Annotated in this window: 122 protein-coding genes, 7 tRNA genes and 10 pseudogenes (2 of these 139 running past the window's edge); 93 read left to right on the forward strand and 46 right to left on the reverse strand. The window is 44.3% G+C overall.

Going from position 1 to position 112,665, the window contains the following annotated elements:
• The 8 genes from ONZ52_RS11365 to ONZ52_RS11400 form a co-directional block, all read left to right on the forward strand.
• A protein-coding gene (locus tag ONZ52_RS11365) for a diguanylate cyclase domain-containing protein (protein WP_265218729.1) crosses the window boundary here: on the forward strand, positions 1-364 show its 3' portion. The gene continues 1,475 nt to the left of window position 1, outside the view; the window shows 364 of its 1,839 coding nt (coding positions 1,476-1,839); its start codon lies beyond the left edge, outside the window; the stop codon is at positions 362-364.
• Complete coding sequence (locus tag ONZ52_RS11370) at positions 357-938, forward strand: EAL domain-containing protein (RefSeq protein ID WP_265218730.1); 582 nt, start codon at positions 357-359, stop codon at positions 936-938. Before ONZ52_RS11365 ends, ONZ52_RS11370 begins: the two co-directional genes overlap by 8 nt.
• A 125-nt stretch (positions 939-1,063) precedes the next feature.
• Positions 1,064-1,477 carry a VOC family protein gene (locus ONZ52_RS11375; RefSeq protein ID WP_265218731.1) on the forward strand — a complete coding sequence of 138 codons (414 nt, stop codon included), beginning with the start codon at positions 1,064-1,066 and terminating at the stop codon, positions 1,475-1,477.
• A complete protein-coding gene (locus tag ONZ52_RS11380) occupies positions 1,474-2,409 on the forward strand; it encodes a 2-hydroxyacid dehydrogenase (protein WP_265218732.1) in 936 nt (311 codons plus the stop codon). Before ONZ52_RS11375 ends, ONZ52_RS11380 begins: the two co-directional genes overlap by 4 nt.
• 39 nt (positions 2,410-2,448) lie before the next feature.
• Complete coding sequence (locus ONZ52_RS11385; protein WP_265218733.1) at positions 2,449-2,799, forward strand: 5-carboxymethyl-2-hydroxymuconate Delta-isomerase; 351 nt, start codon at positions 2,449-2,451, stop codon at positions 2,797-2,799.
• 109 nt (positions 2,800-2,908) lie between these two features.
• Positions 2,909-3,829 (forward strand): phospholipase A, encoded by a 921-nt coding sequence (locus tag ONZ52_RS11390; protein WP_265218735.1) that lies wholly within the window; start codon positions 2,909-2,911, stop codon positions 3,827-3,829.
• A gap of 183 nt (positions 3,830-4,012) precedes the next feature.
• Positions 4,013-4,528, forward strand: a complete 516-nt coding sequence (locus tag ONZ52_RS11395) for a phosphatase PAP2 family protein (protein ID WP_265218736.1) — start codon at positions 4,013-4,015, stop codon at positions 4,526-4,528.
• Positions 4,525-5,622 carry an MJ1255/VC2487 family glycosyltransferase gene (locus ONZ52_RS11400; RefSeq protein ID WP_265218738.1) on the forward strand — a complete coding sequence of 366 codons (1,098 nt, stop codon included), beginning with the start codon at positions 4,525-4,527 and terminating at the stop codon, positions 5,620-5,622. The genes ONZ52_RS11395 and ONZ52_RS11400 overlap by 4 nt, the downstream gene beginning before the upstream one ends.
• A 74-nt stretch (positions 5,623-5,696) precedes the next feature.
• Here ONZ52_RS11400 and ONZ52_RS11405 read toward each other — a convergent pair whose 3' ends face one another.
• Positions 5,697-6,620 carry a dienelactone hydrolase family protein gene (locus ONZ52_RS11405; RefSeq protein WP_265218739.1) on the reverse strand — a complete coding sequence of 308 codons (924 nt, stop codon included), beginning with the start codon at positions 6,618-6,620 and terminating at the stop codon, positions 5,697-5,699.
• A gap of 273 nt (positions 6,621-6,893) precedes the next feature.
• Between ONZ52_RS11405 and folM the strand changes: the two genes are divergently transcribed.
• From folM to ONZ52_RS11425, 4 genes are all read left to right on the forward strand, one after another.
• Positions 6,894-7,616 (forward strand): dihydromonapterin reductase, encoded by a 723-nt coding sequence (folM, locus tag ONZ52_RS11410; protein ID WP_265218740.1) that lies wholly within the window; start codon positions 6,894-6,896, stop codon positions 7,614-7,616.
• A 72-nt stretch (positions 7,617-7,688) separates the two neighbouring features.
• Positions 7,689-8,372 carry a GTP cyclohydrolase I FolE gene (gene folE, locus ONZ52_RS11415; RefSeq protein ID WP_111605289.1) on the forward strand — a complete coding sequence of 228 codons (684 nt, stop codon included), beginning with the start codon at positions 7,689-7,691 and terminating at the stop codon, positions 8,370-8,372.
• Positions 8,373-8,534: 162 nt separating this feature from the next.
• Positions 8,535-8,810 (forward strand): hypothetical protein, encoded by a 276-nt coding sequence (locus ONZ52_RS11420; protein ID WP_111605288.1) that lies wholly within the window; start codon positions 8,535-8,537, stop codon positions 8,808-8,810.
• A 96-nt stretch (positions 8,811-8,906) separates the two neighbouring features.
• Positions 8,907-10,094 (forward strand): MFS transporter, encoded by a 1,188-nt coding sequence (locus ONZ52_RS11425; protein ID WP_265218741.1) that lies wholly within the window; start codon positions 8,907-8,909, stop codon positions 10,092-10,094.
• Between the two features lie 5 nt (positions 10,095-10,099).
• Here the strand turns inward: ONZ52_RS11425 and ONZ52_RS11430 are convergent, their stop codons facing one another.
• Positions 10,100-11,311 carry an MFS transporter gene (locus ONZ52_RS11430; RefSeq protein ID WP_265218742.1) on the reverse strand — a complete coding sequence of 404 codons (1,212 nt, stop codon included), beginning with the start codon at positions 11,309-11,311 and terminating at the stop codon, positions 10,100-10,102.
• A 244-nt stretch (positions 11,312-11,555) separates the two neighbouring features.
• Here ONZ52_RS11430 and ONZ52_RS11435 point away from each other — a divergent pair, with 244 nt between their 5' ends.
• Positions 11,556-12,773 (forward strand): MFS transporter, encoded by a 1,218-nt coding sequence (locus ONZ52_RS11435; protein WP_265218743.1) that lies wholly within the window; start codon positions 11,556-11,558, stop codon positions 12,771-12,773.
• A 20-nt stretch (positions 12,774-12,793) separates the two neighbouring features.
• Here ONZ52_RS11435 and ONZ52_RS11440 read toward each other — a convergent pair whose 3' ends face one another.
• Positions 12,794-13,636: a helix-turn-helix domain-containing protein gene (locus ONZ52_RS11440; protein WP_265218744.1), complete on the reverse strand. Its 843-nt coding sequence runs from the start codon at positions 13,634-13,636 to the stop codon at positions 12,794-12,796.
• A 309-nt stretch (positions 13,637-13,945) separates the two neighbouring features.
• Here ONZ52_RS11440 and exaC point away from each other — a divergent pair.
• From exaC to ONZ52_RS11470, 7 genes and pseudogenes are all read left to right on the forward strand, one after another.
• Positions 13,946-15,463, forward strand: a pseudogene (gene exaC, locus ONZ52_RS11445) (acetaldehyde dehydrogenase ExaC).
• A gap of 293 nt (positions 15,464-15,756) precedes the next feature.
• A complete protein-coding gene (locus tag ONZ52_RS11450; RefSeq protein ID WP_265218745.1) occupies positions 15,757-17,139 on the forward strand; it encodes an L-serine ammonia-lyase in 1,383 nt (460 codons plus the stop codon).
• 337 nt (positions 17,140-17,476) lie between these two features.
• Positions 17,477-18,568, forward strand: a complete 1,092-nt coding sequence (locus ONZ52_RS11455) for an inorganic phosphate transporter (protein ID WP_321160304.1) — start codon at positions 17,477-17,479, stop codon at positions 18,566-18,568.
• A gap of 40 nt (positions 18,569-18,608) precedes the next feature.
• Entirely contained in the window at positions 18,609-19,052 is a 444-nt protein-coding gene (locus tag ONZ52_RS24720; protein ID WP_321160305.1) for an inorganic phosphate transporter, read from the forward strand.
• Between the two features lie 138 nt (positions 19,053-19,190).
• Positions 19,191-19,880, forward strand: a complete 690-nt coding sequence (locus tag ONZ52_RS11460; protein WP_265218746.1) for a hypothetical protein — start codon at positions 19,191-19,193, stop codon at positions 19,878-19,880.
• 78 nt (positions 19,881-19,958) lie between these two features.
• Entirely contained in the window at positions 19,959-20,741 is a 783-nt protein-coding gene (locus tag ONZ52_RS11465; RefSeq protein ID WP_265218747.1) for a hypothetical protein, read from the forward strand.
• Between the two features lie 158 nt (positions 20,742-20,899).
• Positions 20,900-21,520, forward strand: coding sequence for a LysE family translocator (locus ONZ52_RS11470; protein WP_265218749.1), 621 nt, complete (start codon positions 20,900-20,902; stop codon positions 21,518-21,520).
• Positions 21,521-21,571: 51 nt separating this feature from the next.
• On the opposite strand, the gene ONZ52_RS11475 is transcribed toward ONZ52_RS11470, so the two are convergent.
• The 3 genes from ONZ52_RS11475 to ONZ52_RS11485 form a co-directional block, all read right to left on the reverse strand.
• Positions 21,572-23,572 (reverse strand): DNA topoisomerase III, encoded by a 2,001-nt coding sequence (locus tag ONZ52_RS11475; protein ID WP_265218750.1) that lies wholly within the window; start codon positions 23,570-23,572, stop codon positions 21,572-21,574.
• Positions 23,573-23,660: 88 nt separating this feature from the next.
• Positions 23,661-24,029: a universal stress protein gene (locus ONZ52_RS11480; RefSeq protein ID WP_265218751.1), complete on the reverse strand. Its 369-nt coding sequence runs from the start codon at positions 24,027-24,029 to the stop codon at positions 23,661-23,663.
• A complete protein-coding gene (locus tag ONZ52_RS11485) occupies positions 24,007-24,144 on the reverse strand; it encodes a hypothetical protein (protein WP_265218753.1) in 138 nt (45 codons plus the stop codon). Before ONZ52_RS11485 ends, ONZ52_RS11480 begins: the two co-directional genes overlap by 23 nt.
• A 451-nt stretch (positions 24,145-24,595) precedes the next feature.
• On the opposite strand from ONZ52_RS11485, the gene bamJ reads away from it, so the two are divergent.
• A complete protein-coding gene (gene bamJ, locus ONZ52_RS11490; RefSeq protein WP_265218755.1) occupies positions 24,596-25,216 on the forward strand; it encodes a BamJ family beta-barrel-assembly machinery protein in 621 nt (206 codons plus the stop codon).
• 141 nt (positions 25,217-25,357) lie between these two features.
• Here bamJ and ONZ52_RS11495 read toward each other — a convergent pair whose 3' ends face one another.
• From ONZ52_RS11495 to purB, 3 genes are all read right to left on the reverse strand, one after another.
• Positions 25,358-25,774, reverse strand: coding sequence for a GNAT family N-acetyltransferase (locus ONZ52_RS11495; RefSeq protein WP_265218756.1), 417 nt, complete (start codon positions 25,772-25,774; stop codon positions 25,358-25,360).
• A 24-nt stretch (positions 25,775-25,798) separates the two neighbouring features.
• Complete coding sequence (locus tag ONZ52_RS11500; protein ID WP_265218757.1) at positions 25,799-27,001, reverse strand: cupin domain-containing protein; 1,203 nt, start codon at positions 26,999-27,001, stop codon at positions 25,799-25,801.
• 143 nt (positions 27,002-27,144) lie between these two features.
• Positions 27,145-28,518 (reverse strand): adenylosuccinate lyase, encoded by a 1,374-nt coding sequence (gene purB / locus ONZ52_RS11505; protein WP_265218760.1) that lies wholly within the window; start codon positions 28,516-28,518, stop codon positions 27,145-27,147.
• 278 nt (positions 28,519-28,796) lie between these two features.
• Here purB and ONZ52_RS11510 point away from each other — a divergent pair, with 278 nt between their 5' ends.
• Positions 28,797-30,398, forward strand: coding sequence for a methyl-accepting chemotaxis protein (locus ONZ52_RS11510; RefSeq protein WP_265218761.1), 1,602 nt, complete (start codon positions 28,797-28,799; stop codon positions 30,396-30,398).
• Positions 30,399-30,561: 163 nt separating this feature from the next.
• Here the strand turns inward: ONZ52_RS11510 and ONZ52_RS11515 are convergent.
• From ONZ52_RS11515 to ONZ52_RS11540, 6 genes and pseudogenes are all read right to left on the reverse strand, one after another.
• A pseudogene (locus ONZ52_RS11515) lies at positions 30,562-32,782 on the reverse strand (NADP-dependent isocitrate dehydrogenase).
• A 278-nt stretch (positions 32,783-33,060) separates the two neighbouring features.
• Positions 33,061-33,690 carry a high frequency lysogenization protein HflD gene (gene hflD / locus ONZ52_RS11520; RefSeq protein WP_265218762.1) on the reverse strand — a complete coding sequence of 210 codons (630 nt, stop codon included), beginning with the start codon at positions 33,688-33,690 and terminating at the stop codon, positions 33,061-33,063.
• A 17-nt stretch (positions 33,691-33,707) separates the two neighbouring features.
• Positions 33,708-34,805, reverse strand: coding sequence for a tRNA 2-thiouridine(34) synthase MnmA (mnmA, locus tag ONZ52_RS11525; protein ID WP_265219401.1), 1,098 nt, complete (start codon positions 34,803-34,805; stop codon positions 33,708-33,710).
• Between the two features lie 101 nt (positions 34,806-34,906).
• On the reverse strand, positions 34,907-35,311 hold the full coding sequence (locus ONZ52_RS11530) for an NUDIX domain-containing protein (RefSeq protein WP_265218763.1): 405 nt from the start codon (positions 35,309-35,311) through the stop codon (positions 34,907-34,909).
• Entirely contained in the window at positions 35,247-35,957 is a 711-nt protein-coding gene (locus tag ONZ52_RS11535; protein ID WP_265218764.1) for a pseudouridine synthase, read from the reverse strand. Before ONZ52_RS11535 ends, ONZ52_RS11530 begins: the two co-directional genes overlap by 65 nt.
• A 124-nt stretch (positions 35,958-36,081) precedes the next feature.
• Complete coding sequence (locus ONZ52_RS11540; RefSeq protein ID WP_265218766.1) at positions 36,082-36,336, reverse strand: cold shock domain-containing protein; 255 nt, start codon at positions 36,334-36,336, stop codon at positions 36,082-36,084.
• A gap of 323 nt (positions 36,337-36,659) precedes the next feature.
• Here ONZ52_RS11540 and clpS point away from each other — a divergent pair.
• Both clpS and clpA read left to right on the forward strand, forming a co-directional pair.
• A pseudogene (gene clpS / locus ONZ52_RS11545) lies at positions 36,660-37,006 on the forward strand (ATP-dependent Clp protease adapter ClpS).
• A gap of 20 nt (positions 37,007-37,026) precedes the next feature.
• A complete protein-coding gene (gene clpA / locus ONZ52_RS11550; protein WP_265218768.1) occupies positions 37,027-39,282 on the forward strand; it encodes an ATP-dependent Clp protease ATP-binding subunit ClpA in 2,256 nt (751 codons plus the stop codon).
• 67 nt (positions 39,283-39,349) lie between these two features.
• Here the strand turns inward: clpA and ONZ52_RS11555 are convergent, their stop codons facing one another.
• The 3 genes from ONZ52_RS11555 to aat form a co-directional block, all read right to left on the reverse strand.
• Positions 39,350-40,336 carry an IS110 family RNA-guided transposase gene (locus ONZ52_RS11555; RefSeq protein WP_265218770.1) on the reverse strand — a complete coding sequence of 329 codons (987 nt, stop codon included), beginning with the start codon at positions 40,334-40,336 and terminating at the stop codon, positions 39,350-39,352.
• Between the two features lie 347 nt (positions 40,337-40,683).
• Positions 40,684-40,902, reverse strand: coding sequence for a translation initiation factor IF-1 (gene infA, locus ONZ52_RS11560; RefSeq protein WP_012070936.1), 219 nt, complete (start codon positions 40,900-40,902; stop codon positions 40,684-40,686).
• 265 nt (positions 40,903-41,167) lie between these two features.
• Positions 41,168-41,917: a leucyl/phenylalanyl-tRNA--protein transferase gene (gene aat, locus ONZ52_RS11565; protein WP_265218772.1), complete on the reverse strand. Its 750-nt coding sequence runs from the start codon at positions 41,915-41,917 to the stop codon at positions 41,168-41,170.
• Positions 41,918-42,516: 599 nt separating this feature from the next.
• Between aat and ONZ52_RS11570 the strand changes: the two genes are divergently transcribed.
• The 7 genes and pseudogenes from ONZ52_RS11570 to cobA all read left to right on the forward strand — a co-directional run bounded on the left by ONZ52_RS11570 (position 42,517) and on the right by cobA (position 50,976).
• Positions 42,517-43,398: a hypothetical protein gene (locus ONZ52_RS11570; protein ID WP_265218773.1), complete on the forward strand. Its 882-nt coding sequence runs from the start codon at positions 42,517-42,519 to the stop codon at positions 43,396-43,398.
• Between the two features lie 159 nt (positions 43,399-43,557).
• Positions 43,558-46,300, forward strand: a pseudogene (locus ONZ52_RS11575) (DNA translocase FtsK).
• A gap of 66 nt (positions 46,301-46,366) precedes the next feature.
• A complete protein-coding gene (gene lolA / locus ONZ52_RS11580) occupies positions 46,367-46,990 on the forward strand; it encodes an outer membrane lipoprotein periplasmic chaperone LolA (RefSeq protein ID WP_265218774.1) in 624 nt (207 codons plus the stop codon).
• Positions 46,990-48,339, forward strand: coding sequence for a replication-associated recombination protein A (locus tag ONZ52_RS11585; protein ID WP_265218775.1), 1,350 nt, complete (start codon positions 46,990-46,992; stop codon positions 48,337-48,339). Before lolA ends, ONZ52_RS11585 begins: the two co-directional genes overlap by 1 nt.
• 52 nt (positions 48,340-48,391) lie before the next feature.
• The gene (crcB, locus tag ONZ52_RS11590) at positions 48,392-48,763 is read left to right on the forward strand and encodes a fluoride efflux transporter CrcB (RefSeq protein ID WP_265218776.1); all 372 of its coding nucleotides are present in this window, start codon (positions 48,392-48,394) and stop codon (positions 48,761-48,763) included.
• A 67-nt stretch (positions 48,764-48,830) separates the two neighbouring features.
• Entirely contained in the window at positions 48,831-50,132 is a 1,302-nt protein-coding gene (gene serS / locus ONZ52_RS11595) for a serine--tRNA ligase (protein ID WP_265218777.1), read from the forward strand.
• A gap of 99 nt (positions 50,133-50,231) precedes the next feature.
• Positions 50,232-50,976, forward strand: a pseudogene (gene cobA, locus ONZ52_RS11605) (uroporphyrinogen-III C-methyltransferase).
• 68 nt (positions 50,977-51,044) lie between these two features.
• On the opposite strand, the gene ONZ52_RS11610 reads toward cobA, so the two are convergent.
• From ONZ52_RS11610 to hpf, 7 genes are all read right to left on the reverse strand, one after another.
• Positions 51,045-52,031, reverse strand: coding sequence for an IS110 family RNA-guided transposase (locus tag ONZ52_RS11610; protein WP_100188761.1), 987 nt, complete (start codon positions 52,029-52,031; stop codon positions 51,045-51,047).
• Positions 52,032-52,323: 292 nt separating this feature from the next.
• Entirely contained in the window at positions 52,324-52,644 is a 321-nt protein-coding gene (locus tag ONZ52_RS11615) for a TusE/DsrC/DsvC family sulfur relay protein (protein WP_265218780.1), read from the reverse strand.
• 5 nt (positions 52,645-52,649) lie between these two features.
• The gene (locus ONZ52_RS11620) at positions 52,650-52,937 is read right to left on the reverse strand and encodes a DsrH/TusB family sulfur metabolism protein (RefSeq protein ID WP_265218781.1); all 288 of its coding nucleotides are present in this window, start codon (positions 52,935-52,937) and stop codon (positions 52,650-52,652) included.
• A 2-nt stretch (positions 52,938-52,939) separates the two neighbouring features.
• Positions 52,940-53,284, reverse strand: a complete 345-nt coding sequence (locus ONZ52_RS11625; RefSeq protein ID WP_265218782.1) for a DsrE family protein — start codon at positions 53,282-53,284, stop codon at positions 52,940-52,942.
• A 4-nt stretch (positions 53,285-53,288) separates the two neighbouring features.
• Positions 53,289-53,681, reverse strand: a complete 393-nt coding sequence (tusD, locus tag ONZ52_RS11630; protein WP_265218784.1) for a sulfurtransferase complex subunit TusD — start codon at positions 53,679-53,681, stop codon at positions 53,289-53,291.
• Between the two features lie 98 nt (positions 53,682-53,779).
• Complete coding sequence (locus ONZ52_RS11635; RefSeq protein WP_111606872.1) at positions 53,780-54,436, reverse strand: Bax inhibitor-1/YccA family protein; 657 nt, start codon at positions 54,434-54,436, stop codon at positions 53,780-53,782.
• A gap of 184 nt (positions 54,437-54,620) precedes the next feature.
• Positions 54,621-54,938, reverse strand: a complete 318-nt coding sequence (hpf, locus tag ONZ52_RS11640) for a ribosome hibernation-promoting factor, HPF/YfiA family (protein ID WP_265218787.1) — start codon at positions 54,936-54,938, stop codon at positions 54,621-54,623.
• A gap of 293 nt (positions 54,939-55,231) precedes the next feature.
• Between hpf and ONZ52_RS11645 the strand changes: the two genes are divergently transcribed.
• From ONZ52_RS11645 to ONZ52_RS25385, 10 genes are all read left to right on the forward strand, one after another.
• Positions 55,232-56,041 carry a DnaT-like ssDNA-binding domain-containing protein gene (locus ONZ52_RS11645; RefSeq protein ID WP_265218789.1) on the forward strand — a complete coding sequence of 270 codons (810 nt, stop codon included), beginning with the start codon at positions 55,232-55,234 and terminating at the stop codon, positions 56,039-56,041.
• A 209-nt stretch (positions 56,042-56,250) separates the two neighbouring features.
• A complete protein-coding gene (locus ONZ52_RS11650; protein ID WP_265218791.1) occupies positions 56,251-56,784 on the forward strand; it encodes a hypothetical protein in 534 nt (177 codons plus the stop codon).
• A gap of 120 nt (positions 56,785-56,904) precedes the next feature.
• Positions 56,905-57,546 (forward strand): response regulator, encoded by a 642-nt coding sequence (locus tag ONZ52_RS11655; RefSeq protein ID WP_111606876.1) that lies wholly within the window; start codon positions 56,905-56,907, stop codon positions 57,544-57,546.
• Between the two features lie 17 nt (positions 57,547-57,563).
• On the forward strand, positions 57,564-59,387 hold the full coding sequence (gene uvrC, locus ONZ52_RS11660) for an excinuclease ABC subunit UvrC (protein ID WP_265218793.1): 1,824 nt from the start codon (positions 57,564-57,566) through the stop codon (positions 59,385-59,387).
• Between the two features lie 25 nt (positions 59,388-59,412).
• Positions 59,413-59,973 (forward strand): CDP-diacylglycerol--glycerol-3-phosphate 3-phosphatidyltransferase, encoded by a 561-nt coding sequence (gene pgsA / locus ONZ52_RS11665; RefSeq protein WP_265218794.1) that lies wholly within the window; start codon positions 59,413-59,415, stop codon positions 59,971-59,973.
• 96 nt (positions 59,974-60,069) lie between these two features.
• A tRNA-Gly gene (locus tag ONZ52_RS11670) sits at positions 60,070-60,144 on the forward strand.
• Positions 60,145-60,167: 23 nt separating this feature from the next.
• A tRNA-Cys gene (locus tag ONZ52_RS11675) sits at positions 60,168-60,241 on the forward strand.
• Positions 60,242-60,252: 11 nt separating this feature from the next.
• Positions 60,253-60,338: transfer RNA gene (locus ONZ52_RS11680), tRNA-Leu, on the forward strand.
• A 112-nt stretch (positions 60,339-60,450) separates the two neighbouring features.
• Entirely contained in the window at positions 60,451-60,846 is a 396-nt protein-coding gene (locus tag ONZ52_RS11685) for a tyrosine-type recombinase/integrase (RefSeq protein WP_265218795.1), read from the forward strand.
• Between the two features lies 1 nt (position 60,847).
• Entirely contained in the window at positions 60,848-61,048 is a 201-nt protein-coding gene (locus ONZ52_RS25385) for a tyrosine-type recombinase/integrase (protein WP_409419771.1), read from the forward strand.
• On the opposite strand, the gene ONZ52_RS11690 is transcribed toward ONZ52_RS25385, so the two are convergent.
• Complete coding sequence (locus tag ONZ52_RS11690; RefSeq protein WP_265218797.1) at positions 61,040-61,921, reverse strand: hypothetical protein; 882 nt, start codon at positions 61,919-61,921, stop codon at positions 61,040-61,042. The genes ONZ52_RS25385 and ONZ52_RS11690 overlap by 9 nt on opposite strands.
• Before the next feature lie 576 nt (positions 61,922-62,497).
• On the opposite strand from ONZ52_RS11690, the gene ONZ52_RS11695 reads away from it, so the two are divergent.
• Positions 62,498-62,725, forward strand: a complete 228-nt coding sequence (locus ONZ52_RS11695) for a DUF3892 domain-containing protein (protein WP_265218798.1) — start codon at positions 62,498-62,500, stop codon at positions 62,723-62,725.
• A gap of 159 nt (positions 62,726-62,884) precedes the next feature.
• Here ONZ52_RS11695 and ONZ52_RS11700 read toward each other — a convergent pair whose 3' ends face one another.
• Entirely contained in the window at positions 62,885-63,070 is a 186-nt protein-coding gene (locus ONZ52_RS11700; protein ID WP_265218799.1) for a CPXCG motif-containing cysteine-rich protein, read from the reverse strand.
• Positions 63,071-63,272: 202 nt separating this feature from the next.
• Between ONZ52_RS11700 and ONZ52_RS11705 the strand changes: the two genes are divergently transcribed.
• Positions 63,273-63,710, forward strand: a complete 438-nt coding sequence (locus ONZ52_RS11705) for a hypothetical protein (RefSeq protein WP_265218800.1) — start codon at positions 63,273-63,275, stop codon at positions 63,708-63,710.
• A gap of 127 nt (positions 63,711-63,837) precedes the next feature.
• Positions 63,838-64,269 carry an acyl-CoA thioesterase gene (locus ONZ52_RS11710; protein ID WP_111606297.1) on the forward strand — a complete coding sequence of 144 codons (432 nt, stop codon included), beginning with the start codon at positions 63,838-63,840 and terminating at the stop codon, positions 64,267-64,269.
• A gap of 102 nt (positions 64,270-64,371) precedes the next feature.
• Here ONZ52_RS11710 and ONZ52_RS11715 read toward each other — a convergent pair.
• Positions 64,372-64,456: transfer RNA gene (locus ONZ52_RS11715), tRNA-Leu, on the reverse strand.
• 85 nt (positions 64,457-64,541) lie between these two features.
• A complete protein-coding gene (locus ONZ52_RS11720; RefSeq protein WP_265218801.1) occupies positions 64,542-65,768 on the reverse strand; it encodes an EAL and HDOD domain-containing protein in 1,227 nt (408 codons plus the stop codon).
• A 204-nt stretch (positions 65,769-65,972) separates the two neighbouring features.
• Here ONZ52_RS11720 and ONZ52_RS11725 point away from each other — a divergent pair.
• From ONZ52_RS11725 to ONZ52_RS11795, 15 genes and pseudogenes are all read left to right on the forward strand, one after another.
• Positions 65,973-66,048 (forward strand) — tRNA-Ala (locus tag ONZ52_RS11725).
• A 71-nt stretch (positions 66,049-66,119) separates the two neighbouring features.
• Positions 66,120-66,195, forward strand: a tRNA-Ala gene (locus ONZ52_RS11730).
• A gap of 239 nt (positions 66,196-66,434) precedes the next feature.
• Positions 66,435-66,668 carry a type II toxin-antitoxin system ParD family antitoxin gene (locus ONZ52_RS11735; protein ID WP_265218802.1) on the forward strand — a complete coding sequence of 78 codons (234 nt, stop codon included), beginning with the start codon at positions 66,435-66,437 and terminating at the stop codon, positions 66,666-66,668.
• Between the two features lie 50 nt (positions 66,669-66,718).
• On the forward strand, positions 66,719-66,970 hold the full coding sequence (locus ONZ52_RS11740; RefSeq protein WP_265218803.1) for a type II toxin-antitoxin system RelE/ParE family toxin: 252 nt from the start codon (positions 66,719-66,721) through the stop codon (positions 66,968-66,970).
• Between the two features lie 272 nt (positions 66,971-67,242).
• Positions 67,243-67,719 carry an exodeoxyribonuclease V subunit gamma gene (locus tag ONZ52_RS11745; protein WP_265218804.1) on the forward strand — a complete coding sequence of 159 codons (477 nt, stop codon included), beginning with the start codon at positions 67,243-67,245 and terminating at the stop codon, positions 67,717-67,719.
• Positions 67,674-68,516: an exodeoxyribonuclease V subunit gamma gene (locus ONZ52_RS11750; RefSeq protein WP_265218805.1), complete on the forward strand. Its 843-nt coding sequence runs from the start codon at positions 67,674-67,676 to the stop codon at positions 68,514-68,516. The genes ONZ52_RS11745 and ONZ52_RS11750 overlap by 46 nt, the downstream gene beginning before the upstream one ends.
• A gap of 37 nt (positions 68,517-68,553) precedes the next feature.
• Positions 68,554-70,641 (forward strand): exodeoxyribonuclease V subunit gamma, encoded by a 2,088-nt coding sequence (locus ONZ52_RS11755; RefSeq protein WP_321160306.1) that lies wholly within the window; start codon positions 68,554-68,556, stop codon positions 70,639-70,641.
• Positions 70,638-72,293: a UvrD-helicase domain-containing protein gene (locus ONZ52_RS11760; protein ID WP_265218807.1), complete on the forward strand. Its 1,656-nt coding sequence runs from the start codon at positions 70,638-70,640 to the stop codon at positions 72,291-72,293. Before ONZ52_RS11755 ends, ONZ52_RS11760 begins: the two co-directional genes overlap by 4 nt.
• Positions 72,251-74,059, forward strand: coding sequence for a 3'-5' exonuclease (locus ONZ52_RS11765; RefSeq protein WP_487349005.1), 1,809 nt, complete (start codon positions 72,251-72,253; stop codon positions 74,057-74,059). The genes ONZ52_RS11760 and ONZ52_RS11765 overlap by 43 nt, the downstream gene beginning before the upstream one ends.
• Positions 74,060-74,088: 29 nt before the next feature.
• On the forward strand, positions 74,089-74,352 hold the full coding sequence (locus ONZ52_RS11770; protein ID WP_265218809.1) for a PDDEXK family nuclease: 264 nt from the start codon (positions 74,089-74,091) through the stop codon (positions 74,350-74,352).
• Positions 74,339-75,034, forward strand: coding sequence for an exodeoxyribonuclease V subunit alpha family protein (locus ONZ52_RS11775; RefSeq protein ID WP_265218811.1), 696 nt, complete (start codon positions 74,339-74,341; stop codon positions 75,032-75,034). The genes ONZ52_RS11770 and ONZ52_RS11775 overlap by 14 nt, the downstream gene beginning before the upstream one ends.
• A gap of 68 nt (positions 75,035-75,102) precedes the next feature.
• A complete protein-coding gene (gene recD, locus ONZ52_RS11780; RefSeq protein ID WP_265219404.1) occupies positions 75,103-76,275 on the forward strand; it encodes an exodeoxyribonuclease V subunit alpha in 1,173 nt (390 codons plus the stop codon).
• A gap of 154 nt (positions 76,276-76,429) precedes the next feature.
• A pseudogene (gene trpS / locus ONZ52_RS11785) lies at positions 76,430-77,435 on the forward strand (tryptophan--tRNA ligase).
• 500 nt (positions 77,436-77,935) lie between these two features.
• Positions 77,936-78,331 (forward strand): Tim44 domain-containing protein, encoded by a 396-nt coding sequence (locus ONZ52_RS11790; RefSeq protein ID WP_265218812.1) that lies wholly within the window; start codon positions 77,936-77,938, stop codon positions 78,329-78,331.
• A 222-nt stretch (positions 78,332-78,553) separates the two neighbouring features.
• Positions 78,554-78,948: pseudogene (locus ONZ52_RS11795) on the forward strand (chemotaxis protein CheW).
• Positions 78,949-79,157: 209 nt separating this feature from the next.
• On the opposite strand, the gene ONZ52_RS25045 reads toward ONZ52_RS11795, so the two are convergent.
• Positions 79,158-79,730 carry a PfkB family carbohydrate kinase gene (locus tag ONZ52_RS25045; protein WP_346433236.1) on the reverse strand — a complete coding sequence of 191 codons (573 nt, stop codon included), beginning with the start codon at positions 79,728-79,730 and terminating at the stop codon, positions 79,158-79,160.
• Positions 79,731-79,746: 16 nt separating this feature from the next.
• Positions 79,747-80,388 carry a carbohydrate kinase family protein gene (locus tag ONZ52_RS25050; RefSeq protein ID WP_346433237.1) on the reverse strand — a complete coding sequence of 214 codons (642 nt, stop codon included), beginning with the start codon at positions 80,386-80,388 and terminating at the stop codon, positions 79,747-79,749.
• A 47-nt stretch (positions 80,389-80,435) separates the two neighbouring features.
• Here ONZ52_RS25050 and ONZ52_RS11805 point away from each other — a divergent pair, with 47 nt between their 5' ends.
• Together ONZ52_RS11805 and trxB are read left to right on the forward strand one after the other, a co-directional pair.
• Positions 80,436-81,188 carry a HesA/MoeB/ThiF family protein gene (locus ONZ52_RS11805; protein WP_265218813.1) on the forward strand — a complete coding sequence of 251 codons (753 nt, stop codon included), beginning with the start codon at positions 80,436-80,438 and terminating at the stop codon, positions 81,186-81,188.
• A gap of 128 nt (positions 81,189-81,316) precedes the next feature.
• Positions 81,317-82,270 carry a thioredoxin-disulfide reductase gene (gene trxB / locus ONZ52_RS11810; RefSeq protein ID WP_265218814.1) on the forward strand — a complete coding sequence of 318 codons (954 nt, stop codon included), beginning with the start codon at positions 81,317-81,319 and terminating at the stop codon, positions 82,268-82,270.
• A 102-nt stretch (positions 82,271-82,372) separates the two neighbouring features.
• On the opposite strand, the gene ppa is transcribed toward trxB, so the two are convergent.
• Positions 82,373-82,903 carry an inorganic diphosphatase gene (gene ppa / locus ONZ52_RS11815; protein ID WP_111606286.1) on the reverse strand — a complete coding sequence of 177 codons (531 nt, stop codon included), beginning with the start codon at positions 82,901-82,903 and terminating at the stop codon, positions 82,373-82,375.
• 208 nt (positions 82,904-83,111) lie between these two features.
• Between ppa and ihfB the strand changes: the two genes are divergently transcribed.
• The 5 genes from ihfB to ONZ52_RS11840 all read left to right on the forward strand — a co-directional run bounded on the left by ihfB (position 83,112) and on the right by ONZ52_RS11840 (position 86,255).
• Complete coding sequence (gene ihfB / locus ONZ52_RS11820) at positions 83,112-83,420, forward strand: integration host factor subunit beta (protein WP_111606285.1); 309 nt, start codon at positions 83,112-83,114, stop codon at positions 83,418-83,420.
• 75 nt (positions 83,421-83,495) lie between these two features.
• Entirely contained in the window at positions 83,496-83,819 is a 324-nt protein-coding gene (locus ONZ52_RS11825; protein ID WP_265218815.1) for a LapA family protein, read from the forward strand.
• Positions 83,816-85,003, forward strand: a complete 1,188-nt coding sequence (gene lapB / locus ONZ52_RS11830) for a lipopolysaccharide assembly protein LapB (protein ID WP_265218816.1) — start codon at positions 83,816-83,818, stop codon at positions 85,001-85,003. Before ONZ52_RS11825 ends, lapB begins: the two co-directional genes overlap by 4 nt.
• A 61-nt stretch (positions 85,004-85,064) precedes the next feature.
• Complete coding sequence (gene pyrF / locus ONZ52_RS11835; protein ID WP_265218817.1) at positions 85,065-85,772, forward strand: orotidine-5'-phosphate decarboxylase; 708 nt, start codon at positions 85,065-85,067, stop codon at positions 85,770-85,772.
• Positions 85,773-85,937: 165 nt separating this feature from the next.
• A complete protein-coding gene (locus ONZ52_RS11840) occupies positions 85,938-86,255 on the forward strand; it encodes a ComEA family DNA-binding protein (RefSeq protein WP_265218818.1) in 318 nt (105 codons plus the stop codon).
• A 34-nt stretch (positions 86,256-86,289) separates the two neighbouring features.
• On the opposite strand, the gene ONZ52_RS25390 is transcribed toward ONZ52_RS11840, so the two are convergent.
• Positions 86,290-86,775 carry an STAS domain-containing protein gene (locus ONZ52_RS25390; protein WP_428981179.1) on the reverse strand — a complete coding sequence of 162 codons (486 nt, stop codon included), beginning with the start codon at positions 86,773-86,775 and terminating at the stop codon, positions 86,290-86,292.
• Positions 86,776-86,862: 87 nt separating this feature from the next.
• Positions 86,863-88,013 (reverse strand): annotated as a pseudogene (locus ONZ52_RS25395) (SulP family inorganic anion transporter); the annotation flags it as partial.
• 272 nt (positions 88,014-88,285) lie between these two features.
• On the opposite strand from ONZ52_RS25395, the pseudogene uvrB reads away from it, so the two are divergent.
• From uvrB to ONZ52_RS11865, 3 genes and pseudogenes are all read left to right on the forward strand, one after another.
• A pseudogene (gene uvrB, locus ONZ52_RS11855) lies at positions 88,286-90,312 on the forward strand (excinuclease ABC subunit UvrB).
• Positions 90,313-90,327: 15 nt separating this feature from the next.
• On the forward strand, positions 90,328-90,516 hold the full coding sequence (locus ONZ52_RS11860; RefSeq protein ID WP_111606279.1) for a hypothetical protein: 189 nt from the start codon (positions 90,328-90,330) through the stop codon (positions 90,514-90,516).
• Positions 90,517-90,599: 83 nt separating this feature from the next.
• Positions 90,600-90,676, forward strand: a tRNA-Val gene (locus tag ONZ52_RS11865).
• Positions 90,677-90,874: 198 nt separating this feature from the next.
• Here ONZ52_RS11865 and ONZ52_RS11870 read toward each other — a convergent pair.
• From ONZ52_RS11870 to ONZ52_RS11910, 8 genes are all read right to left on the reverse strand, one after another.
• Positions 90,875-92,113 carry a tyrosine-type recombinase/integrase gene (locus tag ONZ52_RS11870; protein WP_265218822.1) on the reverse strand — a complete coding sequence of 413 codons (1,239 nt, stop codon included), beginning with the start codon at positions 92,111-92,113 and terminating at the stop codon, positions 90,875-90,877.
• Positions 92,110-92,421 carry a hypothetical protein gene (locus ONZ52_RS11875; RefSeq protein ID WP_265218823.1) on the reverse strand — a complete coding sequence of 104 codons (312 nt, stop codon included), beginning with the start codon at positions 92,419-92,421 and terminating at the stop codon, positions 92,110-92,112. Before ONZ52_RS11875 ends, ONZ52_RS11870 begins: the two co-directional genes overlap by 4 nt.
• Before the next feature lie 8 nt (positions 92,422-92,429).
• Positions 92,430-93,029, reverse strand: coding sequence for a beta clamp domain-containing protein (locus ONZ52_RS11880; protein ID WP_265218825.1), 600 nt, complete (start codon positions 93,027-93,029; stop codon positions 92,430-92,432).
• An 18-nt stretch (positions 93,030-93,047) separates the two neighbouring features.
• Positions 93,048-93,512, reverse strand: a complete 465-nt coding sequence (locus ONZ52_RS11885; RefSeq protein ID WP_265218826.1) for a hypothetical protein — start codon at positions 93,510-93,512, stop codon at positions 93,048-93,050.
• Between the two features lie 24 nt (positions 93,513-93,536).
• Positions 93,537-93,851, reverse strand: coding sequence for a hypothetical protein (locus ONZ52_RS11890; RefSeq protein WP_265218827.1), 315 nt, complete (start codon positions 93,849-93,851; stop codon positions 93,537-93,539).
• A gap of 18 nt (positions 93,852-93,869) precedes the next feature.
• Positions 93,870-94,622, reverse strand: coding sequence for a hypothetical protein (locus ONZ52_RS11895; RefSeq protein ID WP_265218828.1), 753 nt, complete (start codon positions 94,620-94,622; stop codon positions 93,870-93,872).
• A gap of 14 nt (positions 94,623-94,636) precedes the next feature.
• Positions 94,637-94,939 carry a carbon storage regulator CsrA gene (gene csrA / locus ONZ52_RS25400; protein ID WP_428981170.1) on the reverse strand — a complete coding sequence of 101 codons (303 nt, stop codon included), beginning with the start codon at positions 94,937-94,939 and terminating at the stop codon, positions 94,637-94,639.
• A gap of 149 nt (positions 94,940-95,088) precedes the next feature.
• On the reverse strand, positions 95,089-95,733 hold the full coding sequence (locus ONZ52_RS11910) for a LexA family protein (protein WP_265218829.1): 645 nt from the start codon (positions 95,731-95,733) through the stop codon (positions 95,089-95,091).
• Positions 95,734-95,839: 106 nt separating this feature from the next.
• Between ONZ52_RS11910 and ONZ52_RS11915 the strand changes: the two genes are divergently transcribed.
• From ONZ52_RS11915 to ONZ52_RS11970, 12 genes are all read left to right on the forward strand, one after another.
• Positions 95,840-96,025: a Cro/CI family transcriptional regulator gene (locus ONZ52_RS11915; protein ID WP_265218831.1), complete on the forward strand. Its 186-nt coding sequence runs from the start codon at positions 95,840-95,842 to the stop codon at positions 96,023-96,025.
• A gap of 47 nt (positions 96,026-96,072) precedes the next feature.
• The gene (locus tag ONZ52_RS11920) at positions 96,073-96,360 is read left to right on the forward strand and encodes a hypothetical protein (protein WP_265218833.1); all 288 of its coding nucleotides are present in this window, start codon (positions 96,073-96,075) and stop codon (positions 96,358-96,360) included.
• Positions 96,361-96,384: 24 nt separating this feature from the next.
• The gene (locus ONZ52_RS11925; RefSeq protein WP_265218835.1) at positions 96,385-96,645 is read left to right on the forward strand and encodes a hypothetical protein; all 261 of its coding nucleotides are present in this window, start codon (positions 96,385-96,387) and stop codon (positions 96,643-96,645) included.
• 272 nt (positions 96,646-96,917) lie between these two features.
• On the forward strand, positions 96,918-97,358 hold the full coding sequence (locus ONZ52_RS11930) for a phage regulatory CII family protein (protein WP_265218836.1): 441 nt from the start codon (positions 96,918-96,920) through the stop codon (positions 97,356-97,358).
• A 3-nt stretch (positions 97,359-97,361) separates the two neighbouring features.
• Positions 97,362-98,060, forward strand: coding sequence for a hypothetical protein (locus ONZ52_RS11935; RefSeq protein ID WP_265218837.1), 699 nt, complete (start codon positions 97,362-97,364; stop codon positions 98,058-98,060).
• A 139-nt stretch (positions 98,061-98,199) separates the two neighbouring features.
• Entirely contained in the window at positions 98,200-98,550 is a 351-nt protein-coding gene (locus ONZ52_RS11940) for a hypothetical protein (RefSeq protein ID WP_265218839.1), read from the forward strand.
• Positions 98,551-98,991, forward strand: coding sequence for an HNH endonuclease (locus tag ONZ52_RS11945; RefSeq protein WP_265218840.1), 441 nt, complete (start codon positions 98,551-98,553; stop codon positions 98,989-98,991).
• Between the two features lie 22 nt (positions 98,992-99,013).
• Positions 99,014-99,262, forward strand: coding sequence for a hypothetical protein (locus tag ONZ52_RS11950; RefSeq protein WP_265218842.1), 249 nt, complete (start codon positions 99,014-99,016; stop codon positions 99,260-99,262).
• A gap of 58 nt (positions 99,263-99,320) precedes the next feature.
• Positions 99,321-99,848 carry a hypothetical protein gene (locus tag ONZ52_RS11955; protein WP_265218843.1) on the forward strand — a complete coding sequence of 176 codons (528 nt, stop codon included), beginning with the start codon at positions 99,321-99,323 and terminating at the stop codon, positions 99,846-99,848.
• Positions 99,845-100,426: a hypothetical protein gene (locus ONZ52_RS11960; protein WP_265218844.1), complete on the forward strand. Its 582-nt coding sequence runs from the start codon at positions 99,845-99,847 to the stop codon at positions 100,424-100,426. The genes ONZ52_RS11955 and ONZ52_RS11960 overlap by 4 nt, the downstream gene beginning before the upstream one ends.
• Positions 100,377-101,003, forward strand: coding sequence for a tyrosine-type recombinase/integrase (locus ONZ52_RS11965; protein ID WP_265218845.1), 627 nt, complete (start codon positions 100,377-100,379; stop codon positions 101,001-101,003). Before ONZ52_RS11960 ends, ONZ52_RS11965 begins: the two co-directional genes overlap by 50 nt.
• Positions 101,004-101,325: 322 nt before the next feature.
• Entirely contained in the window at positions 101,326-101,646 is a 321-nt protein-coding gene (locus ONZ52_RS11970) for a type II toxin-antitoxin system RelE/ParE family toxin (RefSeq protein WP_265218847.1), read from the forward strand.
• Between the two features lie 7 nt (positions 101,647-101,653).
• Here ONZ52_RS11970 and ONZ52_RS11975 read toward each other — a convergent pair whose 3' ends face one another.
• Positions 101,654-101,983, reverse strand: coding sequence for a helix-turn-helix domain-containing protein (locus ONZ52_RS11975; protein WP_265218848.1), 330 nt, complete (start codon positions 101,981-101,983; stop codon positions 101,654-101,656).
• Positions 101,984-102,366: 383 nt separating this feature from the next.
• Here ONZ52_RS11975 and ONZ52_RS11980 point away from each other — a divergent pair, with 383 nt between their 5' ends.
• Positions 102,367-102,936, forward strand: a complete 570-nt coding sequence (locus ONZ52_RS11980; protein ID WP_265218849.1) for a KilA-N domain-containing protein — start codon at positions 102,367-102,369, stop codon at positions 102,934-102,936.
• A 43-nt stretch (positions 102,937-102,979) separates the two neighbouring features.
• Here ONZ52_RS11980 and ONZ52_RS11985 read toward each other — a convergent pair whose 3' ends face one another.
• On the reverse strand, positions 102,980-103,549 hold the full coding sequence (locus ONZ52_RS11985) for a hypothetical protein (protein WP_265218850.1): 570 nt from the start codon (positions 103,547-103,549) through the stop codon (positions 102,980-102,982).
• Positions 103,550-103,690: 141 nt separating this feature from the next.
• On the opposite strand from ONZ52_RS11985, the gene ONZ52_RS11990 reads away from it, so the two are divergent.
• Complete coding sequence (locus ONZ52_RS11990; protein WP_265218851.1) at positions 103,691-103,819, forward strand: hypothetical protein; 129 nt, start codon at positions 103,691-103,693, stop codon at positions 103,817-103,819.
• A gap of 642 nt (positions 103,820-104,461) precedes the next feature.
• Here ONZ52_RS11990 and ONZ52_RS25600 read toward each other — a convergent pair.
• Positions 104,462-104,770 (reverse strand): annotated as a pseudogene (locus tag ONZ52_RS25600) (hypothetical protein); the annotation flags it as partial.
• A complete protein-coding gene (locus tag ONZ52_RS25605) occupies positions 104,751-105,014 on the reverse strand; it encodes a hypothetical protein (protein ID WP_487349003.1) in 264 nt (87 codons plus the stop codon). The pseudogene ONZ52_RS25600 and the gene ONZ52_RS25605, both read right to left, overlap by 20 nt.
• 919 nt (positions 105,015-105,933) lie before the next feature.
• Between ONZ52_RS25605 and ONZ52_RS11995 the strand changes: the two genes are divergently transcribed.
• From ONZ52_RS11995 to ONZ52_RS12040, 10 genes are all read left to right on the forward strand, one after another.
• Entirely contained in the window at positions 105,934-106,212 is a 279-nt protein-coding gene (locus tag ONZ52_RS11995) for a phage holin family protein (protein WP_265218852.1), read from the forward strand.
• Positions 106,209-106,727: a hypothetical protein gene (locus tag ONZ52_RS12000; protein WP_265218853.1), complete on the forward strand. Its 519-nt coding sequence runs from the start codon at positions 106,209-106,211 to the stop codon at positions 106,725-106,727. Before ONZ52_RS11995 ends, ONZ52_RS12000 begins: the two co-directional genes overlap by 4 nt.
• A complete protein-coding gene (locus ONZ52_RS12005) occupies positions 106,724-106,894 on the forward strand; it encodes a hypothetical protein (protein ID WP_265218854.1) in 171 nt (56 codons plus the stop codon). Before ONZ52_RS12000 ends, ONZ52_RS12005 begins: the two co-directional genes overlap by 4 nt.
• 612 nt (positions 106,895-107,506) lie before the next feature.
• Complete coding sequence (locus ONZ52_RS12010) at positions 107,507-107,773, forward strand: hypothetical protein (protein WP_265218856.1); 267 nt, start codon at positions 107,507-107,509, stop codon at positions 107,771-107,773.
• Between the two features lie 58 nt (positions 107,774-107,831).
• Positions 107,832-109,601: a phage terminase large subunit family protein gene (locus ONZ52_RS12015; RefSeq protein ID WP_265218857.1), complete on the forward strand. Its 1,770-nt coding sequence runs from the start codon at positions 107,832-107,834 to the stop codon at positions 109,599-109,601.
• On the forward strand, positions 109,601-109,834 hold the full coding sequence (gpW, locus tag ONZ52_RS12020; protein WP_265218860.1) for a gpW family head-tail joining protein: 234 nt from the start codon (positions 109,601-109,603) through the stop codon (positions 109,832-109,834). The genes ONZ52_RS12015 and gpW overlap by 1 nt, the downstream gene beginning before the upstream one ends.
• A complete protein-coding gene (locus tag ONZ52_RS12025) occupies positions 109,831-111,186 on the forward strand; it encodes a phage portal protein (protein WP_265218861.1) in 1,356 nt (451 codons plus the stop codon). Before gpW ends, ONZ52_RS12025 begins: the two co-directional genes overlap by 4 nt.
• Positions 111,134-112,243 (forward strand): S49 family peptidase, encoded by a 1,110-nt coding sequence (locus ONZ52_RS12030; RefSeq protein WP_265218862.1) that lies wholly within the window; start codon positions 111,134-111,136, stop codon positions 112,241-112,243. Before ONZ52_RS12025 ends, ONZ52_RS12030 begins: the two co-directional genes overlap by 53 nt.
• Positions 112,243-112,578 (forward strand): hypothetical protein, encoded by a 336-nt coding sequence (locus ONZ52_RS12035; RefSeq protein WP_265218863.1) that lies wholly within the window; start codon positions 112,243-112,245, stop codon positions 112,576-112,578. The genes ONZ52_RS12030 and ONZ52_RS12035 overlap by 1 nt, the downstream gene beginning before the upstream one ends.
• Positions 112,578-112,665, forward strand: the start of a protein-coding gene (locus ONZ52_RS12040; RefSeq protein WP_265218864.1) for a hypothetical protein. 149 nt of this gene lie beyond the right edge of the window; the window shows 88 of its 237 coding nt (coding positions 1-88); the start codon lies at positions 112,578-112,580; its stop codon lies beyond the right edge, outside the window. The genes ONZ52_RS12035 and ONZ52_RS12040 overlap by 1 nt, the downstream gene beginning before the upstream one ends.

The following is a 112,665-nucleotide window of genomic DNA, read 5'->3' on the forward strand; positions in this document are numbered from 1 at the left end:
CAGTCTGGGCGCCACTATTTTTGATGGCAACGAAGGCTCGGCTGAGGTGATTTTAAAGCAAGCGGATACGGCTTTATATCGGGCAAAAGAATCTGGGCGTAACACATTTGCTTTGTACAAACCTGAAATGCAGGCGATTTCAGATGCGCGGCTTGACATGGAAAAAGCCCTACATCATGCGACAGAATTTAAGTTGTTTGATTTATATTATCAGCCTCAAACCAATGATAAGAATGAGTTGATTGGTGCCGAAGCGTTGATACGTTGGAAAGATGAGAAAAAAGGCTTTATTTCCCCTGCTGAGTTTATTCCGGTGGCCGAAGAGATAGGCACTCATTGTCGAAATAGGCCATTGGGTGCTTAATGAGGCATTATCCCAAGTCGCGACTTGGTTGAAAGAGGGAAAATGGCAGCTGTCTTGGCGAATGTCGATTAATGTCAGTCCAATTCAATTCCAACAGGCAGGCTTTTTGCCAATGCTAAAAGCTCAGCTAGAAAAGCACGATGTACCAGCCAGCTGTGTGGATCTTGAAATTACTGAGAACATGTTGTTGAACGATTTGTCTTCTTGTTTGGAGAAAATGAATGCGATCAAAGCGCTCGGTGTTCATCTTTCGATTGATGATTTTGGAACGGGTTACTCGTCTCTTAAATATTTAAAATCTTTACCCATTGATCGATTAAAAATAGATCAATCCTTTGTACGTGATTTGCTGACGGATAAAAGCGATGAAGCCATTGTTCACGCTGTGATTGCCATGGCGAAAGCGCTGAATATTAGCGTGCTTGCTGAAGGAGTGGAAACCTTGCCACACTATGACAGGTTACGTGAGATTCATTGCTTTTTTTATCAAGGGTACTATTTTGGTCATCCTTTGCCACCAAGTGAATTCATTGCTGCGTTTGTTCATGATTTACCCAAACCTCCACTCTCATGACAATGGCAAAAGAGACGCATTTTTTGCCTTAATGCTAAATATATGAAGCGGCAGTAACGCTTCGTGTTTACTTTTGCTGTGTGTGCTGTATTTTCTAACCTCATATCTTGTTGTTAGGAGTACCTATGTCAGCTTTATTTCATTACGCCTTTCACGTCACTTCTTTGGAAGAAACGCGTTCTTTTTACACGCAAGTTTTAGGTTGTACAGAAGGCCGTAGCACAGACACTTGGGTAGATTTTGATTTTTATGGTCATCAGTTATCGCTGCATCTGGGTGAACCCAGCCCAACAACGAATACTGGGAAAGTAGGAGATCATCTTGTTCCTATGCCGCATTTTGGTTTGATTCTGCCATTAGATGAGTGGCAAAAACTCGCCAAACGTCTCACAGAAAGCAATGTCGCATTTGATCTGGCACCCAGCGTTCGTTTTGAAGGTTTGCCAGGTGAGCAGTGGACCATGTTTTTTAAAGATCCAAGTGGCAACGCGATTGAGTTGAAAGGATTTAAAGACTTGGCTCAGGTATACGACAAATGATCCCGTTTGTCAGTCGTATTGACTCAGCCGAGCAGGCCGTGTGGATTAATCAACTTTCAGCGGCTATGCCTGATGAGGTGATTCTGCCATTTTCAGCCTTAACATTAGAACAAAAGCAGCAGTGTGACGTTGCGATTGTTGCCAATCCTAACCCTGATGATTTGCTGGCTCTTCCTTCTTTAAAATGGGTTCACAGTGTTTGGGCGGGGGTTGAGCGCATGATCAATGAGCAGGTCTCTCCAACATTTTCTATTGTGCGCTTGGTCGATCCTACGCTGTCAAAAACAATGTCGGAAGCGGTATTGGCTTGGACATTGTTCCTTCATCGAGATATGCCAGCCTACGCAAAGCAGCAAAGCGAAGGTCTTTGGTGCCCGCGTCCTATGGTGGAGGCAAAAAATCGTCGTTTGGGGGTTCTTGGTCTGGGAGAATTAGGGCGAATGAGTGCACTGCGTCTGGTTCAGAATGGCTTTACTGTGCGAGGCTGGAGTCGCCAGCCGAAGCAAATTGAAGGAATCGAATGTTTTTCTGGTGAGGCGGGGCTAATCCATTTGTTGCAGCAAACGGATATACTGATCTGCTTGTTGCCTCTGACAACACTGACCAAAGGTTTATTGAATCAAAAACGCTTATCCAGTTTACCTGTAGGGGCGAGCATTATTAACTTTGCTCGTGGTGCCATTGTTGATGATAAGGCTTTGCTCACTCTGCTTGATCAAGGGCATTTATCCCATGCGGTTTTAGATGTTTTTATGCAAGAACCATTGCCTTTAGAGCACTCTTACTGGGGACATAAATCCGTCACTGTACTGCCACACATATCAGCACCGACTCATCCTGTTAGTGCCAGTCAGATAGTGGCTTCCAATATACAGCACTATCGTTTAACCGATTGCATTCCATCCGCGGTAGATCCAATGCGTGGATATTAGTTAGCAGGGTGGTTAAAATAAATCTAAATAGGAGCCTTTATGCCACATTGTATTCTTGAGTACAGTCAAAATTTAGAACAAGAAGTGCCGCCTGTCGACCTGCTCGAGGCTGTAAAAGCCGCCTGTATTGCATCGACGCTTTTTACAGCAGAAAACATAAAATTACGCAGTGTTCCGTATAAGAGTTTTTTGACGGCTGGACAAGAAGATGCCTTCATTCACGTCATATTAAGAATGTTATCAGGTCGGACGTTGGAACAACGCAAACAACTTTCCCATTTGGTTCTTGAAGCGTTAACACAATTTTCATTAAAAGATGTTAGCTTTTCCGTTGAAGTGTGTGAAATGGAACGCGATACCTACGCAAAAAAGGTTGTTCTGTCCCAATAACTATGGCGAGTCTGATCGCTAAAAAAGGTTTTAAAGATAATGAAAGCCATTGTGTGTTCAATGATGCTTCTACCAAGTTTACTTTGGGACTCAAGCAGATGCTCAGGAGATGGATAATAGGTCCATTATTCCATCGGACGGCAGTGTTGTAGAAGGGGCGAGTGAGGGGGATGTGCCTTATTCCCCAGAAGAGCCTGCGGTACCTGAATCTATTTCTCAACGCGCGCGAGAAGCAAATGGTCTTTTTCAGCAGCGTGAAAACAGAGAAACAGCAACCTTGAATAATCCGTTTGTTTTAACGCCACATCGGCCAAATTATTTTTTGCCCTTTGCCTATACTTCGAATCCCAATGATCGTTCTTTTTTAGGAGATGAGACGGACGAGAGTTTGGAGAGTGTGGAATTTAAGTTTCAACTCAGTGTGAAGTTTCCTGTCGTTTATGACGTGGTAGGACGCGATACCAGTTTATGGTTTGCATATACACAACAAGCCTATTGGCAAGCTTACAATAGCCATATTTCAGCGCCTTTTCGGGACACCAATCATGAGCCTGAAGCTTTTATTGTTACCAAGCCCAAGCATGGCTTTTTAGGCATCAAGCCTAGCTATATTTCATACGGTTTCAATCATCAGTCGAACGGTCAATCGGGTGATCTCTCTCGTTCGTGGAATCGTTTTTATGTGGACTTTTTATTTGAAACAGGCGATACGGCATTTTCGATTAAGCCTTGGTATCGAATTCCGGAAAGTGCTGACATTGACGACAATCCCAACATAGAAAACTATTATGGCTACGGTGAACTCAATATTATCCATGTGATTGACGATTATAGTATTGATGTTATGTTGAGGAATAACCTTAAATCCTCTGATAACAGAGGCGCGTTACAAGTGGGTTTCACGTTTCCTTTGTGGGGCAAATCCAGAGGTTATATCCAATACTTTAATGGTTATGGACAATCGCTCTTGGATTATAACCATCAGACGCAATCGATCGGTGTTGGCATTATGTTGACCAATTGGTTGTGATGTATGACCTAATGATGATTGTTTTTAATAATCAATAGACATAAAAGACCTCGCTTTGTCGGGGTATTTTTTTGTCTATTGGTTGTAAATAGGCGCTGTCATGAAGTTGTCATCTTAATGCCACAGAACGGACATTTTACTGGTCTATGTTGAAAGTAAGAGAAACCAGTGAGGGTGATTAGCATGAACATACTTCAAAATATCCACGCATTTGATGTCCAGACGTTTTCCTGGTGTATGGCGCGTAAACACAGAGCGAAGCTGACGACCATCGGGAGAGCTATTTCGTTTTCGGCTGACGGTCCGTTATACGCTCTCGGGGCATTGTTGCTCTGGTGGGCAGGATACGATGTTTTAGTGGCCGTGTTAGCCTTAGGTTTTGTCGTTGAGCGTTTGGTGTATTTTGTACTAAAGCGAGGCTTTAAGCGCAATCGGCCAGCGGATGCTCTGGATAATTTCAGCAGCTTTATTATTCCCTCAGATCAATTTTCCTTTCCATCTGGTCATACCTCTGGTGCATTTTTTATCGCTTTCTGTTTGAGTGAGTGGTTTCCTAGTTTAAATATGATGTTGTACTTTTGGGCGGCAAATGTGGGGTTATCACGTATTTTTCTGGGTGTGCATTTTCCTACAGATACGGTGATTGGCGCTTTGTTAGGCAGCGCTTGTGCTGCGCTAGCAATAGGAGTGTTAGTATGAAAATTCTGTACGGCGTGCAAGGTACAGGGAATGGTCATATCACTCGGGCAAGAGCCATGGCAGCGGAAATGCATGCTGCTGGAATCGAGGTGGATTTTGTGTTTTCAGGACGCGCGCCAGAAGATTATTTTGATATGGCCGTATTTGGCAATTACCGGACATTTCAGGGGCTTAGCTTTGTGGCACGTAATGGGCAACTAGATCTGTATGCTACCTGTCGGAATGCCAATTTTTTAACGCTGTTTCGAGACATTCGTTCTTTGGATACTCGTGGTTATGATTTAGTGATCACGGATTTTGAACCCATTGTGGCTTGGGCGGCTAAGCGTCAGGGTGTTCCTTGTGTGGGGTTTGGTCATCAATATGCCTTCAAATACGATATTCCTCGTTATAAAAAGAACGCTATTGCACAATGGATTATGTCGAATTTTGCGCCTGCCGTCACGCAGTTAGGCGCCCATTGGCATCATTTTGGTCATCCTATTTTACCACCGCTCATTCACGCACAAGCCATGGCGAATAGAGCGCATTCTGATCAAGTTTTAGTGTATCTACCCTTTGAAAACAGTGAAGCGGTTTTAGACTGGCTTGAAGGCGTACCCAATTATCAGTTTCGCTTACACTGCAAAGATATAGAGCCTGGTGTTTATGGAAACGTTGAGGTCTTTCCTTTTGGTCGAGACTTATTTCAAAAAAATTTAAGTGAATGCGAATCTGTGTTGTGTAATGCGGGGTTTGAATTGAATTCAGAGGCGTTACAGCTAGGACGACGCATTTTAGCGAAACCGTTAAAAGGACAGATAGAGCAGCATTCAAATGCGATTGCGTTGGATTTGTTAGGCATTGCTAAGACCAGCAATGTATTAAGCTCTGAGATTATTAAAGAGTGGCTAGAGACAAGTCGAGTGGTGCAAATCTCTTACCCCAATGTCGCCAAAGCAGTCGTTGCTTGGTTGCAGTCTAGCAATGATATTAGTGTTTCTGACTTGTGTGAGTCATTATGGCGGCAAACACCCAATGTACGTGGTATTGATTTTAAGTATGATAAAGACACGCAACCTATTGATGTTAAAAGCGTTACAGCCTGTCACTAATGACAGGCTGTAATTTCATCCCATTTTATTCAGTGTTTAACTGTCTTTTGTTTGCCGTCAAGCTGGCTCATTCTTTAAGCGCGAAGGTTTTGTTCAAAGAAACTGATGGTACGTTGCCACGCCAATTCTGCGTTTTTCTCATCATAGCGAGCCGTTGAATCATTATGAAAGCCATGGTTTGTTTTAGGGTAAACGTAGGCAGTGTAATTTACATTGTTGGCTTTTAACGCTTTCTCATAGTCAGGCCAGGTGTCATTCACTCGCTGATCTAATTCTGCGAAGTGAATTTGCAAAGCGGCTTTAATTTTATCTATATTGCCCTTGGCAGGCGTTCCGTAATAAGGCGCACCTGCCTGAATGGTATCCGGCATGGCCGCCGCCAATGTGTTAGTTAAATAACCACCGTAACAGAATCCGACCATACCCACTTTACCTGTGCCAAATTCGTGCTTCTTCAGTAGAGTGGCTGCGTCCATGAAATCGCCTTCAATCTTGCTACCATCTAAGGTTTTTTGCATTTCGCGGCCCGCGTCATCGTTGCCAGGATAGCCACCGAGAGGAAACAGAGCGTCAGGAGCAAAAGCAATGAAGCCAGCCTTCGCTAAGCGTCTTGCCACATCTTCGATATAAGGATTAAGACCACGATTTTCATGGGCTACTAATACAGTAGGGGCTTTATTATCGGCATTGACATTTTTGGGCATCACTAAATAGCCGCGACCTTTGCCGTGTCCATTAGGCGTATCAAATTCGACATAACTGGCGCGGATCTCAGGATCATTAAAGGACACTTGTTCCGCTAGCGCATAGTTTGGTGTCAACGCACCAGCGACAACAGAAAGGGTTAGCCCAGTCACACTGAGCGTCCCTAAGCGAGATAAGAAGGTGCGGCGGTCTATGTCGCCATGGGCGTATTCGTCGTACCAGTCAAAGGCTTCTTGCGGAATGCTGTTGCTTGATATTGGCCTAGGTGTGTTTTTTTCTGATGATAACGTCATTGCTATGTCTTCCTTACAGGTTGATGAAACTAAGCAGAACATTGTTATAGATTATTGCTGGACTAGATTACAAAAGTAGACACGGTATAGCTGTACTAATGTCTTCTTTAGAAGTGAACAAACAAAAATGGTTCAATAGACATACGTATAAAAAAAGAATCGGATGATGAAGATTGATCTTTTTTTAAAAGTATGCGTAATTAGAGTTTAGTACTCAGTAAATAGTATTTACCAATCTTCTTAATGAAGATAACTCAGTAGGAACGGATACTTATGATGCGTAAAATGCCTATTATTATTACAGGCGGCGGGCAACGTCTAGGTTTAGCCTGTGCGAAGGCGTTACTTGCGCAGGGATATGACGTCATTATTACCTATCGAAAAGTACGAGAAAGTATTGTGGCGTTAGAAGAACAGGGGGTGACTTGTATTCAAGCCGATTTTTCAACCGCATCTGGCGTTGATGAATTTGTGGCGAACATACTCAGTCGCTACTCAGCATTAGGTGGCATTATTCACAATGCGTCTGAATGGGCACCGGAGGAAGGGTGTGCAGACACTGCCTTATTAATGGAAAAAATGTGGCAAGTGCATGTATTTGCACCTTATCGTATAAATCTGGCCTTTGAAGCATTATTATGTGCAGGTTCTGAGCAAGATGGGCAAGCAGACATCATTCATATGACGGATTATGTGGTAGAGAAAGGCAGTGATAAACATATTGCCTATGCAGCGAGTAAAGCGGGTTTGGCTAATTTAACTTGCTCTTTTGCTAAACGCTTTGCGCCTAAAGTAAAAGTGAATGCGATTGCACCATCATTGTTGATGTTTAATGAAAGCGATGATGACGAATACCGTAATAAAGCATTGAATAAGTCACTGCTTCGCAAAGCGCCAGGAGAACAAGAAGGCGTCATGGCTGTGCAGTATATATTAGGCAGTCGCTATATGACAGGTCGAACCTTGTCACTTGATGGGGGACGTCATTTGGTCTAATTAACCAAATAGCACCTCTTTTTTGAACGCCTCCATGTCATGTGACAGGGTTAAGCAACTTAGGACAAATATATGAAAGCTAATACAGCTGAACAAACCAATTTACATCGTCCCGTCTTGTCTGATGCGGCGATAAAAGTACGTGATGCTCTTATCAATAGCGGTTTAGAAACCCCGATGATTGATAATGGTTTAACCAATGAAGAAAAATACCAGCGTATTAAACACTCGTTTGAAGATATTGTGACAACGCTCGGCTTAGATCTGAGTGATGATAGTTTGGCAGAAACACCACACCGAATTGCTAAAATGTATGTAAAAGAGATTTTTTCAGGTCTGGATTATGCATTGTTTCCCAAGATCACCGTCATTGAAAACAAGATGCAAGTGGATGAAATGGTCAAGGTGAGTGATATTAGTTTTACCAGCACCTGTGAACATCATTTTGTTACTATCGATGGGTTGGCGAAAGTCGCTTATTTGCCGAAAACGAAGATTATCGGTTTGTCGAAGATCAACCGTATCGTGCGCTTTTTTGCACAGCGTCCACAAGTTCAAGAACGTCTGACTCAGCAAATTTTGGTAACGTTACAAACTTTACTAGAGACCGACAATGTTGCTGTCAGTATCAGTGCTGTACATTATTGTGTAAAAGCGCGTGGTGTTATGGATGCTAGCTCTTCGACACAAACCACCGCTTTGGGTGGATTGTTCAAACGCAGTGATAAAACCCGTGGGGAGTTCCTTGCCAGATAGGTTGGCAAGATACGCTGCTAAGGCAACCGGATTCACTGAAAAGCATCATAAGTACTCAAACGAAAAGAGTCTGTTTAATACAGGCTCTTTTTTTATGTCATAAATTCAGGCAAAGTGACGCAGCACAGATAGGATAAACCTTTACATTTGAGGCTTTAAGGCATGACAGATAAGAAAACAGTGTGGTTTCCAGCGAAAGATAATGGCTGGGGGTGGGGAAAACCTAACACTTGGCAAGGTTGGCTGGTATTGGTGTTGTATATTGTTAGCGTGGCCATCGTCAGTTTCGCCGTTGATCCTAAAGAAGCGCTTCTTAAATGGGCTGTGCTGGTTGCCAGTATGACTTTCGTTCTATTGTTGGTGTATCTCTGGAAAGGGGAAGCCCCAAATTGGAAGTGGAAACCGATCGAGAAAGATAAGCGCCGATGGTACAAGTAGCAGATCTTTATCTTAAGTCAATTTAAGTGAATTTAAAGATTTTATTGAAAACACGAATCGGTTCAAATAAGCAAAAACAAATTTAAGGATAAGTTAGTGCGCACATCAGGCGTGTTATTGTTTATTGCTTACTTAGGATTTATCAGTTTAGGATTGCCGGATGCGGCCCATGGGATTAACTGGCCCTTTGTGCGAACGGCTTTTGCTGTCCCAATGGGGTGGTTAGGCTTGGTGATTGCCGCTGGAGGTATCGGTTATCTGATATCGAGTTTTTCGGTTGGTTATCTAATGAACCGCTTTGGTGTCGGTTGGTTGCTGGTGGTGAGCAGCTTGCTGGTGAGCAGTGGTTTATGCGGGTTTTATTTCAGCCCTGCTTTTTGGGTTTTTGCTTTGTTTTCTGTGGTGATTGGCATGGGGTCCGGTGCCATTGACGCAGGATTAAATGCCTATGCCGCAGAGCATTTCTCTACAAAACATATGAACTGGTTACACGCCGCATTTGGCGTAGGGGCGACCGCAGGCCCGGTTATTGTTACCAGTGTTTTAGTGAGTTTTTCGCAAAATTGGCGTCTCGGTTATGCTGTGATCGCTATCATCTTATTTACCATGACGCTGGTGTTTTTGTTTAGTCGCCACCTGTGGGAAAGTGACAAGCATGCGCCTAAAAAAGCCGAGGTTTCTTCAGAAGCTCTTGTACCTGTGACGCAACTCCAGGCTTTAAAACACCCAGTGATTCGCTTCCAGATTGTCTTTTTCTTTCTGTACTCAGGGGTAGAGGTCGGAGTGGGGCAATGGGCATTCACTGTGATGACAGAGTCTCGTGGTATTTCCCTTGCCAGCGCGGGTACTTGGGTGGCGGTATATTGGGGGGCTTTGGCATTTGGCCGCGCTATTTTTGGTTTCTTGGTTGAGCGTTTTTCGGTTGATCAGTTATTACGTCTTTGTTTGGCTGGTATGGCGTTCGGTGCGCTCTTCTTTACCTTCAGTATGACACCTTACGCTAGCTATTTGGGATTAGCGCTTATGGGATTTTGTGCCGCCCCCATCTTTCCTTGTATGATTTCGCAAACAGCTGCACGGGTTGGTAAACATTACTCAGTACACGCCATCGGTTTTCAGATGAGTGCCGCTGTCTTGGGGGCAATGACGCTACCATTTTTGAGTGGGCTAATAGGTGGACAGTTTGGGCTGACGTCATTGAGTATCAGCTTTTTAGCTTACGCTCTGGCTTTATTTGGTCTTTTTCATAGTATTTTGAAGCGTTCGCTTTCATCGTCAGTGTAGCAAGGTTACTCATTTGCTTTGTCTAAGGTGTGGCGCTTTAGCAAATCTGGAAACAGATACATCCACAGACCAACCACGGCAATCGTTCCGGCTCCACCAATAACAATGGCTGGAACCACGCCAAACCAAGCCGCTGTCACACCAGATTCGAATTCTCCTAATTGGTTTGAACTGCCAATAAACACAGAGTTGGCTGCGCTGACGCGCCCACGCATATCATCAGGTGTTTCTAATTGTACTAACGTGGAACGAATGACCACGCTGATCATGTCTGAAGCGCCTAAAAGGACCAGTGCTAGCATAGAGAGAATAAGGTTTTCAGATAAGCCAAAGATGATGGTCGCGACACCAAAGATTGCGACGGCAGCGAACATGATTTTTCCCACACTATGAGTCAAAGGGTGGCGTGCTAAATAGACGGACATTAATAACGCACCTAAAGCCGGAGCGCAGCGTAGTAAACCTAAGCCCCAAGGTCCTGTATGAAGAATGTCTTTTGCGACGATTGGCAACAATGCCGTGGCGCCACCCAGTAGCACAGCAAACATATCCAATGAGACTGATCCCAAGATGACTTTATTGCCACGTATAAAGGTTAATCCACCAAACAGATGTTCGATACTAATAGGGGATTTGCTTTTTACCGTAAAGTTATAACGTAAGAAAAACATGATAATGCAGGAGATGAGAAAACAACTCATGCTGGATAAATACAGTGTAGTCGGTCCTAAAAGATAAATGAGTCCACCCAGTGCTGGACCCGCTATAACGGATATCTCGCGTGCTGAAGCCATGGCGCTAACAGCACGTGAAAGCAGAACATTTGGGATCAGGTTGGGTAAGATCGCTTGATTTGCAGGCATTTCGAAGGCCCTTGCGGTGCCAAGAAGCGCAGCACAGGCGTAAATCATATTGGCCGAAATCGTGGCTGTAATATTGCCATACGCTAGGATGGCCACCGTCATTGCCATCGTTAAGCGTGTGCAAACACAGATAAGCCTTCGATTATAGCGATCTGCAACGTGCCCTACGACTAAGGTCAATAATAATTGCGGGAGAAATTGACACAGTCCTACTAAGCCTAGTGCCATCGGACTGTTGGTTAAGTCGTACATTTGCCAGCCAATACCGACACTCAACATTTGGAAGGCGAAAGAAGAGGCTATTTGGCCGATCCAGAAATGAAGAAAATTCGGGTGTTGAAAGAGTGACGGCATGGTGTTTGGTCGATTTTGAGTAAAAATAAAATTTAAGCATTTTTATTTCTTTCTTGATAGTCATTATTTTTATCTAAATCGTCGTTTAGCTCTAAGCGTAACCAGAAAAATAGAGAGAACTATGTTAGATTATTGGCCTATTTGTCAGGATGATAACTAGCCTCCTAATACCGATTCCCCCGACGGTTTTTTGTCAGCCTGTTTACTGCATAAGCATAAGGCTATTTGATGATAAGGATTCACATTGACTTTTTCTGATACATATTCTTTGTTTCATGAGCGTTTGTCTCGCTGGCTATTGTTGTCTTGTTTAATGGCAGTGGGAATTGGGCAATCGTTTATTTTTACCTCTTTACCCCCTATCGGTCGTGAGATTGGTCTGGCGGATGTGCGAATTAGCACACTGATTACCGCTGGGGCGGCAACCTTTGTGGTGGCGGCATTTCTATGGGGAGGAATCATTAATCGAATTGGCCGCGTACGTTCGGTGATTATTGGCATGAGTAGCTATGCCATGACTATTGGGCTGACAGGCTTTGTACTGCAAGAAGCCTTGGTTAAGCATTTATCAGCAGAGCAAACCTATTATTTAGTATTTACTTTGCGCATTGTTTTTTCGCTTGGGATTGCTGGTGTTTTACCTTCTATTCAGACCTATTTAATCGCACACACCGACGTTAAGCATCGTAGTTCTACTATTGCGATGATCGGCGCTTCTTTTAGTATTGGTATGATTTTAGGTCCAGCTTTCGCGTCTTTATTGAGTAGTTTAGGATTGACTGCGCCTTTCTATATCATTGCTTTCTTGGCGGGTAGCATCGCTTTACTGGTGGTATTTTTTGTAAAAGATACTAAGCATGTGCGTCAATTTGTGAAACCACCTAAGATCAATTGGCTTACTCAGCCTGTGATGCCATTTTTATGTATGTCTTCGTTGTCGATTCTATCGATGACGGGGGTGCAACAAATTATGAGCTTTCTGATCCAAGATAGGTTTCAGCTAGATGTGGCGCAGACGACCCATCAGTTAGGCTTTGCCATGATGACCATGTCTTGTTTTAGTATTTTGGTGCAAATGATCTTGGTGCCTAGGTTTCAGTTGGGCGTGGTGACTTTAATCTTCAGCGGTGTTGGGGTAGGAGTGCTCGCTCAGTTTGCGTTTATTTTCTTAGATTCCTACGCAGGGGTGTTGTTGGCAATGGGGTTATTTGGGGCTGGATTTGGCTTTTTATTCCCTGGGATAGTGACGGCACAAACCTTATTGGTCAAAGACAGTCAGCAAAGCCGCTTAGCCAGTATCAATGCTTCTATGCAAGGGGTTGGTGCTGCAGTAGGGCCGGTGATTTTGGCGTCACTTTATCAACTTGGTCAATTGGTTCCATTCTTTGCTTTGATGTGCAGTTTGATTTTTATGCAGGGGGTGTTCATCTACTGCCACTCTAAATTAAGGCACGTGTTTTAGATCGTGATGAGTCGGCCTTTTTATGAATGGAGTTTGCTTTGAGCGATCTGACGAGGCGACACGCCAAAGTGTTGGTGAAAGCGTCGGCTAAAATGGCTCAAACTTAAATATCCCAGCTCGTAACTCACTTCGGTGACTGAGCATTTTTCTTGTAAACGTTGGTAGGCACGACTCATTCGACGTTGATGTTGATATTCCACCGGCGTACAGCCTAGCTGGCGTTTGAAGCTTTCAAAGAAACGGCTGCGGCTCATGCAAGCCATTTTAGCCAGCTGGCAGATGTCTAGTGGTTGCGCGAGATTGTGTTCTATCCATTGAATAACGCAAGTGAGGCCATTTGCATCGGGCGAATGTTGTGTAAAACGTAATAGGGCGTCTCGACCATGATGTCTTAGAATGCGCGTGACCAGTTCACTGACTCCAAAGTCAACCAGCAAGTCTCGATCTGGATCATTACGCAGAAAATCACTGGTGAGCCGATCTATGACTTGCTGTGTTGCCTGCGTATGCAAGGTGTGAAGGTGTTGATTTGGGTCCAGTACGACGCCTGAAGGCAAAGACTCGATCATAATATCATTCATGCGATCACAAATTTGCGCGACCCTTTCTTGCGAAATGGCAATGGTTAGACACGTCGTTGGATTGTGAAACTGAGCTTCAGGGAAGTCGATAAATACTTCTTCTTTGGGAGCCAATATAAAAGATTCATGTGGAAGAAAAGGGATGTTGTCATGATGTTTAGTGTGCATGACTTTGGCACCCGTTACCATACCGCAATACAGCAGTGAATCGGCTTTCAAACTGACTTTTTGGGCTTGTTCATAGGTATCGTAAATACTGAGACTCAGAATTTGGGCCTGCAAAGCACACGCGATTTTCGACCAACTGAATGGGCGCGCGCTTATGTTTTAATAACGCTTTTTCTGTCGAGATTGAGCGACTCATTAACACACCTCTTTTGTTTTAATATTTTTATTTCAATAGTGTGGCGTGGTGAATTTTCTTTTCTCATCATCGCTCTTGCTTTACTACGGGTCAATATAAAAGCAAAACAGAAATGGATCGCGAGACAAGTTTCATGGACTCACAGGCAAGTTTTCTTCTCGCTTTCTTTCTACTCTTAATATCAATGTTAAAACCTGACATAAAAACAACAAGAATGGAGAAGCTTTATGATCTACGCTCAACCTGGTACGAACGGTAGTCTTATTACATTTGAGGCTCAGTATGGTAATTTCATTGGTGGTAAATGGGTTGCTCCAGTAAAGGGGCAATACTTTGATAACATTAGCCCTGTAAATGGCGAAGTTTTTTGCCAAATTCCTCGCTCTACTGAAGAAGATATCAACCTTGCTCTAGATGCAGCGCATGCTGCCCGCGCGGCTTGGGGTAAAACATCTGTCACTAATCGTTCCAACATATTGCTAAAAATTGCTGATCGCATTGAGCAAAACTTAGAAGCTCTTGCCGTGGCCGAAACTTGGGACAATGGTAAAGCGGTTCGTGAAACCTTAAATGCTGATATTCCTCTGGCTGCTGATCATTTTCGTTACTTTGCGGGCTGTTTGCGAGCGCAAGAAGGCAGTACCGCTGAGCTAGATGAGCATACTGTAGCTTATCATTTTCATGAGCCATTAGGGGTAGTTGGTCAAATCATTCCTTGGAACTTCCCCATCTTGATGGCAGCATGGAAACTCGCGCCAGCACTTGCTGCGGGCAACTGTGTGGTACTCAAACCGGCAGAACAAACGCCAGCGTCGATTCTAGAATTGGTTAAAGTGATTCAAGATCTGTTACCTCCAGGTGTACTGAATATTGTTAACGGCTACGGCAAAGAAGCCGGTGAAGCGCTGGCAACCAGTAAGCGCATTGCTAAGATTGCTTTTACTGGATCAACGCCAGTTGGCTCGCATATTTTAAAATGCGCGGCTGAGAACATTATTCCTTCAACTGTCGAATTAGGTGGCAAATCGCCCAATATTTATTTTGCTGACGTCATGCAGCAAGAAGACGCTTTTATCAGCAAATGTGTGGAAGGTTTGGTATTGGCTTTCTTCAACCAAGGTGAAGTCTGTACTTGTCCATCTCGGGCCTTGATTCACGAATCCATCTATGACGATTTTATGGCCTTGGTGATCGAGCGAACGAAGACCATTAAACGTGGTAATCCTTTGGATACAGATGTGCAAGTGGGAGCCTCAAGCATCAAAACAACAGTTCGACAAAATTATGAGCTACATTGATATTGGTAAGAAAGAGGGCGCAGAGTTATTAATTGGAGGGGGATTGAATCGGTTGATGGTTTAGGTAAAGGGTTTTATGTGCAGCCGACCTTATTCAAAGGCTCTAACGAAATGCGTATCTTCCAAGAAGAAATTTTTGGACCAGTCGTGAGTGTGACGACCTTTAAAGACGAAGCCGAAGCACTGGCGATTGCCAATGACAGTGAGTTTGGTTTGGGCGCTGGGGTTTGGACAAGGGATACGAACCTTGCTTATCGTATGGGGCGTAATCTTGAAGCAGGTCGTGTTTGGATGAACTGTTATCACCAGTATCCTGCCCACTCCGCTTTTGGTGGTTATAAAAAATCCGGTGTTGGTCGTGAGACGCATAAAATTGCGTTAGAGCACTATCAGCAAACGAAAAACATGTTAGTCAGCTATGATATTAATCCGCTCGGGTTCTTTTGATCTAACCTAAGACGCCGGTATAAAAGGGAAAAGCCAAAAGATACTATATGTCTTTTGGCTTTGTTTTATTGTGTAACTTGTTTAGATCTCAGCTTGGTACCAGCTGATTTGTAATGGTCCTGAAGCGCCAAAAAATTGCCTTTTTTCCGAAATTACGTACAAATATCTGCTTTCCTTCTTGTTTCCTATTGGAAACTTTGTCTCATAAGTGATAATTTCACTTTATAGAGATCTTGCGTTATATATTGTCAGGATCAATGGTCTTATCAGTATTCGTCACATAGGAAACGGTTATGGCAATCAGTTTATTTGACCTTTTTAAGGTAGGGATTGGACCTTCCAGTTCACACACTGTTGGTCCTATGGTCGCGGCCAACCAATTTGCTCATCAATTGCAAGATCGTCATTTATTATCCAAGGTCAAGCGTTTAAAGATTGATTTATATGGTTCCCTTGGCGCAACTGGAAAAGGGCACGGTACAGGAACGGCTGTGCTAATGGGGCTTGAAGGTGAGTTGCCAGACAGTATTGATCCCAGTAGTGTCAAAGAGCGAATTGAGCACATAGAAGCCTCATCTGAGCTGAATTTATTGTCAAAGCAGCCGCTTCACATTGAGGTTGCTACCGATTTAATTTATCACCGTATTGATCGTTTAGATTTTCATGCCAATGGCATGGTGTTGGTGGCGTTTGATGCCGATGAGCAGAGAGTTCATCAGGCGACCTTTTATTCGGTTGGCGGTGGTTTTATTGTGCAAGAGGACGAACAAGGGAACGTTTCGATAGTAGAAGACACAACGGAGCTTCCTTATGTCTTTCATAATGCCGAAACCCTCATTCAGCTTTGCCGCGAGCACGACAAGAGCATTGCGCAAATCATGATGGAAAACGAAAAGACATGGCGCACAGAAGAAGAAATTAAACAGGGTATTCTTTCTATTTGGGCTGTGATGCGGGCGTGTGTTCAGCAAGGTATTCGTAATGAAGGCATATTACCTGGTGGCTTAAAAGTAAAACGCAGAGCCGCCAGTTTGTATCGAGATCTTACCAGTAAAACGCGCATGGATATGATCACGCCGTCTTTAGGTGCGATGGACTGGGTTAATTTGTATGCGCTTGCAGTGAATGAAGAAAATGCCGCAGGCGGAAGAGTTGTGACGGCACCAACCAATGGTGCAGCAGGGATCATTCCAGCGGTATTACATTATTACTGGGAGTTTTGCCCTCGTTCTTGTGAGGAAGGAGTGATTAATTTTTTCCTTACAGCGGCGGCGATAGGCTTATTATTTAAAGAGAATGCGTCTATTTCTGGGGCCGAAGTGGGTTGTCAAGGTGAAGTCGGGTCAGCGTGTGCGATGGCGGCTGCTGGATTAGCCGCAGCGACAGGGGGAACGCCTGAGCAAATAGAAAATGCCGCAGAAATTGGTATGGAGCATAATTTAGGTTTGACCTGTGACCCGATTGGTGGCTTGGTTCAAGTGCCTTGTATTGAACGTAATGCAATGGCATCCATTAAAGCAATTAACTCTGCGAGTATGGCCCTACGTGGTGATGGCACCCACTATGTGTCTCTCGATAAGGTGATTCGCACTATGCGAGATACTGGGAGAGACATGAACGATAAGTACAAAGAAACATCTCGCGGTGGTTTGGCTGTTAATGTCATCGAGTGCTAATAAATAGCGGGTGTGAAAAAAACATCTTGTAATAAAACGGTCATATTTATGTAGTATTTTTGTCATCAGTGCCTTTTGGGGCACTTTTTTTAGCCTTGTCTAAGCAAAAGACACAGGGGTTTTTATCTGCACAAACCCAGTGTAGAATGGCGCCGATTTGATAGTTTACAGATATATGACAGGCATACCGTATTTGCCTTCATAAACAAGATGTTCGATAGGATGAATTGAGAGCCGAATTTATAACTGTGCTGGGAAGGCACCTTGTTGAATAACGTAAGGTTTACCTTAGTTTATCAAGAGTTTGGCATAGATTAATCATAAATGAAGAGCCCATATGGATCTTACAAATAACCCGAAAGAAGAATCCACTTTATTGAGTGGTCATGAGTTTATTCGAGTATTGATCGCTTTAGCTTTTGTTTTAGCGTCTGGTTTTTATGCAACCAATAATGGTGTTGGTGTTTCTAACTTGTCAATATTAGCCATTGCTGCTGCAATAGGTGCCTACATGGCTGTCAATATTGGTGCCAACGATGTGGCGAACAACGTTGGTCCTGCGGTCGGGTCAAAAGCTCTGTCTATGACTGGTGCGATTTTGATCGCCGCTGTGTTTGAGGCCGCGGGGGCGCTAATTGCTGGTGGAACCGTGGTGGGGACCATTAAGAATGGCATCATTAATCCCAATGCCATCGGCAATGCAGAAACCTTTATATGGGTCATGATGGCGGCTTTGCTTGCAGGAGCTATTTGGCTTAATTTAGCGACATACCTTGGTGCGCCAGTATCAACGACGCATTCTATTGTTGGTGGTGTGCTTGGTGCCGGTATTGCGGCTGGTGGTTGGGATATTGCTAACTGGGATAAAATGATTGCCATTGTTGCCAGCTGGGTGATTTCTCCTCTTATGGGCGGCATAATTGCTGCGCTTTTCCTTATGTATATCAAACGCTCTATTACTTATAAAAGTGATATGATTGATGCTGCAAGAAAAGTGGTTCCTTTGTTAGTCGGTATCATGGTGTGGTCTTTTTCGACCTACTTAATTCTGAAAGGTCTTAGCAAACTTTGGAAACTCGATTTTATTACGGCGGCTATGATCGCTTTGGCGATTGCTTTAACCGTGTATTTTATCGTTCGTCCTATCGTAGATAAAGCAGCTGTAGCCTTAGCCAATGACAAAGATGCGGTAAACAGTTTGTTTACTATTCCGTTAATTGTTTCGGCTGCTTTATTAAGCTTTGCTCATGGTGCCAATGATGTCGCCAATGCCATTGGGCCTTTGGCAGCGATAAATGATGCTTTGTTGACGGGAGCTGTGTCAGGTTCTGCTGCTATTCCTTTGTGGATCATGATGGTTGGCGGTATTGGTATTGCAGTTGGTTTAGCGTTGTTTGGTCCTAAATTGATTAAAACGGTGGGGTTCTGAAATCACCGAGCTGGATAAGACTAGAGCTTTTTGTGTCGCTATGGCGGCGGCTATTACGGTGATTATTGCTTCTCAACTTGGTTTGCCTGTTAGTTCTACTCATATTGCCGTAGGTGGTATTTTTGGTGTCGGGTTCTTGCGTGAATACCTGAAACAATCTTATGAGAAAAAGTTAGCTTCTATTATTTCTCACTCTGCGTCAGCGGGCCATAATGGTGAACAAACGAAAGAGTTTGTTAAGCGTTTCAAATTGGCGGATGTAGAAGAAAAGCGTATGATTCTAAAAGAGCTAAAAGCGGCACAGGCCTCTTCTCCAATCTCTTCTGAAGAGCGTAAAGGATTGAAGAAAGCGACGAAAAAAGAATTGGTCAAGCGTTCTGCTTTGTTACGTATTGCCGCGGCATGGGTTATAACTGTTCCTGCTTCAGCTTTACTCTCTGCATTGATTTTTTATATGTTACTTGGTTTTTCTATCTCCCGATAATGGAAGTGGCAACGCAACAAAAAAGATCAGTCTATCTGGTCTTTTTTTGTTTTTAATGTGCGGTCTGTGTTATATAGATAGGTTATGTGTATTTAGTGTTTTAATCTCTCGGGTAACTATTAACAAATGAAATCAAGTATGTTGGTCTTAGTGGCTGTTACCCTAATTGTTGTGTGCTGCTCTTTGCCGGCTTTGTTTCGATGGCGAAAACAGCAACGCGAGTTAAGAGAAAAACAGCTTGCTTCTTTATCTAATCGTAGTGATCGCTTACTTTATGCGTTAGAGACGCTTTCCGACCGTTACTTAGCGAAAGAAACGAAAGTATTTATCTTAGAGTATTTATTATCAGCGATAGAACAGCTCATCACAGCCAATTTTCAATCAAGTTTTGTGACTAAAAAAACGTATTTAATACGGTTATTAACAGAAGTGAAGCTTGGAAAGAGCGTTATGGTTAAAGATAGAGTGGCCAGTCAGCAGCAACTTGAACAAATCCAAAATGCGCTACAGGTAATGCTTAGGGAGTTGAGACACCTGACAGAGCAATATGGTGTGAGTCGAACCATAATTCGGCATCATATTGTACTCATACGATACGCACACGCTTTGGCTCATCGTGATTTGCTGGTTCGTCAAGCTAGGCACGATTTAGATAATGATAAAAAAGGCCGTGCACTTGAGAAATATCGTGCTGCACTGTCGGTAATTGAAAAAAATGCCACTGTTAGTGGGGCGCAAAGAGAGGCAGTTCGTCTACGAAATATGATACAAGATGTTGAAAAAGTTTTATTTGCTAAAAGAAATAAAACGGAATCCGAGCTAAAGTAAGTTGATGTATTTTACCGCTTACTTTACGAGAAAAACGGCTATTCAGCTACAACACGACTAAGGTAAATAACCTATTATATGACCGCTGTTACCATCACTGTGCTTTTGCTTGTTATCGGTGGATTTATCGCGTTTGCTATTTTTCTACAGTTGAAAGAGCAAGCTCGTATAGAAAAATTACGTAAAGTGGCCACACTGAATAATCAGTTGCGCCAAGTGCGTCGTTATTTAGATGATATGCCGCCACAATATCAACCTAAAGATATGCGTTTGTGGTTATTTTCTCGAATGATCGCTATTTATGACCAGTTACTATTACTACAACCAGACCCTAACTTATCTCGCCGACGAAATCATTTAGCTGAAGAAATGTCAGAGTTTCAGACGAGTAAACAAAATAGACGTGCTAAGCCAATAAATGATGAGTTATTGATCATTGAGGTAAAACGCTTGTTTGATTCTCTCAAATCCTTTTTGATTCAGTCTCAGAAAGAAAAAACAATCGATCAAGACAATGTTCATCGTTACAGTAAATTGTTGAACTTTTATCACTACAAGGTCAACGCGGACTACCATGGATACCTTGCCCGTAAAGCGTTTTTAAGTGGACAAATGCAATCTGCTATTGATATGTACAAGGAAGCTTTAACGCAACTCACTCCCATAAAAGATATGATAGAGGCACAGTCTACAGTACAAAAATATCAAGAGTTGTTGCAAGAGATTGAAGACGATATGGCATTGCAGAAAGCCGAAGAAGAAATTAACAAAAATATGTCTAGTGAGGCCGAAGAAGAGTTAGATGATGAATGGAGTAAATTTATAGAAGAATCCACATTTAAAAGCAAAAAGCGCTTTTAAATATTCTTTTTTAGATCTTCGTTGTGATAGATCGTGTATATCACGGTTGTTCATTTGTTCTTTTCGGCACATAAACATTTTTATTATATTCTCTTGCTAGTTATGATAAATAATGCGATTTTTCTCCTCCTCCATGCCATGTTTAATAAGGACTTTTTGTGAATTTAGCGCTGCTTTCGGCATTTGTGCCGACTTTCTTTTTTGTTTCTATTACACCAGGTATGTGCATGACATTAGCCATGACGCTGGGCATGACCATTGGTGTCAAACGAGCGCTCTGGATGATGTTGGGTGAACTTGTTGGCGTGGCAACGGTGGCTATTTTGTCAGCCATTGGGGTGGCGGCTTTGTTGCTGAACTATCCTAGTGTTTTTATGGCATTAAAGTACATTGGTGGTGCTTATTTGGCTTTTATTGGTCTGCAAATGTGGCTTTCTAAAGGCAAGATGGCGATCAAAATGGACGCTGTTGGGAGCAAGCCAGCATCACAGTTAGATTTAATATCACAAGGTTTTGTGACGGCTATTGCAAACCCGAAAGGATGGGCTTTTTTTGTCGCCTTGTTACCACCATTCTTGGATGCAAGTCGTCCATTAGCCAGTCAGCTGGCAGTGTTAATCGCCATTATTTTGACGCTTGAATTTATCTGTTTGTTAATTTATGCCGCTGGCGGTAGAACTCTAAAAGCCATACTTATGCAGAGTGGAAATGTGCGAATTATGAATCGTATTGCTGGTTCTTTGATGATTGGTGTCGGCGTTTGGCTTGCTATTGGCTAATACTGCTAATGGTTGATATCGCAAATGATTAGAGAGCTGATTGCGCCATTGTTATGATGAAGACGCCTTAGGGCGTCTTTTTGTTTGTGAGTGCGTTGTGTCTGATCCTTGGGATTTTCTTGCTCCTGTTGATTTTCTTGTCCCTGTACTTCTGCGTTTTGCAAAAGGCTTTTTGGTTGGTGCGGGTAAATGTTGTAGTGCGGAAATTGGCATTTCCCGTGATGCACTAAGCAGTTGATTTAAATTCACTTCTAAATTTGCCATAAATTCCTGATAGCTGGCTTCCCCTACGCTAATGCTATTCAGAGCTGATTCCCATTGGGCTGTCATATCAGGAGTGACCAGTTGCGCTGGTAGGCAGTCAATAAAGGCGCGTCCTGTCTGGCTAGCATGGATCTGCTTGCCTTGTCTTATCAAGAAATTTCTTTTGAAGAGTAGCTCAATGATACTTGCTCGAGTGGCTTCAGTTCCTACCCCATCGGTTTCTTTTAAAATCGCACGAATGTCTTTATTGGTAACAAAGCGACTAATGCCCGTCATGGCGGACAATAAAGTGGCGTCGGTAAATGCGGCCGGTGGTGTCGTCACTTTTGCTTGAACTTGACCTTGTGAACACCATAATTCGTCGCCTTTGGTCAGTTTGGGCAGTTCATTTTGGTTCTCATCATCAGGATCTTTTGTTCTGTTATGACTGGGCAACAATGTTTTCCAACCCAAAGCAATAGGTGTGTTGCCTTTGGCTTCAAATTGGCCTCCGGCAATGTCTAATTTGATGTAGGACGATAGGTAATCGTATTCTGGGTAAAATTGCATTAAGTATTGGCGAGCAATCAGGTTGAATACCAAAGCTTCCGTTTTCGAAAGAGATGATGCTTTATAAGCCAGAGTGGTTGGAATAATCGCATGATGAGCCGTGACTTGCTTGTCATTCCAAGCTTTGCTTTTTCGTGTCGCATCGGCTTTTTGGGCACCATCTTGCAGATCTCCTTCTGATCGTGCCAAGGCCGCAATAATAACAGGTGCATCTTTGTGCTGTTGAGTTGGCAAGTACCGACAATCTGATCGTGGATAAGTGATCATTTGATGGCGTTCATAAAGTGTTTGGCAAGTATCTAACACTTGTTGGGCGGACAATGAAAAAGCTTTTGCCGCGTCTATTTGTAGTGCTGACAGGCTGTAGGGGAGCGGTGCTGCTTGTTTTTTCTGCTTGTATTGAGCGTCTACAACAATAGCCGGTTTATTGGTAATGCGCTGGGCGACATTTTGTGCCAGAGGTAAACTGAGTACACGATTTTCTTCATCCATATAAGGCTGGCAAGCTTCGCTGGGCAGCCATTTTGCTTGGAACATAACGTTTTGCGGTGTTTGTATGCTGGCCCACACTTGATAGAAGTCTTTTGGGATGAAAGCTTCTCGCTCTTTATCTCTGGCGACAACAAGGCCCAACACAGGGGTTTGTACTCGTCCAATAGACAATACGCCTTGGTAGCCCGCTTGACGCCCCCTAATGGTGTAGGCTCGTGTTAAGTTCAAACCAAATAGCCAGTCTGCGCGTGCTCGTCCCAGCGCGGAGCGAGATAAGGCCGCGAACTCATTATTTAGGCGTAAATTATTCAATGCTTTTTTGATAGCTGAGGGCGTTAAGTCATTCACTAAAAGTCGTTGTGTGTTTTTAAGCTTTTGTGCGGGCACCTTGGTGTAGTGAAGCACTTCGTCGACGAGCAACTGTCCCTCGCGGTCAGGATCGCCAGCGTGAACTAGAGTGGTGGCTTTTTTGATTAGCTTTTTGAGTATACCAAGCTGCTTTTTAGTGTTGGTTTTTTCTTGCCACTGCCAGTCTGTGGGAATAATGGGTAAATGATCTAAATTCCATGTTTTATAAGCAGGATCATATTGGTGTGGTTCCGCTTGTTCAAGTAAATGTCCGATACACCAACTAATGCAGTCACCATTTGGTAGCCAAATACAGCCTTCTTCTTTTTTCTGCGGCGAAGGAAGGGCGGCGGCAATAGCGCGGGCAAGACTGGGTTTTTCGGCAATATAAAGGATCATAAATACACTTACTGTTTATATATACAGTAAGTGTATCGAACCGAGTTAAATGTGGCTAGAGCGAAACGATATTTTATCGTTCAAACGGTTATTTTATTGGTACAACAAGCACAGGTATTGAGCTGGTGTGAATAACCTTGTTCGCGGTTGAGCCAATGATCATTTGACTTAGGCGGCCATGTGTTCGGCTATTCATGACGATTAAGTCGGCATTTTTTTCTTTAGCAATACGCTGTATCGATTCGGCAGGAATGCCATTTACTATCATCGTTTCAGGTTTTTGCTCTAAGCTAGACAGTTCTTGTGAATATTTTTCCATAAACTCAGAAAGCAGTCTTTCCATACGCGTATCGATGTCTTTGATGGCGTCTTTGCGCATCGTGGCTCTTACTTCTTCAGACATGTAGTTATTAATCATATTGGCTGCTTGTGCATTAAGTGGTTCTACCGCGTGCATTAATATGACTTTTGCGCCATGAGTATTGGCTAAGCTTAATACGAGGCTCCATGGCCGCTTGTGTTTTGCCTTCTAGATCGCAAGCATAAATAATAGTGTTTATTTTAGGTAACATGGCAAGATCCTCTTTTTATGTACCTATAAGCTTAATCCTTTTAACTTTTGTTGCTCTGATCTGTGTCAATGATCGTGTTGCTTATTTTGTGGGCTGAATCCGACAAGCGGTTGGCTGCGTGTCGATCACTATGATTTGCAAATAAGAAACAGCTCATTGACGATAGAAATATAAAACCAATAAACAGCATTCCCCAATAATCCGTAGTTTTTTTACTGTTGGGACATTGTTTAGGGGATGGGATAAAGTTTTTGGATTTCATAACACGCTCCTCGTGAATCGCGATTTATTAGATGATAATGAATATCATTTAATAAATCTATGGGGATGATTAATAAATTTCTAAAGTGATGTTTTTGGTAGGTGATTGGTTTGAAAAACAAGCCCATGAGATCTGCTTATGTTATGATGTGCGTCCAATTTTTTAGTTAATTAATAAGAGAGAGTAAACATGTCAGAACTGTCGTTCGACTCTAACGAAGCTAAAATCGCTTACGGTATTGGTCGTCAAATTGGTGATCAACTCCGTGGTAGTGATCTTGGTGAATTGTCTCTAGCACATCTTTTCGCTGCGATTGAGGATGCCCTAAACGGCGCTGAAATGCGTGTTCCTGGTGCTGAGCTAGAAGCGGCTTTTGCTGAGTTACAGCAAAAAATGGAAGAAAAAAGCCGTGCAGCATCTGAAGAAAACGTAAAGGCCGGTGAAGACTTCCTTGCATCAAACAAGGCCAAAGACGGTGTTCAAACGACAGAGAGTGGTTTGCAATTTGAAGTACTTGAAGAAGGTACGGGGGCAACACCAAGCCGTGAATCAACTGTTCGTGTCCATTACGAAGGTCGTTTGATTGACGGACAAGTATTTGATAGTTCTATTGCTCGTGGAGAACCTATTGAGTTCCCTCTAACGGGTGTTATTGCAGGTTGGACCGAAGGTCTTCAGTTGATGAAAGAAGGCGCGAAGTACCGTCTTACTATTCCTGCTGAATTGGCTTACGGTGCTCAAGGCGCGGGCGCCATGATTCAACCTTTCTCTGTGTTGCAATTTGATGTTGAGCTGATTGCGGTTGTTTAATAAAACAGTTTAATAAAATGTAGGCCGGATGAGTCGAGGTACGAGGCGCTTACCTGTAAAAAATAGCGGCGAATGGTCTGAATCCAATGCCTGATTACGGTCGTTCCTCCCTCATCAGGCCTACAATTTAATGAATCACAACTAAATGTCGCGCTCCATGCGAATGTGCATTTTGCCGGCTTCTAAAAACACTTTGCCATCACTATGGAAATTTTGTTTTTCATAGAAGGTTTGTACATCAACTTGGGCATGCAAAAACACCTTACGAATGCCCATTTCTCTTGCCACTTTCACCGCTCGGGTTAATAGCATCTCGCCATATCCTTGGTGTCGATAGGCGGGCAATACTGCTAGTCGACCAATTTGACCATTCTCTGTTAAGCGACACGTTCCTGTGGGAACAGCGGTTGTACCAAAAGACACAAAGTGCACTGCGTCTTCATCAAGTTCGTCCCATTCATCCTTTGGCTCTATGCCTTGCTCGATGATAAAGACTTGTTTGCGTACAAAGGTGAGTTGATCTTTGCTACTGTTCCAGTCTGATGTTAAAACCTTCATGTGATTCCCTTAATAAATGTCCTTTTATTCTTCCGTCGCTGCTAATTCGATAAGTCCTTGCTGACGAATTAGAAAGCGTATAAGAGGCTCTAGATCTGTGTTTTGTGTCAAATCTAGCCCAGAAAAATCGAATTCAACTTGATGGCAAACCGCTTCAACAAAGCCTGTTAGTGCTGCGTCAACGAGTAGGTGTTCACCATTACAAAATACACGAATTTTGCCCTTATCTTCAGAGCCTTGTTGAACATAGTAGCAAAGGCGTGCATCGCCAGGGCGAATGAAAGCTTGGCCCTTTTTTGCACTATTAAAGGCGTTGTTTAGTTCTTTTTGATTCAGCGGCTCAAGGTATTCAGGGTATTTGCTCTCGCTCATGGTCTCACCAAGCCATTCCGCCAATACGTCTGGTTGATTAATCAGGCGTGCTAGCTGTGCTTGCAAATACTCAATATCGTCTTCGCTAATGTGCGCACTGTGCTGACGTTTTGGTGTTTCTGGTGCAGCGAAGCGGTCTTTGACGTTGTCGTTTTCACACAATTTATCACGCACACCCGTGAGAATGTCTTGCATGCTAGGTGCACGGAAGCCAATCGAGTAGGTCATACACTCATCGTCGAGGGCGCGTCCATTGTGAGCAAAGTTCGGTGGCAAATACAAAATATCGCCAGCTTCTAGTTCCCAATCCATGTCTGGATTAACCGGAAAGTTATCTAAAATATGTAATTTGATGTTCGGGATCGCCGAATCTTGGTATTCATTTGGCGCGAGAACTTGCCAGCGACGTTTGCCTGATACTTGCACTAAAAACACATCATATTGATCGTAATGAGGACCAACACTGCCGCCTTCAGTGGCGTAGCTGATCATGACATCGTCTAGGCGCCAGCTTGGTAAAAACTCAAATTGTTCTTTTAATGCTTGGACTTCAGGTACCCAATGATCCACGGCTTGAACCAGTAGCGTCCATTCTTTTTCAGGTAGGGTCGCAAAAGTATCTTCGGTAAAAGGACCTTGGCGCATTTCCCAAGGTCTGATTCCATTTTCGATGACAATACGAGATTCAATTTCTTCTTCCATTGCCATACCTGCGAGTTCATCTGCTTCTAATGGCAGAGTGAAATCAACAAGACCACCACGAATTAATAACGGTTTTTTTTGCCAATATTCGTCGATAAAGGTTTGGGCAGTCATGCCGCCAAGAATAGTCAATGGGGTGTTTAGGTCTGTCATAAATCGCTCATTAAAAGAACAAAAGAAGTGGTGATGATCTTAGAAGCTAATGGCTTAAAAGGCAAAAAGAGCCGATAAATCGGCCCTTTTAAATTTACTCATTAAATGTCTCAATGCTCGATTGAGATGTTTAACAGAGAAAATCAGTTACGAATCGCTTTTGCTTGTGCAACGGCATTACCGATATAAGTCGCAGGGGTTAGTTTTTTAAGGTCTGCTTTTGCTTGCTCAGGCATGTCTAGGGTGTCAACAAAGGCTTCAATTGTTGCTTGATCAATCGTTCGGCCACGAGTCAACTCTTTTAGCTTTTCGTATGGCGATTCAATGCCATAGCGGCGCATCACAGTTTGAATTGGCTCAGCCAATACTTCCCAAGCGGCATTCAAGTCTGCTTCAAGGCGAGGCGCGTTGATTTCTAACTTGCTGATGCCTTTTAGCGTAGCTTGGTAAGCGATTAAGCTGTGTGCTAGACCCACCCCTAGATTACGTAAAACGGTAGAGTCCGTTAGGTCACGTTGCCAGCGCGAGATAGGCAATTTAGCGCTCAAGTGCCCCATAATCGCATTGGCAATGCCCAAGTTACCTTCGGAGTTCTCGAAGTCGATTGGGTTAACCTTGTGCGGCATGGTGGAAGAGCCGATTTCGCCAGCAATGGTTTTTTGCTTAAAGAAGCCCATGGAAATGTAGCCCCACACATCACGGTCGAAGTCGATCAAAATGGTGTTGAAACGACAGATCGCATCGTACAACTCGGCAATGTAATCGTGTGGCTCAATTTGTGTTGTGTATGGGTTCCAAGTTAGACCCAAAGACGTCACAAAGGCTTCTGCGTGAGCTTGCCAGTCTACATCTGGGTAAGCCGAAAGGTGGGCATTGTAGTTACCCACTGCACCGTTGATTTTGCCTAAAAATTCAACGTTTTCGATTTGCTTTAATTGGCGCTTCAAACGTGCTGCCACGTTGGCCATTTCTTTACCAACGGTCGTAGGAGACGCTGTTTGGCCGTGCGTACGAGACAGCATGGACTGTTCAGCGTGCTCGATAGCTAAGTCTTCAATCGCCTTGATGACGTTTTTCAACTTTGGAGTAATGCCTTCTTCCAGCGCTTCACGCAACATCAAAGCATGAGATAAGTTGTTGATGTCCTCTGATGTACAAGCAAAGTGTACAAACTCAGAAATAGCGGCTAATTCAGCATTGTCGGCCATTTTGTTTTTAATGAAGTATTCAACGGCTTTGACATCGTGGTTCGTAGTTTTCTCAATGTCTTTAATCGCTTGAGCGTCAGCTTCACTGAAGTTGTCTGCTAACTGATCTAGAAAGGCGCTGGCGCCTTGGCTCAATGCGGGTACTTCAGTAATTTGTGGGTGCTTGGCAAGCGCCTGTAGCCAGCGAATTTCAACTATGACTCGCATACGCAGCAAACCATACTCGCTCACAGAGCGACGCAGTACGTTTGTTTTCGATCCGTAACGACCGTCGATAGGGGAAATTGCATTTAAGCTAGTTAATTCCATTGAGATAACGCCTCGGACATGGTTTTCAGGGAGCGCCTATTATAGGCAAAAGGGGGGCGTACTTCTATGGCGGTCTGAACATTTGCGAGTATTAGATAATTTTTATTAGTGTGGATGAGTTTGTGTTGATTGCAATGTAGGGGCATACACTTTCGTGTTTTTTTGTTAACCGGTCCGTTTATTTGTTAATTGGCAATGTTTTTATATTTTTTCATTTGTATGATGGTGGCCGGTGATGGGAATAGTCTTTTAATAAACTGTTTAGGAAAGTGCTGCACATGAAGATCAGTCGTATCATGAATTTGGTTATTGCAATTGTATTGATAGCGTTATCCGTTCTGTATTTTATTACCCAGAGAAGTTTGAGCCTTAATAAAGAGGTAATAAGTCATCAGGTTGTTATGTCAGGTGCTGTGTCTGTGATGAAAGATGCTCGCTATCATGTTGTACAAGTTCAGCAGTTTTTAACAGATATGGGAGCAACTCGTAGTAATGAGGCCTTACCTGAGGCGGAAGAAAGCCTCAATCAGGCGATGGAAAAACTTAAAGAGTTAGCCATTATCGTTCCAGCTTATAAAGATCGAGTGCTTCAGCTGGAAAGACAGTTAAAGCAGGTATATAAAGTCGGCCGAGAGATGGCTTCTTCCTATATAAATAGTGGTACAGAAGCGGGAAATGCGTTAATGAAAGGCGCTGGAGGGTTAGATGAGGAATCAGCGAATTTAGCTGCTTCATTAGAGAAAATAGCGGATGAGTTAACGACTGAGTTTGATAATAGTGCCAGCAGTTCAATTAAAACTCTTGAAGAGTCAGAGTTTTTATCGCTTATTAGTAGTTTGATATCAGGTGTTGTTATTGTCGGAGCAATCCTGATTTTGCGTCGACGTATACTTCCAGATTTAAATTCATTGCAGTCATCTTTGCATAATATATCTGTTGGCGCCCGTGATTTGACTGTTCGTCTTGATGCAGATGGTAAAGATGAACTTGCTTCCGTGGCACACAGCTTCAACGTATTTATTAAGGGAATTCAAGATCTTGTTATTACACAGCAAGGTCAGTCTTCACTATTATCCGTTGCTGGAGAACAAATGTTAGTGGCTTCGCATAAGACGAGTACAGGTATGCAGGAGTTACAGCGTGAGACTTCTGGTATTGCTGATGTCGTTGCTGAGATGCAAGAAACGGTTCGTCATGTTGCTAGTAGCGCTGATGCGGCAGCACAAGCGGCAAAACAGTCTGATAGTGTAGCGAAAGAGGTAGATGTTGTTGTTAACAATAGTGTTATGTCGATTCAGCAATTATCAGACGGTGTCGAAAAAACCTCAATGGTACTTCAGGCATTAGAAAAAGAAACATCGGATGTGGGAAGTATCTTAGACTCGATTCGTGGTATTGCAGACCAAACTAATTTACTTGCATTAAATGCGGCGATCGAGGCAGCACGAGCCGGAGAGCAAGGACGTGGTTTTGCCGTGGTGGCTGATGAAGTACGGACTCTTGCGCAGCGAACTCAAGACTCAACTGAACAGATTCAGGTAATGATTACACAGTTACAAAAAGGCTCTCATGATGCGGTACAAGTAATGGCGGCGAGCAAACAGCAAGCTGAGCAAAGTGTGATGCAATCATTAAAGGCAAAAGAAGCTTTGAACACCATTACTTCATCTATGGGAAGGATTTCTTCTATGGCGACTGAGATAGCTTCAGCGATGGAGTTGCAAACAGCGGCTGCCGAAAATATTGATATGCGTATTCGTTCTATTCGTGATGAGGCTGAGCTAACGAATGAAAATGCAGGGCAGTCGAATGTGGCTGCTAAGCAAGTTTTGGGACAATCGAAGGCGTTGTCTGATCTTATCTCTAGCTTTAAGGTTTAGTTTTAAGACTGGGTATGATTTGATGAAGAAATATGAGGGTTTATAAATAGGAGATAAGTCGCAATTAGGCAGTAAAGCAAATCAAATCAAATTGACAAAGAAAAGCCCGAGTAACTAAGTTACTCGGGCTTTTCTATCATTTACTTGGCTTTAACAAATAGATTTAAAGCGACGCTAACGCTTGGTTGAAGGTAGCGCTAGGACGCATGATCTTAGCGACTTCTTCTAGGTTAATGTGGTAATAACCTGTCAGACCTGCTGGTTTACCTTGAACCGCTGTCAGTTCCGCAACGATCGTCGCTTCTTTCTCAGTCAGTTCTTTCGCCAATGGCGCAAACTTCGCCGCCATTTCCGCATTGTCTGTTTGCACAGCAAGTTCTTGAGCCCCAGTACATTGCTAGGTAGAAGTGACTACCACGGTTATCGATTTCGCCAACTTTACGAGAAGGGGACTTGTTGGTGTCGAGCAATTTGCCAGTGGCTTTGTCTAGACATTTAGCAAGAGTTTTTGCTTTCTCGTTGTTTTGCTTGATGCCAAGCTCTTCGAAAGATACCGCTACTGCCAAGAATTCACCTAGAGAGTCCCAGCGAAGGTAGTTTTCTTCCATAAGCTGTTGAACGTGTTTAGGAGCAGAACCACCCGCGCCAGTTTCATACATGCCACCGCCATTTAGCATTGGGACGATGGACAACATTTTTGCAGATGTCCCCAATTCTAAGATGGGGAACAAGTCAGTTAGGTAATCACGTAAAATATTACCAGTAACAGAAATTGTATCTTTACCGCGAATAATGCGTTCCATAGAGAAACGGATCGCTTCGTTGTAAGACATAATGCGAATATCTAAACCGCTTGTGTCGTGATCTTTTAGGTAAGTTTCTACTTTTTTACGAAGCTCGTTATCGTGCGGACGAGCATCTTCTAACCAGAATACCGCTGGAGTATCAGATTGACGAGCACGAGTCACGCCTAGTTTTACCCAATCTTTAATAGCCGCGTCTTTGGTTTGACAAGCGCGCCAGATGTCGCCTTTCTCAACGTTGTGTTGCATTAGGATGTTGCCGTTTGCATCCACAACGCGCATCACGCCATCCGCTTTCATTTCGTATGTTTTGTCATGAGAGCCGTATTCTTCTGCTTTCTGAGCCATTAGGCCAACGTTTGGTACAGTACCCATTGTTACTGGGTTAAATGCACCATTGGTTTTGCAGAAGTTGATCGTTTCTTGGTAAATGCGAGCGTAAGTGCTGTCTGGAATAACGGCTTTTGCGTCGTGCGCTTTGCCATCACGGCCCCACATTTTGCCAGAGTTACGGATCATTGCAGGCATAGAAGCATCAACGATAACGTCGCTTGGCACGTGTAGGTTAGTGATACCTTTATCGGAGTCAACCATCGCTAATTCAGGACGAGTTTTGTAAACGTCTTGGATGGCTTGTTTGATTTCTTCTTGTTTCGCTTCAGGAAGGCTTTGGATCTTGTCGTATACGCTACCTAAACCGTTGTTTGGGTTAACGCCAATTTCTTTGAAAAGTTCGCCGTATTTTTCGAAAACGTCTTTATAGAAAACGGTTACTGCGTGACCAAATACGATTGGGTGAGAGACTTTCATCATGGTGGCTTTTAAATGCACAGACCACATGATGTTGTCTTCTTTCGCTTCTTGTAATGTTGCTTCAAAGAAAGCGCGAAGCTTTTTAGTGCTGATATTCATGCTGTCGATGATCTCGCCAGCAAGAAGCGGAAGTGATTTTTTCACTTCGACAGAACCGTCTTGACCAACAAACTCAATTTTAACGGTTTGAGCGGAATCCATAGTAACGGACTGCTCGGAAGAGTAAAAATCGCCTTCACGCATGTAATCAACGTGAGAAACAGAGGTCTTGCTCCATTTGCCCATTGAGTGAGGGTTTTTGCGAGCGAAGCCTTTAACAGCCGCTGGTGCTCGACGGTCAGAGTTGCCTTGACGTAGAACAGGGTTTACTGCGCTACCAAGTACTTTTGAGTAGCGTGCTTGAATGTCTTTTTCTTCGTCGGTTTGTGGGTTTTCAGGGTATTCTGGAAGACCGTAGCCTTCAGCGTTAAGTTCTTTGATTGCGGCGTTAAGTTGTGGCAAAGACGCACTAATGTTAGGCAGTTTTACGATGTTCGCTTGTGGGTCGGCGGTGAGATCCCCTAAAAACTTTAGGCCGTCTTCTGCTTGTTTGTCTGCAGGCAAACGATCCGAAAACGCAGAAATAATGCGGCTTGCTAAAGAAATATCGGTAAGTTTTAGTTCAATATCCGCTTCTTTTGCAAACGCGCCAAAGATTGGCAGCAAAGATGCTGTCGCAAGTGCTGGTGCTTCATCGGTCAACGTGTAATAGATGGTTTGTTTCGACATATAATTCCCCTAACATTTAAGGCTAGTTGCCTATTTGAATCGAAGATGACTTTTCGCCGCCATTCCCTTATTTAAATCTTCTCAACAGAAAACTGGTTTACAGATTTAAAAATTTGTGCCGTATAGTAACTTAAAAAACCACTTTTAAGATATTGGCCTTGAGATATACTCAAAATTGATTTCAGTTATCCTATGTTTGACTAAGATTTCCAATGTCTTGTCGGCCTAAAGGTGCGATCGACAAAACCAAAGAAAATCTATTGTGTATTCTGCGAAGGTTAATTCCGTGCGTCTAAGGCGTTTAATAAGGCTTTTCTCTTAAAGATTAAATGCCAGCGTTTGCCGCCCAGTTGTCGCCATAGCATGGCGGCACGGATGCCTGCCATGAGGATGGCTCGAACTTGATTGGCCACATGCGGCTGCTGCAAAAATCGACTGTCGCCTTGCACTTGGATTCGAAAAGGCAGTTTGCTTAATGTGTCTTGGTATAGGCCTGATATGGAGGCCAGCATATTTTCGTGTAAAACGCTTTCGTAGTGAGTTTTCTTTTGTTCTATCTGGGGGATACGTTGACCAATGATAGAGAGCATCTCAGGGGCTTTAGAAAGCTTGTTTTCAAGATGAATGAGGCTAAGAGCGTACCGTAGCGTATCTGGATTAACGCTGCTGCGTTCTTTTCCTAGCGCCTGTCGGGTAATTTTCCGGCCTAGTCCAAGGTTGCTTGAGCAATCCCATTGCCCACCATATATGTCTTCTGTAGAGGCAGCGCTAACCATTAAAATGCTGTCTAGTAATGGTTGTAAACTGGCGTTATCGACTTGCCCGGTTCTTGCTAAAATGGACACCAATTCCGCTGCCTGAAACACAGCGGACAGGGCGATGGTTTGCTCTTTTTCTCTACTACTCACGTTTTTTCTCTCAATAGTTACTTGTTAAAAGCGACATTGATGATGCCACCACCAAGACACACATCATTTAGGTAAAACACCACAGACTGACCTGGTGTGATGGCGCGTTGCGGCTCGACAAACGACACTTCAACACGACCATCGGCAAGCTCGGTGATGGTACAATCTTGGTCTGATTGGCGATAGCGGCACTTGGCTTTACAGGTGAGAGGGAAGGTGGGTTTTACCCTTGCAACCCAATCAAAATTATCGGCAATTAAGTGTGTTTTAAACAAGGATTCGTGTTGTCCACCTTGTGTCACTTTCAACACATTGCGCTCCAAGTCTTTTTCCACCACATACCAAGGATCGTCAGAATACTTCGCGAGACCACCAATACCCAAGCCTTGACGTTGTCCAATAGTGTGATACATCAAACCATGATGGCGGCCAATTTTATCCCCATCGAGGGTTTCTATATCACCAGGTTGAGCAGGCAGATATTGCTCTAGGAAGTCTTTGAAGCGGCGCTCGCCAATAAAACAAATGCCAGTACTGTCTTTTTTGTTGTGAGTCACTAGACCAAATTCTTCGGCTAAACGACGCACTTCAGGTTTTTCAAGTTCACCAACGGGAAAGAGGGTTTTGGCAATTTCATCTTTCCCAACAGCGTATAAAAAGTAGCTTTGATCTTTATTGCCATCTAAGCCCTTTAATAATAAAGGTTCGCCGTTTTTTTCGCCGCGGCGAACATAGTGGCCTGTGGCTATGTAGTCAGCGCCCAATGCTAAGGCGTATTCTAAAAAGGCTTTAAATTTAATTTCTTTGTTGCATAAAATATCTGGATTGGGTGTACGGCCAGCTTTGTACTCAGCAAGAAAGTGCTCGAAAACATTGTCCCAATATTCTGCGGCAAAGTTGGCCGTGTGCAGTTTGATGCCTAATTTATCCGATACCGCTTGTGCATCTGCAAGATCGTCTTTTGCGGTGCAATATTCTGTACCATCGTCTTCGTCCCAGTTCTTCATGAACAGACCTTCAACCTGATAGCCCTGCTGCATCAAGATAAGTGCAGACACAGAGGAATCAACACCGCCAGACATACCGACGATGACTTTTTTTGAATGGTTTGCGATGTTCGCAGTAGGAACTCTCTTTCATGCGTTGTTGTGTCTCGACTGTAATTTCGTAAGGCGAAGAGGCGTTGCCTCAAATGAATATAATATTTGCTATTGTATCACTTTCTTTGTGTCGGCATAGGCCGAAGAAACTGATCGGACAAAAAGCTTAAAGGAATAATGGGGTTATTCAATGAATCTTCAATGCAGGCGCGAATTAACGGACTACGATGAGGTAACTCGAGTATTTCTTCATAGCTGAACCAGTGGCTGGAAACGATGTCTTCATCAAGCGGCTCATTGCTTTCACTTACGGCTTCACAGACAAAGCACAGGCGATGAAAAGTGTCGGCCCCTTCATAAGGGGTGAAGGCATAAATACCCAGTAAGCCGATGGGTTTTACTAGCCAGCCAGACTCTTCTTTTGTCTCACGAATCACGGCGTCGATGACGCTCTCATTATTTTCGACGTGGCCCGCTGGTTGGTTTAGGACGAGTTGACCGTCTTGCCACTCTTTCACCATGAGAAAACGCTGGTCTTTTTTCACTAAGGCGGCGACGGTTAGATGAGGCAGCCTTTCTCTTTCTTTGTTCTTCAAAATGAGTCACCTCTTTCAATAAACTATCGGTTGGTGCTATGTAATTCCATTGGCCTACGGGAGTGTTTTCTAGGGTATAAGGACCAATAGCATAGCGAATGAGTCTAAGTGTAGGAAAGCCGACAGCGGCTGTCATTCGGCGGACTTGTCGGTTTTTTCCTTCGCGAATTTGCAATGACAACCAGCTAGTGGGAATGTTTTCCCTGTGTCTGACTGCTGGTATTCTTTCCCAAACATTAGGTTCCGCTATGCGTTCAGCATGAGCTGGTTTCGTCAGCCCATCTTTCAGTTCGACACCTTGTTTTAGTTTGTCTAACGCGTCGTCTGATATTTCTCCTTCCACTTGAACCCAGTAAGTTTTGGGCAGTTTGAAGTCTGGGGAGGCGATAATATGCTGCAGTGTCCCTTGATTCGTGAGCAGTAATAATCCTTCCGAGTCAAAGTCTAGCCGCCCAGCAGGGTAAAACTCTGGTATGTCGATATAGTCGGCTAGGGTAGATTTATCGCCTTCAGCAGAAAACTGGCTGAGTACTCGAAAGGGTTTGTTAAATAAAATTAAGTTGGAAGACATGGGTTCTATGTGTGTTTAAGGCGAACGGAAAGCGTAAAAAAAACGCGAAAAAACACGTATCTTACTCCTCAGGGTTAAGGAGTAAGATAGCAAATCCGTACGAGGATAGCGATGACGTTTTGTTTTAAGCTGGCTGCGCTTTTTTGTCGATGGAATGAGTATCCTCTTGTTTCGTTGTGATGGGATTAATCTCTATAGCGTGCAGACCCCTTTCTCCAGGCTCAACATTAAACGTTACTGTCTGTCCTGCTTTGAGGGTTTTATAGCCTTCGACATTGATTGCCGAATAATGAATAAATAAATCTTCATTAAAATCCTCTGAGACAATAAATCCGTAGCCTTTTGCGTTGTTAAACCACTTCACTGATCCGTGATGCATGAGTTACTCCTTACGACTCTGATCGTTGTAAAACGTCTAACCATATAGTTGCCTGCATCATCAAAAATGCGCCATGATGTTGCTGGACACCTTAAAAATTCAACTCGAATAGCGTAGATTTCTAAATAGGTGCAACTTGTTTGTGTTGGATCAATGCTAGAATTTTACCCATAAACATTGATTACACATTTAGTTACCCCAATAAAGAGCGTAGAAGCCCTTTTAGGATTTGTAAAATCCAAGTAGCTAAGTGTTGCGTATATAAGTCGTAATGCGTCAAGTTTGGCAAATTACGTAAAAAATTGTAGCCTCAGAGGCATGGGATGATTGTAGATCAACAAATTAGACTAATATCAGAAGACGAGCAGCACGGACACTCCAATATCGCGATTGCTCCTGAAGAAACAGAATTAAAACCGCCTTCCATGTATCAGGTGGTGTTGTTTAATGATGACTATACGCCAATGGATTTTGTCGTGTTTGTATTACAACGTTTTTTTCTATGGATGGGGAGAAGGCCAAGCAGGTAATGTTAGAAGTGCATACAAAAGGCAAGGGTGTTTGTGGTATTTACCCTTTTGATATTGCCGAAACTAAAGTCGCAATGGTACAACAGTTCGTGGAACAAAATGAGCACCCCTTAATGTGTGACCTACAAAAGGTCGACTGATTCAGAGTGAGGGAATAGCAATGTTAGATAAAGAACTAGAACAAACCCTGAATATGGCTTTTAAAGCGGCGCGTGACAAACGCCATGAATTTATGACGGTGGAGCATTTATTACTCGCTCTTATTCACAACGGCGCTGCTTCAAGCGTCCTAAAAGCGTGCGGTGTTAATTTAGAGACTTTAAGTCGGGAGCTTGAGGAATTTGTCAACAGTACAACACCTCTGATTCCAGAAAATGATGAAGAGCGTGAAGTACAGCCTACGCTAGGCTTTCAGCGTGTATTGCAGCGTGCCGTTTTTCATGTTCAATCATCAGGCAAACGAGAAGTCACTGGTGCTAACGTATTAGTGGCTATTTTTAGTGAACAAGAAAGCCAAACGGTTTATTTATTAAAACGCCACGGTGTGGCGCGTATTGATGTGGTTAACTACGTTGCTCATGGTATTTCTAAGTTAGGTGATTCTTCCTCGCATGAAGCGGAGCACGATGATGAAGCAGACGATTCTGTCGCGGCGCCGTTGCAAAAATTTGCGACCAACCTAAACGAAGAGGCGAAAGCAGGTAAAATCGATAAGCTAATTGGTCGAGAATATGAAGTCGAGCGGGTGATACAAACCCTTTCACGTCGCCGTAAAAATAACCCCTTGCTTGTTGGCGAATCCGGAGTCGGTAAAACAGCCATTGCTGAGGGGCTAGCAAAACGAATTGTAGATGGACAGGTTCCTGATGTGATTGCAGATGGCGTTGTTTATTCGCTTGATTTAGGCGCTTTACTCGCTGGCACAAAATATCGCGGAGATTTTGAAAAGCGTCTAAAGCAATTGCTAGGCGATTTGAAAAAACTGCCCAACGCTATTTTGTTTATCGACGAAATTCACACCATTATTGGTGCGGGGGCAGCCTCTGGTGGCGTGATGGATGCCTCCAATTTGCTTAAACCCGTGCTCAGCTCCGGTGGTTTGCGCTGTATTGGTTCCACCACTTTCCAAGAGTTTCGCGGTGTGTTTGAAAAAGATCACGCTTTGGCTCGTCGTTTTCAGAAAATCGATGTCAATGAGCCAAGCGTAGACGATACCTATCAAATTTTGAAAGGCATTATTGGGGCCTTTGAAGAGCATCATAAGGTGAAATATGAAGAGCCTGCTTTGTTGGCGGCGGCTGAATTGGCGCAGCGTTATGTGACAGATCGCCACATGCCAGACAAAGCCATTGATGTTATTGATGAGGCTGGGGCTTATCAGCGTTTGCAACCAGAAGGCAAGCGTAAGGCCATTATCACGGTTGCCGATATTGAAGACATTGTTTCTAAGATTGCTCGGGTGCCTGTAAGGGCGGTTAACTCTGATGATAGACAAGTATTGTCTAATTTAGAGCGTAACTTGAAAATGGTGGTGTTTGGACAAGATAAAGCCATTGATTCTTTGTCTTCAGCGATCAAGTTGTCGCGTGCGGGATTGAAAGCAGAGCAAAAACCAATTGGTTCTTTCCTTATGGCCGTGCCTACGGGTGTCGGTAAAACCGAAGTCACCAAGCAACTTGCTAAGCAGTTGGGCTTGGAGTTAATTCGTTTTGATATGTCGGAGTACATGGAGCGACATGCGGTGTCTCGATTGATTGGCGCGCCTCCAGGTTATGTGGGGTTTGATCAAGGCGGTTTGTTAACGGAAGCCGTAACTAAGAACCCACACAGTGTTGTGCTGTTGGATGAAATCGAAAAAGCGCATCCAGAAGTCTTTAACTTGCTATTGCAGGTAATGGATCACGGTACTTTGACCGACAATAATGGGCGTAAGGCGGATTTCCGCAATGTGATCTTGGTGATGACATCGAATGCGGGAGCAGAAGAATTAGCCCGACGTTCGATAGGCTTCTCTAGTCAAGATAACTCTACTGATGGTATGGAAGTGATTAATCGTACTTTTACGCCAGAATTTAGAAACCGTCTTGATGCGGTGATTCAGTTCCAGCAGTTAGATGAACGCATTATCTTTAATGTCGTGGATAAGTTCTTGGTGGAGCTACAGGCTCAGTTGGACCCTAAAGGTGTCTTGTTGGAGGTCTCAGACACCGCCAGAGGCTGGTTGGCAAACAAAGGCTACGATCGTCAAATGGGCGCACGTCCAATGGCTAGGGTCATTCAAGAGCATCTGAAAAAGCCGTTAGCGGATAAGATACTGTTTGGTGACCTACATGACGGCGGTCATGTTAAAGTGGCTCTGGATGAGAAAAGTGATGAACTGAAATTCGAAGTGATCAAAGAGGAAGTGGTTCATTAAACGGTCACAAAACGAATTCTGTTGATCTTGTAGATACCATCTCTCCTGACCAGCCTCAAGTTTTTATTTAACTAACTTGAGGCTGATATTCTGTTTGATTCTTAACAACGCCAAAACATATTTGTGACAGCTTTCTCATCGCTGCACCTAGCGCCTGCATTTTTGTTTTGCCTTGCTTTAGTAGTCTCGTCTTCTGCGCTTTTATATCGGTATTGTGTTGACCAGCTACGATTGCGGCCATATACAATTTCGCTCTGATATAGCCTGGCCCTTCCTTACTCAAGGTTGTTTTTCCTGCCCGTTTACCAGATTCGTTGTGCTTGGGGATCAAGCCTAAATAAGAAGCCAGCTGTTTCGCGCTCTTAAACCGCTTACACGCCAGCAAACAAACCATTATTCGGGATGTTACTTCACCAACACCATTTATGCTTTCAAGTAATTGGCGGTTCTTCTTCAATTGAGGATGCCTGTCAATATGCTCATCGATTTCATTTTTGAGTTTATCAATTTCAGCCTTTAACACTGCTATCATATCTTTGAGAGATTGAGCGACCCGAGCGGATGCGCCTGAAAATCCTACCGCTTCATAACGGTTTTCTTCACGCTGTAAATCTTGCTCTAGCGCTTCAAGTCTACGCATCATTGCCTTTAGTTCTCTTGCTTCTACCGGCTCTGGCTGCCAGCTTGAAAGTGAATGTTGTTGGTCATGACCATAGCGAGCTAGCATTGTGGCGTCTGATTTATCAGTCTTATGAACTAGCCCTAATGATTTTGCATATTGTTTTGCTTTTCCAGGGTTTACATGTAAAAGAGTAAATCCTTGAACATATAAAAAATACATCAAAGGTTCGCTATAAATACCAGTAGGCTCTGTCGTAATAACAATATTCTGAGCTTCTAGCCCTGTATTCTTTAGCACCCAGTCAACTAATTCTTGATAGCCTTGTTTTGTGTTCTTTAAGACCTTGGTTTTCTGCTTATTTTTGACCAAGTCGCGTAACCAACTAACATCTAACTTTTCTTTACCAACATCAATGCCAATAAAAGCCTTCATCTCTATCTACTCCCCTTGTACATGCAGCATCACCCTTACTTGGGGTGCTAGGATACCATTCAGTTTAATGGAGGTTAGGAAATCAGGACCAATCTACAAAACAGCATCTTTGTGCTCAGGTCGCGCACGAGCCTCACCGATTTCCCGATGCGATAAGTGCTAGCTAAACACTCATCAAGAAGAGATACAAGGTCGTGCTTTAGCGCGTCAAGGTTTTTGGTTTGGTGTTATCGGGCTTTTGGCGGCCTAAAGGCCGACCTACAGGTATTAGAGACATAAAAAAACCGGACTCAGTCCGGTTTTTTTATGTCATCGATTTAAGTAGACCGATTGAGGGTTACTTAACATTAACGAGCGCGGTACACGATACGGCCTTTTGAAAGATCGTATGGTGTTAACTCAACTTTTACCTTATCGCCAGTTAAAATACGGATATAGTTTTTACGCATTTTTCCAGAGATATGAGCAATTACAACGTGTCCGTTTTCTAATTCGACACGGAACATGGTATTAGGCAACGTATCAATGATAGTGCCCTCCATTTCTAAGCCTTCTTCTTTTGCCACAATAAGTGTCCTATGGTGTTAATACTTACATTTAGAGAGCTTTGCACGACTTAACGTCCTGCAAAGCTCTCATTTAGTAGGCGCTGCTGTTACAGTGTGTCGCGCTACTTTTGTCAGTTTAGTGCTGCTCTATATCGGTTAGGCACTAATTATCACGTGCATTAAGCAACGCCTGAATTTTGATCGAGCGTATTTTGCCTAAAAACACAGCGTAAGGCAAACCTAGTTGTGCGCTTATCGCCTCTATTTTTAGTGATTCTCTTACTTAAATGCGTTGTTTTTGTGTTTTTTGCCCCAGTTGAATGAGTACCGGGTTGGTTGTTGTGGCGGGTATGAGTTGCTCTAATTGTTTTGAAAACACTTCTCGCTCGGTTAATTTTGCACCCAGTGAAAGCAAATGCTTCGATTCGACTTGGCAATCGATGAGTTCGATATGGCATTTTTGTGCGAGTTCGCAAAAGAGCTGTAGTGCCACTTTTGATGCGTTGGGAGCCAGCGAAAACATAGATTCGCCAAAGAACATATTCCCCATCGCGATGCCGTAAAAACCACCGATAAGTGTTTCATTTTGCCATATTTCAATGGAGTGGGCGTAACCCAATTTATGCAACTTTTGATATGCTGTTTTGATATCTTTTGATATCCACGTTCCTTCTTTGTTGACCCTTAACCCCGCGCAGTTGTTGATCACGGCAGAGAAATCTTGGTTTATTGAAAAAAACCATTGCGCATCTTTTGGCTCGGCTTGTTTTATTTTTTTAAGGGCTTTTTTGAGTGATTTTGAAAGATGGAAATCGGCTGGTTTTAGCACGCATCGTTGTTTAGGATGCCACCATAAAATAGGGTCTGGATCACTGAACCATGGGAAAAAACCTTTGCTGTATAAATGGATTAGTCTCGTCGTGGATAGGTCTCCCCCAATAGCTGATAAGCCCTCAGGGTCCTGTAATGCTTTGCTTGGGTTTGGTGTGTCGTAGGGGGATTCGGTGAGTAAAACGAGTCTCTTGTGTGTCATCGGTATCTGAATCGGTGGTAGCGGTTTGCATAGGGGGAGTATTGTCCTGATGAATCTCATTTTACAACATTGCGTTATGAGTATTTATTAAAACGACCGATGAAAAAAATGTCTATGAAAAAAAACTTGAAAGCGCATAAAAAAAATTAAAGAAATAGCTTTTCGATCCGTTAAATAGTTTAAGCGAGTCGAATTAAGTAAAAAAAAATATTAGACTTGCGACTTGCTGACACAATCTCATGCTCAATTGATTGAACTGTGCATGAATAAACGAAAAAAATTGTTCGTCATTGTCTTTGTTGACTGTTTTTTGTTCAAAAAAGGCTTCAAGATGAAAAAAAAGAAAAAAGTGCAAGGAATGCTTGACCGATAATGGAAAACTTGGTTTTAATCAATGCAGTCCAGAACGGTAATTCGAAAGCATAATCGAATGCAGTGTTGGGAAATAAGATAACTTGCTTTTTTGGCAATTGTCACAAAAGTGAAATCGATCGGTTTTAAGATACATGAGTCGTTGATTTAGCAACGTTTCTTGGTTTGACGAAAATCTATCAATGGGTCTACAAGGCCACACAATATAATATAAAGGGGAATCTTGAATGAAAGCGATTAAACTTGCTTCTGTGTTTGCAGTATCTGCTGTTGCGGCTGCTGTTTCTACTGCCACTTTCGCTGCTGATGCTATCATTACTGGTGAAGCTGGTGTTGAATATACCACATACAATGGTGAATCTAAGGACACTCCAGACCTAGCTGATGGTACAGATCTTGGTGAGCTAGAGCTTCATGTTGATACAGGTATTGTGTACGCTGAGCTTGAATTTGCTACTACAGGAGCTAATGAAGCGACTAAAATCGGCATGGAAAAACTGTATGTGAAACAAGGTGCCGTATCTTTTGGTCGCTTTGACGGTACAGTAGCGACTGGTTCTTTCATGGGTATGGACGAGCTTTTCGGTGGTGTTGATTTGGTTACTGCAGCTAGCGATACTGATAACACTGGCGTTCGTTACAAGGTAACTCCTGAGTTGACAGTTGCATTAGAAGCGACTGAATCTACTGATGATGAAGATTCTGATATCGGTTTCGCTCTTTCTTACGTTAAAGACTTCGGATTTATCAAAGCGGGTATTTCTGGTGGTTCTGTAGGCGATGCTAACGCAGTAAACGTTGGTTTCCAAACTGTGTCTGGTCCTATCACTGTGTCTTTGAACTACGGTGTGGGTGAGAAAGGTACTGGTACAACTACTGACCGTGAGCAAATGACGTCTTCTATCGCTTTTGCAGCGACTGATGCTTTGACTTTGACTCTTGAATACTCTAATGAGCTAGAAAAAGAAATGGATGGTACTTACTTCATCGGTGAGTATGTATCTGGTGACTTGACTTACTACGTGAAAAACTACGCTGGTGACCTAGCTGCTGATTCTTCTACAAATGGCGCAGAGCAAACTACTGTTGGTGTAAAAACTTTCTTCTAAGATTTTTCTTTATAAAGAAAGCCTTTCTTAGTAAAAGCGAAAGCCAGCCCTTTGGGTTGGCTTTTTTTATGGTAAGCTTAGCCAACTTGTGGCTCCGCTGGATGGAGTGTGGTTTGTTTTGATTAACATAAGATAGGAAGGCACGTTTTGTCAGAAGAAATGAGTGAGTCGGTACGATCACCAATTTGGGAATTGTTTGCCAAGCAAGCAGCGTTTATTGCCGCTTTGCTAATGTTGTTTTTTTTCGCTTTGGCAACGTATTCTTATAGCCCTGAAGATGCTGGTTGGTTTTATTCTGGTAGTGGTGGTGCTATTCAAAATTCGATGGGGCCAATCGGCGCTATTATTGCGGATTTGGCGTCGGGGTTTTTTGGTTCTTTGTTTTATTCTTTACCACCGTTATTTTTTTGGGTGGCCATTATTTTATGGCGTAACCCCCATTCCTTGTTGCCGTTAAATAATGCGTTGCTTTGCACTATTGGTAGTATTCTGTATTTATCCTTTGGTTCTGTATTGTGTTTTTTGCACACGGTGGGGGAATACTCATTGCAATATGGACCGGGTGGTATATTGGGGCGCGGGCTAGGGACATTGCTCTATGGTTTTATAGGTTACGACGGCGCCACGTTGGTAAGTTTAGCCTTAGTCGTTTTATCTTTTACCCTGTTGGCTCAATTGCATTGGTTGCATTTAATGGATAGCCTTGGTGAGCGTGCTTATAAATTTGTGATGTTTGTTCGCCATAAATGGGCTGACCGTCAAGAGGCAAAGTCGACTCAACGTACCGAAATGGCCGATTTGTTTGTCGATGAGACTGAAGCTGAAGAGCCTGCTATTGTTCGTAAACGAAGAAAGGCGGCGACAGAACCGTCAAAAAATACTGTACCGTCCGATGGGCATGCCAAAACGGATCCCTTGTTTGAGGATGCTCGTATTGAGAACGAGCATTATGACGATGGCGGGCAAGATAAAAAATTCAAGTTTCGTCTGCCTGCGTTGTTTTCGCGCTCAAAAGCCGCTAATACAGAAGATGCCCCAAGTGATGCGGTGACCGTTCATGAAGAGCCAGAATTTAGTGGGCTAGATGATTTATCTATTCATGACGATGATATTCAGTTTGGTGACACGCTGTATATTGAGGAGTCGTGGGAGGATCCTAGAGAAAGTACAGCGCAACACAAGGCAATGGCTCCCAAGCAGCCAGCCGTGAGCAAGCCAGTTGCATGGGAAGATGAACAAGATGAGATGACGTTTGGTATTTCGAAAGAACAAGCTGATGCCAAGTTGTTTCAGCACGATAGTGAAGACATGATTCCGCCAGCCCATAAACCAGCGTTTCGTACGCTATCTGAAGCTAAGCAGCTGGACTCGCTGGGTGGGCCTTATGCGGATGAAGTGGAAAACAAAAGAAAGGTGGAAACCTATTCGTTGCCAGATCGTTCGGTATTGACTACGCCTAAGCCCAAGCAGGGTGGTTACTCAGAAGATGAGCTGTTGGCTTTGTCCGAACTGTTGGAGCAGCGCCTTCAGGACTTTGGGGTGAAAGCTGATGTGGTTGAAGTGAACCCAGGCCCGGTGATTACACGTTTTGAAATCCAGCCTGCACCGGGTGTAAAGGTTTCTCGTATCACCAATTTAGCGAAAGATCTTGCTCGTTCTCTGAGTGTGATGAGTGTGCGCGTGGTTGAAGTGATTGCGGGTAAATCCACCATAGGCATAGAGATTCCGAATCAGGTTCGCGACACCGTTTATTTTTCAGAGGTGATTAATTGTGAGGCCTATGATAGATCCTCCTCGCCCCTGACATTGTCATTAGGTCACGATATTTCTGGTGAGTCCCGTTGTGGTGGATCTTGCCAAAATGCCCCATGTGCTGGTTGCTGGTACGACAGGGTCAGGTAAATCGGTTGGTGTGAACGCCATGATTCTGAGTATGCTACTCAAATCCACTCCGGATGAAGTGCGTATGATCATGGTGGATCCGAAAATGTTGGAATTGTCCATTTACGAAGGCATTCCTCATCTTTTGACCCCTGTTATCACAGACATGAAAGACGCCGCTAATGGGTTGCGCTGGTCTGTCGATGAGATGGAGCGTCGTTATAAGCTGATGTCCAAGTTAGGGGTGCGAAATATTGCGGGTTATAACAAGAAGGTCCGTGATGCGATTGAAGCGGGTAAACCCATTCAAGACCCATTATGGCAGCCTGAGATGGCCATGTTTTCAGAAGACGGTGTAGCGCGTACCGTGCCCCATTTAGAGCCTTTGCCTTACATTGTTATCATCGTTGATGAGTTTGCTGACATGATGATGATAGTGGGCAAAAAAGTGGAAGAGTTGATTGCGCGGATTGCTCAAAAAGCCCGTGCGGCAGGTATTCATTTAATCTTGGCGACTCAGCGCCCTTCGGTAGATGTTATTACTGGTTTGATTAAAGCCAACATTCCAACTCGTATGGCGTTTCAGGTGTCGTCAAAAATAGACTCACGAACCATTCTTGATCAGGGTGGGGCGGATCAGCTGCTGGGTATGGGTGATATGTTGTATCTTCCTGCTGGCTTGCCAACGCCAATTCGAGTGCATGGTGCCTTTGTTTCCGATGACGAGGTGCATGCGGTTGTTGAAGAGTGGAAACAGCGAGGGGAGCCAGACTACATTCAAGATGTGGTGGTGAACCCAGAAGATCTGATGTCAGGAGAGGATAGTGAAGATAAAGACGCACTTTATGACGAAGCCGTGAAAATTGTCATTGAAACGCGTAAAGCCTCTATTTCCTCTATTCAACGTCGTCTTAAAATAGGGTACAACAGAGCGGCTAATTTGGTTGAGTCCATGGAGGCGGCGGGCTTAGTTGGACCAATGGGAACCAATGGTCAGCGTGATATTTTGATTCCAGAATAAAAGCGTCAATTTGGTGTTCTTGTATTGCGGGGTATTACCTTTTTAATGTGTTAGTGGAGAGTCATTTTGTTAAATAAAATCGTCACTGTGATTATGTTTGTTGTCATCATCGCAGCTCAAGTGGCAAGCGCTCAAGCGGAAGAGGTTGGCTCAATAGAAAGTTTGTTAGAGTCAAATCGAAACATTGAGGGTGAGTTTCGACAGGTTACTTATGATGAGAAAGGCAAGCAATTACAAGTAAGTGAAGGTGTCTTCCTGCTTGCGCAACCTAATCAATTTGTTTGGGACAGTGTCACGCCTTTTGCACAGCGTATCATCTCTGACGGTAAAACAGTTACGGTTTGGGATGTGGATTTAGAGCAGGCAACCAAGAAACCGCTATCGGGTACTGTAGGGAATTCTCCTGCAGCGCTGCTAGGACAGCCCGCAGCAGATGTTCTTCCTCATTACAATGTGACGGCGTTGGGGGATGAAAAGTTTCGTTTAACGCCAAAAGAGAATCAGGATCTCTTTCAGACACTGACTTTATCTTTTCGAAATAAAGTCATTAGTGCCATGAGTATTTTGGATTCCTTGGGTCAGACAACGGTGATTGAGTTTAAAAATGTTGAGACTCATGAAGGCGTTGCAAAAGAGAATTTCATTTTAGATTTGCCTGACAATGTGGATGTGATAGTAGAAGGCCAGTAATGAAAGATCTTTTTTCGGACATACCTGCCGAGGCATATCAGCCTTTGGCAGCGAGAATGCGACCTGTCAGTCTTGATGATTACATTGGCCAGTCGCATTTGGTCGGTCCAGGAAAGCCATTGCGAAGAATGGTTGAAACAGGTCATTGCCATTCTTTTATTCTATGGGGACCGCCTGGGGTGGGGAAAACCACCTTTGCTCAGTTGTTGTCCCACGCCCTTGATGCTCAGTTTATTGAGATTTCAGCGGTCATGTCTGGGGTCAAAGACATTCGTGCGGCGGTAGATCAGGCGAAGCAACTGCGCATGATGAACGGCACTCAAACGGTTTTATTTGTTGACGAAGTGCACCGTTTTAATAAATCCCAACAAGACGCTTTTTTGCCTTTTATTGAAGATGGCACCTTTTTGTTTATTGGTGCCACCACGGAAAATCCCGCTTTTGAATTAAATTCAGCGTTATTGTCGAGAGCACGAGTGTATCGTTTAAAAACGCCGAGTGTCGACGAAGTCAAGTGCGCTCTCCTGCGGGCGTTACAAGATCATCAGAAAGGTCTGGCTGCCAATGCTTTCTCTGGTGGCTTGCAAATAGACGATTACTTTCTGTCTGTGTTGGCTCAAGCGGCGGATGGGGATATTCGACGTGGGCTGAATTTCTTAGAGATATTGTCTGATCTTGTGGAGCTCGGAAGCAAGGTCACTCAAGAGCAGCTAGAAGATGTATTAGGCGGCAGTGTGCGTCGTTTTGATCGTAAAGGGGATGTGTTTTACGATCAAATTTCTGCTTTTCATAAGTCGGTTCGTGGCTCTTCACCAGATGGTGCTTTATATTGGATGGCACGCATGCTGGATGGCGGCTGTGACCCTTTGTATATCGCACGGCGTTTATTGGCGATCGCCTCAGAAGATATTGGCAATGCGGATCCTCGAGCCTTGCAAATTGGTTTAAATGCTTGGGCTGTTTTTGAGCGTGTGGGACCGGGTGAGGGGAATCGTGCCATTGCCCAAGCGGCGGTGTATATGGCTTGTGCTCCTAAAAGTAATGCTGTTTATAAAGCCTTTAATCAGGCCATGGCGGACGTCGCTGCGCAACCCAGTTACGAGGTGCCTGTGCATTTGCGTAATGCGCCGACCTCATTGGCAAAAAGCATGGGGCATGGTGATGAATATCGCTATGCCCATAACGAAGAGCATGCGTATGCGGCGGGTGAGAATTATTTGCCAGAGGAGTTGGCCGAGATGCGTTATTATCAACCAACTGACCGTGGTTTGGAGAAAAAAATCTCTGATAAATTGACTTGGTTGGAGGATCTAGACGCTCAAAGCCCACTGCGACGTTACGAATCTTAAGGTTTGTAGTGATCTGATTTGTTCTGATAAAAGACACGCGAGAGAGATGCACATGATGTATTTTATGATTGCTTTTGGTGGTGCTTTTGGTGCCTTGAGCCGTTATGGTATGACAAAATGGGTGAATACCTATTGGCATCATCATTTTCCCTTTGCCACCATGCTGATTAATGTATTGGGCAGTGTGCTAATGGGTGTGGCGTTTGTTCTGATAAGCGAGCGCATGCCATCACTTGAACCTTATCGACCGCTTGTTATGGTCGGATTTTTAGGGGCGTTTACGACTTTTTCGACTTTTTCGTTGGAAATTGTGTCACTTATTAATATGCAGGCTTGGCTAAGTGCCGTAAGCTATTTATTATTAAGCTGCATTTTAGGTGTGGCTGGTTTGGCGATTGGAATGACGTTAACTCGTGCATTCTGATTTCTATGGTAGATTGAAGACACCCTAATTTATTTTTATAGACTGTTTGAAGGATATTGTTGCCGAGATGTTAGACATTAAAGCCTTGCGCATTGACCCAGATGCCATTGCGGCTCAACTTAAAAAGAAAGGCTACGAGTTGGACGTGGCGACCTTTTCTTCCCTAGAGGAGCGTCGTAAAGCCATTCAAGTAGAAACGGAACAGCTGCAGCAAGCTCGCAACTCGGTATCCAAAGAAATTGGTCAGGCGATGAAGTCTGGCGACAAAGATAAGGCCGCAGAGCTAAAAGCACAAACCGCTACCTTAGGTGATGACCTTGAAGCGGCTAAGATTCAGCTGACACAGATACAAGATGCGATGGAAAGCTTCCTAGAAGGCATTCCGAATATTCCTCATGCTTCTGTGCCAGAAGGTAAGTCTGAAGACGACAACGTAGAGATTCGTCGTTGGGGTGAGCCGAAGCAGTTTGAGTTTGAGCCTAAGGATCATGTGGATCTTGGCGAAGCTATGGAAATGTTAGATTTCGAAGCGGCTGTAAAAATTACCGGTTCTCGTTTTGCTGTGATGCATTCTGATTTGGCGCGTCTACATCGTGCCTTAACACAATTCATGATCAATACTCATGTTGATCTTCATGGGTATTCAGAAGTGTATGTGCCTTATTTGGTAAATGCAGCGTCGCTAAAAGGAACAGGGCAACTGCCTAAGTTTGAAGCCGATCTGTTTAAGGTGCCCGTGGATAAAGACAGTGGGAACAATGATTTTTATTTGATCCCAACGGCAGAAGTGCCGGTCACCAATTTGGTGCGTGATGAAATTCTTAATGATGCGGATTTACACAAAAAATTTGTCGCCCATACGCCTTGTTTCCGTAGTGAGGCTGGCAGCTATGGTCGTGACACGCGTGGCATGATTCGTCAACATCAGTTTGAAAAAGTAGAGTTGGTGCACGTTTGCCGTCCAGATATGTCCGAGCAGGTGCTTGAAGAGTTGGTGGGGCATGCGGAAGTGATTTTGAAGAAGCTGGAGCTTCCTTATCGTACCGTGATTTTGTGCGGTGGTGACCTTGGTTTCTCTGCACATAAAACCTATGACATTGAAGTGTGGTTGCCAGGTCAGGGCAAGTACCGTGAAATTTCTTCTTGCTCTAATATGTGGGATTTCCAAGCACGTCGCATGCAAGCGCGCTGGCGTAACCCTGAAACCGGTAAGCCAGAATTGGCACATACCTTGAATGGTTCAGGTTTGGCGGTGGGTCGTACACTGGTTGCCGTGCTTGAAAATTACCAAAATGCCGACGGTAGCGTGCGTGTTCCTGATGTATTGGTGCCATATATGGGCGGAAAAACACTGTTAAAGAAAGCCTAATGCTTTTGTTTTAAAGTGTTTTTGTGCAGACGTGCGATCGGTTTTAAATGAAAAAGCCTCTTAGAGGCTTTTTTTATATGAAGTGGAAAACAGAAAACTATGACGGGCAAGGTCTATTTGATTGGTGCGGGTCCAGGCGATCCAGAGTTATTGACGCTGAAAGCGTATCGATTATTAAAACAAGCGGACGTGGTGCTATATGATCGCTTGGTTGGTAAAGAAATTATCGAGGCTCATTCCTGAATCTGCAGAAAAAATGTATGTTGGAAAGGCCAAGTCTTTGCACAGTCTTCCGCAAGAAGAAATTAATAGCCTACTTGCTGCTAAGGCGAAAGAAGGCCACATGGTAGTGCGTCTCAAAGGGGGTGACCCTTTTATATTTGGGCGTGGTGGTGAGGAGCTTGAGGAGTTAATTGAAGAGGGTGTGCCTTTTGAGGTAGTGCCAGGTGTGACTGCTGCGGCCGGATGCGCGGCTTACGCAGGTATTCCTTTGACTCATCGTGACTACGCGCAATCTGTGCGTTTTTTAACGGGGCATTTAAAAGACGGTACAACGGATTTGCCTTGGGAAGAATTGGTTCACCCTGCACAGACCTTGGTTATTTACATGGGCTTAACGGGCTTAAAAGACATCAGTCAATCATTGATTCGTTTTGGTATGAGTCCATCGATGCCAGTCGCGATTGTTGAGAAAGGCACGACGAGTGAGCAGCGTGTTTTTACTTCCACGATCCAAGATGTGTATGACGTATCTATAGAGAATGAAGCCAAATCTCCCGCTTTGTTGATTATCGGTGAGGTGGTGACCTTGCAGAAAAAATTAGAGTGGTACGGAAAATATTAATAGTGGCTTGATGGATTGTTGTGGGTTTTTGTAGATACCATCTCTCCTGACCAGCCTCAAGTTTTTATTTAACTAACTTGAGGCTGATATTCTGTTTGATTCTTAACAACGCCAAAACATATTTGTGACAGCTTTCTCATCGCTGCACCTAGCGCCTGCATTTTTGTTTTGCCTTGCTTTAGTAGTCTCGTCTTCTGCGCTTTTATATCGGTATTGTGTTGACCAGCTACGATTGCGGCCATATACAATTTCGCTCTGATATAGCCTGGCCCTTCCTTACTCAAGGTTGTTTTTCCTGCCCGTTTACCAGATTCGTTGTGCTTGGGGATCAAGCCTAAATAAGAAGCCAGCTGTTTCGCGCTCTTAAACCGCTTACACGCCAGTAAACAAACCATTATTCGGGATGTTACTTCACCAACACCATTTATACTTTCAAGTAACTGGCGGTTCTTCTTCAATTGAGGATGCCTGTCAATATGCTCATCGATTTCATTTTTGAGTTTATCAATTTCAGCCTTTAACACTGCTATCATATCTTTGAGAGATTGAGCGACCCGAGCGGATGCGCCTGAAAATCCTACCGCTTCATAACGGTTTTCTTCACGCTGTAAATCTTGCTCTAGCGCTTCAAGTCTACGCATCATTGCCTTTAGTTCTCTTGCTTCTACCGGCTCTGGCTGCCAGCTTGAAAGTGAATGTTGTTGGTCATGACCATAGCGAGCTAGCATTGTGGCGTCTGATTTATCAGTCTTATGAACTAGCCCTAATGATTTTGCATATTGTTTTGCTTTTCCAGGGTTTACATGTAAAAGAGTAAATCCTTGGGCATATAAAAAATACATCAACGGTTCGCTATAAATACCAGTAGGCTCTGTCGTAATAACAATATTCTGAGCTTCTAACCCTGTATTCTTTAGTACCCAATCAACTAATTCTTGATAGCCTTGTTTTGTGTTCTTTAAGACCTTGGTTTTCTGCTTATTTTTGACCACGTCGCGTAACCAACTAACATCTAACTTTTCTTTACCAACATCAATGCCAATAAAAGCCTTCATCTCTATTTACTCCCCTTGTACATGCAGCATCACCCTTACTTGGGGTGCTAGGATACCATTCAGTTTAATGGAGGTTAGGAAATCAGAGACTCAATCTACAAAACAGCATCTTTGTGCTCAGGTCGCGCACGAGACTCACCGATTTCCCGATGCGATAAGTGCTAGCTAAACACTCATCAAGAAGAGATACAAGGTCGTGCTTTAGCGCGTCAAGGTTTTTGGTTTGATGTCATCCGGCTTTTGACGGCCTAAAGGCTAACCTACATGGTTTTTTGTCGGCATAAATGCGGATCTACAAGCAATTCGCAGGTTTTGGGAGACCGGCAATTTTGGCGGCTAGCTTAGGAGGGCTGCCGGGAAATAAGGTCATTAGATAAATGCTTCGACCTTTTTCGGCCCCAAGTTTTTTGCTCACGGCTTTGACCAATGGGCGCATAGCTGGTGATACTTCATATTCTTGGTAAAAATCACGTAATACGTGAATGATTTCCCAATGGGCTTCCGTTAGTGCAATGTCAACGTCTTGTGCTAATTGATGAGCAAGTTCTGGCGTCCAATCTTGTAGATTGAGCAAGTAACCTTCTTCATCTAAAACAGCGGTTGTGTCTGTCATATTGGTTACCAACTAATGTTTGCTTCGGAGGCAAAGGTTAAATCTACCCATTCTTGATCCGATAACCCAATGCCAATCTTTGGCGATATTCCATACGCCACAGCATCACTTTGCAAATAGTAGAGTTGAGTGTTTTTTGTTTCAATGAGTGTTTGTAGGGTTGCGGTATTCTGGACAGTACGCAAAATCCCACTCTCTATTAGTAATACCTGATCATTGGCCTGTAAGCTGTTTTGCCATGTGCTTTCCAGTGGTTCAGGGTAGGTAAGTTGATTGATTTGGTGAAGTCGCATGATTAAAACCGGAAAACTTGTTGATAGTGGGAGAACATTGCTTGCCATTCTGCGTGATTAAGTGGCTGAACGCCTTGCCAAGTCTTGGTGTTGTCGAGTCCCGAATTGGCCTCGATGAAGACGTTTTCGATGTCGTAAAACTCTAGTCCTGCCAGTAGTTTGTGAAGGTTTTTGCCATGCTCTGCGGTCGGTTGTTGGTTGTCTGTTAAGAGGGCTAAAGCGGCGCCAGATAGACACAAGTCGACAGGTTGTTCAAAGGTGGCCAATACCAAGGCGAGATCAAGGCCTTCTTTGCACGCTAAGCTAGAATAAGGGCTGGTATTTAGGTGAATCAGAGTGTGTTTCATAGGTTTACCTAAATTGGATGACTTTATTGGTGGTGTTCATCAGGTCAACGAATGTGCCCAAGCCTTCCAGCTGGAAACCTTTGGCTAGGGTGTGCTGCTCTAGTTCATAACGACGGCTTTCAGTGTCGTTAATTATGCCGCGTCTTACCGCCGCGGCGATGCATAAATACAGCGGAATGTTGTGTTGCTGTGCGATGTCTTGCCAAGCTTGAGTGATATTGATTTCGTCCCTTGGTGGCTGTGCTATTTGGTTGCCAATGAGTACGGCATCTTCATAAAAAAATACACCCTTAATGCTGTTGGGATATTCTAACAAGGCGGCTTTTATAAAGCGCAGAGCGCTATGGCACGCTTTAGTTTGATAGGGGGAGCCTGTGATAAGCAGGGTGTATTGCATTAAAAAATGACCTTTTGAGTAAACTGTAAAAGCGAATTAACAGATTTTACACAGAAAAAAGGCCGCAGTCAGCGGCCTTTTCGAATGGCTCAATAGAATTACTCGTCGCGAGCCATACCAAGTAGCGACAGAATACTTAAGAACATGTTGTATAAAGACACATACAAGTTCACTGTTGCCATGATGTAGTTGGTTTCACCGCCGCGAACAATTTGGCTAGTTTGCAGCAAAATAACCGCCGCTGAGAAAAGTGCGAAACCCGCAGAAATGAAGATCTGCAGAGCAGGCATTTTTACAAAGATACCGGCGATAACAGCAAACAAGAGAACAAAGAAACCAACAGTAATGAATCCATTTAGGAAGCTAAAATCTTTCTTTGACACCAGTGCATAAGCAGATAGGCCAAGGAATGATAGTCCTGTGATGCCCAATGCACTCATGATTAAGCTAGCGCCATTAGACAAACTCAGGTAAGCGCTTAATATTGGGCCAAGAGTAAGGCCCATAAAACCAGTCAAAGCGAACACACAAAGAATACCAGCAGAGCTGTTCTTAAATTTATGTGTTAGGAAAAGCAAACCATAAAAGCCTACAAGTGTGATAATGAGGCCTGGATGGGGTAAGTTGAAAGCCATGCTCATGCCCGCAGTGAAGGCGCTGAACAAAAGGGTAAGCGACAACAGTCCGTAAGTATTGCGGAGCGTTTTGTTGGCCGCTTGTGACGAGTGTGTCGAAAGGGCTTCAGTATAACGCATGGAATTACTCCTTTAGGGTTTAAGACAATCAATAGACTTAATATGCAGCCGAAAGTTCCAAACTTCAAGCGTGATTGTTTTTTTAGAGGGTAAATACCAAAAAACACCGCAACATGGCGGTGTTTTCCAGTATTTAAAGTGACAAAGCACTTAAATGAGTATTAACAGGTCGTGTCTTACCGTATTAGTGCGTTATTGGCATTTTGTGAGTAATGCTTGATTGCTTGGTTTTGTGTTTATCAATTTGTTTTGCCAATTTATCGACCATTTCGTCTATGGCGTAAAATAATCTCTCTTCAGAAGAGGCGGCAGCAAAAATTTCTTTGCCAGGAATGTGTACTCTCGCTTCCGCTTTTTGACTCTTACTGTCTTTAAGTAAGGTAACATTAACCGAGGTTATTTGGTCGGTAAGCTTTGAGATTTTACTGAGCTTGTCATGAATATGCTCTTTTATTGCAGGGGTTACATCAACGTGGTGACCAGAAATTTTGGTAGTGTGCATACTACATTCCTCCTGAGTAACATTTGCAAAACAAATAACAGATAGGATCTAGAACGCGTGCTCTAGAACAGGTATAGCATGGTTTAATTGCTAATCTGTTATTGTCAGCATAGGCTTGCTTTTAGTTTGTGTCAAAGCTTTTCAATAGGCTGATAATGGCAATATATTAGAGTTAAGCCTAATCATTTTTAGGGATGCTTGATCACAGTTCATTGAAGGTTCTCGTGCTTATGGGAACGGCTTTTGATAGACTGTTGCGTTAGGTATGTAAAGCAAAGCGCAAAGCGAGATTTATGTTGGATAACGACTATTCATTACCGATATCATTTTCAATTGCAGCCAAGATCGGCTTAGAGGAAACGGTATTGCTGACTTTTTTGAATCAGCAAGCGTACCTAGTCAGTTCCCATGTTCTACGAATTGAAATGAGTCGACTTAGTGCCCAGTTGTCATTTTGGACTGTGCCAATGCTGATGCGTTTGCTGACTAATTTACAAATCAGTCAGCTGTTAAGTTTTCAGCGACAAGAGGAAATATTGGAAATTCATTTATCCTCGCCTCAAAAAGCCGCTCAAACGATTAAGCCAGCAGAGCCAATGGTAGAAAAAGACGATTCATTGATGAATAAAATGGACCGTTTGCACAGAGCGGCTCGAGAAAAAAGCGAAGAGTTTACACCGCAGCCTAAGAGCTATCCACCGAAGCAGCCAGTTCGGCAATATGATGCTCCATCTTCTCCGCCAGTGGTGAATGATCGTCGAGGTGTGACGGATTTTGATTTGTATTTGGAGCAGAAAGAGCGTGCTCGGCAACCAGATCAATGGCAACCTGAAGAAGCAACGTTAGAGCAAATCGGGCAGGCCGGTATTGCTCGTGAGTTTGCGCTGTCTCTGCAAACAGAGTTTTTGTTAAGGATCAAAGAGCAGCGAAAAAACGTTAGAACTTGGAACAGTGAATTTTTTAAATACGTAAAACGTCAGTGGCAATACAAACAATCGGATCGGTCTTCATATGAAGGAACCTCAGGCAGTTCAGCATTTACTAAAACCTCTCGAGAACAAGTTAGCGACGCCCTCAACAACATCCACGACACAGACTGGTGAGTACGGCTCAAGCGCCTATGCTAATAGTGGTCAAACGGCCCGCGAACCAGGTCCAACCGAGGCAGATCAGCAAACGCGAGTGTTAGTAAACATGTTGTTTGCACGCTTTAAAGCAATTTACACTCATAAATTTGCCTCTGCTTATAGCACTACAGATGAAGTGAAGTTGGCAAAGCGTGAATGGGCTATTGCCTTAAAAGGCTTTCAAGATGCCCTTGTTGGCGTATGCGGTAGAACGAACGAAAGAAGTTCACTCTTGGCCACCGACCATTGCGGATTTTTTAAAGCTGATTAATACAGCCTATAAAGCCTATGGTTTGGTTGATCCTCGTTCTGCGTACCTTGAAGCATGTGCTTGTCGTACCGATCCTTTACAGTATAAATGGAGCCATCCTGCGGTTTTTTTTGCTGGTTCAGAGGTGGGCTGGTACAAAATCAAATCTGAAGAAGAGCGCATTAGTTGGCCGCTCTTTGAGCAAAGTTATTTGAAGGTGGTTGATCGTGTGATTGCTGGGGAGCGCCTAGTGGTGCCAAAAGTCATTATGATTGAAAATCAGCAACCACTTGCAGTGAAGGATTTGGCCAGTAAAATTGCTAAGGTTTTGTCTGTCGATGAAGCGCAAATCGCGCCGTTACTGTATTACACTCAAAAAACGTATGGATCTGGTGTGCGCAATCGTTATCGTGACATCAGTCAGAAAAAGCTGTTAGAAATGGGCTATACAGAAAAGTTGCCAGAATAACGGTGCGTTTTTTCTATTTCTTATATAACATAATTTTTTATTAGCAGGATGCTATAGGCGGTTTCATTCTCGGTAAGATGGAAATCGACACAAGGCGTAGGAAAGTTTGGTGAGGTTGTTATGTTGAAGGTATTGATTGTTGACGACCATGATGTGGTGAGCCAAGGCATTAGTCGTGTATTACAGGATGTAAAGGGTGTTGAAGTGGTTGGTGTGGTGCATTGTGGTGAAGAGGCCATTATTCATGCCAAAAAATGGTTGCCAGACATCGTCTTAATGGACGTGCATATGCCGGGAATTGGCGGCTTAGGGGCGACAAAAGAGATAAAGCGTCTTCTGCCTAAAACCAAGATCATTGCGTTGTCCGCATTGGATGACAACTTATACCCCGTAAAATTACTTGAAGCTGGGGCCTCTGGCTATTTAACGAAAGGTACCAACACCTCCGAGTTGCTCGAAGCCATTCAAATTGTGTCCAGAGGTGAGCACTATATTTCCAAGGGTATCGCCCAAAAAATGGCGTTGTCTAAATTCTCGATCGATGGTCAAGGGTCTCCTTTGGGGCAGCTATCAGACAGAGAGTTGCAGGTGGCGCAAATGATTGTGGATTGCAAAAAATCCAATGAAATCGCTGAGCATTTAAACGTGAGTCCTAAAACCGTAAGTACCTACCGTACTCGTATTTTTGCAAAGCTGAATATTGAAAGCGATGTTGAACTGATTCATTTAGCAGTACGTTATAATGTGCTTGGTATGGGCTAGGCGAAAACGAGGTTTGTTTGAGCCATTCAGAATTTGATCCTAAACACTTTGTCAGCAATTTAACCACTCGGCCAGGCGTGTATCGCATGTACGATGTAAAAGGTGAGTTGCTTTATGTTGGCAAAGCTAAAAATCTTAAGAACCGTGTGGCGAGCTATTTTCGCGTGACGGGGTTAACCACCAAAACCATGGCTCTGGTGAGTCGTATCCACACCATTGAGATAGCGGTTACCAAAAGCGAAACGGAAGCGTTGTTGCTTGAGCAAACGCTGATTAAACAGCATCGTCCACCGTACAACATTTTACTCCGTGACGATAAATCTTATCCCTATATTCTGCTATCCAATCATCCTCATCCGGCGTTGTTGTTTCGGCGCGGCGATAAAACGGATAAAGGAACGTTATTTGGTCCCTTTCCGAGCGGCAGTGCGGTAAAAGAAAGTTTGATCACCATGCAAAAGGTGTTCAAGGTGCGTCAGTGCGAGGACAGTACTTACTCGAATCGATCTCGGCCATGTCTACAGTATCAAATTAAGCGTTGCTCCGGACCTTGTGTTGGGTTAATCAGTGATGAAGAGTATGAGCTGGACGTGCGTCACGCTCGCATGTTTTTGCAGGGAAAAGACCAAGAGTTAACGGCAGAAATTTCTACCCAGATGAGTGCGGCTGCAGCCGACATGGAGTTCGAACGCGCCGCTGAGCTACGTGACCAAATCATTCAGCTTAAACACATTCAAGAGCAGCAGCATGTCTATGGACAAACGGGCGAGGCTGACGTGATTGCTTCGATTATTCAGCCGGGTGGTTTGTGTGTTCATGTGATGATGGTGCGCAAAGGTAAAGTGGTTGGGAGTAAAAGTTATTACCCCAAAATGCCCATTGAAATCACCGAAGGCGAATTATTGTCGTCTTTTATTGCACAATTTTATCTTGGTGGTATTCAAGAGTTACCGAAGACGCTTATCATAAGCCATGAGTTAGAGGATGGTGATGCGTTGGTAGAAGGCATTTTTGAAACCACGCAGAAAAAAATCGAAGTGTTAAGCAATGTCAGAGGGCAGCGTGCTCGTTGGTTGGATTTGGCGAAGCTGAATGCCGAGCAAGGCTTGCAAGCTCGATTGTCGGATAAGCGTAATCATTTTAGCCGTATTACGGCGTTGCAAAAGCTATTGGGCTTTTCCGAACCGCCAAAACACATGGAATGCTTTGATATTAGTCACTCTAGTGGTGAGGCAACGGTGGCATCTTGTGTCGTGTTTGGGCCAGATGGGCCGGACAAAAAGCGATATCGCTCCTTTAACATCGAAGGGGTTGAGCCAGGTGATGATTATGGCGCGATGAAACAAGCCTTAACTCGTCGTTACAAACGAGTGAAGACTGGTGAGCTTGAAGCGCCAGATGTCTTGCTTATCGACGGTGGTAAAGGTCAGTTGACGCAAGCAGAAAATGTATTGAAAGAGTTGGGTTTGGTGAACATATTTTTGTTGGGTGTCGCCAAAGGAGACACTCGCAAGCCAGGCCTTGAAACCTTGTATATTGGTTCAAAAGAGGATGAGGTGGTTTTGCCGCCTGATTCAGCGGCGCTGCATTTGATTCAGCATATACGTGATGAAGCGCATCGGTTTGCTGTAAAAAGTCATCGTCGTAGGCGAGATAAGAAACGTCGTCACTCGGTGTTGGAGGATATTCCTGGTATTGGGCCAAATCGCCGTAAAGAGCTGCTGACGGCGTTTGGGGGGTATCAAGAATTGTTATCGGCAAGTCAGGAAGATATTGCTAAGGTGAAAGGGATTAGTGTCAAAAAAGCAGAAGAAATTTACCTCCATCTTCATAAAAGTTAGGGGTGCTAAAATAATTAGGAATAAGATGAACATACCGAATATATTAACGTCCGTGCGGATCTTTATGATTCCGATTCTTGTGGTAATTTATTATTTGCCGTGGGAAGGGCGCTATTACACCTGCGCGATGATTTTTGCCTTGGCAGCTATTACGGATTGGTTAGACGGTTACCTAGCAAGAAAACTGGATCAAACCACCGCGTTTGGCGCTTTTTTTGACCCCGTTGCCGATAAACTTATGGTATCCATTGCCTTAGTTCTGCTGGTGGCAAGCTATTCTAATCCCTTATTAACCTTAGCCAGTGCTGTCATTGTTGGTCGTGAGATTGTGATCTCGGCACTGCGTGAATGGATGGCGGAAATGGGTAAGCGTGCCAGTGTCGCCGTGTCGTATATCGGTAAGCTAAAAACCACCATGCAAATGTTGGCCATTTTCATTTTATTGGGCAGCAGGCCAGATACACTAGAAGCCCACGTAGGGGAGGCGGTCTTAATTGCGGCTGCGTTATTAACGCTTTGGTCTATGTATGTCTACTTAAAAGCCGCTTGGCCTGAGCTAATGTCTAAAGAGTCGAACAAAAACTAAACAGATTTAAAAAAAGTGCCTAAGTTAGCTATTTATTTGGATTTTTTCCTTGACGTGAAAGCTCAAATACATAGAATAGGCACCGTCTTTTGAGACGCGGGAATAGCTCAGTGGTAGAGCACAACCTTGCCAAGGTTGGGGTCGCGAGTTCGAGCCTCGTTTCCCGCTCCAATCAAAAGATGTATCTGATATGAGGCCGGATGGCAGAGTGGTCATGCAGCGGACTGCAACTCCGTGTACGCCGGTTCGATTCCGACTCCGGCCTCCAAAATCAGATATGCCCGAGTGGTGAAATAGGTAGACACACAAGACTTAAAATCTTGCGATAGAAATATCGTACCGGTTCGATTCCGGTCCCGGCACCATTTATGGTGCCTTTTTTTATGCCTGCACTTTATTATCTTGCTCAATCCCTTTAAATATCTACTCTCCAGCATTTTCTTAGTGTTACTTCAAATTGTAAGCTTTTCCGCTTATATGCTATCTTTTCTGAAATTCTGCACCGAAACTGCACCGCACATTGCACCGGAGAATATTCAGTGGCGTTTATTTTTAAAACTGCGCTCAGGTGAATTTGAACAACCAATGATCGCCACGCAATACAACATAGACGTACCGCCAGAATCAAAAAGCGAACGAATTGGTGCGGCCATAGTCTTTGCTATTGAAACCGCTATGCGAGCTGGTGAGATTTGCGGCATTACTTGGGAAGACGTGAATTTAGAAAGACGAACCGTTTATCTACCCAAAACAAATAACGGTAACCCTCGAACTGTGCCATTATCTACCGCTGCAGTGAAAGTATTGGAAAAACTCAAGACACTGGTTGATTGCAAGCTAAAGGCCTTTAACCTAAAGTTAGGCATCCCTTGATGTGAATTTCAGGAAGATTCGTAACAAGTGCCTAATAGACGATCTGCACTTTCATGATCTCAGGCGGGGAGCACTCACGCGACTAGCCACCAAAGTGGACGTACTGAACCTAGCGAAAATATCAGGTCATACAGACCTAAGAATCCTGCAGCGGGTTTACTGCGCACCAGATATGGGTGATATTGCTTTGATGCTAGATTAGACTCATTTGGGGTGAGTCATCTTTTGGGCTGTCTATATCTTCTTTCGTGTAGTTTTCTGCTTTGAATGGCCTAGCAGATATAATTTGATCCAATCTTATGTAAGTAGGTAACTCTTCTCTAATGTGTTTAGGGTAAATTTTGTTTAATCTGTTTTTGAGTGTTTTTTGGCAAATATACCCGCTAGCAATTGGAAAAATTGTAATTTCTGGGCCTAGTCCATCTTTTTCATTTGGTTCTCCAATCGATAGAACACCGCCAATGAAAATCGTATTAGAGTTGGTTGTGATCTCTACAGGTTCGGTTTTTGTGTATGCATTATAGAAAAAGCTATCTAGAGGGTTTCCTAAAACGATTCTTTTAACTTCATATATTCGTGTTAGCTCTTTGATTTCTTCTTTATTTTGTTTGGCTATACGTAGATTTGATTTAAAAGAGCCTGAAAAGATATCGACAGTACACTCCAATATTTGGTCTATGGACTTATTGTAGGCATCTTTGTTATCTCCAAATAAGTACATGCCTAAATTGCTTAGTATTGCTAGTAGCCAAGAAACAAAAGGAATAAGTATGGACGTTGTGTATGTGAAGAGAGGGAGCTGACTTATATTTTGCTCTGTAATGTCTGGAAATGCTTTATTGATGATATTTTCTAATGACCACCTAATGAAATTGGGATATGACTGAGTAACCAAGAATAGTAATAAAAATGCTAACAGAAAGGAAATCAGTAAAGGTAGTAGTCCGCAAAGGGCAGCTTGAAGATAAAGGTGTTGATCGTTATATCTATGAAATTTTATAAACTGGCGATAGGAGACTTTACAATATAGGAAGCCTCCTAAAAGTGTAATAGGTATTAAAATTGCTAATTCCATTTAAATACCCATGAATTATTTACTTAAGAAAACGAGAAAAGAGCCTCGACTTTTTCTGTAGTTGTCTGGATTTTTTTAGATTTAGCTAAGTCGTTAGGGTACTCATGGATAGACCACCGGCTCCTATAACGTTCATTCTAATGCCATTTTTTCTAGCTCTGTGTAGTGCAACTAGAGTTTTTTTGTCATCTCGTTTAGTTGTTGATTCAAAGTTAGACATGTTTGCCTCCTACCCGATGTACTTTGACGGCCTAGTCAAATTCATAATAATATTAATGTATAGAGAGCGATGTAACTAATCGGAAAAAACTATCAGCTGGTGGTAAAAGATAGGAAGAATTAGAAAGAGATAGAAAGAGAAGTTTTTGTTCTGCATTTTTTCAGTCCTAGCCCGTCTATTCTAAAGATTTTACAACTGTAACAGCTAGGAATGCCTTATTTTGCTTCTTCTAGCACAAGCGGCCTTGATATTAGATAGTCACCCCATCGTCACTAATCAACCGCCCAAGTGGCGGTTTTTTGGTATCTAAACTATTCTTATTTTTCTAACTAGGGTCGCAAAAATAAGGAAAATTGATGGCTAAGAAGCGTAAAGTGGTTGACGCAAAACGTGATAAAAATGGCAATATTACTGATGTATTGCTGGAAGGTAACAAAAACTTTACTTCCACTGAAAAAGCTCTTGGGATGACTAAAAGTGGATTGATAGATTTGGTTGTAGTGAAGAGGAAGGATAAGGAACATTTAAGGACACGGCCGGACGGTAAGAAAGGTAATAACTTAGATGAAATGGCTGATGACTAAGGGTAGGACATTAACTCAATGCGTCATTTTCTGAGCCAGTGCCCAGGACATTACGTCGCTTGCGACCCAACGCCAGTTGGTACGGTTTTCTGACCCTCTGACGTTTCTTGCTTGTGGGAAGGTGTGTTTGCACGCTACGTCACCCATGGATTTCTTCAATCAATACGTCTCATTTTCCGAGTAGACGGAAACCGAGGTGGAGCCGTCGAAGGCGGTGTCGATGTTGAAGGTGATGGGGCGGCAGCAGACTTGACAATCTTCTATGTATTCTTGGCTTTCATCTAATACTTCGATTACGACGTCGATGTTTTCGCCGCAGTAAGGGCATGAAATGTCGGTTTCCATTAGCTCGCTCATTTTTACCTCTCATGTTACTTTCTGTGCTTGTTGTTTTTATGATAGGCGATAATCGGCTTGCTCGCTTGCAGGATATTGTGTTTGTTTGTATCTCCTCGGTAGTCGAAAATTCACAGTTTTGTCGATCTGCTTTCACGCTCTTTGTGCAACACTGTTATGATTTAGCGTTTCAATGTAAGAGGTTGGTGTGATGATGACGTATCTAAAGTGCTTATTTGTTTTGGCGTTACCTGCTTTGCTGTTTGGTTGTGCTTCTGGTTCCCATGTGGTGACAGGGCAGCAGATGCCAGAGCTTGAGGTGGATCAAGTGACGGTATTTGATCAGGCGCCTACGTTTGCCTACGAGGTGGTTGGGACTGTCTATGCGTCAAGTGACAATGGTTTTACCGAGGCGTCTCGAAAAGAGAAAGCGACTCTAGAGTTAAAAGAGCAGGCAGCGAAAATTGGCGCTAACGGTGTCATTTTGGATGAGGTAACACAGTTGTCGTTTAGACGCTTGGGTACGGGGGTTGGCGTTAGTGCTGGCAGTGGTGGCGGGATAGGTACTTCGATTGGTTCGAGTTTTTCGTTCCCAACAACAGAGGCCAAAGGAACCGCTATTTATTATGAAGCAGACTCAATCAAGTAAGCTTGGGTTTGTGTGTGTCGTTATGCGTTTTTAAAATGTCTGAGATATTATTTTGTTGTTACTCTCTGTCTGTATAAACGGATACACTTGCGCTTAGTGAGTGGGAAAAACTGATTGAGAGAGCGTTATGTCAGAGTTTGAAGAAAAGGCAAAAGGTCGTCTTACGACAAGAACCGTGGCTATGCCCGGCGACACGAATCCAGCGGGTGATATTTTTGGTGGTTGGGTGGTATCGCAAATGGATATCGCGGCGGGCATATGTGCAGGTCAGCGTGCTCAGTCTCGGGTAGTGACGGTCGCGCTGGATGGTATGAGTTTTATTCGCCCAGTAAAAGTGGGGGATATTTTAGGGGTGTATACCCGAGTAGAGTCGGTTGGCCGTACATCAATGAATATTCTTGTGGAGGCTTGGGTTCGCCGTGGGCGCATTGGACGACGAGAAAAAGTCACAGAAGGGATGTTTAAGTTTGTGGCGATAGACGAAACTGGGCGGTCGACGCCGATTCCAAAAGAAGAAGATCTACCCGATTACGTATTGCATGGTTTTGACGATCATTGATTGTTCTGACTCTTTGAAGGCACTTGTTTAGTCGAGTGCTGTTCTTTGGTGGCAAGTTGAATGCAAAAAAAGCGCTTACCGAAGTAAGCGCTTTTTTTATGTTGGTACCAGTAGGCGGACTCGAACCGCCACACCCGAAGGCAACGGATTTTGAATCCGTCGTGTCTACCAATTCCACCACACTGGCCTTGAAAAAGGTGAAGCGTATTCTATGGTTTTTTATTGGGGTGTCAATCATTTAACGTAAAAAAATACATTTATTTTGTATTTAATTAATTTATTGATCGGACGACGTCATCAGCCCATAGCATGGCGTCTAAAAAGGCTCTGTTGAGTGTTGTTCTTTCGGCCGGTGTCATTGACTGGATTTTGTTCCAGTCTTGCTCTTCACAGCTTAATGTTTGTTTCAGATAACCGCCAAGTTCTCCCGATTGTTTGAGGATGGCAGCGAGTAAGCTTTTATCTAAAGCAATCTGTTCTAACACAATGGATTTTTCTAAGTTGAACACGGCGTCTATGCCAGACATCATTCCAACCATAAAAGCAGAATCAGCAAGAGTTGATTGTTTGCTTTCTGCTAATAATTGGCAGCAACGCCCGCGGGTTAATAGGATTTTGAGCAGTGATTGCGGTTGTTTTGTTGATGAGGTGATGGTGATCAGTAGTGCCCATTTTTTTAACTGTACCAAGCCCAAAAAGATAATGGCTTCTTTGATGGAGGTGACGGTTTTAGATACGCCGCAAACCGGGCTGTTAAGAATGCGCAGCAATTGATAGGACAGCTTGGGATTTTTAGCGACTAGGTCGGTCAATGCTTCAATGCTGATGTCTTTGTTTTGCAAGGCGTTAACCAACTCGATTGCGCCGTGCGTGGCCGAATCGATTCTTTTGCCTTTGATAAGCTCGGGGCGTTGTAAAAAATAGCCTTGGAACAAATCAAAACCGAGCTGCTTGCAGAGCTCAAACATGGCGGCATTTTCTACTTTTTCCGCCAGTAAAATAAGGCCTCTCGATTTTAACTCTTTAATTTGTTCTATGTGCTCGCTGGGTGGTGTAAGAAGCACATCTATTTTTACGATGGATACCCAGGGGAGCAGTGCCTGATAGTTTTCATCAAATTGGTAATCGTCGAGGGCGAATCGATAGCCCGCTGCTCGCCAATTTTTTAAAGCGGTAAAGAATTCTGGTGTCAGTTTTTGGCTTTCAAGAATCTCAATATAGACCGTATCTGGGTCGATAGGAAAGAAAGCGTCCGACAACATGAGTTCGGTTGTCATATTGATAAAAAAAGGTTTTCTGAGCTGAGATTCCAGTTTAGTGATGCCAATGCAAAGATTGACCAACACTTGGCTTGTTGCCGCTTCACCGTCAGAGATGTTGGCGTTTAGGGAGTCTTTTCCACGGAATAGCAGTTCATACCCAAAAATTTCTTTTGTTCTTTTGAGTATCGGCTGTTGGGCCATCATTAAATCGTCTAAGACCGTTGGAAATTCGATCATTGCGCTTCTCTTTTTATTGAAGTTGAGTTTGAAACGGTTGCTCTCATGCTGTTAGAACAAGGAGTTATAAAAACACAAAAAGGCGGATCATCACAATGATGAAAGTGTTCGATTTTGTGTTGATTTGGTAAAAATATCCGATTAGAGCTTGGTAAAAAGGTTGACAGTATTAGCAAGCGCCCATAAAATCCTCGCCAGTTTTTAGGGGCTATAGCTCAGCTGGGAGAGCGCTTGCATGGCATGCAAGAGGTCAGCGGTTCGATCCCGCTTAGCTCCACCATTTATTGCTAAATAAGTGGTCTATAAAAACATCACCCAGGACACACTGTCCACTTACGCTACGCGTTTTGTGGGGCTATAGCTCAGCTGGGAGAGCGCTTGCATGGCATGCAAGAGGTCAGCGGTTCGATCCCGCTTAGCTCCACCATATATTCATTTTAGTTTTTTCCTCATACGTGCATCTAGCTTGGCATTGGCCATTGATCGCAATTAAACTAGCAAAGTGATTTACACGAGACCTATACCGATACCCCGCCCACAATGAAATCTATATTTTTAGGGCTACTAATACTTAATAGCGACAGAGTATGAAGGGTAATGTCCATATTTGATAAATATAGACATGGAGTGATAGCTTGAAATGAAAAGATCATGAGGATTAATAGCATGAATATCAGTTTTACCGATAAACAAGAAGCTTACATTTCTGCGCAAATTCAAAGCGGTGATTTTCAAAATGCCAGCGAAGTGGTGTGCGATGCATTGCGTCTGCATCAAATCTACCGTCATCGCATAATAGAAGAACTACGCGCAGAAATAGCCAAAGGTTGGGATGGTGAAGCGAGTCCGAATAAAGTGCAGGATATTCTTAATTCCAAGTTGGAAGAAAGACGCGCTTAATGGCTTCTTCTATTGCAAGCTATGAACTGTCGCCAGAAGCGGCGTAAGACTTGAGTGATATTTTTGATTATAGCGATACTGAGTTTGGACTCGATCAGGTCGTTCGGTATTTAAAAAATCTAGAACACTGCTTTATCCAGCTCTGTAACAACCCCAGCATCGGGCGTGAACGCAGCGAAATCCGAGAAGCGCTTTATAGCTTTGTCAGCCAATCCCATGTGGTGTTTTATCGTATTCTCAATGATCGCTTAAGAGTTGTTCGCGTTCTGCATGGTAGCCGTGATCTACCTAGGCATTTTTGAGTCAAGCTTTTCAGTAAAGTGTCCTTTAGTATCTTTTCCCACTGTGTTAACGCTTGGAATAATTAGTATTCGTCTTTTCGGTCACCTCTAACACCTAATCTGTCGTCTCTTCACTTTTTAAATTATTCAGTCCTTCTTTTTTATCGCTTCCAAGGTTAGGCTTATTCATTGTTTAAACGGCTGTTTGCATTACAGTTCAAATAACAAAACGGAAGTGTGTTTACTTTCTCTTTGATTTTATTGATTCTTTTTTTGAAGCCTAGGATTCGTGCATGTTTCAACTTTACACAAGTAACCGTCTAGAGGATTTGGCCGTGTTGCTTGCGAAGATTTTGGCTGTTTCGCCGCCAGAAAATCCGTTTGATGATGAGCATATATTGGTACAAAACCCTGGTATGGCGCAGTGGCTGAAGATGTTTTTGGCCGAATCTCATTCTATTGCGGCGGGTTTGGTGTTTCCTTTGCCTTCTACCTTTGTTTGGCAAACCTTTGCACAAACGTTAGACGATATTCCGGCGCAAAGTGAATTTAATAAGTCTTTCTTGGTATGGCGTTTAATGCGCTTGCTGGACACACGCTTACACGAACCCGAATTCCAAGCGCTGAGTTGGTATTTGGAAGAAGACGACACACAAATCCGCCGCTTCCAGTTATGCAGCAGCATTGCCGATATTTATGACCAATATCTGGTGTATCGTCCTGATTGGATCAAGAGTTGGGAGGGGGCGAAGCGCAAGACCCCAAGCTGAAAGCCATCTTTGAGCAGCAACCTTGGCAAGCGATTCTATGGCGAGATCTGGTGGCCGATGTCAGTCAACAAGGAACTTCCTTGTATCATCGGGGGAATCTTATTGAAGCTTTACATGACGCGACGCTATCGTCTGCGCGCCCAGCGGGTGTTCCTGAGCGAATTTTTATTTTTGGCGTATCTTCCTTGCCGCCAAATACGCTGGAATCTCTGCGCGTGTTGGCTGCTTCTGGCTGGATTGATGTGCATCTGTTTTTGCAGAACCCTTGTCGCTTTTATTGGGGCGATGTGGTCGATAAACATTATTTGGGCCGAGAAATAAAACGCCAAACCCTCAAGCCAGGTTTGAGCGCGGATACCTTGCATCTGGATGCCAATCCGCTGTTGGCAAGTTGGGGGCGTTTGGGGCGAGACTACATTGCTCAGCTGCAAGAGATGGCCGACAACGAGCTGGAAGTGTTCGAAGATTATCGTAGTGAGCAATCGACTGGGTTACTGCAATGGGTTCAGCAAGATGTATTGACCCTAGAAAACCATGGCTCGAAACAAGAAAGAGACGCCAGTATTGCCAATGCGGAATATCGTCACGCTATCGCAGTGGATGATCAAAGTATTCGTGTGCATCGTTGTCACAGTCCATTGCGGGAAGTGGAAGTCTTGCATGATCAGCTGTTGCAAATGTTCGAGAGCGATCCGAGCTTAACGCCAAAAGACATCATCGTCATGTTACCGGACGTCAACACCTACAGCCCGTTTGTGAAGGCGATTTTTGGGGTGAAAAAAGAGCGGTGCTGTTAAAGGCAGTGTTCAGGTCAGAAAACAGATTCCCTTTGCCTTGATTGACCAATCTGGCGGCATGGAAAACCCGATTGTCGATGCCTATTTGTATTTGCTTGGTTTGGGCGAAAGTCGTTTCACCTTGTCAGAATTGATCAGCGTATTAGAAGTGCCTGCGGTGTTGGCGCGTTTTGAATTAACCGCTGACGAGTTAGAGCGTATTCGACAATGGTCGACAGAAGTTGGCATTCGTTGGGGGTTGGATGGCAAAACCGCTCAGCAGCACGATTTACCGATGCAAGAATCTCATACTTGGCTGAATGGCGTGCGTCGAATGTTATTGGGTTATGCCATGGGACATGACCATATTTGGCAAGACACATTAAGTTACGGTGATGTGGAAGGTTTAGAAGCCTCTGTGGCCGGTAAACTCGCTGAGTTTTTGGTTGCCATTAACGATGCACAAGCCAAGTTAATGGAATCCCTTACGCCGAAAGAATGGATTTCGACCTTGTATTACTTAGCGGAACGCTTCTTTTTGGTGGACGAAGACGATGCCTTTCAGGTGCTGCTGAGTAAGCAGCTTGATGCGTTAACGCTGCAGTGGCAGCAAGCGTATTTTGATGCGCCATTGGATCAGCAAGTAATCCGTCAGTTGCTCTCGCCATTGTTGCAAGAGTCCCAAGGCGGACAGCGTTTCCTAGCGGGGCGCGTCAACTTTTGCACCTTGATGCCCATGCGCTCGGTGCCGTTTAAAGTCATTTGTGTATTGGGCTTAAACGAGGGGGATTATCCTCGAAGCGTCGCACCAATGGGCTTTGATTTGATGGTCGGGCAATATCGCAGCGGCGATCGAAGCCGACGAGAAGACGACAAATACTTGTTTCTCGAAGCCTTAATGTCGGCACGAGATTGTTTCTATATCAGTTATGTTGGTCGCAGTATTCAAGATAACAGCGAAAAGAATGCGTCTATTTTAGTCAGTGAGTTGTTGGAATACATAGGTCAAAGTTGTGTGTTTGACGGTGACCAAACATTGGCGCCAGACGAGGCGCAGAAAGCCTTGTTAGAGCGACTGATTCTTGAGCATCCGTTGCAGCCTTTTAATGCCGCTTATTACGTTCAATCGCAACAATCGGCCGTTCAATTTGATAAACGCTTATACAGCTATGACGATCAATGGTTGCCGGCGTTATTAAGTGTTCCGGTGGATAATGAGCCACAAGCGTTTCTTCCACTGGATGGTTTAGAGCAGCCAAGATTGGAGCTGGCTCTTGATGAGTTGTCGCGTTTTATTGGGCATCCGGCGCGTTACTTTACTCAGCGCCGATTAAAAGCCTATTTGAGCTTGCCAGAAGAGGAAGAAAAAGAGGACGAACCATTCGCATTAGATGGCTTGGCGGGCTATCAATTGCGTGAAGGCTTGCTACAAGCCATGCTAAAAGACGATGAAGATTCGTTTGTTGAGCGTTTGTCCTTAACGGGTGCCTTGCCTTACGGCGCGTTAGGGCGTTTGTCTTTGCAGCAGAGTCGTGGTCAATGTCGTCAGTTGCTGTCTGTGTTACAGGGCTATGCCTTGGAGGAATGCGCGCCCATTGAAGTAAATTTAACCCTTGGCAGTCTTGTTTTGCAGGCGTGGTTGGATTTACCAACGGCGACGACGCGTTTGTCTTATCGCATTGGCGATTTATCCGCTCATCAAAAAATGCAGGCGTGGATCGAGCATTTGGCCTTGTGCGCCCAAGGTACGCCAAAGCAGCATCATCTTATTAATTTGAGTAAAACTGGCAAGTTGCTTCAGCACAGTTTTATTATCATTCCGCCAAACGATGCCCAAGACTATCTAAACAAGATGTTGGCGTTGTTACAGCAAGGCTTGTGTCAGCCAATTGCCTTGCCCGCGAAAAGTGCTGACGCATGGTGCAAAAGTTATTGTGCGAGCAAAACGCAAGAAGACCCTGATATCGCTTGGGAGCAAGCGTTGAAACAGTATCAAGACAACAGCAGTGCCTTTACTCGTAGCGAGGTCGACGATGCTTATTGGCAGCGTTATTTCCCCGATTTACAGTCGCAAAAAGCTCAGTTTGTCGCTTTGTGTGAGCAAATTTGGTTGCCCATGCATCGTCATTTGGAGGAGATGGAATGAGTCTTTCTAACGAGTCCGTTTCTGCTAATGCAGACGCCTTGAACATGATTCCTGAACCGCTTAATGCCTTAACCTTCCCGTTGTTTGGCAAACGCTTAATCGAAGCCAGCGCAGGCACAGGGAAAACCTACACCATTGCCAACTTGTATCTGCGTTTGCTGGTGCCGAGTGGGCCGTCTTTATCTGGGAATAACGGTGATTTAGATAAACCGCTCACAGTGGATCAGATCTTGGTAGTGACCTTTACCGAGGCCGCCACCGCCGAGTTAAAAGCACGGATTCGTGGGCGCATACGAGCCGCGCGAAAAGCCTTATTGCAAGGCGAAAGTCGCGATGTCTTTCTGGCGGACTGGCTGGCGCAAATGTCAGACGATCAGCGCGCGGGCGCCATTGAAAAACTGCTGTACGCCGAAAAGCAAATGGACGAAGCCGCGGTGTTTACCATTCATGGTTTTTGTCAGCGTATGCTAAGTCAAAACGCCTTTGAAAGTCGCATGCTGTTCCAGCAAACCATTGAAACCGACGAATTGGCGCCCTTGTCTATGGCGGTGAAGGACGTTTGGCGTAGCGTGTTTTATCCAATGGACGACACCAAGGCGGCCTTGATTCAGCCGATTTGGTCGAATCCAGATGCTTTGTTGAAAGATTTATATTTATTGAATAACCAGCCTGACGCCAAAATCGCCGTGCCAGATTACGATTGGGAAAGTGCGCTAAGTCAGGCTCAACAAACCATGGCAGCGGTTCGCTCCATGTGGCTAGCTCAATCGCAAGACATCATTGATGCCCTTGAGCGCAGTGGTATAAAACGCACGTTTTGGCGCAAAGATCCGTCGAAAGATATTCAAGCCATCACGCAATGGGCACATTCAACCCGTTTCGAGCTAGACAAGAGCCTCGAAAAATTTGATAGCAATGAACACGCCAGCCGATTGAGCAAAGGCGGGGATCTGCCTGCTCATGAATTCTTTGGTTTGGTGCAAGCCTTGCGCGAAAGCTTTCCGGATGCAGGGCGATTAAAAGCCGTCTTGTTGACTCAGCTTTGGCAGCAAACCCAAGAGCGCATGAAACGCTGGAAGCGCAGTACGCAGTCGCTGACTTTTACGGATTTGCTAACCTCTCTCGATGTGGCGCTAACGAAAGACGAAGCGGGCAAGTTGGCAGAGCGCATTCGCCATCTTTATCCGATCGCTCTAATCGACGAATTTCAAGATACAGATGCGGTGCAATATCGGATTTTCTCCACCATTTATGCCCCAGCGACGGTAGATCAAAATACGCTTGGCTTGATCATGATCGGTGATCCAAAACAGGCGATATATGCCTTTCGTGGCGCGGATATTTACACCTATTTGGCGGCTAAAAAACGTGTCGACAGTGTGTATTCCTTGGCAACGAATTACCGTTCCTCTGCAGCTATGATTCAGGCAGTCAATGGACTTTTTACTACCCAAGCGGAACCCTTTCGCGTCACCGGATTCCTTTTATTGAGGTGCAAGATCGTGGTGTTGCCAGTGGCTTTACTCGACAAGGGCAAACGCAAGCGGCGCTGCAGTTTTTATATCAACGCAGTGACGAACCCGTATCGGCAAAAGAGTATCGTCAGACCATGGCGGAGTCCTGCGCGGCGCACCTTCATGAGTTGTTGCTAGAAGGGCAGCAAGGCTCTGCGCTTATTGATGGCAAAGGCGTGCGACCAAAAGATATTGCCTTGTTGGTGACCAATTTTAGTCAAGCCAATGCCTTGAAAGACGCCTTACGTCAGCGCGGTATCGCCAGTGTATATTTGAGTGACAAAGGCTCGGTGTTTGAAACCGTTGAGGCGCGCGAGCTACTGATTGTGCTGACAGCGATATTATCCAATGGGCAAGAAAGCAAATTGCGTTCGGCCTTGGCAACCAGCTTAGTGGATTGGTCGTTGGAAGATTTGGATACGCTCAATCACGATGATGTGGTGTATGAAAAATGGGGGCAGGCGTTCCGCGACTATTTAGCTATTTGGGACAAGCAAGGCTTGCTGCCTATGTTACGTGAGTTTATGCAAGACGTGTCACTGGCGGCGAATATGCTCAGCCATACTGGTGGTGAACGTCGCTTAACCGACTTTCTGCATTTGACCGAAAAGCTACAGCAAAAGTCCCTTGAGTTGGATTCCAAAGAAGGCGTTTTGCGTTATCTCAGGTTGGCGATTCAAACGCCGAATGGCAATAGTGATGAGCAAAAGATTCGCCTTGAAACCGATGCGGAGTTGGTGCGGATTGTCACCATTCACAAAAGTAAGGGCTTGGAATATCCGATAGTGTATTTGCCGTTTGCGTTTACGCCGTATCGAGATCAAGACAAATCGGCTTTATACCACGATGCGCAACAGCAATTGTGGATCGCCATTGACCCTGATGAAGCGCAAACCGAGCAGCACAAAGAAGAGTTGTATGCGGCCGAAATTCGTTTGGCTTATGTGGCGTTAACCCGCTCCAAAGAAGCGTGTTTTATCGGTGCCATGGAGGTAGGAAAAGGGGCGAATAAAACTCGTGGCGCGATATCAGAGGTGCATCTTAGTGGTGTAGGTGCCTTGATTGGCGAAGGCGAGCCGCTTGAGGCTGGTGATTTGTACCCAAGTATCGAACGCCTTTGTGGGCGTTATCAGCATGGTCAAATGCAGTTGTTGGATTTACCTAATGAGCCTCCGAGCCTACCACGATTCAAAATGGCGCAAGCCGACTTAGTTGAACCCCGTGCGCGAGATTTTACTGGGCGTGTAGAGCGAGACTGGTGGGTGGGGAGTTATTCTTCTCTTGTAGTGGAAGACAAAGAATACCACGATGAAAGCGTGCCAGGCTTGGATGAGATGGCGCGTTTTGTCGATCCTTTATTGGATGAAACGGATCTGTCTGACCCCGTGCTTGAGCCGCAAAAGAGTCGCTTTACTTTTCCCAAAGGCGCCAAACCTGGTACTTTCTTGCATGATACGCTGGAAGGCAAAGCCCTGCATGATGTGTCTGCTAATCCGAGCTTTAACGACTTATTAAAAACCAGTCACCGTAAGCGCATGATCGATTTTTACGAGCGTCAGGGCTTTGGCGAATGGCAAGACGTATTGAGCGAATGGTTGCCCGATATTATTAATACCGAGTTAATGACGGAAATGAGCTTGGGGCGTTTGGCACCCTCGGCTTGTCGCAAAGAAATGGAGTTTTTTATTCCGGTGACCGGCATGAATGCCTTGCAGCTGGACCGCATTTCTCGTGAACACGATAAGGTATCGCGTATTGCGCCGATGATTCAAGATCGTCCATTAAAAGGCATGTTAAAAGGCTTTATCGATTTATTGTTCGAATACCAAGGCCGTTATTATGTGCTGGATTATAAGTCCAATTACTTGGGGATAACCTGGCTGATTACGAGCCAGAGAGATTAGTTCATGCTATTGCCGAGCACAGATACGATTTGCAATACCAGCTTTATACCTTGGCCTTACATCGCTTGTTGAAGCAGCGTTTGCCGAATTATGACTATGAAAAACACATGGGCGGCGTGGTGTATTTGTTTTTGCGTGGCATGCGAGTAGGGCAGCAAACGGGTGTTTTTCAAAACCGTTTAACGCTTGAGCATGTGACTGCGCTCGATAAGCTGTTTAGTGGCAAGGCTCAGAGTGATAAATCCATGGATAGCAAATCGAATGATGAGGTAGTGCAATATGGACTTTTCTAATCAGCTAGGTTTGCTCGACTCTCTTGATGAAAAAGCGCGCGAAGAAAATCCATCTGCTACGACGTCATTTAGTTTGTCTGCTTGGCAAGCTAAAGGGGTTTTACGAGCGATTGATCGTCAGTGGATTGAGCAGCTGGCGCAACATGCCAAAGAAGGCAATTCAGAGGTAAATAAGAGTGCTGTGCATATCGCCGGAGCCTTATGCAGCGCGTACCTTGGGGCTGGCCATATTTGTATCGATCTAGCGAATATTTGGCAAAGACCACCAGAAGGCATTGATCTAGAAGAATTAAGAGCGGCATTGGAAAAGAGCGGTGTGAAGAGCGTGTCGGCTTGGTGCCAAGTCTTGCTGGCAAGTTGTCTGGTTTCGTCGGCAGACAGTGTGGTTGAACGCCCTATGGTGTTGGCGGGCACGCGTTTGTATTTGTATCGTTATTTCCAATATGAGCAACAAGTGCTGACGTATCTCAAGGGGCAATTTACTGTGGCGCCTTTTGCTGTGGATGCGGCGTTATTGGCAACGCTGTTTCCCAATAAAGCCGACGCGGTAGATTGGCAAAAAGTGGCCGTCGCCAATGCGGCAAGTTTACCTTTTTCGGTGATCAGTGGCGGCTCTAGGAACGGGAAAGACAACCACTGTGACTCGTCTTTTGGCGTTGCTAGTGGCTCAGTCGCTGGCTGAAGGTAAGGTGTTAGCGTATTGAGTTAGCCGCGCCAACCGGCAAAGCCGCGGCGCGTCTAACGGAATCCATTTCAAAAGCCAAAGCGGGTTTGCCATTAAGTGATGAGGTTAAGCTTGCCATTCCAGAGCAAGCTAGTACTTTGCATCGCTTGTTAGGAAGCGATTTTGGCCGCAGTCGTTTTAAGCATAATAAAGCAAACCCCTTACATTTGGATGTGTTGCTGGTGGATGAAGTGTCTATGGTGGATTTGCCAATGATGGCGAAATTGATTGATGCTATGCCGCCTCAGGCACGACTGATTTTGCTGGGTGACAAAGATCAACTGGCTTCGGTAGAAGCGGGCAGTGTACTGGGGGATTTATCCTATGGCATCGAAGAGGTTTACTTTCAACCAGAATGGGCTGAGCGACTGAGCCGTCTTACTGGAGAAAACCTTGCGCCGTTTGGTAATGCGTCAGCGCCGCCAATTAGTCGAGCCTTGACCTTGCTAAGAACCAGCTATCGCTTTGATGCCAATAGTGGCATTGGATACTTGGCAAAAGCCATGAACGCTGGGGACAGCCAAGCGGTATTACGTTGCTTGCAGTCTAATAACACGGATGTTGAATGGCGAACGCCAGAAGAAGGACAGACCAAGGCCGATATTGCGACTCTCGCCAAAGGGTATGATGATTATTGGGAAGCGGTGCGTCAGAACCTTGATATTGCCAAACTTTATGAGGTGTTTTCACGTTACCAGATTCTGACGGCGGTTCGCCAAGGGGAGTTTGGTGTCGAGAAGGTGAACGCTCAGCTGGAGCAGTATTTCTATCAGCGAGGACGAGTAAAAGATCCCCATGTTTGGTATCCGGGGAAAGCCGTGATGCTAACCCGAAATGATGCGGCATTGGGCTTGTTTAATGGCGATATTGGTCTTTGTATGCCTGATGAGTTTCAGCGTCTTCGAGTGTGGTTTATGCAGCCTGATGGTTGTTTTACAGGCTTGCTGCCGAGTCGTTTGAGTGAGTTTGAAGTGGTCTTTGCCATGACTGTGCATAAATCTCAAGGGTCAGAGTTTGATCATGTGGCTCTGTTATTGCCTATCACTCCTTCGCCAGTATTAACCAAAGAGTTACTTTATACTGGTATTACTCGAGCGAAGAGATCCTTTGCGTTATGGGGATCGAGCGGCTTAATTCGGAGTGCAACGAGTGCTCGTATTGAACGTTATTCAGGCCTTATTGACGAGCTTTGGCATTGATATTTTACTATTCGGCGCCACTATCTGCTGAAGATGTAAAAAAGCTTGTAAAACATCAGATTAAATAATCGTAATGCGTGATTCTTGCGGTCGTTTTTTTATGGTAGGGTAAGCAACATTTCAACATTGTGTAAAGTAGGAAAGAGTAGCAACAATGGCAAAAGAAATTGTTTTAACCGGTGTCACCACCACAGGAACTCCTCACTTAGGTAACTATGTGGGAGCCATTCGTCCAGCGATCGAAGCGAGCCGTCAAGACAATACGGAATCTTACTTCTTTCTTGCAGACTATCATGCCTTGATCAAGTGTCAGGATCCAGAGCGTGTGAAACAGTCTCGTTTAGAAATTGCGGCGACCTGGCTAGCGTGTGGCTTGGACACGGATAAAGCAACTTTTTACCGTCAATCTGATATTCCTGAGATTGCTGAATTGAATTGGCTACTGACCTGCGTCACCGCAAAAGGCTTGATGAATCGCGCCCATGCTTACAAAGGCGCGGTAGATGACAATCTTGCTAATGGCCAAGATCCAGATTTTGGTATCACTATGGGCTTGTTTTGCTACCCAGTGTTAATGGCGGCGGATATTTTGGCCTTTAACGCCCATAAAGTGCCGGTTGGTCGTGATCAAATACAGCATATTGAAATGGCGCGCGACATTGCTGGTCGTTTTAACCATTTATTTGGTGAACATTTCGTATTACCGGAAGCGGTGGTGGGTGAAGAAGGCTCCATTCTTAAAGGCTTAGACGGTCGTAAGATGAGCAAGAGTTACAACAATACGATTCCATTATTTGATACTGAGAAAAAGCTACAAAAAGGCATCAATAAAATCAAAACCAACCTGTTAGAACCGGAAGCGAAAGACCCTGATGACTCTACTGTGTTTGATATTTATAAAGCGTTTGCGACACCAGAACAAACTCGGCAAATGCGTCAGAATTTTGCAGAGGGTATTGCTTAGGGGCGAAGCAAAGAAGGAACTTTTTACCCTGATCAATGGTCAACTGAGTGAGCCGCGTGAAAAGTATCCCAGAATTGATAGCAAATCCTGTTCATGTCGAGGAAATACTACAATCGGGTGCGGAAAAGCGCGAGCGCGAGCAAGGCAAATGATTTCAGACCTACGCAATGCCGTAGGTCTAGTGAATTTTAAATAATAGGAGAAATACCGTGAAAACATCTGTGTATGCCATGCTGTTGGCGTTTGTGTTGGCAATTGGGGCGGGGGGCTATAGTGCCGATGTCCATGCTAAAAAGCTTGGTGGTGGTAGAGAGTTTTGGTAAAAGCTTTTCTGTGTCTGGGCCTCAAAAGCGGCGCCAGCGAGTGCGACCAATTCTACGGCCGCGGCGGCTGGTGCTAAAAGAGCACTGGTTTCTTGGGTGGTCTAGGCGGTGGTCTGTTAGGCGGTTCTATTAGCAGGCGGTATTTTTGCAGCCTTGCTAGGTAGTGGTGCATTTGATGGTATTTCATTTGGCGATATCTTGTTATTCGCTGTGATTGGTTTTCTTGATCTACAAGTTTTTCATCGCGCCAAAACGTCGCGCTGCAGCAGCGGCTCAACAAGCTGGCACAAATGGTATGTTCCGTGAAATGCCTGAATCAACTCGCGACAGCGTTCGGGGCCTTCACCAATGGCTGGAATATTAGGCGGTTTCGGTGCTACTCCAGACATTCAATTGCCACCTGGTTTTTAATGAGCAGGCCTTTGCTGCAGAAGCGAAAAATCATTACATCACACTGCAAAAAGCATGGGATGATAATAATTTTAATGAAATTTTAGATTGTCATGTCAGCCCAGAGCTTTACAACTTGTTGGTTGAAGAGCGTGCTAAGCATGGCGACAACAAGCCTCGTACTGAAGTGATCTCTTTGATGGTTGACTTGGTTCGTGGTGAGCTTATCGGTTCGACAGCGTCTATTTCTTTACAGTTCTCAGGCTGGATCAAAGAAGGCGATGAAACATCGGAAACCGCTGAAATTTGGCACTTAGAAAAGAACATGTCTGACGCAAATGGAAATTGGACAATAGATTGGATACAACAAGACAACTAATTGTTACTTAACTTTGCTCGTAGACTCGTTACTCTTTGTTTACACTAGACAAAAGCAGTAACGAGTTCTACAGTACTTTAATCAAATTGAATATGGATGTGAGCCATGTCTGAATTAGCACCTATTAAAGAAAAAGGGAAAGCCTTATCTGAAAATAAGAAAGGCGAGTTGTTGCAGTATCTGACTTTTAAGCTGATTGACGAAACTTATGGTATCAACGTCATGCAGATTAAAGAGGTGCTACGCTATAGCGAAATAGCTCCCGTTCCAGTGCGCCTTCTTATGTACTAGGCATCGTAAACTTACGCGGTAACGTTGTGACGGTAGTGGACACACGCGTCCGTTTTGGACTGGCCAGAGGTGCACTATTACCGATGACACGCGCATTATCATCGCCGAGGCATGATGGTGAACAAGTGGGTCTGTTGGTCGATGCGGTACAAGAAGTATTCTATTTGTATCAAGGTGAAATAGAGCAAAGTCCAAGCGTAGGTAATGACGATGCCTTGAAATTTATTCAAGGTGTTTACCAAAAAGAAGATGAGTTGGTTATTTTGTTGGAACTCAATCGTATGTTTGAGCGCAACGATGCACTTGGCATCGAAGCGATGAATTAAGAGCCAATCCATTCTTTTTAGAGCGATCTAGAGTTTAGAACGACATAAAAAAGCCATGCTTATGCATGGTTTTTTTATGTCGCTAAAAAGCTTGAACGGTTATCTTTCCCAGTAAGCTTCTTCTAGGCTGTCTTCTCTTTTCTGGTAAGCCACGGGATAATCGAGACGCGTTTTGCGCTAATATCTCATAACTTACGCGGTTCGAGTATTTACAGATTTGGGCAAAAGAGGAATAGGCCAAAAAGGAGCGCCAAGTGTTTGCTGGAGTTTGGAATGGCTTCTTTGTGAAAGTGGTTCGCAGAAATATCATGCAGCAATGCTGATAAGGCGCCGTCACCCGCGCCATTGGTGTTGCGAATTTTTTCGGGGCCGCCCATGTAAGGATCGATATGAGAGAAGACTTTTACGGGGTGTTTGCAAGCTTCACGCAGCATAGGGCGACTGAATTCCCAACGATTAAAATCGGCCAAGCTGCCCGATTTAATAGGGTGTGTAGTTTCCCGTTTTAGCTCATCATCGGTATAGCCGCATAGATACATGCCGTCTGGCCCTGCGGTTAATAACACAAGATCAACGTAATCAAGAATGGCACTGGCCGCCTGCAATGGATCTGATAATCCCGTTAACGCTTCGGCTTCTAATTCATTCATGGCGAGTACGTTGACGTAGTTTTTGATTAATTCGAGCAGTTCTTCACGATTATCTTCTACAAGGTGTTTGGTGCCTAATGTAAGAGCGGTTGGAACATGATGTTGATGGGCATATTGTAGGGCGGTTAGCATGGCCTGTTTGATGGGTTTACCCTGATGGCGTAAAGGGTAAGCACAAGTTACCAGGAGCAGCCGCACCGGCGATAATATTTTCCGGAATGTGTTCCGTATTGAGGCTCGTCCATGTCCCCAGGGCGATCGCAAAAGTGCGCTCACCGTCAGGTGTGATTAAGGCAATGCCACGGCCGATGTCCCCAGCAACGCCTTGAAGGTGATTCATATCGACTTTACTGCTGGTATGGCAGATATAATGGTAAGCTGGTGAACCTAGGGTAATATTGGCAGACATGACGCCAAGTAGCACAGATTTGTCATCAGCTAGCACGGAATAATTGTGTATGGTGTTGCCAATAGTGCCGCCAGCAAAATGATCTGAGATGCTGTTTTGTGCAGTGAGTTCATCATATATCGCAGAGGCTGTGTCGGCATCGACAAGATTCGACAATCCTTTTTGGATGCTAAATGTGTTTAAAAATTGATCCGAGACATTAGCGACCACATCGACGATAGTTTCATCCAAACCAACGATGTAAGTGTCTTTATCTGGACGGACTTCTGATTTAGGCAGAGCTGGTTTAGGTTGAGAAACTGGGAAGTAATGTTTGAGTTTGCGTTGACCGGAAACTTCATATCGATGCTCATGGATAAAATAATAGAGTGAGTTTAGCAAAGAATTGACCAGTCGGGCAGGATTAGCAAGAAGAAAGTAAGGTGAAAATGAACGAATCAGAGTTAGATCGTTATAGTAGACAGTTATTACTGCCAAATTTTGATATACAGGGGCAATTGAATCTTGCCCAAGCTAAAATATTGATTATTGGCTTAGGTGGATTAGGGAATATTGCGGCGACTTATTTGGCTACGTCAGGCGTGGGAACATTAGTGTTAGCGGACGGCGACCAACTAGAGTGCAGCAATTTACCACGCCAAGTCCTTTATGCTGAACATCAGCTTGGCCTGAATAAAGTCGATGCGGCGGCGGCGCAGATTGCGCTTAAAAATTCAGCCGTTCAAATCGAAGTGATTGCTCAAAAACTGGCAGACAATTCTTTGCTTCGTGCTGTAGAACAGGCAGATGTGGTGTTGGACTGTACGGATAACTTTACGGCAAGAAAAGCCATCAACCGTGCTTGTCTGTTGTTGAGAAAACCACTGGTCAGCGCGGCAGCGATTCGCTGGGAAGGGCAGTTGGTGAGTTTCTTGTATCATCAACAATCAACGCCTTGTTATGAGTGCTTATATCCTTCTTTGTCGGATCAGCAATTAAGCTGTAACGAAAGTGGTATTGTCGCTCCTGTTGTTGGCTTACTTGGTGTTTATCAGGCGCTAGAAGCATTAAAGCTGGCAAGTGGTTGTGGAAAGGTTAAGCATGGCGTATTGAGGCTATTTGACGGTTTTGAAGGCAGCTGGCGTGAAATACGTCTAAGTCAAGATCCAGAATGCTCTGCTTGCTCACTTGAAAACTCATAGAAAGTCCCTATTTTAGTAATTAGTATTTTTCTCTAAGAATTTCAGCCGATTTTCGTTAGAATTTGTCACAGTATTTTAGCCGACCGCATTGTTGAGTCTGGCAAACATTCATTTACAGGAGCAATGACATGAGCGATGTGAAACACGCTAAATTAATGATTTTAGGTTCTGGTCCAGCTGGCTACACCGCAGCGGTTTATGCTGCCCGTGCGAACCTGAATCCTGTGATGATTACCGGTATGCAAATGGGTGGTCAGTTGACCACGACTACCGAGGTTGATAATTGGCCAGGTGATGATCAAGGCGTACAAGGTCCAGAGCTGATGGAGCGTATGCGTAAGCACGCTGAGCGTTTTGAAACGGAAATTATTTTTGATCATGTTAATAAAGTGGATTTGCAAAACCGTCCATTCCGTTTGGAAGGTGACAGTGGTGTTTATACTTGTGATGCTTTGATTATTTCCACTGGTGCGAGTGCTCAGTATTTGGGTCTTGAGAGCGAAACAAAATTCATGGGGCAAGGTGTATCTGCTTGCGCGACCTGTGATGGTTTCTTCTACCGCAATCAAGATGTTGCTGTGATTGGTGGTGGTAATACGGCTGTTGAAGAAGCACTTTACCTTTCTAACATAGCGAAAACAGTTACCGTTATTCACCGTCGTGACAAATTCCGTTCTGAGAAAATCCTAGCGGATAAGTTGATGGAAAAAGCGAAAAACGGCAATGTGAAAATCGAATGGCATTCTGAGTTAGAAGAGGTGTTGGGCGATGACGCTGGCGTAACGGGTATTCGTATCAAGAATAACGAAACAGGCGAGAAGAAAGACATCGCGGTTGCGGGCTTATTTGTGGCCATTGGTCATAAGCCAAACACGGATATTTTCAAAGGTCAGCTTGAGATGCACGATGGTTACCTAAAAGTTCAATCTGGTACCCACGGTAATGCCACTCAAACCAGCATTGAAGGTGTTTTTGCTGCTGGGGATGTGTCTGATCATATTTACCGCCAAGCAATCACCTCCGCCGGTACAGGTTGTATGGCTGCGCTGGATGCAGAGCGTTACTTGGATTCTTTAGAGTAAGATGTACACACGCCTCAGACTTTGCTGAATGAAAGTCTGAGGCACAAAAAAACCGATCCTAGGATCGGTTTTTTTATGCCTAAAGTAAATCGCTTGAACGAATTACTGAGCGTTGTAAGCTTCGATGCCTTCAACAATCGCTTTTCTTGCTTCGTCAGCGTTTGCCCAGCCTTCTACTTTTACCCATTTGCCTTTTTCAAGGGTTTTGTAGTTTTCGAAGAAATGTTCAATCTGATCGCGTAGCAGTTGTGGAATATCGTTTACATCTTGGATGTGACCGTATTCTTTGCTTAGTTTCTCGTGTGGAACAGCAACCAATTTTGCGTCCATACCGGCTTCGTCAGACATATTCAATACGCCAACTGGGCGGCAGCGGATAACGGAACCTGGAACCACTGGGTAAGGCGTAATCACCAAAACATCAACTGGGTCACCATCATCTGCTAACGTATGGTTAACATAGCCGTAGTTGGCAGGATAGAACATGGGAGCGGTCATGAAGCGGTCAACGACAAGCGCGTCCATATCCTTATCAACTTCGTATTTTACTGGGTTTGCTTGTGCTGGGATCTCGATGATCACGTTGATATCATTTGGTGCATCTTTGCCAGCAGGGATTTTGCTATAGCTCATTATAATTTCTTCCAATGTGTTAAATATGGGCAATATTATAAAAGCTAGACAGCATCTATGCTAGTTGTGTAATGCATCCATTCGTAATATTCTCTATTTCACTAGAATAAAACATGTAAAAAGCATTCTAAATAGCGTTAACTTATTGCTTTCTTTCTAAATTTAGCTAGTCTTACACAGTGATCAAATTATAGTCGCGAGGACAGTAATGACAAAATCTGAGCTGATAGAGCTGCTAATCGATCAGCAATCCCATTTGCCGGTGAAAGATGTAGAGCAAGCAATCAAAGCAATGCTGGAGCATATGTCTGATTCCTTAGCGAATGGTGAGCGCATAGAGATAAGAGGCTTCGGTAGTTTTTCTCTGCATTACAGAGCACCCAGAATTGGCCGAAATCCTAAAACGGGAGAGTCTGTTGAACTGGGAGCCAAGTACGTGCCGCACTTTAAACCGGGCAAAGAATTGAGAGAATTGGTTAATTTGCCTGAAGACAGTGAGATTAACGAACTTAACTAATTTACGTCTTATGCCTCGAATTTTTTTAGCTACCACGGCATAATAACGCCATTATATTTTTTGGTAGGTTGTTTTATGCTTAAATGGCTGAAAAGAGTTACTTACACAGTACTCATTGTTTTTTTTCTTGCCGTGGGTGTGTTTTTTGCCATCCGCAATCCACAACTAATCCCATTAGATCTTGTTTTTTGGCAAGGGCCAGAACTTAGCGTCGCCCTCTATGTCATTATATCTTTTACTGTTGGAGCCTGTGTTGCCTTGTTGGTTAGCTCAGTTACCTATTTACGCAGTGAGCGTCAGATCAAGGTATTAACTCGTAAATACGAAAAAGCACGAGATGAAGTAGATTCTTTGCGTAAGGCTTCTATTGCGAAAGAGCTTTCTGTTGAGAAGGAGTGAGTGAGTTGACCGAAATTGGGTTGTTTTTGGTTCTGTTTGTCGCGCTCTTTGTTGGCTGGGCAATGGGGCGTAAAAATCCGACCAAGAAAAATAAGCAAACCAAAAAAAGCATTCCGACTGATTATTTTCGTGGTCTTAACCATCTACTGAACGATCAACATTCTGAGGCCATTGACGCTTTTGTTGATTCTCTCGAAGTCAATTCTGATACCTTTGATATCCACCTTACACTAGGTAATTTATTTCGTAAAAAAGGTGAAATACAAAAGGCCATCAACATACACCAAAACTTGCTCGCTCGTCCTGAGATATCCCAGCGTGAAATGCGTATGGTGCAGTTAGAGCTTGCCAGTGATTTCATGTCGGCTGGTTTGCTAGATAGAGCAGGGCGCTTATTATTGAATATGGCGTCAACGTCACGCAAAACGGAATTTCAGCCTAAAATACTCACTTTGCTTGTCGATCTTTATGAATTTGAGCAGAGTTGGGACAAGGCCATACAAATTGGCTCTGAGTTGATCAAAGAAGCGCCGACCAAAAAAGAGATTAAGCGCTTGGCGCATTTTCATTGTGAGATGGCTCAAGAGTTGCAGAAAAAAGAGCAATGGAAGCAATCTTTTCAGTATTATAAACAAGCTTTAGAGGTGGACTCTAGCTGCGTTCGAGCGAGTATTGGCGCGGCCGATGTATTAAATAGCCAAGGGCGTTATCGTGACGCCATTAAAGAGCTAAAGCACGCAGCAGAACAAGACCCAGAATTTATTTCCATCATTATCCCTAAGTTAAAAGAGTGTTATCAAAAAGTGTGGGGCAGTGGTGGTTACATTAAGTTTTTGCAAGAACAGAATCAGAAGAAGCCTTCTACGGCTTTAATCATGGCGCTGGTTCAGCATTACATGGAAACAGATAAAGACTACGCCGAGATGTTTCTGGTTGAACAATTAAGATTACACCCCACGATTAAAGGTTTTAAAGAGCTGATTAGTTTGCAGCTCGCCGATTCTCAAGGTTACAACCAACAACATTTGGTGGTGTTATTCGAGCTGATTGATCAACTCGTACAGGCAAAACACAAATATCAATGTCGCCAGTGTGGTTTTCCTGGACATCAATTGCATTGGCAGTGTCCTAGTTGTAAAAATTGGGGCGTGGTAAAGCCAATTCATGGTTTGGAAGGTGAATAAAGCAAAGCGTGTATTTGTGATACTTATAAACGATAGAAACCGAAAGAAAAGAGGACACTGAATGAGCTGCCAATCCCCTATAGTGGTTGCCCTAGATTACCCAACCATGGCGCAATCCGTTGAGATGGCGAAACGACTAGACCCTAGCCAGTGTCGAGTCAAAGTCGGCAAAGAGTTGTTTACGACAGCAGGTCCTGTGATTTTGGATGAGTTGCATAAGCTAGGCTTCGACATTTTTCTCGATCTTAAATTTCATGATATTCCAAATACAGTGGCGAACGCGGTGACTGTGGCGGCTAAAGCGGGCGTGTGGATGGTAAACGTTCATGCGACTGGTGGCCGTCGTATGATGGAAGCGTCTGCGAATGCGTTGCAGCAATTACCCGATAACAAGACCTTATTGATTGCGGTAACGGTTCTGACCAGCATGGATCAAGCGGATCTTTTAGAAATTGGTATTGACGCGACGCCTGAGCAGCACGTTAAACGTTTGGCGGCGTTGGCGAAATCTTCTGGCATGGATGGGGTGGTCTGTTCTGCGCAAGAGTCCAGTATGTTGTCTGCGGACTTGGGACGAGATTTTGTGTTAGTGACACCTGGTATTCGTCCTACTGGTTCGGATCAGGGCGACCAGAAGCGTATTATGACACCAGCGGAGGCTATGGCGGCAGGCAGTCATTACCTAGTCATGGGGCGTCCGATAACTCAGGCTAGTGATCCTATTGCCGTGTTGACTCAAGCAAATCGTGATCTAGGTGTGTTGTCGTAATCTCTCTTGTGGCATTTTGATATCAGACAAAAAAGACCCTTGAAGTCTGACTAAAAAGCTTTTACTCTAAAACCACTTACTTGTGTTGACCTTATGTCGACATAGTAAGTGGTTTTTTATTGGCAAGATGCCATCTTTTGTTAAGACTTTGAAAAGGATTTTTCTATGACCAATCTCTCTCGTATTTTTCGTACTTACATTTCTCGTTCACTTTTTGTTGCTGCACTGTCTCTTGTGCCTTTCTCACTTTTTGCTGCCACGCCTTTGGATATTAACACTGCCACGGCGGCGGAGTTTGCTGCGGTTATGTCCGGTGTTGGCGCAAAAAAAGCCGAAGCCATTATTGCTTATAGAGACGCCAATGGTCGTTTTGAATCGATTGATCAGTTGTCTGAGGTAAAAGGTATTGGTGACGCGTTATTGTCTCGTAACAAAGATCTGTTAAGAGTATCGGCGGCAGGCGATAATGCCTCGGTCAATTAACATGGCTTTTTGAGCCTCAATTGCAGCAGGCAGATCATATTTCTGCTTGCTGCTTGGTTAAAGCCTTCATAGCTTGATGTTGGGTTAAAAAGATCTGACCGCTCAGATTTGTGACTAAGCTCGACTCTTTTAATTTATCCATTACAGGCCCTTTAATTTCAGAGAAATGCAGCATGACACCTGCGGATTTCAATCTGTCGTCAATGGTCTCCAAACTGTCTAATGCGCTAGCATCTATCATATTGACTGCATTACACATGAGAATGAGATGTTTCATGTCTTTATGTTGAGAGACCAATGTTAAGACATAATCTTCAAGGACTCTCGCGTTAGCAAAGAAAAGATTTTCATCAATTCGAATGGTGATAACTTCTGGGTCTGTTTCTACGTCGAAACGTTTTACGTTACGAAAGTGCTCTGTTCCGAGGAGTCGGCCAACCACAGCAATATGTGGATGGCTAGTGTGCCAAAGGAAGAATAAAAGCGATAACGAGACGCCGACGATTATTCCTGTTTCCATGCCGACAAACAACACGACAAAAAAAGTCGCTAATAAGCCCAGTGCTTCTTGTTTCGAAAAGCGATAAAGCCTCAACAGGTTGTTGAATTCAATAAGTTGTAAAATCGAGATAATAATACTGCACGCTAGTACCGCGGTTGGCAGGTAATAAAAAAGCGGCGTGAAAAAGAGCAAAGTTACTAGCATTAACAACCCCGTGAGTATGCCTGTCATTGGGGTTTTTGCCCCTGCGCTGACGTTGACAACCGACCGCGAAAAGCCGCCAGTTACGGGAAAAGAAGCACTGAATGCCGCGCCTAAGTTGGCTAAGCCTAATCCAACCAGCTCTTGGTTTGGGTTGATATTTTGCTTGCGTTTCGCAGCGAAGGATTGAGCCACAGAAACAGACCCAACAAAGCCCACAATACTGATCAGAAATGCTCCCGGTAATAGATCAATCATGGCATCGACTGTAAATTGTTGGAAAGGAATGGAGGGTAAGCTTGTGTTTATATCGCCAACAATTTTAATTCCGAGAGTGTCTAGGGAAAACAAAGCCACACTGCTGGTGGTGGCTACCACAACAATAACCGGCCCCGCTTTTCCAAGCATTTGAGCGTAATGCTCTGACAGGCCAAGTTTGCTCAAAATGGGGGTGAGATAACGTTTGAGTAATATTAAAGATAGGATGGAAATGGTACTTAAAAGCACAGTAGGCAAATTAATGTCTTGGATATGCCGCATCATGCTTTGCGTCAGCTCGATAAGATTATTGCCATGAGCCTGGACGCCAATTAAATGTTTGAACTGTCCTACTGCGATTAATATAGCGGAAGCACTAATGAAACCAGAAATAACAGGATGGCTGAGTAGATTAGACAGAAAGCCCATTTTTAATAGGCTCATCAATATTAAGAATACCCCCGATAAAAACGCCAACATCATGGCAATGGCGGCATATTGTTCGCTTCCTGGTAGTGCGAATGGCATCAGAATGGTCGCTGTCATCATGGAGGTGACAGCAACAGGGCCGACAGCCAGTGTGCGGCTTGTACCAAAAAAGCATATAAGATAGAAGGAATAATGCCAGCGTAGAGGCCTGTTACAGCGGGTAATCCTGCCAATAAAGCGTAACCCATACTTTGCGGTATCAATAAAATAGTGGCAATGAAACTGGCTACAGTATCGGTTTGCAGATCAGCGCGTGAGTAACCTTTAAGCCAACTCAGAGCAGGGAAATATCTTTCCAATTTTTTCATGTGACTCGCTTAAAATTTTACCCTTCTAGGTCGCTGGGTGAACGCTCAGGGCAGACTTTGATTGTTGCCAATCGTAGTGATGTCTGTGTTTTATATGAAGCGTTATAAGAATATGTCTTTATGTTATATTTGATAGTGAAATTAATAAAGTCTAACGGGGAAGTTTTTCCGACTCTTCCTTAAAGTCGTCTAGATGAATACTCTAAATACCAGACCTTTTCTGCAAAATTTGTTAATCTATGGAGTCAATTGTATAGCTTGGGGAAAAATCCGTGTCGCAAGAGTTTCAAGTTGTTTCACCTTACTCACCCGCGGGCGATCAGCCAAAAGCCATAGAAAAACTCGTGCGTGGTGTTGAAGCGGGCTTAGCCCATCAAACCTTACTTGGGGTAACAGGCTCGGGGAAAACCTACACCATTGCCAATGTGATTTCGCAAGTGAAGCGTCCCACTATTGTCATGGCGCATAATAAAACACTGGCGGCACAGCTTTACGGAGAATTCAAAGAGTTTTTTCCCAACAATGCCGTAGAGTATTTCGTTTCGTATTACGATTACTACCAACCAGAAGCCTATGTGGCCGCATCGGATACCTTTATTGAAAAAGACGCATCAGTCAACGAACACATAGAGCAAATGCGATTGTCTGCGACTAAAGCGTTACTGGAACGACAAGACGTCATTATCGTTGCCACTGTTTCAGCGATTTATGGTTTGGGCGATCCACAATCTTATTTAAAAATGATGTTGCACCTTGACCGAGGTGATCGCATTGATCAGCGTGATGTGTTACGACGTTTGGCAGAGCTGCAATACAGCCGCAACGATTTGGTATTAGAGCGTGGTAACTTTCGTGTGCGTGGAGATGTGATTGAAGTGTTTCCTGCGGACTCTGAAGACACCGCGATTCGTATCGAGCTGTTTGATGACGAAGTTGAAACCTTATCGATGATTGACCCGTTAACCAATAAAACACTTCGTAAAGTGCCGCGTGTCACCATTTATCCGAAAACTCACTATGTGACTCCAAAAGAAACTGTGCAAGCCGCCATTGAGCGCATTAAGGTAGAGTTAGATCAACGCCTTGAGCAGCTAAAGTCGCTGAATAAATTGGTCGAAATGCAGCGCCTTGATCAGCGTACACGATACGATTTAGAAATGATGCAAGAGCTGGGCTACTGCAACGGCATAGAAAACTATTCGCGTTATTTATCGGGTAGGGAAGAGGCTCGCCACCGCCCACTTTGTTTGACTATTTACCAGCCAATGCTTTGTTGGTTATCGACGAATCCCACGTGACCGTGTCACAGATCGGTGCCATGTACAAAGGCGATCGATCTCGTAAAGAGAACCTAGTCGAATACGGCTTCCGTTTGCCCTCAGCTCTTGATAATCGCCCAATGCGATTTGAAGAGTGGGAACAGATTAAACCGCAAACGATTTTTGTCTCAGCCACACCGGGCAAATACGAGGAAGAGCATCAAGATTGGGTGGTCGAACAGATTGTACGCCCGACTGGCTTGATTGACCCTATTTTAGAAGTGCGCCCCGTAGCGACGCAAGTTGACGATTTGTTATCTGAAATTAATCTGCGTACGCCAATCGGCGAGCGGGTTTTGGTGACCACCTTGACCAAGCGCATGGCGGAAGATTTAAGTGATTATCTGAGTGATCATGGCGTTCGAGTGCGTTATTTGCATTCAGACATCGATACCGTAGAGCGAGTGGAGATCATTCGTGATTTACGTTTGGGTGAGTTTGATGTCTTGGTTGGTATAAACTTGCTACGAGAAGGCTTGGATATCCCAGAAGTGAGTCTGGTGGCCATTCTTGATGCTGACAAAGAAGGGTTCTTGCGTTCGGAAAAATCGCTGATTCAGACCATAGGTCGAGCCGCCCGTAACGTGAATGGTAAAGCCATTTTGTACGCGGATCGCATCACAGGTTCTATGGAGCGAGCCATTAATGAAACCGATCGTCGTCGTGAAAAACAGCAGGCCTACAACGAGGAACATGGTATCACGCCAGTTGGTATCACCAAATCGGTTGAAGATATCATGGAGGGCGCTTATAACCCAGGTGCGGGCAAACGCGGCAGCAAAACTAAGAAAGTCGCTGAGACGGCAAAAGATTACCAAGTGGAAAGCATGGAAGACGTGGCTCAAGTTCGTAAAGCCATGATCCAACTGCAAAAAGAAATGATGTTAGCCTCAGAAGAACTGAAATTCGAACTGGCAGCCGGTTATCGAGACCAGATTCGTCAGTTGCAGAAAAAATTAAAAGACGTAGGTGAATCCTAAAAGCGGGAAACAAACATGGCTATTACGTTAAGAAATTACAACATCATTCGGGTTATCGACAAGGGTGTCATCGTCAACTGCACCGTGATCGAAATGTGCTACGACTATGTACTGGTTAGGTTCAAAGACAAAAAATACAAAGTACCTTACGGTCTAATTGACGAAGTTATTGGTCATGAACTGCTCGTTCCATTCGACGAATAAACAGTTTTAAAACAAAGACTTCAAAAAGTGTGTTCTAGGGCTTGTCAAAAGCAAACCTCTGCGTATAATAGCCAACACTTTTTAGGACTATAGCTCAGTTGGTTAGAGCGCTACCTTGACATGGTAGAGGTCGGCGATTCGAGTTCGCCTAGTCCTACCACCTAATTAAGTAATAAAATCAAGGGCTTACGTTAATTCGTAGGCCCTTTTTTTGTTTTTAATTTCCTTAAAATTTCCGAAAAATTTCCTAACGATGCCTGTTTCTAAGCATTTTTCATGGTGTTTTTTTGCTGTTTAGTGGACGCGGATTAGGCTTTCTATGCTGATGTTTTCGTTCAGGCCAAAAAAAGAGGGCTGTTTAGCCCTCTTCATCGATTAATTTTGCCAGTTCTGGCGGAAGTTTGTTTTGCCGCCAATCTATGTCTTCTATTGCGATGCTGCTGATGTCTAATTCTGCCGCGACTCGAAGTGGCTTAGGTTTTTCATGCCCTTCTATGTAGTGGTCTGTTGTGCTTTCTTTTGCATGGCCAGCTAATGCCATGATGTACTCTTTCGGGTAACCGGCTTTGTGATAAAGCATAATGCCTAGTGCTCGTATGTCATGAAACATGGGGCGCTCTTTTGGTGCTAGGTGATCATAGGCGCCGCTTTTGTCTCGCCATTTACGAAACTGCTTTGTTAAATAATCCGGCATAACATAAAAAGGGTGGGGTTTGGCTGCCATGTCGCGTTTGTCCATTCGTAGAGGGCGGCAATGTATTAAGTAAGGGCAATGCGTTTTGCTTGATATGGCGTCTTGAACTGAATTCCATAAAATATCGCCCATGGCTATATCGATAAAAACAGGGTGTTTGTATCGTTGGGTTTTGCGTTGCAGTATTCGAATGGTCCGCTCTTGTAGATTGATGTCTTTTAAAAACTGAATCTCTACTAGGTCGCCTCGACGTTGAAGGCTGTACATGGCAATGTCCATGGCGCGTTTTAGCCAATCTGGAGCGGCTTCTCTGACTTTCATATAGCCACTGAGTGTATGTCGTTCGCGTTGTCTTGGTTCTGGCGTGGCGGCTTTGAGTTCGTTGGCTGGGTTGTCGTCTCGATAGCCTGTGGTGACGGCATAGCGAAAAAGCTCTCGCAATAATGGGACATGCTTTGCCTGGGCGTGCGGTGTTTTTGTTTTGACTAGATTGGCGAGGTCAAAGGTGCGGATTTCTTGCACTCGAATTTTGGCCCAGTTGGCCATGTACTCGTCTAGCTTGTATTTTTTGCTTTCAATGGTTTCTTTACTTTGTTTGCCTTGTTCAAGTGCGGCATCAAGGTTGGTGACTTTAAATTCGTCTATGACTTGCGACATGGGCGGGTTTTGTGGGTTGTAGTTGCGCAGTTCTTCGGCGCGTTTTGATATGCGGTTGATGAGTGATTCTTGGTTGTTAAGAGCAATGTTAAGCGCCATAGCGGCATCTTCAGCAACTTTGCTAGGGATGTCTCGACCTAGTGACTCCATAGTGCCATCGGGCATTTTGTAGTAATAGTATTTACTGCCGTTCGGGCGAGTGATGACTTTAAGGTTGGCGCATAACTTGTTCTTACGAGGCTTCATCTTAGCTCAATCCCTTTGTCCATTACGTAGTTTGAAAGAATAGCATCAGCAATGGCATTGCCTGTTTTAGGTCGATCCATTTTTGCCTGCTTCTGTACTGGTTTGTCTTCTGAATAGCCGTAAGCGGCTGATCCATCGGGTAGAACCCATATAAACCAGATGTTCCCTTCTTTTGTTGCAGGAAGCTCACCTTGACGACATTGGCGACATAGGTTTGCTCGTTCTGCTTTGGGGTCAACGAAGTTATTTTTTGCGTATTCGCTTAGGCGTTGTTTGCGTGGCCACTTGGGTTTGATTTGGCTCATCATCCTTCTCCTTAATATTTCATTGGCATCAGTACAATTTTGGCGGCAAATTCACTTGATGGAATGTTAATTTCAATCGGATCGCCGTCATTGAATTTCATTATGATTGGGCCTTTTTTAAAGCCTAAGATGCTCCGTGCTTTTGCGATTTCTTTCATGTAGCTTGGATCTACCTGAATTTCTTTTGCTGGGCTTGGCGGTAGAGTTCTCATAACCTTGTTCATATCTGGAAACTTATGATCTATAACACTAAAAGACCTAACTTCATCTGATGCGCCATTCATTAGGATGACGCCATGCTTACTACTCATACTTACCAAATCTAATTTGGTCGCTTTTTTAGGGATTTTTCTGCCCTTAATGTCGATGATCATTTGCTTCGAAAGACGCTTACATTCTTCACATTCAATGCGAATGGCTATGTGTCCATTTGTAGCCGAAATATACCCTTGAGGATCAAGAAGGATGCCCTTTAAGTAAAAACGGACATCTTTTTTAGCTCTAAATAATTGTGCAGCTCGAATGATTTTTGCTGGAATACTTAGTCTTTCGAACTCTGGTTGCTCGATGGTGATGTCTTTGTAGTTTTCAGGTTTAATTGGAATTAGCATGATTACTCTCCCTGTTTTTTAAGCCGCTTGTTGTTTGTCTTTCAGCACTGACATGGCCAGTTCAAAGCCGTGGTAGCCTTTGGCAAAGACGCTTTGTTGTTGCGCGTCCAGCTCTCCATGCTGGTTGTATGGGTTGCGCCAGTGTTTTGGGTTGGCGTAGATGGCTAAGATTTCTAGTGCTTTGCTGTTGTCTATTTCTGCACGTTCTGCGAGTAGGTCGCTGATTCGTGAGAAAGAGGTGTTGAGCTGGCTTTCTAGCTCTTTCACCGTGCGTTCTAGCTGTTCATTTTTGCTTTTAACGCGGTAGTTTTCGGCAGCGGCGCGGGCTAGGTTGTCACGCATGCTGTCTGGCATGGAGGCGATGCAGACAAGCAGTTCGTATCCTTCTATGGCAGCGACCAATTCCCCCACGGTAATTGGATTGCTGTTGGCGTCGTGTCCTGCGATTTGGTCGCTGTTCCAGTTTATTGATTCTGTGTTCATTCAATTCACCTATGTTGTGACAGGTCACAAAGAAAGTTTTCGTGCTTCTCGTGTGTGAAAGCAATCTTTATGGCCTTTGTGTAATCGTTCGCATCCTTGAGGAAGAGGGCGGTTGCAGTACTGGCAATCGCCTAATGTCTTCTTGATCTCTTGAATGCGCTCGTAATCTCTTCGTATGAGAGTGGCGATGTATTCTGATGCGGTGTAACCGCCTCGAAACTCGCACCCTTCTGCTAGCATTTGCCGCTCTGTTGCTGATAAAGGCACTTCGACACGCTTGATGTCGAAGGCTTTTTCTCTTTCTCGTTGGGCTTGCTTGCGTTGTGTGCTGGTGCTCATAGTTGAAAATGACGCTTATTAATCCCAGTTTGACCAAGAGGTTTCGTAATCGTCAGCATCATCACCTTGATCAAGTTTTATCTGGCCTTTCATGGCGTAGATGTTGAAGAGAATCTTGTCGGTGTTGTATAAATTCCCAATACTTAGTTGTGCGCCAGCCTCTCGACCATCAACTCGAAGTCCTATTATTTCCCACTTCGATGTCTCCTTGTTCTGGTGCAAGTGAAGGTCATAATCACATTCTCTTTTTTCTTTGCCAGCTTCTTTATCTAAATAGATATTGATGAAACTGCCATATCTACGTTCTTCAATAATTAGAGTAATTTCACCCTCTGGCTCGTCTTCATACTCTTGTGCTTCTTTAACTATCTGTTCAACAAGCCAAGATAGAGTGATTTCTTCAGGTAGTTCACTCATGATCTCTTTTAGCTCTGCATCCATTACTTCCGTTAAACGATTGTCGTAGAAGTTTTGCGCTGCAAGCTTAAGGCGATTAGAGACAAATTCGTGATAGGTTGGTAAATCTCCCATGCTTTCAAGCGTGGGCATGATTGCCTTACTGAATTGTTCTTTAAGTGCTTTTCCTACGTCTCCATAACTTCTAAACACATCACTTGCTACATCTTCAATTAATGCGTCAACTTTCTTGGTTATAGCCTGTTCAAGCACACCAGATTGAAGACGCTGATTAAGAACAGTGGCAAAGATATCTTGCGCTGTATCGGTCATTGGGTTGGTGCTTGGTGTAAATTCTTGATTTTGATTTGGCATGGTAACTCTCCTTATTAGTTGGCTGTGGCTTCTTGAGTTACCCCAGCCTGAATGCGTTCGTAGATCTCTTCGCGGTGGACGCTGATGTCTTTTGGCGCTTCGATGCCCAAACGCACTTGCATGCCTTTAATGCTTAAGGGCGTCACTCTGATGTCTTTGCCAATGTTGATGGATTCACCCACTTTACGAGTGACGACAAGCAGCTCTGGTGAGGCTGTGCGAACACGGATTAGGTTGCCCTTGATGCTAGAAATGGTGACTTTGATGGTGTCGCCAATGTAGATGGCTTCTTGCGGTCTGCGAGTTAGAATTAACATGATTCCTGTCCTTTGGTTTGGTTATTTAAGTTTGCTTAAGTCGTAACTTAGTAAAACTTAAACGGTATGTCAAACAAAATTTAGGAAAACTTAATATTTTGTCGAAGAAAAACCCGCATTGGCAGGTTTAGTGTATGAGAGAGGTGAGCTTAAAACTTATATTTTGATTCGGTCACTACACCTACGATTCTGCAATTGCCATTGATCTGCAGTGGGTTGTAGCTTTGATTTAAAGGTTTTAGATATTTTTGCCCTGCATCAATCACTAGTTTTTTGAAAGTGACTTCATCGGTACCATCCAATTTAGCAACTACTAGGCTCCCATTTTCTGCAGGTATGTTGGGGTTTACTAGTATCAAACTACCTTCAGGAACACTAATGCCACTTTGAGCCGTCATGCTATCACCAATGACTTTAAGCCAAAAAGCATTTTCCTCTACAGAGGATGGGGCTTCTTCCCATTGAATGTCGTCACCTAGAGCCATGTAATCTATAGCTTCTGTCCAAGCCCCAGCTTGCACATGGCTTATAACAGGTAGTTTTTTGGTCTTGGGTGCCAATGGTGCGACGACAACATTACTTTCATGCTGAGAGTCAATTCCTGATATCAACCAGTTGGCTTGTGTTTTTAGTATCTGAGCAAGCTTGTATAAGTTTTCTCCCTTTGGCGCGGTTGTATCACTTTCCCATTGAGAGACAGTCACGTGAGAAACCCCCACTAATTTTGAGAGCTGCAATTGCGTGATGTTCTGCTCATTACGCTTTTGACGAATACGTAATCCTAAAGTCTTCATTTAAGGAATCCTAAAAAAAATTATGTAAGTAATCTTAAGTTATCTTGACTTAAGTTTTCCTAAGACATTAATATTAGGAAAACTTAAATTGCAGATTGGACGAGACATGCTCAAACAACGATTGATTGATCACTTTGGTAGCGCGACAAGGATTGCAGAGTTTTTAAAAATTTCACAAAGCTCTGTTTCTCAATGGGGTGTTGTAATCCCTGAGAAGCAAGCCCTCCGAATCGAGAAGCTGACCAACGGCGCGTTGAGGTACGACCCAGCGCTTTATACCAAATCAGCTTAGCGAACGATTTTTAATCAGAACACGTTTAGTTATTTCAGGAGAAAACAATGAGTGAGCACAAAAGTAGAGCACGAAAAATCCTTCCAGCACCTGATATCACCAGTGTGATTGGCGATATCAGTGATCTTAAAAAGGCTTGTGATGCCGCTTTAGCGTCACTTGAATATTCAAACTTACAAGGCACGCATTTTTATCAGCACCTTGTGAGTACTAAAGAGGCAACAGAATTAGTTCTCAACGGGCTTTCTTTTCAATACATAACGCCTCGTGTCTTCGACCACATCTGGGATGGAATCCTCACCAAGAAAGACATTGCAATGAACCGTAGGGATTAGCTCGTTATCTATCAGGAGAAAACAATGAGTAAGCATAAGTGCAGTTTAGGCGAAGTGCAGGAGTCTCTTTCTAAGTTACGAGTGCAGCTATGGGGAACCACTGGCCAGTTGCGTAATGCTGGTTTAAGTGAAACAGACGCATTTCACCAGTTAAACGCTACTGGTGAAATGCTGGATCAGCTCCTTAAACAGTTATCAAGGGTTCCCATTCCAACCGAAGTCTTCAATAACGAAGGCTCGGGAATGGCGGCCAAAGTAAGGAACGCATCTGATGATGGGGCTTAGTTCATTGTTTTTTAAAACGTATTCGACCTCTTTGACGATGAATTCATCAACGTCTTCCACTAAGTCGGGATCTTGCTTTAGAGACAGAATTTCACCTGTGCGTGGAATAGGACCTTTTACATTTTCGATGGTTTTCACTCGGGCATCAGTTTTTGTGTAGATCTCAATATTCATGCGCTTTCCTTGCTTTCTGAGTAATGGAATACCGAATGTAAAACATTAAAAACGTGGCTTCAAGGTTTGCACACGTTTGTATTTATCAGGAGAAAACAATGGATCACATCGACCAAGCCATTTACGACACGGTGCACAACTCGGAGCTGTCCGCGAAGCAAATCGCGCCGCTGATGGGCGTAGGGCATCAAGTCTTGATCAACAAGGCAAACCCGCAAACGGAAACGCACAAGATGTCTTTGCGTGAGGCCGTGGCGTTGCAGTTGATTACGGGCAACCACGCTATCTACCGCGCTATGGGCATGGAGCTAAGCATTAAGGCGAAGCAAGCCGCACCGCTGGGCATTCTGGAATCTGTGCTGAAAGCCGGCAAAGAACACGGCGATGTGTTGGCGATGATCCATAAATCCATGGAAGACGGCGAGCTGACCATGCGTGAACAAGAGCAATGCCAGCGCGAAATCACCGAAGCCATCGAGGCGCTTATGCAGCTTCGTGAATCGGTATTACAGCACAGCATGAAGCAGATTAAGGGGTAGGGCATGAGATACAGCCTATACATCAACCAAGTTAGAGCACTGGAATGGGGGCTTAATTTGCCCCAATGCGCTGTGCTGTCGGTTGTGTGTGAAGCGTCTTCTTGGGCGGATGGTACCTTAATGGATGGTGAAATCTATTACTGGTTTGCCAAGTCTAAGCTGCTGTCTGAGTTGCCTATGGTGACAGATAAGGAAGACACCATCGTTCGCCATTTGAAGAGCCTAGAGAGGCTTGGAATCATTAAGCTGAAGGTCGTTATAAAAGACAAGATGCATTACCAATACATCGCGCTAACAACGAAAGGTAAGCTTTGGAATGCTATTGACCAAAACGCCCCAATCCCAGATAACACGGGCACTTCCGAAGGTCGGAAAAATATCCGAGAACCTGAAAGTAACGAAGCGGAAATTTATCCAGAGGACGGAAATATTTCCGAAGAACCTCGGAAAATTATCCGAGAAACCTCGGAAAAAAATCCGACTAATTATATTACTAGTAATACAAAAACCAATGATCCTAATTCTTTGGTCGTTCCGCCCAAACCCAAAAAACCAAAACGTGCTTCTGGCGTTCCGGATGAGTTCTTGGTCGATCAGCGAATGCTCGATTGGCTCGCACAAAACCAAATCACGAATGACTGGCGGGTCGAGACGAATAAGTTTTTAGATTATCACCAAGCGAAGGGACTCGAAGATGCTTGATTGGATCGCGGCTTGGAGGTTGTGGATGCGTAATTCCATGAAGTTTGCCGCACAGCGACCGACGCCGCCAGCCGTGGCCAAGCAGCAAGTTAGCGACAGTTTGACAGACATTCACGACACCGATTGGTAGGAGCGAACCATGTACGATTTGTTTGATGAATTCCCAGCAACCGACGCGGCGTATTTCGAAGCCGCCAACAACGCCCACGACCTAGCGCACTGGAAACCCAGCCACGACACGGTCTACGAAGCAGGGCGACGAGTTGGTTTCAGCAAGCTACGCCGCCGCGACACAGGGGCAGGCCAAAGAGCCTTTGCCAAGGTTTACAAGGACGTGTGCAAGGCGTGGATGCGTGGCGAGCGATTCAAACGAGACGTTATTCAACCCAAGCAATACGGCGAGAAAATCAGCGAAAGCGAGCTATTACGTCGTCGAGTGTTTGGCCGTGAGCGGGTTGGGGATCTTAAAGCATTGTTGGGGAGAGGGTAGATGGCTTTATCAAAAAGAGAAAGACAAGCCGTTTGGAATAAGTCAGGAGGATATTGTTGGTATTGCGGAATAGAACTACCGAAAAAAGGGTGGCATGCAGATCATATTGAGCCAATACAGCGTCTTACCGAGGCTGTGCCACGAGAAGAAAGAAAAAATAAATATGTATTTGAGGTGCGTCAGACGGGCGAATGCCATAAACCCCATCTTGATCATATTAATAATATGGTGCCTGCGTGCGCTCCGTGCAATTTGTTCAAAGGCTGTTTTTCTGTCGAACAGTTCAGAAATGAGATAGCACAACAGATTGATAGGGCTAGAAGGTCTTCTGTCAATTTTAGAACTGGAGAGCGTTTCGGATTGATCGAAACGAATGACAACCCTGTCGTTTTTTGGTTTGAAAAGAATGCGCTACTGGACAGAGGGGAGTGTGTCAGTTGAAAGATTTATTAAGGGGGATGACATGAGTCTAGAAAACTTAATCCGCTATCATTTTGGCGATGGCTCTGAGGTTACTGCTAGCTGGAGTGAGGCGCCACGTGACTGTAATTACATTTATTTTTTTAAAGGAGCCTACGTCTTTCTAAAAGTGAAGGATGAGGGGTTATGGGAATTAGTGAATATTGAGTTTCATGATTGGGATCAAATCACGAACCCCATTCGAATCTCAGAAATCATGAAAAACGCATACCCACGACCTGTGGGTGTTTGAGAAATAGTAACAAGGTTTCAAACCAACCGACCACGTTTTATATAGGAATCAATAAACAATGCGCTGGCTAAATCGAGACAAACCCAACACATTAGGAGCGCTAGGATGGCGGATCGTGAACGATCAAGTAACGTACCTCATATCCAGTTCAGCCGACGCGGGTTGGTCTGGCGTGGGCAACACAGGGCGAATTTGTGAGTCCGCTCAACTGGGCATCACGCCCACCTTTGGCGGTGGTGGCGACAGCAACGCCGCGATGATCAAACAAATCCGCGCCTTATCCGTCAAAGACAAAGGCTTTGATTGGCTCTTTTGTGACCTGTCACAAATGCAAAAGCTTTGCTTATTTGCTGCGGTGCTGGCAGAAGGGCGCAAGACCATCAAAGGCAAACCGCTTACCAATGCCCGAATTGCCGCCACCTTGCCTACCTTCGCTGCCGAACTACGCCTTGGCCCCGCCCATGCCACACCAAGCGAAAAGACCTTTGCCAACAACATAGCAGAAGGGCGCAAACGCTTCTTGCTCAAGCTGCAAACCGAACTGGCCGCAAGACTCACAGAGGAACAGCTAAGGGCCATTGCATGACCAAAGGCACCACCAAGATCACCGACACCACCATCAAAGCCGCCCTGAAAACAGACAAGCGTTCCCTCTACGATGCGCGCCGTGTTGAATTTCACATCAACGCGGCGCGGACGGGTGGCACCTTTTACGATGTCGTCTACAAAGGCAAAAAGCGCCAGCGCACCAAGCTTGCCAAATGGCCAGCCGTCACCGCCAAAACCCTCTTTGCCGAACTTCCCGCCATACGTGCCAACGCCTTGGCCGATCGGGAAGCCAGCCTCACCGTGTCCGCTTTCCAAACAGGCGGTGAAGTCTTAATGTGGTACATGCAGCACATCGACGCCGACAAAACCTACTCGTCGGATTACGTGTCCACCTCGTCCAGCTACATAGGCAACCATCTACTCAGCCAGCTCGACCAAGTGCGACTCAACGACATCGACAAGCCCTTATTGTACAAACAGCTCTACATGCCCATGCAAAGCGATTACGCACTATCCACCATAAAAGGCGTGCTTGGCACCCTGAAAACCGCCTTCACCCGCGCCCATGAGACTCGGCCTCATTGCCAGCAACCCCACCAAAAACATTACGCTTAGCAGCTTCACCACCTCCCAGCCCGACAGCCAACCAGGGCGACTCAAGCCCCACGACTTACCCGCGTTACTCGCTGCTATTAATAAGCAACCAAAACAGCGCCGCGTCTTCTTCATGACGCAATTGCTACACGCCACCCGCGAAGGCGAAACCAGCCTTGCCGAATGGAAACACTTTTCGCCCACCCAATTAGAATGGTATCTACCGCCAGAGAACACCAAAAACGGCACCGAGCACCGCTTGCCCATCACCCAACACGCCATGGACCTGATCAACAGCCTGCCCAAGCGTGGCACCTATATATTCAGCGTCAAAGGCATCAAACCCATCACCACACGCACCATAGAGCGTTGGTATCAAAGCCTCAGCGACGACGTCGGCATCAAGTTCACCAGCCACGACATACGCAAACTCGCCCGCGACAGCTGGCAAGACATGGGCATCGACTGGGTGATTGGGGAAATGCTACTCAACCACGAACGGGACGGACTGGACAAACGCTACATGCACACCCATTCGAGAGAACAGATGCGCAAAGCGTTGGGGGAGTGGGGGAAGAATATAATTTTAAGAAAATAGATTAATGGATTGATATTAAAGGTAATAGATTAATATTAAAGGGAATAGATTAATATTAAAGGTAATAGATTAATATTAAAGGCAATAGATTAATGTTAAAGGTAATGGGTTAATATTAAAGGCAATTAATTTATGGATTGGTGATATCGAAAAAAGCTATTAAAATCAATTGTTTAAATTTTTGTCTTTTTGTCTGTGAAGAGGTTGGTTTGCTATTTATTTAATTTAATACTTTTTTGTTTAATATGCTTGAAGATTTTTTGTTTTGAATATATTATTCGAAAAATGACATTTTAGATTTATATTGAGTGAGGTCGGGAATTTGAAATCTTTTGATTTTATTAACGAAGCAGCAAAAAGAGAGTTCAAAAAGTTACCTAAAGAAATTCAAGTGGAGTTTGGTGCCAGTATCAATGCAGTACAACAAGGAGAGGATCCACTTACCGATTTTGAGCACATAGGTAAAAGTGTTGGTAAAGGCGCGATAGAGCTAAAAATAAATGGCAGTCCTGCATTTAGATCTATCTACTGTGCGAAATATAACGACACCGTATACATATTACATTCCTTCTCAAAAACCACTAATGGAGTAGATAAAAAGGCTATGAATACGGCCAAAGAGCGTTACAAGCTAATTAAGTAAGCGCTGCTTATGCAGCGCTTAAGTCTTTGGTTGTACATTTGAATGTAACAGTTTTATCTTTCTTGATTTTCATGGAAGGCTTGATTTGGTAGCCAACTTTAGCCAAAAATCGAATCAGTTTGTCTGCCGAAAATTTAGATACCTTCCCACTGGTAAGCTCACTGACTCTTGGTTGTGGTATATCAAGTGCTTGCATAATATCAGCCGTAGTCCACTCTTGAGCCTTGAAGTAGTTTCTGAGTACAAGCACCATATCTGCACGAAACTCAAGGTCTGCCGCTTCAGCTTGATCGTCTGCTATTGCTTCGAATATGTTGGAGTAATGTAATTTTTCCATAATGCTAACCTACTATTCATGAGATAAAAATATACAAAATTTCGTATAAAATTAATCTTAGTTTTTTTTGACAGGTAAGTCAACATATGCAATTCAGCATCCTTATTTTCTTGTATTGACCTCCCTGTCTTCCTGATCTACTATTTCCCTGCACTGGCAAAATCCAGTGTCGGGATTGGAACCTCGTTTTTACCAAAGCGGCCTAAAACACGCACCGCGTGTTTTTTTGTGGCCGAGATTCGCCTGTTATGGTGGGTCTTTGTTAGGCCAGCTTCGGCTGGGCCGTACCTTTGGGCGGTAGTTCCAACCTGATTTAGACCCACCACCTTTACTAAGATTGGAACCTTGTTTGGGTGGTTTATCCAAACCAAAGGAGGCCACTGATGGCTCATATTACTATTTCTTCAAAAGACATCCGCACACTCGACGGATTGTATTCCCTTAATGATCTTCATAAAGCGGCTGGCAGTGATAAAAAACACGCACCTTTTCGCTTCATGCGTAATGCTCAAACTCAAGAATTAATTGCAGAAATTGAGCAAGCACCAAATTTGGTGCTTGGAGTAAATACGGTTCATGGAGGAGTAAATAGAGGAACCTATGTTTGCAAAGAATTGGTGTACGCCTACGCCATGTGGATCAGCCCGAAGTTCAACCTAGAAGTCATCCGCGCCTTCGACCAAGCCCAACAGCCAGAACCCGAACCGATGCAACAAACCTTACCCAGCCCGATCCAAGACGACGAAAAACTCAAACTCATTAACGATGTCGCCAAATCCTTAGGCATCACAGAAAGCATCGCCGTCGTATCCGCCACCGACATCATGGCCATGATCCAAACCATCCGAAACTACCAACAACAACTCGCCAGAATCCAAACCAACCCCGCATGGGTCGACCAAACCATCGAACGCGTCAAAAACGCCACAGGCCGACACTTTGGAGAAGGTTAGAACAGGGAAGGACAAGGGGCGAAAGCCCCTTGTGTTTAAAATGCTATTTTGTGAAACAAGTGAGAGGATTTGTCACAGCCTTAGGCCCGTTTCCTGATATTGCTGAATCTACTAAGTATTTGGTCTCTGACTTAGAGGCAGCCCAGTTGTTATTTGCTTTTTGTTGAGATATTTCATTTCTTGAGTTGAGAAGAGGAGGGTTGTGAGTTAAGTCTTTGCTTTCACAATAGTTTGTAATATAGGCTTGCTCATTTAGATCTGTTTCTAGTGCCGTCCATCCATCAATGTCATTTGAAGATTGGATATAGTATTGCCAGCTTTTTGCGCCACTATTTTTCAATGCATCTATAAATTTTTGTTCACCCATGTGGGCTGATACACGATTCCAAACCATTTGATCGATAGTCAACCCTTTTTGTCTTGCTTGACCGACATAGAAAGGTTGATTGAGCATATCTTCATTTTTTGCATTTATAAGAGTCATTATATAAATAGCAGCATGCTCTCTGTTGGGGGAGTCGAGATTGTCTGCATAGCTGTATGGCGCCATCAATATTAGTGCGGTAAGCATAAATAAATTTATCTTTTGAGTTAAATTAAGTGTGCTTTTCATGATGTATCCTTATCTGAATGGGGATTGTATTTTGATTTTTGATGCGGGAACGGTCGATTACATGGTGTTACACTAAACGTTTGTGTTAAAAACTTTTCGGCTATGTGAAAACTTTGACTTACTTATGGCGTAGTCGACATCATGGCCATGATCCAAATCATCCGAAACTACCAACAACAACTCGCCAGAATCCAAACCAACCCCGCATGGGTTGACCAAACCATCGAACGCGTCAAAAACGCCACAGGCCGACACTTTGGGGAGGGTTAGAACAGGGAAGGAAAACAAGGGGCGAAAGCCCCTTGGCACTGTTTAGCGGCAGAGTGGTCCACTGTTGCTCGCCATTGCCTCAAATGCGGTATGGTTTTTATAACAGTGGTCATTTATCCAATGTAAACCATCAAATTTTATAAATAGTACAGTTGCAGTGCATGCTATGACGATTAGACAAATTTTTAGATATCGCATTATTTATTTTCCTCATGGTAATTTTGTGAGGAACCTATTGTAGGGACAAAATTGAGGCAAGTTTCCACGTTTTAGTAGCAAAAAATGGCGCTTAATTCGACCTAAGGAAAAAAAATGACCTAATTAGCGTGTTTGATCGATCATTTCTGGCCGAAAAATCGGAAATCAATCTGCTGGGCAAACAACACTATCAAACGAGTGAAAAGCGCCACAGGCCGACACTTCGGAGAAGGATAGCATTCTTAAGTTGTTGCAATATGTTTATAGGGGCGCTAAGATTAATTCATTGACAGAGATGTCATATGGATGCAGCAGAGTGAGTCACATCACACATCCGGCTACCGTAAAAGGTCGAGGGCAACTCGGTAAAGGCTTTCTGAATATCGGGCATAGGCTCAAAATTTGGATCAATGCTCGACGGAACCCGCTTTTAGGCGGGTTTTGTTATTTCTGGGGTTTGGGAAGCGGTTTTCCTAACCTAAGATTCTTCGCAATGTTGAAAAAGTTCACCTTATCCAGCTTGGGCATCACGTCCTCAGGATAAGCACTGGTAATGTGTATCCTCATTAACTTTTTCTCTCGGTACATCTTAAAGGGCACGAAATAGATGATTTGCCCTTCTTCCTCTGTGTTGATAGTGACAGAGGCATAGCTTCCATAACCTGCGTGTCCTATGCGGGTTTTTTTGTCTCCAAAGGCATCAACAATTTGTCTCAAATACTTTTTTGATAATTCATATCGAACAAAGCAAAACGGCCTGCTTTCTTTTTAGGGTGTGGTACATCAGATCCGCTTTTTCCGCTTCTGTTTGATGAGGGTAGTCCTTTGCAAAGCAGTGGAACGAGTAGGAAACTACAAAGGTATAGGTTTCTTTTTTCCCGTTTATGATATCGGAGTAGGTCGCTTCATGGGCGTCTAGGTGACTAAGATCGTATACTTGGCCGTTTGCATCGGTAAACGGCCTCCACTTAGCTACCTCGTCTATCTTTCTCCGCATTCCTCGTCCCAATTTATCAAGAGTAAAGCCGAGTAATATACCTTTGAACAGTTATGAATTCCATGTTGGCGAAGGAGGGTTGTATTTCATATCGCCTCATTTCTGGTCGAAAAATCGGAAACTATGTTAATTCGCATAGTTCAAAATAGTGTGAGCATCTATCGCCGCCATGCTAAATGACTAGGTAGGATTAATTAGTTGAAGCGCCTTGAAAATAAAAATACTGCATATATAAACTGTATGGATATCCAGTTGTTTGTGATATTCATATAATTACTTTTTAAAATAGGAATGTTTATGTTGAAAAAAATAACATTGGTTGCCGTTTGTATTATGTCTCTAAATGTACCTGTTCAGGCCGAAACGATTAAGTTGTCACCGAAACCGACGGTAACAACCTCTAACGATTCATCAGATCAGCGTTGTGTCCACAATGGTATGCAGTATAGCGTTGGCATGGTGGTTACGACTGATGAAGGGTCATTTAGATGTTCCCCTCCGGTATTATCAGTACATTGGCAATCTGTTGAAAAATAAGATTCGATAATGATCTTCGAACCACCTTCGGGTGGTTTTTTTGTGCCTGAACAAAACATATTTATCAAAAAACACCTGTGATTTGCCGCCAACATGCCGCCATTGAGTTGTGAAGCCGCTTTGCTGTAGCTCAATAAATACAAGGCTTTAACCATAAAATGTCGCTTTCATAAGAAGAGAACGACATTTTGCTTTTTGCGCGCGCAAGGCTTGCGAGGCAGGGAATTAGGCGCTAAAGTATCTCCACGCTGTTAGTTTTGTATCTGACAGCAACACAACTTATCAGGCCTCGCCAAGTGCGGGGCTTTGTCATTTCTGGGCCTCGCTTTTTGCGGGGCTTTTTCGTTTCTGGACTGGACGCACCATATGAAATTCCTACCGGATGAGCCTCCTACAAACAGCGGCATTCGTCATGGTCGGTGTGCTAGGTGGGGCTGTGAAATATCTTCGTGACTTTCAGCAAAATTCTAAAAAATTCTCATTAATTCATATGCTTATCGCGGTTTTTACTGGCGGTTTCTTGGGCATGTTGACGTTCTTTTTGTGCACGTCGATGAACATGCCGCCAGCGATGACAGGCTTTATGTCGGGTGTAGCGGGGCTGATGGGTGATGAAGCAATCAAACTATTTATCAATCGATTCAAGCGGAGCCTGTCATGAGTTTAAACCTATCTCAATTACGTGAATACGTTGTGGTGCCTGCGTTACAGCAGCTGGGAATGTATTCATTAGCCGCTGAACAGCTTGTGTTAGGGACGATTGCCCAGGAGTCCCACGGTTCGTATCTGAAGCAATTAGGGAAAGGCCCAGCACTTGGCTTGATTCAGATGGAGCCAGCTACGCACAAAGATCTTTGGTTGAACTTCATCAAGTATAAGAGACCAATCCGACACGCTTTGTTGATGATGACGTCTGATAGTGTTGATGAATCCTATGATGTGAACGGTTGGCCTGATCATGTTGCGCTTATTTGGAACCTCAGATATGCCATTGCGATGTGTCGTGTCCACTACTATCGAAGACCAGAGAAACTGCCAGAAGCCAATGATATCAAGGCTTTAGGGGCATACTGGAAAGATCACTACAACACAATTCATGGCGCTGGAACGGTGCATGAGTTCGTCAATAACTTTCCGTTTGAGCTGTACGGAATCGATAAGGAGCAATACGTATGAGCACGATTTTACTAGCCATTTTGAAGACATTACTGACTAAATTGGTCACTGAAAAGGTGTTAATTGCCGTATTCCTACATGTGGCCGAATTCCTGACAAAAAAGAGCAGCAATACTCTGGATGATAAGCTTGTTGAGGAAGTAAAAAAGGCCCTGAACGAATCTTGAATTTCCCCTCAATTTGGCTCGTTTTTGTTAGCTGTTGATAGAGCTGTTTTCCGTGACAAAAACAGCCAATGTGTATTTTGAGAAAAAACGCTCAAAAAAGGCTGTTTTTACGTCATTCCTGACCGTTAGGTTAATGTCTTTAATTTTGTTTAAGTTGTTGATTTGTATAGAAAAGGTACTCTGTATGGGGGCCTTTTTTCTGCGGGTCTAAGACTCGCGGGGTCACAGAAATTTTTCAGAAAATAACTTGTTATTCCTATTCCGGTTTTATCCACTTTTTCGATTAAATGAGAATATTTTGTAATGAGGCTCAATAACTGTACTTGCAAGTGCGCTTGGCATTGTTGATCGCACAATTCGAAACCATGTTAAAGATGGCTATGAATTGATTTACCTAGCTTCGGGGAAAATTGATGTTGAGAAATCTGTTCATTCTTATGTGAAATATCAATCTGAAAAGATACGTCACATGAAGGCTAATAGAGGTAGGGAATCGGGGGAACTAGAAGAAATACACAACAGCCAAAAACCCTCGAAGATTGGAAAAAAGAGAAGGAAAAGCAGGCGGCAATAAAACTCCATCTACAAAATGGCCGTGAAAGCGGTGAATTAGTGCCATATGACGCCTTGTTGGAGTTGGTAAATGGCCCACTTTCTATGTTTAGAAGGCAGCTTTTAGACGTGCCGAATCAGTTACAAAAACGCTTAAAGCTTACACCAAAAGAGGTGAAATCCATTGAGCAGGTGGTTGAAGGTGCTTTTGACAGTTTGAACGAGCTTGGAAATGATGAATTACCGTCGCTTATCGAGAGCATTCTCGAAAAATATTCTAAGCATTACGTCCCCGCCGAAGAAGATACCGTTAATACCGTGGAGTAAGGAAAACTATAATTCCGATGCTCAGATATACCCGCCAAAGTCATTTCAAAAGGCTTGGTTGCTTGCGCTTGAATCGCCTTATATTGAAAAAATCGTTCTGTCTAAAAGTGCGCGTGTTGGTTACGCCATATTCATAAACACGTCGGTGGCGTGGCTGGTATCGAATGATCCTGGCAACATCATGATTGTTCAGAACACGCAAGGCGATGCGGAAAAGTTCGCTACGAAAGAGATAGGTAAGGTGTTTAATCACTGCTCATCAGTGATGTCTAAGTTGTACGGCAAAAACACCTCAACCGAGAAGAGCTTTTTTGGTGGTGATTTGTCCGTTGTTTGGGCCACGTCTGCCAGTAGCTTCAGGATGGTGACGATAAAATATCTCTTTATGGATGAGATATCGGGTTATCCAGATAACGTTGACAAAGAAGGTGATTCGATTGATCTGGCTATTACGCGTACTGAGAGTGAAGGACAACGCAAGATTGTTCTTGGCTCCACACCAAAAGAAGCAGGCACTTGTAAGATCACCCGCGAGTTTTTGCGAACCGATCAGCGTTATTTGTATGTGCCTTGTCCTCATTGCGATTTCAAGCAGCGCTTAAAGTTAGAGAATTTCCGATACTCGCCAAAGAATTACAAAGACGCGCATTTCGTCTGCATTCATTGCAGCGGCAAGATTGAAGAGCACCATAAATTCAACATGGTGGAGGCGGGGGAATGGCGCGCCACGCGAGAGTTTGAATGCTGTGGCGTTCATCAAACGCCAGAACGATGGGACGAAACCGGCTCCGCTTTGTGCTGCAAATGTGGCGAACCGGGCGACACCAACGAGCGCGGCAAAATAGACGCGGGCTTTCATATTTGGTCGGCCTACAACGACAACCCGAACACATCGTTGCCTTCGATTGCCGCCGAATACGACAAGGCGAAAAAAGACCCACGCAAAATGCAAACCTTCATGAATACGAAGGTGGGCGTGGAGTACTCGGACGCATCACGGGCGCACAAGCTTAACAACTTCGAAGAGTTGTATAAGCGGCGAGAATACTACTCGCCAATGGAGTCTTTGCCTGAACAAGTGCGCTGTGTTTTGGCGACGATCGATACCCAAAAGAATCGCTTTGATTATCACTTTTGGGCGGTTGGTGAGCGTGGCGAAATGTGGGCAATTCACTATGGCAAAATCCATGGTGACCCTGAAGATGTTTCGACCCAGCAAAACCTCATCCGCGAATTAGAAACCGAATTCACCTTATCCGATGGGCGAACCATTGGCGTGTTTGCGGCGGCCATGGACTGTAACGGCCATGCGTGGAAAGCCATGCTGGAATTTTGCGCCCCATATCAAGGTTGGATTTTTGCCATTCGTGGGGAAGGGAATGCAAAAACCAAATTCAAACCTGAATTCACACTCACCTACAAGGTTCACCCAGAAGCACGATGTGAGTATCGCAGCCTTAACGTTCATCAACTTAAAAACCGCGCGGCAGAACGTTTAAACAACGAAATGCCGGGTAAGAACTTTATCCATTTCCCCGTAAACGATGTGTTCGATTTGGTCTATTTCCAAATGCTGACTGCCGAGGAATTGAAAGGCAGTGGCAGCAATGTGAAGTGGGACAAAAAGCCCGATCAAAAGCGCAACGAGCCTTGGGATTTGCTCGTTTACGTGCTGTGGCTTTACGACTTCTTACGACCCGAAATACAAGACGCGTCACCCCAAGAGCCGCTTGGCTTGATTGATCCAAACGCCCACAAAATCACAGACGATATTATCGAAACTGACTACGGCGATTATTACGAAACGTCAGATTATGGAGACTACTGATGACGATCTATTCTACTGATGACAACTTAAAAATCGTCCAGCAAGCGATAACCGACCTAGTGCAAGGTAAGCGCAAAGTGCGCGTGGAATACACCAATCCGCAAGGTGGGCGTACTTCCATGCAATACACAGACGTGAGCTTGTCCGAGTTACGTTCGTTAGAGCGTCAAATGATCAGTGATTTGCAGTCTGTTCCCTTGATGGAAAGCGTCGATGTTGAGGTGGTATTTTGAGTTATTCCAGTGTTGCTAAATCGCCCTTATTCAAAGGCGCTGAGCTGCATGATAACGAGAAAAGCGAAAACGTTCTTTTAAAAGAAATCACCGCTAGCCATCACCTTATTCGCAATAATCCCTTGTTGCGAGTGGGGGCGTCTCGCTTTCGTGCAAGCTGTATCGGTGGCGGTGCAAAGCCGGTTTTCGATCCTAAATTGTTCAGTGAATCCTTCATTCAAAGTTATGAGGAATGGACGCTTTATTGTGACTTTTACGAAAACACCAATTTTGCAGGCGTACAAGCCTTAGCCGTTATCACCATGCTACTGGATGGCAGCGCGTTCATTGTGCGTCGTCGAACCTTGCACCGCATACCTTTGCAAATACAGGTCGTTAGCCCGTTAAGTCTGGCGATTGGTTTAGAGCGAACAGGGTCAGGGAGTTACGTTCGTGGCGGCATCATGTACGCCAAAAACGGCAAAGTGAAAAAGTACGCTTTTTACAAACTGCCACGAGATCACCCAGACTTTGACGAAGACTCGGTGAATTGGATACCCGCTGAAGACGTGATCCATCTTCGTGATGTGGTGCATGTTTCGCAAAGCACGGCACAGCCTTGGATTTCTCCTGGTGCAGACTTCGCCAAGCAATACCAAGACAACCAAACCGTCGAGATTAAGTCTCGGATGAAGCGCGTTGGCCAACAAGTCTTTGCCTTGAAAGAAAACGAAGTCAGCCAAACCGCAAGCGGCCCAGCGAGCCAAAGAACGCCTCAACGCCTTGTGCATAATGCCGGTGGTGTGACCTTCTTGAATGGTGTGAAAGAGATTAAAACCGCGTCACCCGCTGAGATTGCAGGCAACTATCAAGAGCATAACAACCAAGTGTTGCGAATGATTGCGGGGCTGTTGGGCATCACATACGAAATGTTAACGGGGGATTTAACGCAAGTTAACTACTCCAGTATTCGTGCGGGCATGATCAACCATCGCCGCTTAGTTGGGCAATTACGAGACATCGTTTTAGGCCCTGCGTTTAACCGGATTTTAGGCTGGTTTATTGATGCACTCCATCTAGGTACATCCGAGAGTTTGCCAAACTATTTTGAGAACCCTTACACCTATCTCAACCCCACATGGATTTGGCCAGAATGGGAAGAAATTGACCCACTCAAAGCCGCTAAGGCGCTGGTGTTAGAAGTTCAAAACGACATCACATCATTGGAAGAAGTCTCGAACAGTCGCGGCAAAACACTCGACAAACATTTGGATGGCGTTCAACGAAGCCAAGAAGCGAAACAATCAAGAGGAATAAACGATGCGGCATCTTCTGCAGTTGATGACGAACTCCCCGATGATGATGACGATTGACGCTCATCAAGCCAACTTTGAGTTACTCAAACAGTTTTACCAGAACCCAAGCCTGTTTTTAGGCGGCGAAAAAAGCGGACGAGTCGACACCTTTTGTCACTTGTCGGTCTTTGGTCCCACCTCGCACCGCTTCAATGGCTTAGACGCGCATTGTAATGAAATACTGTCTTACCGAGACTTGCGGCAAAGCTTCAACGCCCTGGTTCAAGATGATTCGGTGAAGAGTATTTTCGTCGAATTCGACGGCCCCGGTGGTGAAGCGTCGGGTTGTTTTGATCTGGCTAACTTGATCAAAGAAATTGGCGCGATTAAGCCAGTGATTGGCTTCATCAATGGTGGTTCTTATTCTGCCAATTATGCCTTGGCCTGCGCTTGTACTGAGCTATATGCCAGCCCACACAGCATGGCGGGTTCCATTGGTGTGATCTTTGGCCGTCGTGAAATCCATAACGACAAAGAGACCATTACTTACTTCACCACAGGCGAAGCCAAAGCCGACGGTTCACCGCATTTGGCATTGAGTGAGGCAGAGCGCGAACGTCACCAAGTCATGGTGAACCAGTTGGGCGATGCCTTTTTTCAATTGGTGGCGCAAAACCGAGGCGTTGACGCCACTCAAGTTCAAGCATTGCAAGCCAAGATTTTTAGCGCTCGCGATTTACTCACTCACGGCCTAATTGATGGCATCAAAACAGAGGACGAGATTCATACCATGATGACAGATGCAAAACACAAACGAATAGTCGCACAAATCAACGCGGCCCACGAAGCGGAAACCAGCGACCTAAAAGCGCAAATCGTTGCGTTACAGCAATCGTCCCTTGCCCAAGCGAACAATCAAACAGAGCTGGCGAAAAAGATTAACCATCTTGCCAAAGCTGCTGGTGTTCCAGAAATGGCAGGTCAGCTTATTCAAGACAACGCCAGTGAAGAGGCCGCGGCAAAAGCATTGAAGGAAGCCGCCGCGAAAAAAGACGAAGACATTTCATTAACCAGCGGTTTGGAGTCTCACAAGGAAGAGAGCTACGACATGCTGCAACTGATTGAGGAAGCGTAATGCAAGAGATTAAAAATAAGGTCTCCGACTCGTTAATTCTTCTCTGGACCCACGAGCGTGGCGAGCTGTGCATCAAGCAAATCGATGCTGCTAAGGATCAGCCAGAGTGGGCCATTGTCACCAAAGAGGGTGAGGCACTAGATGTTTCAGCGGAAGGCTACGATGGTAGCGACGCTTACGGCATTCATGCTGGCGGCGGCAAGGTTTACTGGGCGAATTCGGTATTCAATACGCTGTACATCGCATGGCCAGACGGGGTGACGGAGCCGATCAAAGCGGCCATCACAGAACAGCTTGAAAAAGCATTCATTGTTATCAAAAAAGGGTCACAGTAATGGAAGATTTATTCGATCACGAGGCGTTTTCACTTGTCTCACTGACAGCGGGTTTTAATGCATCGGTTCACATCGATACTGACGTTT

Source organism: Marinomonas rhodophyticola, from assembly GCF_026113935.1.
Classification (GTDB): domain Bacteria; phylum Pseudomonadota; class Gammaproteobacteria; order Pseudomonadales; family Marinomonadaceae; genus Marinomonas; species Marinomonas rhodophyticola.

Coding starts and splice junctions, on each gene's coding strand:
- ONZ52_RS11375 (WP_265218731.1), top strand. CDS start 1,064: ATGTCAGCTTTATTTCATTACGCCTTTCACGTCACTTCTTTGGAAGAA.
- ONZ52_RS11380 (WP_265218732.1), top strand. CDS start 1,474: ATGATCCCGTTTGTCAGTCGTATTGACTCAGCCGAGCAGGCCGTGTGG.
- ONZ52_RS11385 (WP_265218733.1), top strand. CDS start 2,449: ATGCCACATTGTATTCTTGAGTACAGTCAAAATTTAGAACAAGAAGTG.
- ONZ52_RS11390 (WP_265218735.1), top strand. CDS start 2,909: ATGGATAATAGGTCCATTATTCCATCGGACGGCAGTGTTGTAGAAGGG.
- ONZ52_RS11395 (WP_265218736.1), top strand. CDS start 4,013: ATGAACATACTTCAAAATATCCACGCATTTGATGTCCAGACGTTTTCC.
- ONZ52_RS11400 (WP_265218738.1), top strand. CDS start 4,525: ATGAAAATTCTGTACGGCGTGCAAGGTACAGGGAATGGTCATATCACT.
- ONZ52_RS11405 (WP_265218739.1), bottom strand. CDS start 6,620: ATGACGTTATCATCAGAAAAAAACACACCTAGGCCAATATCAAGCAAC.
- folM (WP_265218740.1), top strand. CDS start 6,894: ATGATGCGTAAAATGCCTATTATTATTACAGGCGGCGGGCAACGTCTA.
- folE (WP_111605289.1), top strand. CDS start 7,689: ATGAAAGCTAATACAGCTGAACAAACCAATTTACATCGTCCCGTCTTG.
- ONZ52_RS11420 (WP_111605288.1), top strand. CDS start 8,535: ATGACAGATAAGAAAACAGTGTGGTTTCCAGCGAAAGATAATGGCTGG.
- ONZ52_RS11430 (WP_265218742.1), bottom strand. CDS start 11,311: ATGCCGTCACTCTTTCAACACCCGAATTTTCTTCATTTCTGGATCGGC.
- ONZ52_RS11450 (WP_265218745.1), top strand. CDS start 15,757: ATGGCAATCAGTTTATTTGACCTTTTTAAGGTAGGGATTGGACCTTCC.
- ONZ52_RS11455 (WP_321160304.1), top strand. CDS start 17,477: ATGGATCTTACAAATAACCCGAAAGAAGAATCCACTTTATTGAGTGGT.
- ONZ52_RS24720 (WP_321160305.1), top strand. CDS start 18,609: ATGGCGGCGGCTATTACGGTGATTATTGCTTCTCAACTTGGTTTGCCT.
- ONZ52_RS11460 (WP_265218746.1), top strand. CDS start 19,191: ATGTTGGTCTTAGTGGCTGTTACCCTAATTGTTGTGTGCTGCTCTTTG.
- ONZ52_RS11465 (WP_265218747.1), top strand. CDS start 19,959: ATGACCGCTGTTACCATCACTGTGCTTTTGCTTGTTATCGGTGGATTT.
- ONZ52_RS11475 (WP_265218750.1), bottom strand. CDS start 23,572: ATGATCCTTTATATTGCCGAAAAACCCAGTCTTGCCCGCGCTATTGCC.
- ONZ52_RS11480 (WP_265218751.1), bottom strand. CDS start 24,029: ATGCACGCGGTAGAACCACTTAATGCACAAGCAGCCAATATGATTAAT.
- ONZ52_RS11485 (WP_265218753.1), bottom strand. CDS start 24,144: ATGTTACCTAAAATAAACACTATTATTTATGCTTGCGATCTAGAAGGC.
- bamJ (WP_265218755.1), top strand. CDS start 24,596: ATGTCAGAACTGTCGTTCGACTCTAACGAAGCTAAAATCGCTTACGGT.
- ONZ52_RS11495 (WP_265218756.1), bottom strand. CDS start 25,774: ATGAAGGTTTTAACATCAGACTGGAACAGTAGCAAAGATCAACTCACC.
- ONZ52_RS11500 (WP_265218757.1), bottom strand. CDS start 27,001: ATGACAGACCTAAACACCCCATTGACTATTCTTGGCGGCATGACTGCC.
- purB (WP_265218760.1), bottom strand. CDS start 28,518: ATGGAATTAACTAGCTTAAATGCAATTTCCCCTATCGACGGTCGTTAC.
- ONZ52_RS11510 (WP_265218761.1), top strand. CDS start 28,797: ATGAAGATCAGTCGTATCATGAATTTGGTTATTGCAATTGTATTGATA.
- ONZ52_RS11530 (WP_265218763.1), bottom strand. CDS start 35,311: ATGGTGAAAGAGTGGCAAGACGGTCAACTCGTCCTAAACCAACCAGCG.
- ONZ52_RS11535 (WP_265218764.1), bottom strand. CDS start 35,957: ATGTCTTCCAACTTAATTTTATTTAACAAACCCTTTCGAGTACTCAGC.
- ONZ52_RS11540 (WP_265218766.1), bottom strand. CDS start 36,336: ATGCATCACGGATCAGTGAAGTGGTTTAACAACGCAAAAGGCTACGGA.
- clpA (WP_265218768.1), top strand. CDS start 37,027: ATGTTAGATAAAGAACTAGAACAAACCCTGAATATGGCTTTTAAAGCG.
- ONZ52_RS11555 (WP_265218770.1), bottom strand. CDS start 40,336: ATGAAGGCTTTTATTGGCATTGATGTTGGTAAAGAAAAGTTAGATGTT.
- aat (WP_265218772.1), bottom strand. CDS start 41,917: ATGACACACAAGAGACTCGTTTTACTCACCGAATCCCCCTACGACACA.
- ONZ52_RS11570 (WP_265218773.1), top strand. CDS start 42,517: ATGAAAGCGATTAAACTTGCTTCTGTGTTTGCAGTATCTGCTGTTGCG.
- ONZ52_RS11585 (WP_265218775.1), top strand. CDS start 46,990: ATGAAAGATCTTTTTTCGGACATACCTGCCGAGGCATATCAGCCTTTG.
- crcB (WP_265218776.1), top strand. CDS start 48,392: ATGATGTATTTTATGATTGCTTTTGGTGGTGCTTTTGGTGCCTTGAGC.
- serS (WP_265218777.1), top strand. CDS start 48,831: ATGTTAGACATTAAAGCCTTGCGCATTGACCCAGATGCCATTGCGGCT.
- ONZ52_RS11610 (WP_100188761.1), bottom strand. CDS start 52,031: ATGAAGGCTTTTATTGGCATTGATGTTGGTAAAGAAAAGTTAGATGTT.
- ONZ52_RS11615 (WP_265218780.1), bottom strand. CDS start 52,644: ATGACAGACACAACCGCTGTTTTAGATGAAGAAGGTTACTTGCTCAAT.
- ONZ52_RS11620 (WP_265218781.1), bottom strand. CDS start 52,937: ATGCGACTTCACCAAATCAATCAACTTACCTACCCTGAACCACTGGAA.
- ONZ52_RS11625 (WP_265218782.1), bottom strand. CDS start 53,284: ATGAAACACACTCTGATTCACCTAAATACCAGCCCTTATTCTAGCTTA.
- tusD (WP_265218784.1), bottom strand. CDS start 53,681: ATGCAATACACCCTGCTTATCACAGGCTCCCCCTATCAAACTAAAGCG.
- ONZ52_RS11635 (WP_111606872.1), bottom strand. CDS start 54,436: ATGCGTTATACTGAAGCCCTTTCGACACACTCGTCACAAGCGGCCAAC.
- hpf (WP_265218787.1), bottom strand. CDS start 54,938: ATGCACACTACCAAAATTTCTGGTCACCACGTTGATGTAACCCCTGCA.
- ONZ52_RS11645 (WP_265218789.1), top strand. CDS start 55,232: ATGTTGGATAACGACTATTCATTACCGATATCATTTTCAATTGCAGCC.
- ONZ52_RS11650 (WP_265218791.1), top strand. CDS start 56,251: ATGCCCTTGTTGGCGTATGCGGTAGAACGAACGAAAGAAGTTCACTCT.
- ONZ52_RS11655 (WP_111606876.1), top strand. CDS start 56,905: ATGTTGAAGGTATTGATTGTTGACGACCATGATGTGGTGAGCCAAGGC.
- pgsA (WP_265218794.1), top strand. CDS start 59,413: ATGAACATACCGAATATATTAACGTCCGTGCGGATCTTTATGATTCCG.
- ONZ52_RS11685 (WP_265218795.1), top strand. CDS start 60,451: ATGCTATCTTTTCTGAAATTCTGCACCGAAACTGCACCGCACATTGCA.
- ONZ52_RS11690 (WP_265218797.1), bottom strand. CDS start 61,921: ATGGAATTAGCAATTTTAATACCTATTACACTTTTAGGAGGCTTCCTA.
- ONZ52_RS11695 (WP_265218798.1), top strand. CDS start 62,498: ATGGCTAAGAAGCGTAAAGTGGTTGACGCAAAACGTGATAAAAATGGC.
- ONZ52_RS11700 (WP_265218799.1), bottom strand. CDS start 63,070: ATGGAAACCGACATTTCATGCCCTTACTGCGGCGAAAACATCGACGTC.
- ONZ52_RS11705 (WP_265218800.1), top strand. CDS start 63,273: ATGATGACGTATCTAAAGTGCTTATTTGTTTTGGCGTTACCTGCTTTG.
- ONZ52_RS11710 (WP_111606297.1), top strand. CDS start 63,838: ATGTCAGAGTTTGAAGAAAAGGCAAAAGGTCGTCTTACGACAAGAACC.
- ONZ52_RS11720 (WP_265218801.1), bottom strand. CDS start 65,768: ATGATCGAATTTCCAACGGTCTTAGACGATTTAATGATGGCCCAACAG.
- ONZ52_RS11735 (WP_265218802.1), top strand. CDS start 66,435: ATGAATATCAGTTTTACCGATAAACAAGAAGCTTACATTTCTGCGCAA.
- ONZ52_RS11745 (WP_265218804.1), top strand. CDS start 67,243: ATGTTTCAACTTTACACAAGTAACCGTCTAGAGGATTTGGCCGTGTTG.
- ONZ52_RS11760 (WP_265218807.1), top strand. CDS start 70,638: ATGAGTCTTTCTAACGAGTCCGTTTCTGCTAATGCAGACGCCTTGAAC.
- ONZ52_RS11765 (WP_487349005.1), top strand. CDS start 72,251: ATGGCGGAGTCCTGCGCGGCGCACCTTCATGAGTTGTTGCTAGAAGGG.
- ONZ52_RS11775 (WP_265218811.1), top strand. CDS start 74,339: ATGGACTTTTCTAATCAGCTAGGTTTGCTCGACTCTCTTGATGAAAAA.
- ONZ52_RS25045 (WP_346433236.1), bottom strand. CDS start 79,730: ATGCTAACCGCCCTACAATATGCCCATCAACATCATGTTCCAACCGCT.
- ONZ52_RS11805 (WP_265218813.1), top strand. CDS start 80,436: ATGAACGAATCAGAGTTAGATCGTTATAGTAGACAGTTATTACTGCCA.
- trxB (WP_265218814.1), top strand. CDS start 81,317: ATGAGCGATGTGAAACACGCTAAATTAATGATTTTAGGTTCTGGTCCA.
- ppa (WP_111606286.1), bottom strand. CDS start 82,903: ATGAGCTATAGCAAAATCCCTGCTGGCAAAGATGCACCAAATGATATC.
- ihfB (WP_111606285.1), top strand. CDS start 83,112: ATGACAAAATCTGAGCTGATAGAGCTGCTAATCGATCAGCAATCCCAT.
- ONZ52_RS11825 (WP_265218815.1), top strand. CDS start 83,496: ATGCTTAAATGGCTGAAAAGAGTTACTTACACAGTACTCATTGTTTTT.
- pyrF (WP_265218817.1), top strand. CDS start 85,065: ATGAGCTGCCAATCCCCTATAGTGGTTGCCCTAGATTACCCAACCATG.
- ONZ52_RS11840 (WP_265218818.1), top strand. CDS start 85,938: ATGACCAATCTCTCTCGTATTTTTCGTACTTACATTTCTCGTTCACTT.
- ONZ52_RS25390 (WP_428981179.1), bottom strand. CDS start 86,775: ATGGAAACAGGAATAATCGTCGGCGTCTCGTTATCGCTTTTATTCTTC.
- ONZ52_RS11860 (WP_111606279.1), top strand. CDS start 90,328: ATGGCTATTACGTTAAGAAATTACAACATCATTCGGGTTATCGACAAG.
- ONZ52_RS11870 (WP_265218822.1), bottom strand. CDS start 92,113: ATGAAGCCTCGTAAGAACAAGTTATGCGCCAACCTTAAAGTCATCACT.
- ONZ52_RS11875 (WP_265218823.1), bottom strand. CDS start 92,421: ATGATGAGCCAAATCAAACCCAAGTGGCCACGCAAACAACGCCTAAGC.
- ONZ52_RS11880 (WP_265218825.1), bottom strand. CDS start 93,029: ATGCTAATTCCAATTAAACCTGAAAACTACAAAGACATCACCATCGAG.
- ONZ52_RS11885 (WP_265218826.1), bottom strand. CDS start 93,512: ATGAACACAGAATCAATAAACTGGAACAGCGACCAAATCGCAGGACAC.
- ONZ52_RS11890 (WP_265218827.1), bottom strand. CDS start 93,851: ATGAGCACCAGCACACAACGCAAGCAAGCCCAACGAGAAAGAGAAAAA.
- ONZ52_RS11895 (WP_265218828.1), bottom strand. CDS start 94,622: ATGCCAAATCAAAATCAAGAATTTACACCAAGCACCAACCCAATGACC.
- csrA (WP_428981170.1), bottom strand. CDS start 94,939: ATGTTAATTCTAACTCGCAGACCGCAAGAAGCCATCTACATTGGCGAC.
- ONZ52_RS11910 (WP_265218829.1), bottom strand. CDS start 95,733: ATGAAGACTTTAGGATTACGTATTCGTCAAAAGCGTAATGAGCAGAAC.
- ONZ52_RS11915 (WP_265218831.1), top strand. CDS start 95,840: ATGCTCAAACAACGATTGATTGATCACTTTGGTAGCGCGACAAGGATT.
- ONZ52_RS11920 (WP_265218833.1), top strand. CDS start 96,073: ATGAGTGAGCACAAAAGTAGAGCACGAAAAATCCTTCCAGCACCTGAT.
- ONZ52_RS11925 (WP_265218835.1), top strand. CDS start 96,385: ATGAGTAAGCATAAGTGCAGTTTAGGCGAAGTGCAGGAGTCTCTTTCT.
- ONZ52_RS11930 (WP_265218836.1), top strand. CDS start 96,918: ATGGATCACATCGACCAAGCCATTTACGACACGGTGCACAACTCGGAG.
- ONZ52_RS11935 (WP_265218837.1), top strand. CDS start 97,362: ATGAGATACAGCCTATACATCAACCAAGTTAGAGCACTGGAATGGGGG.
- ONZ52_RS11940 (WP_265218839.1), top strand. CDS start 98,200: ATGTACGATTTGTTTGATGAATTCCCAGCAACCGACGCGGCGTATTTC.
- ONZ52_RS11945 (WP_265218840.1), top strand. CDS start 98,551: ATGGCTTTATCAAAAAGAGAAAGACAAGCCGTTTGGAATAAGTCAGGA.
- ONZ52_RS11950 (WP_265218842.1), top strand. CDS start 99,014: ATGAGTCTAGAAAACTTAATCCGCTATCATTTTGGCGATGGCTCTGAG.
- ONZ52_RS11955 (WP_265218843.1), top strand. CDS start 99,321: ATGCGCTGGCTAAATCGAGACAAACCCAACACATTAGGAGCGCTAGGA.
- ONZ52_RS11960 (WP_265218844.1), top strand. CDS start 99,845: ATGACCAAAGGCACCACCAAGATCACCGACACCACCATCAAAGCCGCC.
- ONZ52_RS11965 (WP_265218845.1), top strand. CDS start 100,377: ATGAGACTCGGCCTCATTGCCAGCAACCCCACCAAAAACATTACGCTT.
- ONZ52_RS11975 (WP_265218848.1), bottom strand. CDS start 101,983: ATGGAAAAATTACATTACTCCAACATATTCGAAGCAATAGCAGACGAT.
- ONZ52_RS11980 (WP_265218849.1), top strand. CDS start 102,367: ATGGCTCATATTACTATTTCTTCAAAAGACATCCGCACACTCGACGGA.
- ONZ52_RS11985 (WP_265218850.1), bottom strand. CDS start 103,549: ATGAAAAGCACACTTAATTTAACTCAAAAGATAAATTTATTTATGCTT.
- ONZ52_RS11990 (WP_265218851.1), top strand. CDS start 103,691: ATGGCCATGATCCAAATCATCCGAAACTACCAACAACAACTCGCCAGA.
- ONZ52_RS25605 (WP_487349003.1), bottom strand. CDS start 105,014: ATGCGGAGAAAGATAGACGAGGTAGCTAAGTGGAGGCCGTTTACCGAT.
- ONZ52_RS11995 (WP_265218852.1), top strand. CDS start 105,934: ATGAGCCTCCTACAAACAGCGGCATTCGTCATGGTCGGTGTGCTAGGT.
- ONZ52_RS12000 (WP_265218853.1), top strand. CDS start 106,209: ATGAGTTTAAACCTATCTCAATTACGTGAATACGTTGTGGTGCCTGCG.
- ONZ52_RS12005 (WP_265218854.1), top strand. CDS start 106,724: ATGAGCACGATTTTACTAGCCATTTTGAAGACATTACTGACTAAATTG.
- gpW (WP_265218860.1), top strand. CDS start 109,601: ATGACGATCTATTCTACTGATGACAACTTAAAAATCGTCCAGCAAGCG.
- ONZ52_RS12030 (WP_265218862.1), top strand. CDS start 111,134: ATGCGGCATCTTCTGCAGTTGATGACGAACTCCCCGATGATGATGACG.
- ONZ52_RS12035 (WP_265218863.1), top strand. CDS start 112,243: ATGCAAGAGATTAAAAATAAGGTCTCCGACTCGTTAATTCTTCTCTGG.